At 60.3% G+C, this 112,020-nt stretch carries 107 protein-coding genes, 2 tRNA genes and 6 pseudogenes (1 of these 115 only partly in view); 55 read left to right on the top strand and 60 right to left on the bottom strand.

What is annotated here, in order from left to right:
- The 16 genes from ACF8Q6_RS11085 to ACF8Q6_RS11010 form a co-directional block, all read right to left on the bottom strand.
- A protein-coding gene (locus tag ACF8Q6_RS11085; RefSeq protein ID WP_392493252.1) for a phage tail protein crosses the window boundary here: on the bottom strand, positions 1-1,192 show its 5' portion. It extends 383 nt beyond the left edge of the window; only the first 1,192 of its 1,575 coding nucleotides appear in the window; its start codon is at positions 1,190-1,192; its stop codon lies off the left edge, out of view.
- 50 nt (positions 1,193-1,242) lie between these two features.
- The gene (locus ACF8Q6_RS11080) at positions 1,243-4,083 is read right to left on the bottom strand and encodes a phage tail protein (RefSeq protein WP_392493251.1); all 2,841 of its coding nucleotides are present in this window, start codon (positions 4,081-4,083) and stop codon (positions 1,243-1,245) included.
- Entirely contained in the window at positions 4,073-4,591 is a 519-nt protein-coding gene (locus ACF8Q6_RS11075) for a hypothetical protein (protein WP_392493249.1), read from the bottom strand. The genes ACF8Q6_RS11080 and ACF8Q6_RS11075 overlap by 11 nt, the downstream gene beginning before the upstream one ends.
- Entirely contained in the window at positions 4,588-5,226 is a 639-nt protein-coding gene (locus ACF8Q6_RS11070; protein ID WP_274885477.1) for a phage tail protein I, read from the bottom strand. The genes ACF8Q6_RS11075 and ACF8Q6_RS11070 overlap by 4 nt, the downstream gene beginning before the upstream one ends.
- A complete protein-coding gene (locus ACF8Q6_RS11065; protein ID WP_392493247.1) occupies positions 5,219-6,109 on the bottom strand; it encodes a baseplate J/gp47 family protein in 891 nt (296 codons plus the stop codon). The genes ACF8Q6_RS11070 and ACF8Q6_RS11065 overlap by 8 nt, the downstream gene beginning before the upstream one ends.
- Positions 6,106-6,432 (bottom strand): GPW/gp25 family protein, encoded by a 327-nt coding sequence (locus ACF8Q6_RS11060; protein ID WP_020192057.1) that lies wholly within the window; start codon positions 6,430-6,432, stop codon positions 6,106-6,108. Before ACF8Q6_RS11060 ends, ACF8Q6_RS11065 begins: the two co-directional genes overlap by 4 nt.
- Before the next feature lie 6 nt (positions 6,433-6,438).
- On the bottom strand, positions 6,439-6,660 hold the full coding sequence (locus ACF8Q6_RS11055) for a hypothetical protein (RefSeq protein ID WP_392493244.1): 222 nt from the start codon (positions 6,658-6,660) through the stop codon (positions 6,439-6,441).
- 85 nt (positions 6,661-6,745) lie between these two features.
- A complete protein-coding gene (locus tag ACF8Q6_RS11050; protein ID WP_392493242.1) occupies positions 6,746-7,312 on the bottom strand; it encodes a phage baseplate assembly protein V in 567 nt (188 codons plus the stop codon).
- Positions 7,293-7,838: a hypothetical protein gene (locus tag ACF8Q6_RS11045; RefSeq protein ID WP_392493241.1), complete on the bottom strand. Its 546-nt coding sequence runs from the start codon at positions 7,836-7,838 to the stop codon at positions 7,293-7,295. The genes ACF8Q6_RS11050 and ACF8Q6_RS11045 overlap by 20 nt, the downstream gene beginning before the upstream one ends.
- On the bottom strand, positions 7,831-8,493 hold the full coding sequence (locus ACF8Q6_RS11040; RefSeq protein WP_392493239.1) for a hypothetical protein: 663 nt from the start codon (positions 8,491-8,493) through the stop codon (positions 7,831-7,833). Before ACF8Q6_RS11040 ends, ACF8Q6_RS11045 begins: the two co-directional genes overlap by 8 nt.
- Positions 8,490-8,804 (bottom strand): hypothetical protein, encoded by a 315-nt coding sequence (locus ACF8Q6_RS11035; RefSeq protein ID WP_209964683.1) that lies wholly within the window; start codon positions 8,802-8,804, stop codon positions 8,490-8,492. The genes ACF8Q6_RS11040 and ACF8Q6_RS11035 overlap by 4 nt, the downstream gene beginning before the upstream one ends.
- Positions 8,805-8,806: 2 nt before the next feature.
- Entirely contained in the window at positions 8,807-9,802 is a 996-nt protein-coding gene (locus ACF8Q6_RS11030; RefSeq protein ID WP_039613466.1) for a major capsid protein, read from the bottom strand.
- A gap of 60 nt (positions 9,803-9,862) precedes the next feature.
- Positions 9,863-10,210: a head decoration protein gene (locus ACF8Q6_RS11025; RefSeq protein ID WP_056804571.1), complete on the bottom strand. Its 348-nt coding sequence runs from the start codon at positions 10,208-10,210 to the stop codon at positions 9,863-9,865.
- Positions 10,207-11,364, bottom strand: a complete 1,158-nt coding sequence (locus ACF8Q6_RS11020; protein WP_392493237.1) for a head maturation protease, ClpP-related — start codon at positions 11,362-11,364, stop codon at positions 10,207-10,209. Before ACF8Q6_RS11020 ends, ACF8Q6_RS11025 begins: the two co-directional genes overlap by 4 nt.
- Positions 11,361-12,851, bottom strand: a complete 1,491-nt coding sequence (locus ACF8Q6_RS11015; protein WP_392493236.1) for a phage portal protein — start codon at positions 12,849-12,851, stop codon at positions 11,361-11,363. Before ACF8Q6_RS11015 ends, ACF8Q6_RS11020 begins: the two co-directional genes overlap by 4 nt.
- Positions 12,848-13,054 (bottom strand): phage head-tail joining protein, encoded by a 207-nt coding sequence (locus ACF8Q6_RS11010; protein ID WP_014756562.1) that lies wholly within the window; start codon positions 13,052-13,054, stop codon positions 12,848-12,850. Before ACF8Q6_RS11010 ends, ACF8Q6_RS11015 begins: the two co-directional genes overlap by 4 nt.
- A 281-nt stretch (positions 13,055-13,335) precedes the next feature.
- Here ACF8Q6_RS11010 and ACF8Q6_RS11005 point away from each other — a divergent pair, with 281 nt between their 5' ends.
- Positions 13,336-13,773 carry a hypothetical protein gene (locus ACF8Q6_RS11005; RefSeq protein ID WP_176682339.1) on the top strand — a complete coding sequence of 146 codons (438 nt, stop codon included), beginning with the start codon at positions 13,336-13,338 and terminating at the stop codon, positions 13,771-13,773.
- Between the two features lie 3 nt (positions 13,774-13,776).
- Here the strand turns inward: ACF8Q6_RS11005 and ACF8Q6_RS11000 are convergent, their stop codons facing one another.
- Positions 13,777-15,819, bottom strand: a complete 2,043-nt coding sequence (locus ACF8Q6_RS11000; RefSeq protein WP_392493355.1) for a phage terminase large subunit family protein — start codon at positions 15,817-15,819, stop codon at positions 13,777-13,779.
- A gap of 4 nt (positions 15,820-15,823) precedes the next feature.
- Positions 15,824-16,435, bottom strand: a complete 612-nt coding sequence (locus tag ACF8Q6_RS10995; RefSeq protein WP_392493235.1) for a terminase small subunit — start codon at positions 16,433-16,435, stop codon at positions 15,824-15,826.
- Positions 16,436-16,739: 304 nt separating this feature from the next.
- On the opposite strand from ACF8Q6_RS10995, the gene ACF8Q6_RS10990 reads away from it, so the two are divergent.
- Positions 16,740-17,024: a hypothetical protein gene (locus ACF8Q6_RS10990; protein ID WP_392493234.1), complete on the top strand. Its 285-nt coding sequence runs from the start codon at positions 16,740-16,742 to the stop codon at positions 17,022-17,024.
- Positions 17,025-17,253: 229 nt separating this feature from the next.
- Here the strand turns inward: ACF8Q6_RS10990 and ACF8Q6_RS10985 are convergent, their stop codons facing one another.
- From ACF8Q6_RS10985 to ACF8Q6_RS10965, 5 genes are all read right to left on the bottom strand, one after another.
- Positions 17,254-17,598, bottom strand: a complete 345-nt coding sequence (locus ACF8Q6_RS10985; protein ID WP_392493233.1) for a phage holin family protein — start codon at positions 17,596-17,598, stop codon at positions 17,254-17,256.
- A 512-nt stretch (positions 17,599-18,110) separates the two neighbouring features.
- Positions 18,111-18,476 carry a hypothetical protein gene (locus ACF8Q6_RS10980; protein ID WP_392493232.1) on the bottom strand — a complete coding sequence of 122 codons (366 nt, stop codon included), beginning with the start codon at positions 18,474-18,476 and terminating at the stop codon, positions 18,111-18,113.
- Positions 18,473-20,689 (bottom strand): VapE domain-containing protein, encoded by a 2,217-nt coding sequence (locus ACF8Q6_RS10975; protein ID WP_392493231.1) that lies wholly within the window; start codon positions 20,687-20,689, stop codon positions 18,473-18,475. Before ACF8Q6_RS10975 ends, ACF8Q6_RS10980 begins: the two co-directional genes overlap by 4 nt.
- Entirely contained in the window at positions 20,679-20,816 is a 138-nt protein-coding gene (locus tag ACF8Q6_RS10970; RefSeq protein ID WP_392493354.1) for a TraR/DksA C4-type zinc finger protein, read from the bottom strand. Before ACF8Q6_RS10970 ends, ACF8Q6_RS10975 begins: the two co-directional genes overlap by 11 nt.
- A gap of 73 nt (positions 20,817-20,889) precedes the next feature.
- Positions 20,890-21,408, bottom strand: coding sequence for a phage regulatory CII family protein (locus ACF8Q6_RS10965; protein ID WP_392493229.1), 519 nt, complete (start codon positions 21,406-21,408; stop codon positions 20,890-20,892).
- A gap of 915 nt (positions 21,409-22,323) precedes the next feature.
- Here ACF8Q6_RS10965 and ACF8Q6_RS10960 point away from each other — a divergent pair.
- Positions 22,324-23,034 (top strand): LexA family protein, encoded by a 711-nt coding sequence (locus ACF8Q6_RS10960; RefSeq protein ID WP_392493352.1) that lies wholly within the window; start codon positions 22,324-22,326, stop codon positions 23,032-23,034.
- Between the two features lie 9 nt (positions 23,035-23,043).
- Here ACF8Q6_RS10960 and ACF8Q6_RS10955 read toward each other — a convergent pair whose 3' ends face one another.
- On the bottom strand, positions 23,044-24,423 hold the full coding sequence (locus ACF8Q6_RS10955) for a P-loop NTPase fold protein (RefSeq protein WP_392493227.1): 1,380 nt from the start codon (positions 24,421-24,423) through the stop codon (positions 23,044-23,046).
- 300 nt (positions 24,424-24,723) lie between these two features.
- Between ACF8Q6_RS10955 and ACF8Q6_RS10950 the strand changes: the two genes are divergently transcribed.
- From ACF8Q6_RS10950 to ACF8Q6_RS10925, 6 genes are all read left to right on the top strand, one after another.
- Entirely contained in the window at positions 24,724-25,035 is a 312-nt protein-coding gene (locus tag ACF8Q6_RS10950; protein WP_392493226.1) for a hypothetical protein, read from the top strand.
- 10 nt (positions 25,036-25,045) lie between these two features.
- Positions 25,046-25,330: a phage antirepressor KilAC domain-containing protein gene (locus ACF8Q6_RS10945; RefSeq protein WP_392493224.1), complete on the top strand. Its 285-nt coding sequence runs from the start codon at positions 25,046-25,048 to the stop codon at positions 25,328-25,330.
- Between the two features lie 158 nt (positions 25,331-25,488).
- Positions 25,489-25,806: a pyocin activator PrtN family protein gene (locus ACF8Q6_RS10940; RefSeq protein WP_392493223.1), complete on the top strand. Its 318-nt coding sequence runs from the start codon at positions 25,489-25,491 to the stop codon at positions 25,804-25,806.
- A gap of 54 nt (positions 25,807-25,860) precedes the next feature.
- Positions 25,861-26,925, top strand: coding sequence for a hypothetical protein (locus tag ACF8Q6_RS10935; protein ID WP_392493221.1), 1,065 nt, complete (start codon positions 25,861-25,863; stop codon positions 26,923-26,925).
- Positions 26,926-27,021: 96 nt separating this feature from the next.
- Positions 27,022-27,258 (top strand): DUF4224 domain-containing protein, encoded by a 237-nt coding sequence (locus ACF8Q6_RS10930; RefSeq protein WP_088512470.1) that lies wholly within the window; start codon positions 27,022-27,024, stop codon positions 27,256-27,258.
- A 3-nt stretch (positions 27,259-27,261) separates the two neighbouring features.
- Positions 27,262-28,326, top strand: coding sequence for a tyrosine-type recombinase/integrase (locus tag ACF8Q6_RS10925; protein WP_392493220.1), 1,065 nt, complete (start codon positions 27,262-27,264; stop codon positions 28,324-28,326).
- Positions 28,327-28,428: 102 nt separating this feature from the next.
- On the opposite strand, the gene ACF8Q6_RS10920 is transcribed toward ACF8Q6_RS10925, so the two are convergent.
- Positions 28,429-28,502 (bottom strand) — tRNA-Cys (locus ACF8Q6_RS10920).
- Positions 28,503-28,656: 154 nt separating this feature from the next.
- Entirely contained in the window at positions 28,657-29,676 is a 1,020-nt protein-coding gene (gene sohB, locus ACF8Q6_RS10915; RefSeq protein WP_004577258.1) for a protease SohB, read from the bottom strand.
- Positions 29,677-29,873: 197 nt separating this feature from the next.
- On the opposite strand from sohB, the gene ACF8Q6_RS10910 reads away from it, so the two are divergent.
- The 4 genes from ACF8Q6_RS10910 to ACF8Q6_RS10895 all read left to right on the top strand — a co-directional run bounded on the left by ACF8Q6_RS10910 (position 29,874) and on the right by ACF8Q6_RS10895 (position 33,013).
- Positions 29,874-30,584 (top strand): histidine phosphatase family protein, encoded by a 711-nt coding sequence (locus tag ACF8Q6_RS10910; RefSeq protein ID WP_014859701.1) that lies wholly within the window; start codon positions 29,874-29,876, stop codon positions 30,582-30,584.
- Between the two features lie 56 nt (positions 30,585-30,640).
- Positions 30,641-30,958 carry an SCP2 sterol-binding domain-containing protein gene (locus tag ACF8Q6_RS10905; RefSeq protein WP_003251077.1) on the top strand — a complete coding sequence of 106 codons (318 nt, stop codon included), beginning with the start codon at positions 30,641-30,643 and terminating at the stop codon, positions 30,956-30,958.
- 183 nt (positions 30,959-31,141) lie between these two features.
- Positions 31,142-32,209, top strand: coding sequence for a phosphotransferase family protein (locus ACF8Q6_RS10900; protein ID WP_392493218.1), 1,068 nt, complete (start codon positions 31,142-31,144; stop codon positions 32,207-32,209).
- A 36-nt stretch (positions 32,210-32,245) separates the two neighbouring features.
- Positions 32,246-33,013: an SDR family oxidoreductase gene (locus ACF8Q6_RS10895; protein ID WP_392493217.1), complete on the top strand. Its 768-nt coding sequence runs from the start codon at positions 32,246-32,248 to the stop codon at positions 33,011-33,013.
- Here the strand turns inward: ACF8Q6_RS10895 and ACF8Q6_RS10890 are convergent, their stop codons facing one another.
- A complete protein-coding gene (locus tag ACF8Q6_RS10890; protein WP_392493215.1) occupies positions 33,014-33,835 on the bottom strand; it encodes a class I SAM-dependent methyltransferase in 822 nt (273 codons plus the stop codon).
- 182 nt (positions 33,836-34,017) lie between these two features.
- Positions 34,018-34,368, bottom strand: a complete 351-nt coding sequence (locus tag ACF8Q6_RS10885; RefSeq protein ID WP_392493214.1) for a hypothetical protein — start codon at positions 34,366-34,368, stop codon at positions 34,018-34,020.
- Positions 34,369-34,485: 117 nt separating this feature from the next.
- On the opposite strand from ACF8Q6_RS10885, the gene ACF8Q6_RS10880 reads away from it, so the two are divergent.
- The 5 genes from ACF8Q6_RS10880 to ACF8Q6_RS10860 all read left to right on the top strand — a co-directional run bounded on the left by ACF8Q6_RS10880 (position 34,486) and on the right by ACF8Q6_RS10860 (position 39,188).
- The gene (locus ACF8Q6_RS10880; RefSeq protein ID WP_003251088.1) at positions 34,486-34,776 is read left to right on the top strand and encodes an RcnB family protein; all 291 of its coding nucleotides are present in this window, start codon (positions 34,486-34,488) and stop codon (positions 34,774-34,776) included.
- A 243-nt stretch (positions 34,777-35,019) separates the two neighbouring features.
- Complete coding sequence (locus tag ACF8Q6_RS10875; RefSeq protein ID WP_004577263.1) at positions 35,020-35,205, top strand: hypothetical protein; 186 nt, start codon at positions 35,020-35,022, stop codon at positions 35,203-35,205.
- A gap of 73 nt (positions 35,206-35,278) precedes the next feature.
- Positions 35,279-35,671: a glycine zipper domain-containing protein gene (locus ACF8Q6_RS10870; protein ID WP_003251091.1), complete on the top strand. Its 393-nt coding sequence runs from the start codon at positions 35,279-35,281 to the stop codon at positions 35,669-35,671.
- Between the two features lie 125 nt (positions 35,672-35,796).
- Entirely contained in the window at positions 35,797-37,626 is a 1,830-nt protein-coding gene (locus tag ACF8Q6_RS10865) for an SLC13 family permease (protein WP_392493212.1), read from the top strand.
- Positions 37,627-37,763: 137 nt separating this feature from the next.
- A complete protein-coding gene (locus ACF8Q6_RS10860) occupies positions 37,764-39,188 on the top strand; it encodes a diguanylate cyclase (protein WP_392493210.1) in 1,425 nt (474 codons plus the stop codon).
- A gap of 1 nt (position 39,189) precedes the next feature.
- On the opposite strand, the gene ACF8Q6_RS10855 is transcribed toward ACF8Q6_RS10860, so the two are convergent.
- Positions 39,190-39,951: a TSUP family transporter gene (locus ACF8Q6_RS10855; protein ID WP_003251098.1), complete on the bottom strand. Its 762-nt coding sequence runs from the start codon at positions 39,949-39,951 to the stop codon at positions 39,190-39,192.
- A gap of 98 nt (positions 39,952-40,049) precedes the next feature.
- Here ACF8Q6_RS10855 and ACF8Q6_RS10850 point away from each other — a divergent pair, with 98 nt between their 5' ends.
- From ACF8Q6_RS10850 to ACF8Q6_RS10840, 3 genes are all read left to right on the top strand, one after another.
- A complete protein-coding gene (locus ACF8Q6_RS10850) occupies positions 40,050-40,955 on the top strand; it encodes a LysR family transcriptional regulator (protein ID WP_017148232.1) in 906 nt (301 codons plus the stop codon).
- 227 nt (positions 40,956-41,182) lie between these two features.
- Positions 41,183-41,404 (top strand): hypothetical protein, encoded by a 222-nt coding sequence (locus ACF8Q6_RS10845; RefSeq protein WP_392493207.1) that lies wholly within the window; start codon positions 41,183-41,185, stop codon positions 41,402-41,404.
- A 398-nt stretch (positions 41,405-41,802) separates the two neighbouring features.
- Complete coding sequence (locus ACF8Q6_RS10840) at positions 41,803-41,988, top strand: hypothetical protein (protein ID WP_392493206.1); 186 nt, start codon at positions 41,803-41,805, stop codon at positions 41,986-41,988.
- A 171-nt stretch (positions 41,989-42,159) separates the two neighbouring features.
- Here the strand turns inward: ACF8Q6_RS10840 and ACF8Q6_RS10835 are convergent, their stop codons facing one another.
- The 6 genes from ACF8Q6_RS10835 to nicC form a co-directional block, all read right to left on the bottom strand.
- Positions 42,160-43,452 carry an OprD family porin gene (locus tag ACF8Q6_RS10835; RefSeq protein ID WP_014861709.1) on the bottom strand — a complete coding sequence of 431 codons (1,293 nt, stop codon included), beginning with the start codon at positions 43,450-43,452 and terminating at the stop codon, positions 42,160-42,162.
- Between the two features lie 137 nt (positions 43,453-43,589).
- On the bottom strand, positions 43,590-44,903 hold the full coding sequence (locus tag ACF8Q6_RS10830) for an MFS transporter (protein WP_003251108.1): 1,314 nt from the start codon (positions 44,901-44,903) through the stop codon (positions 43,590-43,592).
- Positions 44,904-45,111: 208 nt separating this feature from the next.
- Complete coding sequence (locus tag ACF8Q6_RS10825) at positions 45,112-45,753, bottom strand: N-carbamoylsarcosine amidohydrolase (RefSeq protein ID WP_392493203.1); 642 nt, start codon at positions 45,751-45,753, stop codon at positions 45,112-45,114.
- Between the two features lie 15 nt (positions 45,754-45,768).
- Positions 45,769-46,521 carry a maleate isomerase gene (locus ACF8Q6_RS10820; RefSeq protein WP_003251112.1) on the bottom strand — a complete coding sequence of 251 codons (753 nt, stop codon included), beginning with the start codon at positions 46,519-46,521 and terminating at the stop codon, positions 45,769-45,771.
- A 13-nt stretch (positions 46,522-46,534) separates the two neighbouring features.
- Entirely contained in the window at positions 46,535-47,341 is an 807-nt protein-coding gene (nicD, locus tag ACF8Q6_RS10815) for an N-formylmaleamate deformylase (RefSeq protein WP_392493202.1), read from the bottom strand.
- Positions 47,338-48,486: a 6-hydroxynicotinate 3-monooxygenase gene (nicC, locus tag ACF8Q6_RS10810; RefSeq protein WP_392493201.1), complete on the bottom strand. Its 1,149-nt coding sequence runs from the start codon at positions 48,484-48,486 to the stop codon at positions 47,338-47,340. Before nicC ends, nicD begins: the two co-directional genes overlap by 4 nt.
- A 321-nt stretch (positions 48,487-48,807) precedes the next feature.
- Between nicC and ACF8Q6_RS10805 the strand changes: the two genes are divergently transcribed.
- The 4 genes from ACF8Q6_RS10805 to ACF8Q6_RS10790 all read left to right on the top strand — a co-directional run bounded on the left by ACF8Q6_RS10805 (position 48,808) and on the right by ACF8Q6_RS10790 (position 54,878).
- Entirely contained in the window at positions 48,808-49,860 is a 1,053-nt protein-coding gene (locus tag ACF8Q6_RS10805) for a 2,5-dihydroxypyridine 5,6-dioxygenase (RefSeq protein ID WP_392493200.1), read from the top strand.
- 70 nt (positions 49,861-49,930) lie between these two features.
- Positions 49,931-50,407, top strand: a complete 477-nt coding sequence (locus ACF8Q6_RS10800) for a MarR family winged helix-turn-helix transcriptional regulator (RefSeq protein ID WP_392493198.1) — start codon at positions 49,931-49,933, stop codon at positions 50,405-50,407.
- Positions 50,408-50,844: 437 nt separating this feature from the next.
- Complete coding sequence (locus tag ACF8Q6_RS10795) at positions 50,845-51,318, top strand: (2Fe-2S)-binding protein (RefSeq protein WP_392490749.1); 474 nt, start codon at positions 50,845-50,847, stop codon at positions 51,316-51,318.
- Positions 51,315-54,878: a molybdopterin cofactor-binding domain-containing protein gene (locus ACF8Q6_RS10790; protein WP_392490750.1), complete on the top strand. Its 3,564-nt coding sequence runs from the start codon at positions 51,315-51,317 to the stop codon at positions 54,876-54,878. Before ACF8Q6_RS10795 ends, ACF8Q6_RS10790 begins: the two co-directional genes overlap by 4 nt.
- A 3-nt stretch (positions 54,879-54,881) precedes the next feature.
- Here the strand turns inward: ACF8Q6_RS10790 and ACF8Q6_RS10785 are convergent, their stop codons facing one another.
- Positions 54,882-55,520 (bottom strand): TetR family transcriptional regulator, encoded by a 639-nt coding sequence (locus ACF8Q6_RS10785; protein ID WP_014590411.1) that lies wholly within the window; start codon positions 55,518-55,520, stop codon positions 54,882-54,884.
- Positions 55,521-55,625: 105 nt separating this feature from the next.
- Here ACF8Q6_RS10785 and ACF8Q6_RS10780 point away from each other — a divergent pair.
- Positions 55,626-56,587: pseudogene (locus ACF8Q6_RS10780) on the top strand (XdhC family protein).
- 90 nt (positions 56,588-56,677) lie between these two features.
- Positions 56,678-56,803: pseudogene (locus tag ACF8Q6_RS10775) on the top strand (LysR family transcriptional regulator); the annotation flags it as partial.
- Here ACF8Q6_RS10775 and ACF8Q6_RS10770 read toward each other — a convergent pair.
- Positions 56,763-57,491: a FadR/GntR family transcriptional regulator gene (locus ACF8Q6_RS10770; RefSeq protein WP_392490751.1), complete on the bottom strand. Its 729-nt coding sequence runs from the start codon at positions 57,489-57,491 to the stop codon at positions 56,763-56,765. The pseudogene ACF8Q6_RS10775 and the gene ACF8Q6_RS10770 overlap by 41 nt on opposite strands.
- A 96-nt stretch (positions 57,492-57,587) precedes the next feature.
- On the opposite strand from ACF8Q6_RS10770, the gene ACF8Q6_RS10765 reads away from it, so the two are divergent.
- On the top strand, positions 57,588-58,334 hold the full coding sequence (locus ACF8Q6_RS10765) for a FadR/GntR family transcriptional regulator (protein WP_012051868.1): 747 nt from the start codon (positions 57,588-57,590) through the stop codon (positions 58,332-58,334).
- On the opposite strand, the gene ACF8Q6_RS10760 is transcribed toward ACF8Q6_RS10765, so the two are convergent.
- The 8 genes from ACF8Q6_RS10760 to ACF8Q6_RS10725 form a co-directional block, all read right to left on the bottom strand.
- Positions 58,319-60,139 (bottom strand): glycosyl hydrolase family 28 protein, encoded by a 1,821-nt coding sequence (locus tag ACF8Q6_RS10760; RefSeq protein ID WP_392490752.1) that lies wholly within the window; start codon positions 60,137-60,139, stop codon positions 58,319-58,321. The two genes, ACF8Q6_RS10765 and ACF8Q6_RS10760, sit on opposite strands and share 16 nt — an antisense overlap.
- Positions 60,140-60,167: 28 nt before the next feature.
- Positions 60,168-60,944, bottom strand: a complete 777-nt coding sequence (locus ACF8Q6_RS10755; protein WP_392490753.1) for an ABC transporter ATP-binding protein — start codon at positions 60,942-60,944, stop codon at positions 60,168-60,170.
- Between the two features lie 11 nt (positions 60,945-60,955).
- Entirely contained in the window at positions 60,956-61,795 is an 840-nt protein-coding gene (locus ACF8Q6_RS10750) for an ABC transporter ATP-binding protein (protein WP_012051865.1), read from the bottom strand.
- 11 nt (positions 61,796-61,806) lie between these two features.
- The gene (locus tag ACF8Q6_RS10745; protein WP_012051864.1) at positions 61,807-62,721 is read right to left on the bottom strand and encodes an ABC transporter permease; all 915 of its coding nucleotides are present in this window, start codon (positions 62,719-62,721) and stop codon (positions 61,807-61,809) included.
- Between the two features lie 61 nt (positions 62,722-62,782).
- Positions 62,783-64,393, bottom strand: a complete 1,611-nt coding sequence (locus ACF8Q6_RS10740) for an ABC transporter substrate-binding protein (protein ID WP_392490754.1) — start codon at positions 64,391-64,393, stop codon at positions 62,783-62,785.
- 48 nt (positions 64,394-64,441) lie between these two features.
- A complete protein-coding gene (locus ACF8Q6_RS10735) occupies positions 64,442-65,455 on the bottom strand; it encodes an ABC transporter permease subunit (protein ID WP_017148229.1) in 1,014 nt (337 codons plus the stop codon).
- Positions 65,456-65,523: 68 nt separating this feature from the next.
- A complete protein-coding gene (locus ACF8Q6_RS10730; protein ID WP_392490755.1) occupies positions 65,524-67,134 on the bottom strand; it encodes an ABC transporter substrate-binding protein in 1,611 nt (536 codons plus the stop codon).
- Positions 67,135-67,203: 69 nt separating this feature from the next.
- Entirely contained in the window at positions 67,204-68,358 is a 1,155-nt protein-coding gene (locus ACF8Q6_RS10725) for a mandelate racemase family protein (protein WP_014590404.1), read from the bottom strand.
- Between the two features lie 341 nt (positions 68,359-68,699).
- On the opposite strand from ACF8Q6_RS10725, the gene ACF8Q6_RS10720 reads away from it, so the two are divergent.
- From ACF8Q6_RS10720 to ACF8Q6_RS10710, 3 genes are all read left to right on the top strand, one after another.
- Positions 68,700-69,425, top strand: coding sequence for an oligogalacturonate-specific porin KdgM family protein (locus tag ACF8Q6_RS10720; RefSeq protein WP_012051859.1), 726 nt, complete (start codon positions 68,700-68,702; stop codon positions 69,423-69,425).
- Positions 69,426-69,500: 75 nt separating this feature from the next.
- The gene (locus tag ACF8Q6_RS10715) at positions 69,501-70,319 is read left to right on the top strand and encodes an NAD(P)-dependent oxidoreductase (protein WP_014756026.1); all 819 of its coding nucleotides are present in this window, start codon (positions 69,501-69,503) and stop codon (positions 70,317-70,319) included.
- Positions 70,320-70,345: 26 nt separating this feature from the next.
- Positions 70,346-71,239, top strand: coding sequence for an SMP-30/gluconolactonase/LRE family protein (locus tag ACF8Q6_RS10710; RefSeq protein WP_121783186.1), 894 nt, complete (start codon positions 70,346-70,348; stop codon positions 71,237-71,239).
- 214 nt (positions 71,240-71,453) lie between these two features.
- On the opposite strand, the gene ACF8Q6_RS10705 is transcribed toward ACF8Q6_RS10710, so the two are convergent.
- Positions 71,454-72,104: a methyl-accepting chemotaxis protein gene (locus ACF8Q6_RS10705; protein ID WP_392498815.1), complete on the bottom strand. Its 651-nt coding sequence runs from the start codon at positions 72,102-72,104 to the stop codon at positions 71,454-71,456.
- A 1,906-nt stretch (positions 72,105-74,010) separates the two neighbouring features.
- Between ACF8Q6_RS10705 and ACF8Q6_RS10700 the strand changes: the two genes are divergently transcribed.
- From ACF8Q6_RS10700 to ACF8Q6_RS10675, 6 genes are all read left to right on the top strand, one after another.
- Positions 74,011-74,706 (top strand): 3-oxoacid CoA-transferase subunit A, encoded by a 696-nt coding sequence (locus tag ACF8Q6_RS10700; protein WP_392490757.1) that lies wholly within the window; start codon positions 74,011-74,013, stop codon positions 74,704-74,706.
- A gap of 8 nt (positions 74,707-74,714) precedes the next feature.
- The gene (locus tag ACF8Q6_RS10695) at positions 74,715-75,356 is read left to right on the top strand and encodes a 3-oxoacid CoA-transferase subunit B (protein WP_003251131.1); all 642 of its coding nucleotides are present in this window, start codon (positions 74,715-74,717) and stop codon (positions 75,354-75,356) included.
- A gap of 367 nt (positions 75,357-75,723) precedes the next feature.
- The gene (locus ACF8Q6_RS10690) at positions 75,724-77,178 is read left to right on the top strand and encodes a TrkH family potassium uptake protein (RefSeq protein WP_392490758.1); all 1,455 of its coding nucleotides are present in this window, start codon (positions 75,724-75,726) and stop codon (positions 77,176-77,178) included.
- A 104-nt stretch (positions 77,179-77,282) separates the two neighbouring features.
- Positions 77,283-78,233: a TAXI family TRAP transporter solute-binding subunit gene (locus tag ACF8Q6_RS10685; protein ID WP_392490759.1), complete on the top strand. Its 951-nt coding sequence runs from the start codon at positions 77,283-77,285 to the stop codon at positions 78,231-78,233.
- Between the two features lie 27 nt (positions 78,234-78,260).
- On the top strand, positions 78,261-80,288 hold the full coding sequence (locus ACF8Q6_RS10680; RefSeq protein WP_392490760.1) for a TRAP transporter permease: 2,028 nt from the start codon (positions 78,261-78,263) through the stop codon (positions 80,286-80,288).
- Positions 80,285-80,701 carry a DUF1850 domain-containing protein gene (locus ACF8Q6_RS10675; protein WP_392490761.1) on the top strand — a complete coding sequence of 139 codons (417 nt, stop codon included), beginning with the start codon at positions 80,285-80,287 and terminating at the stop codon, positions 80,699-80,701. Before ACF8Q6_RS10680 ends, ACF8Q6_RS10675 begins: the two co-directional genes overlap by 4 nt.
- Before the next feature lie 27 nt (positions 80,702-80,728).
- On the opposite strand, the gene ACF8Q6_RS10670 is transcribed toward ACF8Q6_RS10675, so the two are convergent.
- The gene (locus ACF8Q6_RS10670) at positions 80,729-82,702 is read right to left on the bottom strand and encodes a BCCT family transporter (protein WP_392490762.1); all 1,974 of its coding nucleotides are present in this window, start codon (positions 82,700-82,702) and stop codon (positions 80,729-80,731) included.
- A gap of 303 nt (positions 82,703-83,005) precedes the next feature.
- Here ACF8Q6_RS10670 and nhaA point away from each other — a divergent pair, with 303 nt between their 5' ends.
- Together nhaA and ACF8Q6_RS10660 are read left to right on the top strand one after the other, a co-directional pair.
- Positions 83,006-84,367 carry a Na+/H+ antiporter NhaA gene (gene nhaA / locus ACF8Q6_RS10665; protein ID WP_392490775.1) on the top strand — a complete coding sequence of 454 codons (1,362 nt, stop codon included), beginning with the start codon at positions 83,006-83,008 and terminating at the stop codon, positions 84,365-84,367.
- A gap of 138 nt (positions 84,368-84,505) precedes the next feature.
- Positions 84,506-85,867, top strand: coding sequence for a chloride channel protein (locus ACF8Q6_RS10660; protein ID WP_012051854.1), 1,362 nt, complete (start codon positions 84,506-84,508; stop codon positions 85,865-85,867).
- Between the two features lie 101 nt (positions 85,868-85,968).
- Here the strand turns inward: ACF8Q6_RS10660 and ACF8Q6_RS10655 are convergent, their stop codons facing one another.
- Both ACF8Q6_RS10655 and ACF8Q6_RS10650 read right to left on the bottom strand, forming a co-directional pair.
- Positions 85,969-86,574 carry a TetR/AcrR family transcriptional regulator gene (locus tag ACF8Q6_RS10655; RefSeq protein WP_070096642.1) on the bottom strand — a complete coding sequence of 202 codons (606 nt, stop codon included), beginning with the start codon at positions 86,572-86,574 and terminating at the stop codon, positions 85,969-85,971.
- Between the two features lie 156 nt (positions 86,575-86,730).
- On the bottom strand, positions 86,731-87,939 hold the full coding sequence (locus tag ACF8Q6_RS10650) for an MFS transporter (protein ID WP_392490763.1): 1,209 nt from the start codon (positions 87,937-87,939) through the stop codon (positions 86,731-86,733).
- Positions 87,940-88,206: 267 nt separating this feature from the next.
- On the opposite strand from ACF8Q6_RS10650, the pseudogene ACF8Q6_RS10645 reads away from it, so the two are divergent.
- The 3 genes and pseudogenes from ACF8Q6_RS10645 to ACF8Q6_RS10635 all read left to right on the top strand — a co-directional run.
- A pseudogene (locus ACF8Q6_RS10645) lies at positions 88,207-88,320 on the top strand (transposase domain-containing protein); the annotation flags it as partial.
- A gap of 432 nt (positions 88,321-88,752) precedes the next feature.
- Positions 88,753-89,547 carry an OBAP family protein gene (locus tag ACF8Q6_RS10640; RefSeq protein ID WP_392490764.1) on the top strand — a complete coding sequence of 265 codons (795 nt, stop codon included), beginning with the start codon at positions 88,753-88,755 and terminating at the stop codon, positions 89,545-89,547.
- A gap of 346 nt (positions 89,548-89,893) precedes the next feature.
- A complete protein-coding gene (locus ACF8Q6_RS10635; RefSeq protein WP_012051850.1) occupies positions 89,894-90,220 on the top strand; it encodes a general stress protein in 327 nt (108 codons plus the stop codon).
- A 169-nt stretch (positions 90,221-90,389) separates the two neighbouring features.
- On the opposite strand, the gene ACF8Q6_RS10630 is transcribed toward ACF8Q6_RS10635, so the two are convergent.
- Positions 90,390-90,662 carry a PepSY domain-containing protein gene (locus tag ACF8Q6_RS10630; protein ID WP_012051849.1) on the bottom strand — a complete coding sequence of 91 codons (273 nt, stop codon included), beginning with the start codon at positions 90,660-90,662 and terminating at the stop codon, positions 90,390-90,392.
- A gap of 290 nt (positions 90,663-90,952) precedes the next feature.
- Between ACF8Q6_RS10630 and ACF8Q6_RS10625 the strand changes: the two genes are divergently transcribed.
- On the top strand, positions 90,953-91,939 hold the full coding sequence (locus ACF8Q6_RS10625; protein ID WP_392490765.1) for a LysR family transcriptional regulator: 987 nt from the start codon (positions 90,953-90,955) through the stop codon (positions 91,937-91,939).
- A 19-nt stretch (positions 91,940-91,958) separates the two neighbouring features.
- Here the strand turns inward: ACF8Q6_RS10625 and ACF8Q6_RS10620 are convergent, their stop codons facing one another.
- Positions 91,959-92,420, bottom strand: a complete 462-nt coding sequence (locus ACF8Q6_RS10620; protein ID WP_003256717.1) for a RidA family protein — start codon at positions 92,418-92,420, stop codon at positions 91,959-91,961.
- Positions 92,421-92,627: 207 nt separating this feature from the next.
- Here ACF8Q6_RS10620 and ACF8Q6_RS10615 point away from each other — a divergent pair, with 207 nt between their 5' ends.
- Both ACF8Q6_RS10615 and ACF8Q6_RS10610 read left to right on the top strand, forming a co-directional pair.
- Positions 92,628-93,314, top strand: a complete 687-nt coding sequence (locus tag ACF8Q6_RS10615; protein ID WP_392490766.1) for a hydrolase — start codon at positions 92,628-92,630, stop codon at positions 93,312-93,314.
- Between the two features lie 404 nt (positions 93,315-93,718).
- Positions 93,719-94,134: pseudogene (locus ACF8Q6_RS10610) on the top strand (hypothetical protein); the annotation flags it as partial.
- Here ACF8Q6_RS10610 and gpmI read toward each other — a convergent pair.
- The 7 genes and pseudogenes from gpmI to ACF8Q6_RS10575 form a co-directional block, all read right to left on the bottom strand.
- Positions 94,111-95,639: pseudogene (gene gpmI, locus ACF8Q6_RS10605) on the bottom strand (2,3-bisphosphoglycerate-independent phosphoglycerate mutase). The pseudogenes ACF8Q6_RS10610 and gpmI overlap by 24 nt on opposite strands.
- Before the next feature lie 108 nt (positions 95,640-95,747).
- On the bottom strand, positions 95,748-97,016 hold the full coding sequence (gene eno / locus ACF8Q6_RS10600; RefSeq protein ID WP_392490767.1) for a phosphopyruvate hydratase: 1,269 nt from the start codon (positions 97,014-97,016) through the stop codon (positions 95,748-95,750).
- Complete coding sequence (locus ACF8Q6_RS10595) at positions 97,009-97,182, bottom strand: hypothetical protein (RefSeq protein ID WP_392490768.1); 174 nt, start codon at positions 97,180-97,182, stop codon at positions 97,009-97,011. Before ACF8Q6_RS10595 ends, eno begins: the two co-directional genes overlap by 8 nt.
- A 159-nt stretch (positions 97,183-97,341) precedes the next feature.
- The gene (pyk, locus tag ACF8Q6_RS10590; RefSeq protein ID WP_392490769.1) at positions 97,342-98,778 is read right to left on the bottom strand and encodes a pyruvate kinase; all 1,437 of its coding nucleotides are present in this window, start codon (positions 98,776-98,778) and stop codon (positions 97,342-97,344) included.
- Between the two features lie 140 nt (positions 98,779-98,918).
- Positions 98,919-100,262: an MFS transporter gene (locus ACF8Q6_RS10585; RefSeq protein ID WP_392490770.1), complete on the bottom strand. Its 1,344-nt coding sequence runs from the start codon at positions 100,260-100,262 to the stop codon at positions 98,919-98,921.
- A gap of 60 nt (positions 100,263-100,322) precedes the next feature.
- Complete coding sequence (locus tag ACF8Q6_RS10580; RefSeq protein ID WP_392490771.1) at positions 100,323-101,714, bottom strand: four-carbon acid sugar kinase family protein; 1,392 nt, start codon at positions 101,712-101,714, stop codon at positions 100,323-100,325.
- 3 nt (positions 101,715-101,717) lie between these two features.
- Positions 101,718-102,995 carry a ribulose-bisphosphate carboxylase large subunit family protein gene (locus ACF8Q6_RS10575; RefSeq protein ID WP_392490772.1) on the bottom strand — a complete coding sequence of 426 codons (1,278 nt, stop codon included), beginning with the start codon at positions 102,993-102,995 and terminating at the stop codon, positions 101,718-101,720.
- A gap of 178 nt (positions 102,996-103,173) precedes the next feature.
- Here ACF8Q6_RS10575 and ACF8Q6_RS10570 point away from each other — a divergent pair, with 178 nt between their 5' ends.
- Positions 103,174-104,052, top strand: coding sequence for a LysR substrate-binding domain-containing protein (locus ACF8Q6_RS10570; protein WP_392490773.1), 879 nt, complete (start codon positions 103,174-103,176; stop codon positions 104,050-104,052).
- Positions 104,053-104,087: 35 nt separating this feature from the next.
- Here the strand turns inward: ACF8Q6_RS10570 and ACF8Q6_RS10565 are convergent, their stop codons facing one another.
- Positions 104,088-104,855, bottom strand: a complete 768-nt coding sequence (locus ACF8Q6_RS10565; protein ID WP_012051834.1) for an SDR family NAD(P)-dependent oxidoreductase — start codon at positions 104,853-104,855, stop codon at positions 104,088-104,090.
- A 379-nt stretch (positions 104,856-105,234) separates the two neighbouring features.
- Between ACF8Q6_RS10565 and ACF8Q6_RS10560 the strand changes: the two are divergent.
- Positions 105,235-105,601 (top strand): annotated as a pseudogene (locus tag ACF8Q6_RS10560) (transposase); the annotation flags it as partial.
- Positions 105,602-105,854: 253 nt separating this feature from the next.
- On the opposite strand, the gene ACF8Q6_RS10555 reads toward ACF8Q6_RS10560, so the two are convergent.
- Positions 105,855-105,942: transfer RNA gene (locus ACF8Q6_RS10555), tRNA-Ser, on the bottom strand.
- A gap of 133 nt (positions 105,943-106,075) precedes the next feature.
- Here ACF8Q6_RS10555 and ACF8Q6_RS10550 point away from each other — a divergent pair.
- The 8 genes from ACF8Q6_RS10550 (at position 106,076) to ACF8Q6_RS10515 (ending at position 111,819) form a co-directional block, all read left to right on the top strand.
- Positions 106,076-106,747: a Bax inhibitor-1/YccA family protein gene (locus tag ACF8Q6_RS10550; RefSeq protein ID WP_003251184.1), complete on the top strand. Its 672-nt coding sequence runs from the start codon at positions 106,076-106,078 to the stop codon at positions 106,745-106,747.
- A 163-nt stretch (positions 106,748-106,910) separates the two neighbouring features.
- Positions 106,911-108,290, top strand: a complete 1,380-nt coding sequence (locus ACF8Q6_RS10545) for a nucleobase:cation symporter-2 family protein (RefSeq protein WP_014590384.1) — start codon at positions 106,911-106,913, stop codon at positions 108,288-108,290.
- Positions 108,291-108,385: 95 nt separating this feature from the next.
- Complete coding sequence (gene tusD, locus ACF8Q6_RS10540) at positions 108,386-108,778, top strand: sulfurtransferase complex subunit TusD (protein WP_076402780.1); 393 nt, start codon at positions 108,386-108,388, stop codon at positions 108,776-108,778.
- A 1-nt stretch (position 108,779) separates the two neighbouring features.
- On the top strand, positions 108,780-109,139 hold the full coding sequence (gene tusC, locus ACF8Q6_RS10535; RefSeq protein WP_010954803.1) for a sulfurtransferase complex subunit TusC: 360 nt from the start codon (positions 108,780-108,782) through the stop codon (positions 109,137-109,139).
- Positions 109,139-109,435, top strand: coding sequence for a sulfurtransferase complex subunit TusB (gene tusB / locus ACF8Q6_RS10530; RefSeq protein WP_144000312.1), 297 nt, complete (start codon positions 109,139-109,141; stop codon positions 109,433-109,435). Before tusC ends, tusB begins: the two co-directional genes overlap by 1 nt.
- The gene (locus ACF8Q6_RS10525) at positions 109,432-109,767 is read left to right on the top strand and encodes a TusE/DsrC/DsvC family sulfur relay protein (protein ID WP_010954804.1); all 336 of its coding nucleotides are present in this window, start codon (positions 109,432-109,434) and stop codon (positions 109,765-109,767) included. Before tusB ends, ACF8Q6_RS10525 begins: the two co-directional genes overlap by 4 nt.
- Positions 109,764-110,765, top strand: a complete 1,002-nt coding sequence (locus ACF8Q6_RS10520) for a glycosyl transferase family protein (RefSeq protein WP_392490774.1) — start codon at positions 109,764-109,766, stop codon at positions 110,763-110,765. The genes ACF8Q6_RS10525 and ACF8Q6_RS10520 overlap by 4 nt, the downstream gene beginning before the upstream one ends.
- A gap of 94 nt (positions 110,766-110,859) precedes the next feature.
- Positions 110,860-111,819 (top strand): glutathione S-transferase family protein, encoded by a 960-nt coding sequence (locus ACF8Q6_RS10515; protein WP_004576098.1) that lies wholly within the window; start codon positions 110,860-110,862, stop codon positions 111,817-111,819.
- The last annotated feature ends 201 nt before the right edge of the window (positions 111,820-112,020 follow it).

Below are 112,020 nucleotides of genomic sequence, written 5' to 3'. Positions count from 1 at the left end.
CGGTACCGCCCCGGTGGATGGGCAGAATGCCGCTCACCAGTTTGCTAACGTCCATGCCCGCCAGGCTCAGGGCAATCGACAGGTTCTGCGAGCCGTCAAACACCCCCTGTCCGGTTGCGTCGCCGGTGAAACTCAGCGTCCGCCCCGTCTGCAGCTTGGTCGCGCTGCCGGCGTTGCCCGTGGTCGGCCGGCTCAGGGTACCGGTGGTGATCTTGCTCGCATCCAGACTGGGGATATCAGCAGCCGTCAGCGCCGCCCCCTCCAGCACCAGGCCCTTGGCACTGACCCGCACCTTGGAATAGGTGCCGGCCTGCACCCCTGTGCTGCCCAGGGTGAGGGAAATGGCCACATCCTTGGCGCCATCGAACTGGGCCTGTCCGCCCACATCTCCCTCAAAGGTGAACAAGCGTGGCGTCTGCAGCCTGGTCGCGCTGCCGGCGTTGCCCGTGGTCGGCCGGCTCAAGGTGCCGGTGATGATCTTGGCCGCGTCCAGGCTGGGGATATCCGCGGCGGTCAGCTCCGCCCCCTCCAGCACCAGACCCTTGGCGCTGACCCGGACCTTGGAATAGGTACCGGCCTGCACCCCGGAATTGGCCAGGGTGACATTGATCGCCGCGTCACCGGCGCCGTTGAACTTGGCCGCACCGGTGGCATCGCCCTTGAGCGAAATGGTGCGCTCGGTGGCCAGTGCGCGGGCCGTAGCGGCCTCGCCCTGGCTGATGGCCTCCTGCACCACTGCCAGGGTGGCCGTAACCGTGTTGGGGTCCTGCAGGATCTGCACGTTGGCGGTGCTGCTGACCTGAATCAGCAGGCGGATCACCTGAGTACGGCCGCTGCCTTGCTCCTGCAGCGGCTTGAAGGTCGCGGGGTAGCTGGCCACCGCAACCAACACACCGGTGTCGTCATACAGGCCGACCTCACGCACCCACCAGCCGCCAACCTCCGGCAGCAAGATGCCCTCGGCCACAATCACCGGCCTGCCGCTCTCCACCGAAAGGCGGTTGAGTTTGACCCGAAACACCTCGTGAATCAGCTTTTTCTGGAGCTTGGAAGGCAGCGGCGTACTGCCGTTGCCATCCCCTATCGCCATGGTATTGATCTTGAGGGTGGTTTTGGTGGCGATGGCTTTCGCCAGCGCAGCCGCGCCCGCGTCAGTCAGCATGGCGACGTAAATCGCGTCTGTATCTGCCATTGGTTCGCTCTTGAAGTAAGGGGCCTGCCCTCGCGGCAGGCCGTGAAGCGCTAAGCGGGCACAGGCCCGCCGTAGATGTTGGCCCCGACGCCCAAGGTCCGATACTGGATGTACAGGCCCAGGCCGCGCAGGATTTCTCCGGCCCAAAAACCAAAGAACATCCCGTTGTCTGTCCCCAGGCGCGGGTCGGGGGTCCAACTGCCGTTCATGGCATGACCAGGAATGGGCGTTACCGTGTAGTTCGCCTGCAGCTCGTCCATGCACGCCTCGATCAGCACATCCAGGTCAGCCACCTGACTGCCGGCCATCGCCGCCAAGCAGGCGCCGGCCAGCCACAACCCGGTCATGTGCCCGGTAAAGTCATCCTCCACCGGCTCGGGCACGCTGTTGGTCGGGAAGTCGGTCGGCAAGATCCCCTTGGAGTCCTTGACGAACTGCACCAGCCAGCGCAGCCAGTTCTCGGCATAGGCGACCAACTTGGGCGGCACGGGCTTGCCCCGGTGCACCAGCTCGTACCAGGCCCTGCAGGCGCCCATCATCGCCCTGGGCTGGTAGCCGGCCCAGGCATTGCCATCACCCCAGTGATACTGGGTCCAGGTGTCGGCCGGGCCGTAGCGGTAGTTATCCCAGCGATTCCAGATGTACGCAGCTGCGCCAGGCCCGAGGACGCCGAATTTCTGTTGGTACCACTGCTGCGAGTCGTACAGGAAATCGATCATGTTCCCCAGCTCGACGCTGTACGTCTCAGGGTCCAGGCAGAAGATCAGCGGGTACTGATAGCCGGGATAGGGCATGCCGTGCCAGGCGCCAATCTGCTCGGTGCCGTCCGAGTAGATATTGGAAAACGGAATCACCCCAGGGCTGTAGGCCAACGAGTCGTTGCGATAGCCAACCACCGTGCAATCGCCCACCAGGCCGCGAAACGCCTGCTGACCGTTGAGGGTCAGCCGGTACAGCATCGTGTAGCCGTCCACCCCGTCGTACAGGTCGGGAAGCTCGTTGATGCAGTAATACTCAAACGTCAGATTCGTGTCGGCGTCGTTGTCCAGCAGAATGTCCATTTCCGCCAGCTCGTCGTAGTTCGGCGCTGACGGGTTCGGACGGCCGGCCGCGTTGGGCTGGTAGCCTGACAGCGTGCCGTCCTGGGGGCGAATCTGCACAGTCGAAAACGCGCCATCGGTGGCCGGCAGCATCCACCACCACCGCCAGCCGTCCTTGTCCTGAATACGGACGTTGAAATTGCCGTCCGCCCGGTAGGTAATGCTTTTGAGCGGCGCCTTTTTGCTCGGCTGCAGGTAATTGCCGATCACATACCAGCCGCCATTGCCGCCGCCCGGGAAGAACGAGCGCACCACGTTGCCCGCTCGACCGGGAAAGATCACCGGCACATGCCGCTCTTGCGACGTAATGTCGGCCGAGTGCACCACCGCGCGCAGGTCCGCCATGATGAACTCGGACCCATCATCCTTGGCCACCCGGTAGAACTGCGACAGCGGGATATCGTGCTGCAGCACCTGCCAGCTTGAGGTCGATTCCGGCAGCATGTAGCAGTAACGGGTGCCGGTGTTCTCGACCTTCTCCGGGGCAATCGTGACCTCGACCTTGGCCGTCAGCGCGCCGTTTGCCTGGTCGACCCCACCGAAGCTGGTCCGCACCTTGGAATCCTTGCCGACACGGAACCACACCGATTGTTGTTCGATCGACACCTGGGCGCCCATATCGGTCTGCAGCGTGATGTAGCCCTGCGAGTCGCGGCCGTACTCCCGCTTCGCCTCGCTGGGGTAGGCGAATTCGTAGGAAATGCCGTCTGTGAACGGCGTGGCGGCCACCGTGCTCTGCCGGAAAAACCGGTCGGTCGAGTCAATCAGGGTGTACTCATGCGCGGTATACAGGCAGGCATCCATGGCTTTCTTGTAGCGTTCCTCGCCAGTGATACGCCATAGCAGATAACAGGCGTCCATGTACCACAGCTCGCCGTCTGCAGCGTTGCCCATCTGGTTGATGCCACCCAGCAGCGGCACATGCAACGGGCGGTTGTGCTGTACCGCATTGCGCGGGATCAGGTACCCGCCATGCTCGACCGGTTGCCGGGTGGCGTAGTTGAACAGGTGGGTCCCGTTGAGGGTGGTGTCCTTGAGTTGCACCCGGCCGATATCGGCGCCGGTGTGCCCTTCTGACAGCACCCTGCCGTCGAGGGTGATTTTCTGGCCGGTGTGGGCAATGATCCAATCCACCTCATACACCGTGCCGTCCTTGTCCCAGTCGGTCGAGCCGTCTTCACGCAACGCGCGCACGCCGGCATTGATCGCCCCCCAGGCCAGCGCCCCGTCAAAGGCAAACGTCGCTTTGTCCAGGTACTCGCCCCAGTGCGGCGCACCGTGCGGAATCGACAGGGCGCCATTGGTGAAGGCGAACGGCACGCCCTTGAAGCCACTGTGCGTCGGCTCGACGGGATCCACCGGCCAATTGGCCAGCACCGGCTCCTTTGAATTGATGATCCAGTTACAGATACGCCGCTGCGGCGTGTCAGGGATCGGCTGGCCCGCATAGAAATATTTCTCGTAGGCCTCCCAATGCCATATGGCAGCCTCCAGATAGCGCGGGTCCTGGGTTGCCAGGTAGGCATGGGCATAGCCAAGAATATGCAGTGCCTGGCCCTCAGTGGTCCCGTCGCCGTTGGGCTGATACTCCATCTGCGAATGGGCGATGAAATGCCGGTTGTTCGACAGCACGCCTTGGTTGTTCTGCACATAGTGCTGCACCGTCGCGTCGACGGTGTCGCCGGTGTTGTTTCGCAGAAAGCGGTGATGGCCCTCGATCAGACTGACGGCATTGGCCAGCGCCGTGCGCTGGCTGACCGGCCGCCGGCTGTTGAGCGGACTAAGAAACATCGAGCCACCCCCCGTCATAGAACCCGTACCAGCGCACCCCATCCCACAGGAACGTCAGCAGGTCGGCCGAGCCCTTTTCAAACGACAGCACCGGCGGGCGGTTGGCCGGCCAGCGGACGTTGTTCGGGAACGTCACCCGGTTGGCTCCGGTGCCCTGCTGCAGGCGCACCGAGAACGACCAGGTATAGCCGGGTGGCACTGCCGAGTTGGTGAAGGTCAGCGCGCACTGCGGCTGGTCTAGCGTCACATCGAAAAAGGACACCCCGGCGGTATAGGCCACATCCAGCGCCAAAGCGCTGCCAGCAGCGGCAATGGCCTTGCGGCGCGGCAGCAGCAAACCGCCGGTCAGGTCGGTGATCATCTTGGCCAGCGCCAGGTAGGTAGGCGACGGCCCCGAAGCCGTCTGCACCGTGGCGTCAGCCGCGCCATGCACAATGTCATGGGCCGTCTGTGCGGCGGCTTCCATCAGGGCGATGGCGGCCGCTTGGCGGTCGGATAGTTCGCTCATGGCTTTTCCAGTAATTCAGGCATTCGGTGGTTGGCGAAGTAATGCAGGTCATTGGCCAGCATCATCAGCTCCAGGTCAGCAAAGGCCTCAGCCTGCAGATCGGCCGAAAGAATCTCGGTTTCGTCACCCGAGGACACGGCCGCGCCCATGTAGAACTGGCCGTTGGGGCTGTAAGTGATGCTTAACCCGACCAGGTGCCGGCTAACCGGCTTGGTCGACAGAATCATGCGCTCCAGCTCGGCAATCCCACGGTCACTGAGGCCGGTATTCAGCAGCGCCAGGCTCAGGCTGAAAGTGCCGGGCGGCCCCATGGGGGTCAGGTCGAACCACTCGACAATGTCGATAATGTCGGCAAACGGCGAAATGACCTGGCGCAGCGAGGCGATGGTGCCTTTGCGCTGGTGTACCTCGAACGAGTCGCGCACCGTCTTGCGTTTGATTTCCTCGGACCATGCGGGGTCCCAGCGGTCCACGCTGCGCTCAATCGCCAGCCAGGGCAGCATCTCGGCCGGGCAGGTTTCTGGCCGCTTCATCGAGCGCAACACGTTGGCCAGGTCGGCCGGCTCCAGCCCCACCTGCGCCAGGGCATCCTCCAGCGCGGTGCGGTTGATCGGCAGCAGGCTGGTGTCACTCATCCGTGCCACCCATCACCACGCTGGAGCCGACGCAGTTGGATGCCTGGTGGTCCTCGATCACATAGTCTGCAGCGGGCTTGACCAGCTCCACCCGCTGCACGCGGGGCACATGCAGCGCGGCATGGATGGCCGAGCGTCGAATGTCCCGGCCCAGTCGGCGCTGCGCGTTGATATAGGTATCCAAGGAAGTCTTGGCCTGCGCCAGGGCCAGCTCGTTCTCGGCCCCCGGAAACATGTACAGCACCGCCTCGATCTCGTAGTCGACCAGCTCGGCCGACTTGACCAGTACCCGGTCGCCCACCGGCCGGATGTTCTCAGGCGTCAGCGCCTGGGCAACCTTGTCGAGCAAGTCCTGGGTAGCCACCCCACCATTCACCCGGCTAAGGACGCTGACCAGCACGGTGGCCGGCGACGGGCTGCTGGCCTTCACATCCGCCACCCGCCCATCGGCGGATCGGGCGTGAAACTCATACGCACCGGCCGGCCCTGCCACCGCCATGCCCTCGAAGGCCAGCAAGGTGCGCTCGGCCAGTGATTCGTCGCTTTCCAGCTGCTCGGCCACCGGCGGTACCGCGCTCAGGTCCTCCGCGACGATCACCAGGCGCTTGACGTTGTAGTTGGCGGCCAGCTGGTCGAGGTCGGCGCCTTGGGCAAAGGCAATGAACTGCGACTTGGCGGCATCGTTGATACGGGCGCGGGTCATAACCTTTTCATAGGCGGCACGCTCCAGCAGCTTGACCACCGGATCAGATAGCAACTCGGCGTTCCAGTTGTTGCCCATCAGGGCGCGAAAACCTGTCAGGCCTTCCTGATAGAACGTTTCAAAGTCCAGCTCCTCGATCACCGTAGGCGCCGGCAGGCTGGCCAGGTCAATGGTGCTCATATGCTTACCTCAAGGTTCACGCTGTCCTCGGAATAGGTGCCGGTAATGCGAAAGCCGATCTGGCCGCCCACCGCGGAAACCACCTGCACACTCTGCAGGACCAGGCGTGGCTCCCAACGCTGCAGCGCCCGCGCGGCCTCAGCCTGCACCGCGCTTTTCCAGCCCGCGTTAACCGGCTGGTCGACAAACCGGCGCAGCTTGCTGCCGTACTCCGGCCGCATCAGCCGTGAGCCCACCGGGGTGGTCAGAATGTCCACGATGGACTGCCGCAAGTGATCGACCCCGGACAGCACGGCGCCGGTGTGGCGGTCCATTCCGATCATCGGGAGTTACTCCTGCACGCGCTGGAAATCCGGGTGCTCATCGAAGGTGGCCAGCGCCTCGTCGTCCGAGGCCGGCACCCGCACCTCGAAATTGACTACATCTAACTGGGCGCCGCTGGGGGTGAAAATGGAGCGGGAGCGGAACGCCGCGTCTCGGTACAGCACTTTGGGGGATTCGTCGGCCACAGGGGCCTCCTGGGCCTCGACAGCGGCCTTTTTAGTCGCCATGGTTTCCTCCAGGCATGAAAAAGCCCGCGCGCGGCGGGCTGGTAGTTATCAGGGCTGCGGCGCATGAGCGCCCGCCCGCTGTGAATCAGTGCTTGTGGTTGGCGGTGTTGCCGGCCGTGTCGATGATTCGGGCGTCACCGTAGATATCGCCCGTTACGCGTAACGCGCCTTGAATCAACATCGGGCCGATGAAACGCAGCATGGGCGCCATTGCCTCAATGGCCGATTCCGTTACGGTAACGACCGAGCCGCCCACCTTGATATCCACCTGGCCGGCCGGCAGCTCGATGCTGTAGCGCTTGGCCTGCCAGTCGTAGGTCAGCGACCCGCCGTCCTCGAACAGCCATCGCTGGACATGGTCGCGGTCATCCGGCGCCGGCGCAGGGCCGCTGTACAGCCCCGGCAGGAATGTGCCCTGGCTTACATCGCCGCTGGTACTGATCAACACCCCCTGCTCATGCATGCCAGGGGCAAGCCAGTGCCGCGCGCCAGGTGCGGCACTTAGGCTGTGCCAGCGCACCCAGGCGCTGGTCCACTCGCCATCCGAAACCCGGCAGACCGGTGGGTCGGCGGCGAGGTCAAGCGCCACGACCCGGCATTTGCGAATCATGCCGGCGATCATTCGGTCATGCTCAGCCAGCGGGTAGCTCATCCGGTATCCTCTCGACCTCGACATAACTTTCGGAAAGCGGTCTCCCACTTCCAGTAGTGCCTGTAGCGGCCGGGCCGAGCTCAGTGGGCCACGGCCACTCCTCTTCCCCGAGATAGATGACCTGAGTCCATTCGACGACCCAGACCGCGAAGATATCCAGCTCAGGACGGCTCCAGTCACGCTCTGCACGGACAAAGTCAGCAAAGCCGATAGGGAGCCCCCACGATTGCCCACGAAGTAGAACCGCAAGCTGCGCGGCAACGAAGGCAGCAACGTGGAGGCAGTTTTTCTCCTCTACCGGAACAATTGCACGGGCCTCAAAACGCGCCTCCACGGCGGTCTCGCCAGTCCCCGGATCCATATCCACATGGTCGAATCCGGCCAGTTCGAGTACAACGGCTGGAGGTGGAACTACCTCAATCCCGTCAGGCATGGTACCGACGTAGGCCAGCCCTGGAATGGCGTCTTTGATATGTTGCTCGATAGCGGCATATAGCTGCTCAAGAGGTATTGGATCATCATCCATTGCCCAATCTCCGTAGATACTTCAATAGCTCGAAGTTCAGCTCCTGCTCCATCACCACAAGCAAGCGCTGATGCGCCTTTCTCGTCCATGACTCGAAATGCGGCCTCACCTCTTCCAGCGAGATCTTTGCCTTAGCTAGTGGAAATCGGCTGCCGTTCTCACCGACCCATCCTGAACCCGCACCGCCTCTGGCAGAGACTTGGCTGGTGGGATAATCATCAGCGTTGAAGTGCTTACTGGCAGTACGGATCCAGATATCCGGCTTGTTGCCATACACAGTCCGGAAAAAAGCCCCCTGGTACGAACGTCCGGCTACGGACACACCTGAGCGGGATTGTCGAGGGCGGCCTGCTCGACTCGCTTCGATGGGATTCAAACCGAACCAGAGCTTGCCTTGGCCATTGCTGGCCACTGGGAAAGCTCTCAAGCGCTGACGGACCGCCGTAACCGCGATTCGCTCTTGTTGGCTCACCGATCTGGCAATGTGCGTGCGCAGCCAACGAATGGTCTTATTGATTGCCCGTCGCTCAGCCGCCTTGATCGCCTTCGGCATCAAAGCTGCGAACTTTGTGAAGTTCGAAGCCTGCTGCACGTTCGCCTGGAGTGTAATGAGGCCTGAACTAGACGACTGTTTCTGGTAACTGCCTACGCTCATGCCGATTTCCTCAGCACCAGGGTTACAAGCCCGTCGCCACCAGGCTCAATTCGGGCGATGGTGAAATTCCCACCACCGTCCTCGGGCGGCAGATCGATCATCACGCTCTGCCGCGTATCGACACCCGCGGTGTCACCAACGCGGATGACCAGGTGCGGCTCACGCAGGCCGGTATTAATCTGGCCGAGCTTGGGCTGCAGCCACGGTGCCGAGAACATCCCGAGAACCTCGCGACCTTCGATATGCGCAAGATCGCCGAGGACATCGAATACCACCTCGTCCAGATCATCGATCAGGTCGCGGAAGGCCATGATCAGGCGGTCAGGCGGATGACTGCACGGGGACGCGTGCAGATGTGCAACGGGTTGGACTGAGCCTCACCCGCAACCCCTTTACCGAAAGGCATCTCCTCCAGCTTGCTGTAATACGGCAAGCCCTCGGTGTTGACGGTTTCCATGTAGTCTGCCGGCGCATAGACCGACAGGAACAGTTCAGAAACCCCCTCGGGTACCAGGCGCGCTTCATCGTCAGGGACGAATGGAACACCCGCTACCTTGCCCCGGTAACGCTCCCAGCTGATACCACCGAACTCGAACGTTTCACGCCCGTCGCCACGAAGCGCTGCAGCCTGCTGGCTACCCTTGTAGGTATCGACAACCGATGAGTGGGCGATGAGCTTCTTCCAGAAGGTCTTGCCGCAGAAAGCGCGGGCACCAGTGGTGGTCACGTTGCCAAGCGCATCTTCTTGCATGTCCAGGGCATCCACGCACTGCACCTGAATGTTGGCATTCGGGTCATTCAGCCCCATCGACTGCTTCTGCTGCGACACCCCGAAGACCTTGTAGATGTCCAACAGCACTGACGAGCCGTCTGCGTCGAGCACCTTGCCGTTGATTGCCCCCATCCGATGAAACTCGTGAGTGGCATCCAGTTGGCGTTTCGCCTTGGCCAGACGCTTGTTGACCACATCCTGTACGGCCTGCAGCTCCGTCAGCGTGCCGAACGCGCGGATACCCTGGATCTCGTCCGCCTTGATCGCAAAGCGCTGCGGCAGGTGAACGGTGTTGAACGGGATCAGCGTGCGCTTGCTACCGCCCACCACCAGGCCAGAGGTGCCGCGCTCCCCCGCCGGCACGAGGGCGAGCGTGTCACCGTCCTTCTCGATCTGCACGGTAAGGGTGGCGACACCCTCCTCCTGGAACAGGCCAAGAGCTGCAAGGCGCCCTGGCACGTACTCCTGCTCGTTGATAGCAGCGGTCAGGGCTGCAACGCCGAAGGCGTCGTCTTGGAAAATGGCAATCTCAGCCATGAGGTACTCCAAAAAGTAAGAACCCCGCTCAGGGCGGGGTTGGGGTGAGAGAGAGTCGGGTCAGCGCAGGATGATGAAATGCGCTGCCAAGGCCTGTTCCGCATCAGCATCGATGCCGGTCAGCAGGGCCTCACTGACCTCGGCCAGCCGAACCACCGCGCGGCCACGCCGAACGGTTTCGGACTCGCCGAGAGAGGCATAGAGAATGCACACGGCTTTTTCGCTGCCGTCTTCTGCAGCGGGGTCGTAGGCTGTGAATTCGCCACTGGCCGTTACCAGACCAAGCACTTGGCCAGCGACCAGACCAGGACCAGCAGCGACGTTGATGGCTTCGCGGGAAATCTTTCCTGCTCCCTCGGAAAGCAGGAACTCACCGGCGTGCACCGGCTCCTGGCGGATGTTACTCATGGTCGTGCTCCTTTATTGGCGGCCTGCCGGCGGGCAGCCCAGATGTTGGAAGGATTGGGTAACTGCGCCTTGACCTTCTCTGGCTCGTCATCGGCCGGCGGCAGGCTGTTGTCGATCTCAAAACCCTTGCCGGAGCTGACCAGCTTCTCGAACAGGCGCGCCCGCACTGCATCAGGCTCCAGGCCGGCCTGCACAAATTCAACGGTTAGCTCTGGCAGCCGAGCGGCTACGCAGAGATCACGGACACCCTTGGTACGGGTCAAGGCAGCCTGCACAGTGGCCTTGTCGGCCAGTTTGGTGGAGGCGATCAACGACTCGACCAAATTACTAATTCCCGCCTTCGCGCAGTCCTGGGCGATCATCAGAGCCAGCGCAGTAGGGTCGCCTGGGTCAGCGGCTGGCAGGTCAGGCGGTGTTGCCGGCTTACCACCCGCTGCCTCCGGCTGGTCCGCCAACTGATCCAGCAGCGCCTTAGGTGTCTGACGGTAGCGCTGCATCGCGGCGCCCTGGCCAAGGCACGCCTTGACCTCGACCCCATTGCCCACTTCGTCAGCCAGGCCCAGCGCGAGCGACTCCTGCGCAGTCAACCAAGTTTCATCGTTGACCATACGGCGCAGCTCGGCATCGTCGATGCCCGGCGCCTTGGCCTTGTACGCCGCGATGATCGCCTCGAAGGTCTGGTCGAGGACATCAGCCACCCGGCGCAAGTCCTCGGCATCACCGCTGGTCCAGGTCCATGGGTTGTGCACCATCAGCATCGCATTCGAAGCCATCACCAAGCGGTGGGCTCCGCAGGCAGCGACGCTTCCTGCGCTGGCCGCCAGAGCATCAACACGCGCGGTACAGCGCTCACCCAACCGGTTTAACGCGTTGTGAATAGCCAACCCGTCGAACAGATCGCCGCCGATGGTGTTGAACGCCACCACCACCGGGGAAACACCGTCATCGATCGCCTTCAGGTCCTGAATGAATTCGTTTGCGGTGATGCCCCAGCCCCCGATTTCACCGTAGATATAGATCTCGATGGGAGTGGCATCGGCCTGGGTATCGCCCTGTCCCTCAGCCGCCGCACTGATCCTGTACCAGTGCTGGTCTGCGACCTGCTGCACCGAGGACGCCATGTTGTAGATGCGAAACGGCATCAGTTTTTTCATTTCTTCCCCTTGTCGCCGGACTCATCAGGGTCATCCTCGACGGCCGACAAGCTGCTGTAGTTGAGGCCCAGAGCCTTTGCCCGGGCGATATCGGCGGCGTTCTCTTCGTCGACCACCTCCGCGTCCGTACCGTTGCGCAGGCACACCTCGCTTCGCGATGCGAAGCCCGCAGCGATCTCCATGCTGCGTGACTGGACATCCTGTACCGGGTGGATGTAGGCCCAGCCCTGCGGTACCCAACGGGTACGCTGGTACTCGCGGCGCCGCTGCGCGTAGTCCGGCAGGTCGAGCGCCCCGGCAAGCACGGCCATGTCCAACCAGGCCTTGCGCACCGGCCGACACAGCTGATGGACGTACACCTGGAACTGGAGTTGCTCCAACCTTCGACGGAACTCGGTCAGCACCACGCGGATCGCGCGGTCGTTCACGCCTTGCATGTCGCCGGTCATGAGTTCGTACGGCAGCCCCGAGCCGGCGGCAGCGGCCATCAGCTGCTGCCGCATGAAGTCTGGGTAGTTGTTGCCGGCGTCGGGCGGGTCTGAGAACTCGACCTGCTCACCAGGCAACAGCTCCTGCATCGTGCCGGGTTCCAGCCCTACCATCGGGGTGAAGCCGTCCCGGTCGTACCTGACCGGCGCCCCGGTAAGCGGGTCGAGTTGCGGCGGGCCGTCCGGGGTTGGCTTGCGAACGAAGCCGGCAAAAAGGTTGGCAACCTCTTGGCGGAACAACACCGCGTCGTCGAAGTTATCCAGGCTACGCAGACGCTTCAGGACCGGCGCCAAGCGCGGTACGCCGCGCAATTGTCCGGGCTCCAGGGGCTCGAACACATGCAACATCTGCTCAGCCGGGATTCGCACCAGCTGGTTGTAGCCCACATTGAGAGAGGACTTGTCGCTGGGATGGTTGCGGTAGCACCAATACGCCACGCGCCGTCCCATGGCGTTGAACTCGATCCCGGCTCGAATGACGTTGCCGAAGCGGGTCATTTCGAACTTGTCATGGGGGACAAACTCCGGCGATAGGCACTGCAACTGCAGTGGTACCGCGTAGCCGTCCTCTAGCCGGCGCGGGCGCAGACGAATGAAGCACTCGCCCGACTGCTCTACCGTACGCGCCACCAGCGCCTGCAGGCCGTAGAAGTCCGTGAGCTGATCGGCATCAGCCTCATCTACCCAGTCCTCCCACAGCTCCTGCATCACCTTCCGGATTGCCTTGTCGAGCAGCCGAGGGTGCGGCGTGATGCCGGTACCGATCAGGTTGCTGACGCGCTTGTCGATGACGTTGGCGGCGTAGGGGTCGTTGCGCACCGCACTGCGGGAGCGGGAGCGCAGGTTACGCAAGGCCGGCATGATCAAGCTGTTCACGCCAGTATCCGGCGCATCCCAGTTTGATGAGCGCCGTCCCTCGGCGGCGCCTTCGTAGCTGGCCTTGATCCGCTCGGGCACCAAGATGCCCGAACGACCGAGGGACAAGTAGCGTCCGCTCACAGCCCCTTGCCTCCGTGGAATACGCGCACTACGCGCGAGCGTGGCCCGGCGGCATTCGTCAGCTCGGTGCGGATCAGGTCGCGAGCCTTGATCAGCTCGTCCACCGTCCGATACTCGACGGTGCGGTCCGAGTAGCGAACAATCTTTTCACCGCGCGCAATCGCCCGCTCGACAGCGTCGAGGTGTGCTTTTGTATAAGCCATTAAATGCCTCTTGCAGCAGTGTTGCCGACTGCGTTAGGTATTAGAGGAAGTTCTGATGCCGAGAGCCTGTTTCCTGCCGGAAACATCCTCCGGCGAGGACGTGCGATAGAGCATCCGCCAATTCCTCAGCAGGTATGCCAGGCAGCCGTAAGGTCCAGTAGGTTCGGGCCCTGACCCAATCCATCCTTCCGGTAAGTTGGTCGGCTATCACACGCCTTAGCTCGCCTTGAAGTTCAGCGGATGCCTTTACTTTTTCAACCTTTGAAGTGGAATCTTGTGACATGGCTGTCTCCAATATTGAGATGTTTGACGAAATCACCGGGAAGCTCTTCGCGAAGCTGTACCTGCAGTTCCCCTTGCCGACATACCTAACAGCCGAAGACTTCGTGAGTAATGCCATGCATTTCGATGAACGGCTGGGAATGGAAGTCCCCACAAAGGAAGCAGAGTTTTTCTTCGCAACAGGCAAATGGCTGATGGACGCTGGTTACCTAACCGCTAAGCCGCACCCCTATACCTCGTTCAGTGAGGCGGTCCTCACTGCAAAGGGGCTTGAGGTTCTGAAAGCTGTACCTGACAGCGTCAGCTCGAAGGACTCTATAGGCGAGCAGCTTTCCAGCCTCGCAAAGGAGCAAGGTCGAGAAGCAACCAAAGGTTTGGTTACAGAAGCCTTGGCATTAGGTGCGAGATTCATCAGTCCGATGATCGGGCTGAGCTAGCACTTAACGCCTCTTCAGGTAACCGCTGCTTGAACTGCGGCGTTGCATGGGGTTGGGTACGGCTCGGGGAGTCGGTGGTAGTGGTGACGGTGGATCGTTGCGCTTGACCGGAACAGCTGCAGGAGCGGGTGAACCGACCTCGTCGTCCTGGTCGTCATCAGGCTCGTTCGCCGGGGGCCGGGCTGGCTCCGGTTCGCCTTGCTCGAACAAGTTGGCCTGCGCGAGCGCCTGCCGCAGCTTGTCCCAGTCCTGTTCGCCATAGCGGTGAAGGCCGAGGAAGTTGGCCATGGCCAGGTTGTACACCATCAGGTCAAGCGCCTCGTTGCGCTCGGCCTTGCTCTTGACCCATTCGAAACGCTCTTTACCTTTCACGTAGCGAACGATCTTCCGTTCGGCCACGCACTGCTGGAAGAACTCGTCGGGAAGGTCCTTGGCGAAGTGAAGCGCACCAGGCCCTGTCTCGAAGTTGTATCGGTTGTAGATCCAATCCTTTGCCGTGTCGGTACCAACGATCCACAGCTCGGCGCCGTTGCGTTCGGTCTGGCCCTTCCAGGTGACATCCACCTGCGACGGACGCTGAGCGATCACAAGCTTGCCTGGCTTACTCGCACCTTTGAGTGCAAACACGTTGCGCCAGCGACGCACACGAGTGAACTGGTAGACCTCGTGGGTGTGATGACCGCCGGAGTCGATGCCTGTGGCTAGGATCGCGAGGCTCACACCGCAGGGATGTCGGTACCGCACCTTCAGCCGCTCGTCCAACAGCGACCAGGTACGCTCATCAGCCGGATCGCCAGGCAACACCTGATGATCTACCACCCAGCGCTCCATACCAGAGCCCCAGCCCATGACCATCAACTCCAGGCGGTTGGCCTGAACGTCGACGGAGGCCGTTAGAGCGAGCGCTCCCACTGGCAAGGTTCCGAGTACATAGTCTTCCTGCTGAGCACGAGCCTGCAGTACCTCGGCCTTGGTTTGCTCAAGCGCGCTGTCCCAAACCTCTGCCAGCCGGGTGTTGTAGAAAACCTGCATAGGATGCTGGTTGCCACGCGCTTGGGCACGCTTAGCCTCATCAAACTCGCGGGCCAGTGTCGCCCAAGAATGCCAACCTAGCGGGGCATACAACGCATTGAGGTGAAAGCTAACCGTCTCGCCATCACCCTCCGCATGGGCACGCCACTCGCCTTTGGCCAGCATCTCTGCCTTGTGATGCTCTTCGATAAGAACGTCACACTCGGGTCCAGCGCACTGGTAATGCGTGGTACTAAAATCAGCCGAGTACAACAGCCGTTCCCAGGTCAGCACCTGCATGTGACCGCAGGCCGGGCAAGGCACGTAGTAGTGTCGCTGATCCCCCATTTTGAAGAGATCATCGATCCGAGACATGCCTTTGATGAGAGGAGAACTGGAAAAGTAAAACTTGGCGTTGCGCCCGAACGTACTACCCCTCGCCTCGGCCAACTTGATCGGATCGCCTTCCTGATTGACGTCCACTTCCCAGCGATCGACTTCATCACCGTAGACATAACGGGCCGTCAGCTCTGAAAGGTTAGCCGCCGAGCCGGCTGTGGTGGCAAAGAGTGCACCACCATCGAATTCCTTGGTGTCCAAGGTGTTACGGGCATCTCTGGAACGTGCCGTCGCCACACGCCCCTTCAACTCCGGCACTGCATCGATGGTCTTGCCGATTCGCGAGGACACCCGCTTCGCCAGCCCTCCAGTGGGCAGTAGCGTCAAGATGTTGGCCGGCGCCATGTGGATCAGTGCCCCGATCCAATTCAGGGCAATCTGGGTCTTCATCAGCTGCGACGCAATTTTTGTCACCACCCGCTTACACGGATGGGCAGGCGACAGGCAGCGCATGGGTTCGCGGGCATACGGGGTACGTGCAGTGCGGTATTTGCCAGGCTCTGCTGCACCGGTATCACGCGGGATTCGCATGTACTCATCAGCCCACTCGTCGACCCATAAATCAGGGTCTGGCATTAGCCCTCGGCAAAACGCATCGCGGTACACCTCTGCACCGTCTGCGTATCCGGTGTGCATAGGCTCAGCTCTGTTTGGCAGCTCGTTTTTGTGCAATGGCCTTCTCTAGGTCGACGCTATTCATCTTGGCCGCCTCGGTGAACAGTCGACGGAAGGTGTCGGTGAGGTGCTTCTCGATGTCCCATGGGTCGCTCATCCCGACCAGTTCGCCGGCGAGCTGCGGAGCAAGCCCAAAAAACTGTTCGCGAAGCATCCTGCCAGCAGCGAACGCGGCATCTTCGACAGCGGCGCGCTCAACCAGATTGCCCCGAACTTTGTAGAACTCGGTCTCTGCCAGCCCAGCAAGGTAGAACTCCCGATGCGCCTTCGATCGCTGGAAGTTGGGGCCTCCGCTCGGCGCCTGATCCGCTGGCTGCACCGCAGGTGTGTCGGCGCTTGGCTGGATGTGGGCCCGGACGTCCCGCTCGATGCGTTTTTCTTCATGCCGAGCCGCGACGGCTGCTTTGGCCGGATCAGCTGTTTCCTGAATCTTGGCCTCGGTGGCCAGCACATCCACCAATTTCCCATCAGGTGAAAGCACCAGGCGGCCGTTGTCTTTCAACCAGGTAATGTAACTGGGTGATCGCCCTATGCGAGCAGCGAAGGCGCTCTTTGACAAGAAGTTCGGATCCGTCATGAGCCCTCCATTTCAATGGTATTTCAACAAACAACTTTCAATTTCAACGGGTTGAATTTCAGTAAGCAGGCGAACTGTCCGCTAGCGAAAAGCCGCGGGTTTCCTGCCCCGTACCCCGGCCATATCACCAGGGTCCCCGGCCCTAGCCCGAGACACCGCCAGATCTTGCAGCTCGGCAACGCTGCAAACGGGCTCTGCAATCGGTGAACCATCGCCATTGATTTCAAAGTGCTAGCATTTGAAGGTCCTTCCTAGCAGAAGGAGTGCCGAGGAAGGACTACCTCCCAAGCCACAAGGAACCGAGATGGCAAAGTACAAAATCGCTCATGTGCACCACAGCGGGCAGGACATGATTGTCTTCCCGCTAGATTCATCATTCGGAAGCAAATCCGACAGCCAACAGCAGGACATCATGGAATCGCTCCAGCAAGCAGCTTGGAGCGCGGATCTCGCTGGGCATGTGGTGGCGATCTGGAAGTCAGGCAACAGGGTTTACTTCCGAGCCCCGCCCGCGTGGCATTCGTTCTTCCGTTCCCCGAACATTTGGGGATGGGTCATGGCCAACATCAACAAGGAGCTTACGATTTAACATCTCCTCAAGGGCAGCGGAGTTTTCCTGCGCGATGTCTCCGCCTTCCTGCCGGTTGTTCAATTCTCCACGAGCCTGAAGCAGAGCTGACTCGAGGAGAGATATGATTTTCACCAGCGTCCCATCCCGGCGGTAAGACAAGCTAGTCAGACCGCCGGTCTCTGTCTTGACCCATAGAACATTTTGGGTGTCATCGATCACACGTACTTGCATAGCAGACCTCCTCCGATCATTCGCTGCTGTCACCGCGCTCCGGCATCTCACTGACGCCCAAGCGCTTGGCGGCCCAACGTTCGTACAAACCAATGGCGACATCGGCACCCGCCATCGCGGTCAAGCAACCGATGCCGCCCGCGGTCCAGATCGACATGCCTGCCGAGTAGAAGAGCATGATGGTCGACAATCCACACACAACACATGCCCCAGAACGCAGAGCAATCCGGCGAACAAGCGACCAGCCACTGACACCGGCCTTGTCGGCCCGCCACATCTCGCCAGACACACCGCCGACCAGCGACAGCACGACCACCATCCAGATTGGCGCCTCGGCCAACGCTTGTTGCTCGCTGTTCATCGAATCCCCCAAATGCAAAAACCCCGGCACCTAGGCCGGGGTTTTCAGTGTTTGGCGGGCCGCTTTGTGCGCCCGCACGTCTCGAAGATGGGTACATTTTGCAGGCCGAGTTTCCTGGCAGCAAGCGGGTTTTAATGCCACCCGGCAATAAGGGGTAAACGTCTAGGGAATGTCTGGCGAATCTCGGGGGAATACACTTGCCCGGCTTAGCTTTACTTTGGCGCTGCCCCATAGGTCCCAAAGGGGGCGGCGATAGTGGGACCTGTAGAGCCCACGAAAATCAAAGGCTGTCCCACTGTCTAACTGTTCTTAACCTTTTCCCGTGTAAAGAGAGATATTAAAAGCACGCTGCGCGCAACGCGCGCGTAACGCGTTGCATGCGCCCTATGTGCGCGCCTTCGTGTGAGCAGTGGGACGGTGGGACAGCCCGCGAGCTGCGCGGGCTGGGGCTGGGCTAACCTGCGAAAAACACGGCAGGACCGCAGCGGGACGGTAGGACCAAAGGTGGCGGATCATGCAGCCTTCTTCCCTTTTAAAAACCCCTGAATAGCCACATGGGCTTGGTGCAGGCGTTCATAGTACGTCTTCCTACTGCACCTGCAATACGCCATTTTCTGCTCGAGCAGGCTGTCCTGGTTGCAGTAGTGCTCTTTCACAATGACGTACAACTGAGGGGCCAGGTGCTTGTTCACGATGATCTCGATGTCCGCAGACTCATCAAGCAGTACCCGACTTCCTCTGGTACCTCGGATCAGATCACCCCGGCAGTCCATGAGGAGCCCGAGCATGCTACCACCACCCGAACCACCACCGTGAACATCTGGCGTGTGCAGCTCTTGCGCCCACAGCCTCAGCATCTCATCGATATGCTTGATCAAAAGCAGTCCTCCTTCGGCGCTGGCGGTTGTTGCTCCAGGGCGCTGGTGCGGCCCCAGCCCTCTGGCTTCTGGTACGCCCAGGGCCGCTTGCCACTCTTCGGAAGCGCGGCGAGCCGTCGACGCCGCCAACCCAGGCGGTGCATGATCGACCCCACACGCATCTGCTCGGGCTTGCCCCAATGGCCGGGGTCGAGGTTGAGCGCCTGACCCAACACCTCGCTCCCGGTGACCGTCTCCCCGGCCTGCGATTCCTCCAGCCATTTGAGGATCGGTCCTTCCCATTCATCCACCACGAAGCGCTCTTCCTGCTCGGTAGTGAACAGTTCTTCCTCTTCGCGGGTGACCCACCAGATGTCACCGGCCTGGTAGCAGAACATGGCCTCGGCCCACAGCTGGTCACGGACCCGGCGCAACGCCTCCAGGTCGACCTTGACGCAGGCGACCGGCCAATAACGCCGGTTACCGGTGGCGTCCTTGAGGTATTCATCTTGGTTGGTGGTGCCCGCGAAAACACACTGACGTGGCACGTCGCTCGTTCTTCGCCCATAGCTTTCGCGGTAGGTGTCGATGGAGGCCGAGAAGAACTGCTTGGCCTTGGTGCTCTCAGCCTTGTTGAAGCTGTCCAGTTCGCCCAGCTCGACGATCCATTTGCCACGGATCGCCTGGAACGCATCCTTGTCGCCCAAGGTAAACGGCGTGTCCATGAACCATTCGCCACCAAGGATGCCCAGCGCCGTGGACTTACCCGCGCCCTGCGCCCCCTCGAGGATCATCACCGCATCCGCCTTGCAACCGGGCTTCATCACTCGGGCCACCGCCGAGATCATCCAGCGCTTACCGACCTTGGCGCTGTACTCAGTGCGGGGCACTCCGAAGATTTCATGCAGCCAGCGCTCGAGCCGTGGCACGCGATCCCATTCCAGCTTGGCCAGGTAGGTGCAGACCGGATGGAAGGCGTTGTCGTGCGCCACAACACTGACAGCCTCGACCACATGCGAGGCCTTGACGCGGAGGCCCTGCTGGGCCAGCCACTTCATTACGCGCATGTCGTCGATGTCGCTCCACTCCCCCGGCACGCCACCATAGGGCGCCGCCCGGAGGCGCATGATCTTCGAGCTGAAGGCGTTGTAGCCGATCACCCCGCTCCACCGTTCATCGTTGGCCAGGATCAGCTCGACGTTCTGCATGTGCGCGATCAGGGCACCGCTCTCGGTCCTAGCCAGCATGTCTTTCCAGCCCCCCGTAGCCGGAGGCTTGATCACCGCCGTGACCTGACGACGAACCGCCTCGAGACCTTCCGCGCAGTGCAGGTCGTTGAAGTCGGTCCATTTGGCTTCGCGCTCGACCGAGAAGATCGGGCCGACCACCTGGCCACCCACCACCACAGCCGCGTTATTGGCCTTTTCCTCACCCGGGTTCCAGGGCTCGCCCGTTGGCCGCTTGGTCTTCCAGTCGTCATCCCGGCAGATGATGATGGACCGGCCAGGGAAGCGCTCGCGCATGTGCTTGGCTACCGCCATCAGGTTGCCCGCATCGAATGCGATAGCGACTGCCTGGGAGGTTGCCATGTGCAGGCTAGCGCCGGTGGCGTAACCCTCACACACCAGTACAGGCTCCCCTGGCTCAGGATGGCCCCCGATCATGTGGAACGCACCATCCTTGGCCATGCCATGCGGCCAGTAGCACTTGTCGCGCCCGGTATCCTCTTGGACTGTCGGGAAGATCACCTGCAGGCCGACGATGGCGTCTTGTGCATTCTGCATCGGGACGAGCACCGCCCCCGACTTCGGCGCATAGCGAACGCCGAAGCCCACCACCTGCTTGCGATCCAGGTAGGCGCTACGCCCCTTATCGGGCATGCGCTTGAACATAGCGGCGGCCCGCTTGCCCGCACGACGGGCCGCGTTGGCAGCGACCTCTGCAGCCCGACGCTTGGCGTCGGCCTGGCGGGCGCGCATGACTTCACGCTCTTCCGGGGTCAGCCCTCGACCGTCGGTCTTTACTTTCTGCGTTTCGCCCAGGCGCCAATCACCAAAGCTGCCGAAGATCAGGGTTTGACCTTTCTCGGTCAAATGCTCGTGCAGGACATACCAACCGTTCTTTTCCTTGCCCTTGTCATCTTTGGTGCGGCAGCGGGTCAGCTTGCCGAAGATCAGAGGCTGCTCAGGCTGCAGGCCGTAGTCGTTCAGCTGGTCGAGAACCTTATCGAGCATGACGAGCCCCTTGCTTTTCGTTCAAGACTTGGCAATCCGTGCAACGCATGCAACCTGGTGCCGCTAAACGCCGCGCCTGAGAGATTGGTTCTTCACAATCAACGCATTCTTCAAGAGATACGCGCACAGGCGCAGGCTTACGGGCTGCGAGCGCCAAGTCCAGGTGCCATTGCGCGCGATCATTCGCCAAATCAGCAATATCAGCCACGACTCACCCCCCGAGTGGTCTGGTTGACGTATTCGGCGCGGCGATACATGCCGAGCAAGCCCTGGATGCCCCGAAAGACTTGCTGCTGGATCTCCGCGAGCTCCTGATCATCGACCTTGCCGTCGCCAATGCTGCGCGCCCAGGTTTCAGACAGGTTGGCGACCTGGCGGAAGAACCCCGCGAGGCCCATGGTCAGGGTTTCGGGAACGTCATGGCTGTAGGCGCCCGAGAGCTCTTGCCAGATGGTGTCGCCGACCAATGCATGAACTGAGTCGAGGATCCGTGGATCCTTGGTCAGTTCGAGGATTTCGCCGAACTCTTGGACGTTGGCAATATGGGTGGGATGGGTGGGGGACAGTTTGTGTTGGAGAGTGGTGGCGTTGCGGCCAGTGGTGGCCGCAATAGCGGCAGCGCCGCCAGGGTAGTCACGTACAGCGTGGTAAAGCGCAAGTTCGAGCGGCAGCACTTCGCGCTTGGCGCGCTCGAGGCAGCTCATTGCGGTTCGGCTCATGGCATTGTCCTTGTCGGTAGCCAGTGCCAGCGGCGAGCAGTGGTGATACGTGCGCCGCATAGCGTTGAGAGAGTAAGTAACCGGGCAGCGAAAGGCTGACACGGCCTCCTGCCGGGACGTCGTTCCATCGACAGCCCCAGGCAAATCAATTGCCTCCTGTGGTGAAAGAGGCGGTACCCAGGCTCCCTGCCTGGGCGGTGCGTTCAAGGCAAGCGGACCTATGTGCTGTGCCCGCCGACCTATCACGCGTCCCGGCAGCATGTGGTGCTACTGCCGAGTGATGAAGGCGATCTCTCGCCTCCGCTTTGGCACGTGGCATTACGCCATGAAGGCTGCCAGTGCCTGCGACGAGCGGTGGTGTTACACTCGCCGCGTGGCTTGAGAGAGTCACTGCCGGCAAAGTCCAACAAACTCGCCGGCACCCGCCGCCCAATCTGTGGTGGAGAAGGCGGCACCCAGGCATTCGTGCCTGGGAATTTGCAGTCGAGGTAAGTGGTTGCAGTGGTGTGCCCACCTCCCTGGAATGCAGCCCCGTAGCACTGTGGTGGCGCTACTAGGGGAAACTAGGCGACCTTCGGGTCGCCTTTTTTCTGGGGTGCTGCAGCGTCGAGTAGCCACGCAGCGTCGAAGGGGCGGCCCTTTTTGGCAGCCGCGGCAGCTAGTAGAGCCGAGTAATTCGTCTCACCCGTATACTCAGTACGCGGCAGGACAGCTGATTGGCGCCATTTGTTTAGAGCTTGAACCGACCTCCCACACAGGCGGGAAGCAGCACCTATACCACCCACAGCATCGAATGCCATTGCCACCGGGTTATCAGCCATCTGAGAAATCGCCATGCGGCCTCCTTTTTATCAACTGGCGGTTGATATTAAACATCAACTGACTATTGTGCAAGCCTCGTGCAACCATCAACCCATGGTTGATAAAAATCTCTTACGCAAGCAATTCGCCTCTCGTCTGCACCAGGCCCTTGACCAAGCTGGGGTACGCCAGCGCGGGCGAGGCGTCGATGTTCATAAGGCTCTGCAGAAGCGAGGGGTGCACAAAACCACCCAAGCCATTAGCAAATGGCTCAACGCTGAGTCGATCGCCGAGCCCGATAGCATGGTTGCTCTTAGCGATTGGCTTGGGGTGAGGCGAGAGTGGCTTGAATACGGAACCGGTGAAAAGGATGACGCTAGCGATGGCTCCCAGCAGGGCAACATCACACCAATTTCCGAGATAATGGGAAAGGTTCCACTTATATCCTGGGTTCAGGCAGGTGCTTGGTGCGATACTACAAGCAACGTTGACGCGTACGCTGCCGAGCGCTGGTTATCTTGTCCAGTTCCAATCAGCCGCAATGGCTATGCACTTCGAGTTCGCGGCGACTCGATGACAAACCCTGCACAGGGTAGAAGTTATCCAGAAGGCTGCATCATATTTGTTGACCCTGATGTTGAGGCAATCACCGGAGATCGTGTAATTGCAAGGATTTCCAGGACTAACGAAGCGACCTTCAAAGTTTTAGTCGAAGATGCAGGAAGTTATTACCTTAAGCCAATTAACCCGCAGTATCCAATCATCCAAATAACGGAAGAGACTGTTATCTGCGGAAAAGTCATTGGCTCATTCACGCCAGAGTAAAATCCAGAGTTATTGCATTTGGAAATTCTCAAGCATTTCCACTCTACGGATCAGCGTTTGGATCCTAACTCTCGAATATCCGTACAACTGGAGAACCCGCCTAGCATAATACTGGCGAAGCTCATCACCTTCAGACTTTTCTTTTTTAAGCTGCTCAGCTTGAAGCTTAACCCATTCAGGATCATTCGATGACTGCGCCTTCAAAATTTCCGCATGTATAAATTGCTGTGCCATTTCAGAAGACTCATATCCAGAATGAAATACCTCAGGTATAAGATCGATAGACCTTTGAGCTTCAGACCCGCCCACCACGAACCCTTCATAAGCCAAACGGTCATACTCTTTTAGATAGATTAGATAAAGCGTGATATCAGGGTGGAAGGGTTGGTTGGCCGGCGTACTAATGATTAAAAGCTTCAAACGGGCAAAAAGCTGCTCGATTGAACGCAGCGATAGCCTTTGTGACTTAGCCAGAAGCTGCATGCTGCTCCGCAAGCTTTGTCCATCACGCTGGAGGTCATGTGCACCACTTGATCTAAAGTAAGCTTCAAAATCATTGCGCTCAAACAAATAATCAACGAACACATCTAGATCCGGATCCGGCAAGCCATACTCGATATCAATAAAACGCTTAAGATAACCAGCTGCATCAAAGTCAGCCCCATACACGGCTTTTACACTATGTGCCAGCTGAGTCTTATCCAGCGCCAGTACAAAAATCAACCCTGGAATATCTAATAGATGCTTGATTCTTTCAAGCAATTCAATGGCATAAGTTGGCCTGCACCGATCTAGCTCATCGACAAATATACACAGACGCCCCAGTCCCTCTCCCTCCTCCGTCCCCATCAGCATTTTTCTTATGTTTTCTTTGAAAACATCTACCAGCTCTTTGTTTTTAACATAACCGTCAATGATGTCATTCGAAAGTGCCCCAGCCAAAGTTGATGCTTCATCCTCAAGCACCTTATCCAAATCTATTGCGCCAGCAGTTCCAACTTTAACAGCGACAGGTACAAGACGTTTAAGAATTTGCCCCCCTGCGCTTTTAGCTTTTTCCCAAGCTCTTTTTCCGAAATGATCCTGAAGTTGTCTTGAGAGAAAAGTATTCATCTCACCCAAAAATGCAAGCAATGGATCAGCAGCGAAATCAGTTTCCCAGGCACTAAAATATACCGCATTAGTTTTTTGGGCCGTTAAGTTCGCGTGAAGCATTTTAAGAAATGTGGTTTTACCAGCCCCCCACGGAGCGTTGATTGATAGAACTAAAGGAGTCTCGGCATTAGAGAGAAGCACGGTTAGGTTATCTACGTGTTCCTTTCTACGTAGCCTATCACCGTCATAAATCGAATCAGGATTAACTTTAACGGGAGGAGTTTTAAGTCTCATTAGGAAGGAAGCCTTCGTGGTGGCATTAGGCCTTTACCTTACCACCGCTTGTCTGGTTTGCGAGGAGAATGATGGTTGACATTTCGCAACCACTGGTTGATATTCGCAACACTCTTCCACCACAGAGTGAGGTAAAACCATGCACACCACCACTTCCTTGCACGTCCATCCAGCCGCTGCATCAATCGATTTGATCTTCAAGATTCGCCGCCTTGCCAAGCAGCACGGTTGCGCGTTTGTCACCACCAAACGCCCAACTCCTCCATCCCCGCTCCGGCCAGACGATGGAGGGCACACAGCATGAGCTATGCCCTCCGCAATAACGCTTTCGCTTGCCTCCGCGCACAAACCAACCTGACGGGTTGCTTTACGCAGATACTCCACGACGGCTCGACAGGATCTTCTGTCAAAGCTGAGCTGCAGACAGAGGTCTATCTCGACCAGCTGACAGTAGCCATACGCATGGGCTCAACGGTGAACACCCTGACCTTGCCAGCGAACAGCCTCGGGAGTGCACGAACCATTGCGAGGCACCTCGAAGCCATTGCCAACGGCCATCTCGACACTGCCCAAATGCAGTCAGGCTCAGTACTGCTCGATGACGTAGCGTAGGAGCGGAAGAATGGAACGAAACCTGGCACAAACCGCCAAGCTGTTCGGCATAAGTCGCAATGAGCTGATCAACCGGATGCGTGAAAACGAACTTCTGACTGAACGCAACTTGCCTCAATACCCCACTCGCGACCGCGAGTACCTTCGGATAAAAGAGGGTAGCTGGTTCCACCCCACTGCGGGGATGCAGTACAGCGAGTCGACCCGAGTGAAGCAAGCAGGGATTCCATGGCTCGCGGAACGCCTGGCGCTAAAACTTCCGACACCACCGGAAGACAAGCGCTATGCGGCCTAGGCAGCACGCGGCCGAGATCCTCCAGCTCAAGACCCGTGCGGAGCGCAACGAAGCGCTCCGACAGGTCCGAGAAGCTTGGCGGGAATTGGTTCGCAAACACTGCGAAATCACCTGGAACCATCCGTCACGCCACAAGCTCAGGGAGAGCCGGACGCCTGATGAGCAATAACAACCAAATCGCGTTGCGTTTACCGCACGCACCGGACGCAACCACCGTGGAGCTGCTCTATCGCACCTTTGGCGACGTGCTGATTCCACTCGAAAAGGTGCGCGTGCAGTACTTCCGCAACCTCAACGAAGACACCTTTGCCGAGCAACTGAAGGTCGGCCGGATTTGCCTGCCAGTGACCACACTGGACAACAGCCAGAAGGCGTTGAAGTTTGCCCATATCCGCCATGTTGCTGCTCTGATCGACAGCAGGGCCTACCAGGCGGACGAGAAGCAATCTCGGCCCAGCGAGCAAGACAAGCAGTAACGACACCAGCAAGGGTCGCCACCACCGGCCCGCATACCACAAGGAGTTAGACCCATGACCACACAACAGGTCATCGCCCTGATCATTATTTGCGCGTTCGTTATCGGGCTGTTCGCCTATGCCTACTGGCTTGGACGCCAGGAGGGCCGCACCCGACGCCAGGTCGACAGTGACCGCGCACACCAAGCCACCCTCGAGGCCCTGCAAGCGTCTCTGGGCTTTTTGCGCGACGACCACAAGCACTTGGCGGCCCATGCGAAGACGCTCCGGGAAGAGAACGCCCGGCTCAAGCACCACCACACCCACGGCTTGCTTTTCGATTCCCCGTCGTGCGCAGGACATAGCCGCCCCACTTCGGTATCGCTGCAGATCTCGGCACCGGAGGGAAGCGGGCACGATGTGGCGCAGGCAATCCGCGATGTCACTCCCGCTTCGCTCCGCGATGAGCCCAGCGTCGACGCTCAAAAAATAAAGAGTCTCTGCTGCAAAGCAGCAGGCATTGTTCAGTCCCTCAGCAGCTCCGCCGAGGCACTGATACCCCACGACAAGCTGCGCGAGGCAGCGCCCGTTGATGGAACGCTAATCGCTAAAAATCGCCCGCACGCGCAGCCTGCCGAGGGGTATATGCACCCTTCCATCGCCAGCTGCATCGTGGCCGCGATGGACGCGACACTGGCAGAGCACGCGGGTACTTACGCCACCTCCGAGAAGATGGCGCAGGCGATTGAAGCCGCGCTGCAGCAAGCCGGGTTCCTGAGCCCAACCGACGAGTCCTGGCACTTCGTGCGTGTCCGTCTGGACGAATCGCTGATCAACCGCGAGGCCGAACAGTGCGAGCACCACCACACCATTGCCAATCTCAAGCGCGCAATCGCCGAGCTCGAGGATCGGATCATGTCGTATACCGGGTTGGCGGTGACCAAAGCGGATTACGAACTGCTCGTCAACGTCATCGATACCTTGAACCTGGCTGAGCGGACCCTAACCGCCATGAAGGCAACTCAGCAGGCGGCACGCGCCGGCCTGCAAGTCACCAGACTGGGCGACCTTGCTAAGCGCATGCACCTTGAACTGCGTGAAAGACCTGCCAGCGCCATTAATGCAGGAGCAGCAGCATGACAGCCGCGCAGCAGATCACCCTGGGCGGGCGAGCAGATCATCAAGTCTCCAACGTGAACACTAACCTGCTGCAATCGAAGGCACGGAGCCCGCACGATGGAACATGCAAGTGAGTTTCTTGATGAAGAAGAGGTGGTGCGAATCACCGGCTACCAGATCCCAAGCAAGCAAATCGCCTGGCTGGCCAAAAACGGCTGGCAGTACACGCTGACTCGGGCCCGGCGGCCCGTTGTTGGGCGGGTATACGCCCGCCTCAAAATGGCCGGCGTGAAGCCAACCGCAACGAATGCTGCAACAGAAACTTGGACATTAGACTTATCGCGCGTGGGGTAACAGATGCGCAACAGGAAGGCATCGAACAAGGACCTGCCGCCTCGGATGCTGCGGCGAGTTCGCAAGCTGAAGAGCGGCAAATTGTGGGTCGGGTACTACTACAACGGGCGGGATGCAGACGGAAATCGGCAGGAAATTCCGTTGGGGACAGATCTCGCGGAGGCCAAGCTTGAGTGGGCACGCTTGGAGCACAAGGCAGCACCGAAGGTGATGTCAACGATGGCCGAGCTGTTTGACCGGTACGAGCGTGACATCATCCCGGCAAAGGCGCCACGCACTCAGAAAGACAACAAATACGAACTGGAGCGCCTGCGCACGGCGTTTGCCGACGCACCCATTGAGGCCATCACTCCTCCGGTCGTCGCGCAGTACCGGGACGCCCGCACCGCGAAGACTCGGGCAAACCGGGAAATCGCGCTGCTTTCACACGTATTTACCGTGGCCATAGAGTGGGGATTCGCAGATCGAAATCCGTGCCTGGCGGTTCGTCGGAACAAGGAAAAGGTACGCGACTTCTACGCTGCCGACGATGTCTGGGACGCAGTGTACTCGGAGGCCGACCAAGGCCTGAAGGATGCCATGGACCTCGCCTACTTGGCCGGCCAGCGCCCAGCCGACACGTTGAAGTTCAGCACCGTCGACCTCGACGAGGACTACCTGTGGGTCGGCCAGAACAAGACTGATAAGAAGCTTCGCATCCGCCGGCACATCAATGGCGAGTCGACCGGCCTGGGCCTGTTCATCGAAGCGCTCCTGGAGAGACGCAAGCTGCAAGGCGTGCGCAACTCACGCCTCATCACCAACGACTCCGGCCTGCGCATGAGCTGGGAAATGCTGAGGAATCGCTTCAGTGAGGCGCGTGACAAGGCGGCACGCAAGCTGATCGCCGATGGCAACACAGACCTGGCCACCAAAGTTCGGCAGTTCCAGTTCCGCGATATCCGACCGAAGGCGGCATCGGAGATTGAGGACATTAGCCACGCCAGCCGACTGCTCGGACATTCCAAAGAGGAGATTACCAAGCGCGTTTATCGCCGCGTCGGCGAGGTGGTCAGCCCGACCAAATAGTGGGCTGATGCGGAAACAATGCCCGATGATGCGGAAATGATCGGCGTTTCTAGACCACAAAGAAAAACCCCGCAGACGTTAATCTGCGGGGCTTTCGAATGGTGGAGGCCGAGGTCGGAATCGAACCGGCGTAGACGGATTTGCAATCCGGAGCATAACCACTTTGCTACTCGGCCTCAAAGGTCGGATCTAGCTGCTTACGCTTTGCTATCTCCTTGAAACGCTGAACCTTTTTCAAAGTTTGCTGCGTTTCGATGGGCGCCATTATGTCTTCATTCTTTTAACCTTGCAACCCCCTGAACGAAAAAAAATTTCAACGGGTTCAAGGTGTTAGCGCAGGCGGCTGAGTTTACTCCACAAGCCTACCACCGCGTTCTCCACGGTACCGCTGGCGGCCATGCCAATCCGCTCCTGCAGGCTCTTGCGTTCGGCATAGTGCAGGTGGAACAGGTTGGCGTTGCGTGCGCGCTCGCTCAGGTACTCGTCACTGGTCTGCAACTCGTCAACCAGCTTGCGATTCAAGGCGGCCACGCCCAGCCAGACTTCGCCAGTGGCCACTTCATCAATGTGCAACTGCGGACGATAGCGGGAGACGAAATCCTTGAACAACTGGTGAGTGATGTCCAGGTCTTCCTGGAACTTCTCCCGGCCCTTCTCGGTGTTTTCGCCAAAGACGGTCAGGGTGCGCTTGTATTCGCCAGCAGTCAGCACTTCGAAGTCGATGTCGTGCTTTTTCAGCAGGCGGTTGACGTTGGGCAGCTGCGCCACCACGCCAATAGACCCCAGTACGGCGAATGGGGCACTGACGATCTTCTCGCCGATGCAGGCCATCATGTACCCACCGCTGGCAGCCACCTTGTCGATGCACACGGTCAACGGGATGCCCGCCTGGCGAATACGCGCCAGTTGCGACGCAGCCAAGCCGTAACTGTGCACCAGGCCACCACCGCTTTCCAGGCGCAGTACCACTTCGTCACGCGCGGTGGCGAGCGTCAGCAGCGCGGTGATTTCATTGCGCAGGCTTTCGGTGGCCGAGGCTTTGATGTCGCCATCAAAGTCCAGTACGAATACCCGGCTCTTGTCCTCGGCCTTGCCCTTCTTCTGCTGTTTTTCCGCCTTCGCCTGCTGCTTGCGCAGGGCCTTGAGCTGGGCCTTGTCGAGCAGGCCGGACTCCAGGCGCTCACGCAGGTCCTTGTAAAAATCGTTCAGTCGGGTGACCTGTAATTGCCCGCCCGATTTGCGCCGACCTTTGCCACGCAGCCCGGCGATCGCCGACAGCACCACCAGTATGGCGATGACCAGGGTGGCGGTTTTGGCGAGAAAGCTTGCGTATTCGGCAAGAAACTCCACGTTGACTCCTTAAATACCTGCGCCACTACGGCGCGTCACTGTTGCAAGCATACCGTTGCGTCTGTGGTGCTGCCAGCCGGTGTAAACGCTGGCAACATCTTTCAAACAACCTTTTCAAACGCTTGTATGTTTTTTCGTTGACAGCCCGTGAGCCGCATCCTAACCTCGCAGCAACCTCCAACAGGCCGGAACCTTTCGTGGGCAATCTCTACCTGATTCGACATGGCCAAGCCTCCTTCGGGGCCGATGACTACGACGTCCTCTCGCCCGTGGGTGTGCGCCAGAGCCAAGCCCTGGGTGAACACCTGGCCCAGTTGGGCGTGCGGCTGGACCGCTGCGTGGCTGGCGACCTGCGCCGCCAGCAGGATACCGCACGGCTGGCGCTGCAGGCGCTGCACGCCAACGGCTGCCCGGTGCCGGCGGTTGAGACCGACGCCGCATTCAATGAGTTCGATGCCGACGGTGTGATCCGCGCCCTGTTGCCCGACCTGCTGCCGGAAGAGCCCGATGCCCTGCATGTGCTGCGCAATGCTGCGCAGCACCGCAGCGAGTTTCAGCGCCTGTTCGCGTTGATGGTGCAGCGCTGGCACGATGGCGAGCATGCCGATAATGGCCTGGAAACCTGGCATTCGTTTACGTCACGCGTACGAGGGGGCCTGCAACGCGTGCTGGACACCGCTGGCAGCGGCGATCATGTTGCTATCTTCACCTCGGGTGGCACCATTGCCGCCCTGCTCCACCTGGTTACCGGTATTACCCCCAGCCAGGCGTTCGCGCTGAACTGGCAGATCATCAACACGTCGCTCAGCCAGCTGAAGTTTCGCGGCCGCGACGTGGCACTGGCCTCCTTCAACAGCCAGGCCCATGTGCAGCTGTTGAGGGCGCCGGAGCTTGTCACTTACCGATAAGCCCGGCTTGTTGTGTCCCTGCGGGGACGTGTAAATCACTCTATAAGGAATGCGCCATGACCTCCGTAGCTGATGCCGTCAAAAAGATGCAAGAGAAATTCAACCCATCCGCTGCCGCCGGCCTGGACCTGGTGTTCGGCTTCAACATCACCGACGAAGACAAGCACTACGCGCTGATCGTCAAGGACGGCACCTGCGACCTGCAGGAAGGCGAAAACCCGGATGCCAACTGCACCCTGGTGATGGACGCCGAAACCCTGAAGGGTATCGTCAGCGGCGAAACCGACGGCATGCAGGCCTTCATGGGCGGCAAGCTGCGGGTTGAGGGCGACATGATGCTGTCGATGAAACTCAGCGAGCTGTTCCCGTCCTGAGGGCTGGGACTACCGGATGATCGAAAAACCGAAGCCTGACGGCTTCGGTTTTTTTTGCCCTGCATTCGGTGCAGTGATCCACCAGCAACACCCTCACCTATTTGGCACATGGGACGATTGTTCCAACCCTGACGGACCATTAGATTACCCAATAGTACTTGCTATCGAGAATAAGGAAGACGCATGACGCTCACCGACCAGTCCACCCAGGTACGCCCCGGCGAAGAACTCGACGCGGCCGTCATCGACCCTTACTTCAAAGCCAATATCCCCGGCCTGCACGGCCTGCCGAGCATCAGCCAGTTTCCTGGCGGCGCCTCCAACCTCACCTACTTGGTCAGCTACCCGGGCCGCGACTTCGTGCTGCGCCGCCCCCCCTTCGGTCAAAAGGCTAAGTCGGCCCACGACATGGGCCGCGAGTTCCGCATCCTCAACCAGCTGAACAGCGGCTTCCCCTACTGCCCCAAGGCCTACGCACACTGCACCGACACCCGCCTGATCGGCGGCGAGTTCTATGTGATGGAACGGGTCAAGGGCATCATCCTGCGCTCGGACATCCCGGCCGAACTGAATCTGGACGCCAGCCGGACCGAAGCCCTGTGCAAAAGCTTCATCGACCGCCTGGTCGAGCTGCACCACGTGGACTACACCGCCTGCGGCCTGGCCGACCTGGGCAAGCCTGAGGGCTACGTGCAGCGCCAGATCGAGGGCTGGACCAGCCGTTATGAAAAAGCCCTGACACCGGATGCGCCACGCTGGGAAACGGTAACCGCCTGGCTGCACGAAAAAATGCCCGCCGACCACCCGCGCCCAGGCATCGTGCACAACGACTACCGGTTCGACAACGTCATCCTGGACGCAGACAACCCCATGCGCATCATCGGTGTGCTGGACTGGGAAATGGCCACCCTGGGCGACCCACTCATGGACCTGGGCAACTGCCTGGCCTACTGGATCGAAGCCGGCGACCCGGCGCCAGTGCAGTTGATGCGCCGCCAGCCGAGCAACGCGCCGGGCATGCTCAACCGTCGCCAGTTCGTCGATTACTACGCCGAGCGGGCCGGCATCCGCCTGGACAACTTCGATTACTACTATTGCTATGGCCTGTTCCGCCTGGCAGGGATCGTTCAGCAGATCTACTACCGCTACTACCACGGCCAGACCCAGGACAAGCGTTTCGCCCAGTTCATTCACATGAACCGCTTGCTGGAACAAATGACCTTGCAGGTCATTTCCAAGTCCAGCCTCTGAGCACAGCCCACGACGACGGATAACAAGGAAAACAGCATGTCCAAGACCCACCTGTTCGACCTCGACGGCAAGATTGCCTTTGTTTCCGGCGCCAGCCGAGGCATCGGCGAGGCCATCGCCCACTTGCTCGCGCAGCAAGGGGCCCATGTGATCGTTTCCAGCCGTAAGCTTGATGGGTGCCAGCAGGTGGCCGACGCCATCATGGCCGCCGGCGGCAAGGCCACGGCTGTGGCCTGCCACATTGGTGAGCTGGAACAGATTCAGCAGGTGTTCGCTGGCATTCGCGAACAGTTCGGGCGACTGGACGTGCTGGTCAACAACGCCGCCACCAACCCGCAATTCTGCAATGTGCTGGACACCGACCCAGGGGCGTTTCAGAAGACCGTGGATGTGAACATCCGTGGTTACTTCTTCATGTCGGTGGAGGCTGGCAAGCTGATGCGCGAGAACGGCGGCGGCAGCATCATCAACGTGGCGTCGATCAACGGTGTTTCACCCGGGCTGTTCCAAGGCATCTATTCGGTGACCAAGGCGGCGGTCATCAACATGACCAAGGTGTTCGCCAAAGAGTGTGCACCCTTCGGTATTCGCTGCAACGCGCTACTGCCGGGGCTGACCGACACCAAGTTCGCTTCGGCACTGGTGAAGAACGAAGCCATCCTCAATGCCGCCTTGCAGCAGATCCCGCTCAAGCGCGTGGCCGACCCCAAGGAAATGGCGGGCGCGGTGCTGTACCTGGCCAGCGATGCCTCTAGCTACACCACCGGCACCACGCTCAATGTCGACGGTGGCTTCCTGTCCTGATCAGGCTTTGACGGCGACCAAGGTGTAACTCAGGGGCAGGCGTGCAGGCTGCTCGCGCAGGCGATATTCACCGTCTTCGCCCTTGACCATTTGCCCCGGCAGCGCCTCCCAGGGGATGCTCTGGTGCTCGACCAGCGCTGTCAGCTGCAGGCCGTGAGCCAGCAAGGCGGTGATCACTTCACCCAGGCCGTGGTTCCATTCGTGGGTTTCGGTGTGGGTCAGGCGCTGATCGGTTTCGACGTAGGTCTGGTCGGTGTGCCACACCGTCGGCGCTTCGAGCTCGAAATACGGATATTCGAGCTGCAGGCGGTCCTGATGATCTTCGTTGACAGCCATCAGCATCGGATGCCCGTCGCGCAGGAACAGCCGCCCGCCCGGTTTCAGCAGGGCCGCGACGGTGCGCGCCCACGGCTCGATGCGGGGCAACCAGCACAGCGCGCCAATACCGGTGTAGACCAGGTCGAACGTACCCGCCGGCAGTACCTTGTCGGCGGTATAGACGTCAGACTCGACATACTGGATGGGCAGCGCGCATCGCTCGGCCAATGCCCGTGCCTCGGCCAGCGAAGCCTTGGAATAATCCAGGCCGCAAACCTTGGCGCCAAGGCGCGCCAGCGACAGGGTGTCGGTGCCGATGTGGCACTGCAAGTGGACCGTATCGAGCCCGTCGATGTCACCGAGCAATGGCAGGTCGAAGCGTACGGTTTCGGACAAGTGCCCGTGCTGCTGGACCAGGCGTTCGACTTCGTAGTCCTTCGAAGCGGCGTGCAACGGGGCACGCTCATCCCAGCTGATGCGGTTGAGTTGCAGTGAGCGGTCCATGGAATCGTCCTTGTGTGGAAGCGCCTTATGCTAGCTGTCACCGCGCACCCTGCAACACAGCTGTCTTGATAAAAAGTGTAAAGCCTGCGCGCCCTCTGCTGTAGCAACAACTGCCTTGCTCATTACCCTGAATAGGCGGGCCCTTGCAGGAGTGGTGATAAAGCCAGCACAGGCGCCAGGCGTTACAGGCAGGTTGCAGCAGCCGCTCGGCGCTGCAGAGCCACGCCATCGTTCTGCTTCGCGTAGTAATCCACACGCGTTCCGCCCGACTGCGGGTAAACGTCCACGAACGCTTCGGCCTCACGGGTATACACGGTGAACCCGCCCTGCTTGCGCGGTTCCAAGTAGCCGCTGGCGTCATCACCGAACACCTTCTCTTCCTGCCAGCTGAACTGGATGCACTGGGCAACCAGCTCTGGCGCCTTGTGCGAGTCGAGCTGCGCAGTCGGCTTGCCGCCACGCGCCGTTTCCATGGTCGCAGAAGCACAACCGGCCAGCATCAGCACCGCAGCCAATGGCAGAATCGCACGCATGTTCCATCCTCGGGGTCGCGAAAAAGAAGGCGACTCTAGCACTGGCAGGCATCCCGAGTGAATTGCCGCGCACTTGCCGCTGTCGCAGATAACACATGCCATCACGAGGAACGCATCATGAAACTGCACTACCTGCTACTCGCCGCCCTGCCTTGCCTGCCCCTGAGCGTCAGCGCCGCCCCCTCGAGCGAAGAAAGCATCACCGCCCCCGAAACCCACAACCGTGAACTGAACGTCGGCGACAAGGCCCCGGACCAGTACAAACGCGATGACCAGGCCGTCAAGGACTGGAAAGCCAAGGGCCTGCCCGAACCGGAAAAGGAAAGCCACTGGGTGCGCATGGGCAAGCATTACGTGCTGGTGCAGATCACCAATGGCGTGGTGCTGGCGATTCAACCGGCATCCTGATTCAACACGCCCTGGCCAAGGCGACCCATTGCAGAGCACCTCGCCGCCGGCCAAGTGCGCTTGGAACGCGTCGATACGCCAGGGCTGGTCGATGCCGGTCAGCGCCACAGCCCATTGTTGCAGGCGGGCGCATTGGCGCTGATCGCTGGACGCACAATTTTTTTGCCCGCCCAGGAAACCAAATCGATCGGCCCCAGTCTTAAAAGGTGCCCCGTAAACCTATGCGGATCAAGGACCTATATCGTGCTCACGCGTCTTGCAAGCCTTTCTCTGGTTGCTGTTGTTCTGCTGACCGCAGGTTGCCATAGCCATCGCTACCATGATGACGACGGCTGGCGTGACCGCGACCGTGACCATCGCCACCACCACCGCCATGACCGCGACGACGATGACGATCGGCAATACCGCGGTGACCGCTACTACCGCTGAAGCGTCCTTTCAGCCCTGACCTGCCGCCCGTTGCGCGGCAACTTATCCTGATGATTCCTTTGAGGTTCGTATCATGCGTCTGACTCTGCCTTCCCTTGCCCTCGGCCTGCTGCTGTGCCAGGGCGCTTTCGCCGGTGACGGTACTGCCGCCATTGGCGGTGGCCTGGGGGGTGTCCTGGGCAACGTTGTTGGTCAACAGCTCGGCGGCAAGACCGGCGCAGCCATCGGTGCCGGCGTTGGCGGCGCAGCCGGCAGCGCTGTCGGTGCGCGCAAGGGCAACCGTACCGAAGCCGCCATTGGCGGTGGCCTGGGCTCGGCTGGCGGCTCGCTGCTGGGCGGCGCAGTAGGCGGCAAGACCGGTTCGACCGTAGGTGCCGGCTTGGGCGGCGCGGCCGGTGGTGCCCTCGGCAACCATCTGGGCGACGACAACCGCGGCAGCAAGAAGCACCACCGCCACCGTCACTGACCCCGTGACCGGAGGGCCGCATAGCGGCCCTTTTTGTTGCAGCACATCAACACCCCCTTCACGACAAGCTGGCACACTGACTGCTACTGTCTATCGTGCCCCGTGTGAAGGAACACCCCCTCCCCATGAACCATGAGTTGCTCTGGGTCCTCGGCCTGCTGGCCATCGTGATTACCCTGTTCGTCATCAACCGCCCACGCATGGACGTGGTCGCGCTGCTGGTGATTCTCACCCTGCCACTACTGGGCATCCTTACCGTGGAACAGGCCCTGGCCGGGTTCAGCGACCCCAACGTGGTGCTGATCGCCGCCCTGTTCGTGATTGGCGAAGGCTTGGTCCGCACCGGCATTGCCTATCGCATCGGCGAATGGATGAGCGAGCGGGCCGGCAATAGCGAGGCGCGCCTGCTGGTACTGCTGATGGTGGCGGTGGCCGGGCTGGGATCGATCATGAGCTCCACCGGCGTGGTGGCCATTTTCATCCCGGTGGTGCTGAGCATCGCTGCGCGCCTGCAGCTCTCACCCAGCCGCCTGATGATGCCACTGGCTTTTGCCGGTCTCATCAGTGGCATGCTCAGCCTGGTCGCCACACCGCCCAACGTGGTGGTGCACAGCGAGCTGGTACGCCATGGCGAAGCAGGGTTCAGCTTCTTCAGCTTTACCCCGTTCGGCCTGGTGGTGCTGGTGCTGGGCATCGGGTACATGCTGCTGACCCGCCACTGGCTCAACGGTGAAGTGCGCAAGGACGGCCGGGTGGAAAGCCGCCGCACCTTGCTGGACCTGGTCCTGGACTACAAGCTAAACGGCCGTGAACGACGCCTGCGCATCCGCCCTCAGTCGCCGCTGATCGGCCACAACCTTGGCGAGCTGAAACTGCGCACCAGACACGGCGCCAACGTGATCGGTATCGAGCGCCAGCACAAGTTCACCACGCGCGTGATCGCGGCCGACTCGGGCACCGTGTTGCATCAGGGCGACGTGCTGCTGCTCGACCTGTTCGCCAAGCATGACGACCTGCGCAGCCTGTGCCAAACCATGCAACTGGAGCCGCTGCACTTCAAGGCCGCCTACTTCATCGATCAATCCCAGGATTTGGGAATGGCTGAGGTCTCGCTGCCACCCGGCTCGCAGTTGATCGGCAAGAGCATCCTCGAACTGGCGTTTCGCACCCGCTATGGTCTCAACGTGGTCGGCCTGCGCCGCGATCAGGCCGCTATCGAAGAGCAACTGGTGGAAGAAAAGCTGCGCCTTGGCGACACCCTGCTGGTGGTCGGCCCGTGGAAGGCGGTACGCCAGTTGCAGAGCAAGCCCAAGGACTTCCTGGTCCTGAGCCTGCCCGCCGAGATCGACCTGGTCGCACCAGCCCGCACTCGCGCACCGCAAGCATTGCTTAGCCTGGCGGTAATGGTCGGGCTAATGGTCAGCGGCGCCGTACCCAATGTCATTGCAGCGTTGATCGGCTGCCTGCTGATGGGCGCAGGCCGCTGCATCGACATGAACAGTGCCTACCGCGCCATCCACTGGCAAAGCCTGGTGCTGATCGTGGGCATGCTGCCCTTCGCCCAGGCGCTGCAGAAAACCGGCGGCATCGACCTGGCGGTGGGTGGGCTGGTGAACGTGCTGGGGGGTGCCGGCCCCAGCGCCATTCTTGCCTGCCTGTTTGCCGTCACCGCAGTGATCGGGCTGTTCATTTCCAACACCGCCACCGCCGTTCTGATGGCACCGGTGGCTGTCAGCACTGCGGCGCAGCTGGGCATGTCGCCCTACCCGTTCGCCATGACCGTCGCACTGGCCGCGTCGGCGGCATTCATGACGCCGGTGTCATCACCGGTCAACACGCTGGTGCTTGGGCCCGGGCAATACCGCTTCGCTGACTTCGTCAAGATTGGCGTGCCGTTCACCGTGCTAGTGATGCTGGTTACCGTCGTGATGGTGCCGTGGTTCTTCGGGCTGTGAGGAAAGTGGCCAGAAATAGAGGCAATTTGACATTATCGCAACCAATCGCGGCAGATTGACATCAACCACCCTGAGCCAACACACTGCGGGTAATTGCCCCAGGTGCTCTATCGCGTTGTCCTGGATTTCGTTTCCGCTTGCCGGTCGAGTTCATGGTTTTTCCAGCCCAATCGCGCGTGTTGCCTTATGTCGTTGTACTTGGCGTAACCTTCGCCCTTACCCTCGGCGGCATCCTGGCACGCCCGATCGAATCACTGTCGCTGTTCTGGCCAGTGAATGCGGTACTGGCCGGCGTACTGCTGCGCTACCCCCGTCAAGCCACGTTTACGGGCTTTAGCCTGGTGTGGCTGGCCATGGTCGGGGCCGACCTGCTGTGTGGCAGCGCCTGGGTACCGGCTCTGTGGTTCAACCTGTGCAATCTTGGCGTGGTGGTCACCCTCTGGCAGCTGATGTCGCGCTTGCCTCGCATGCACCGGCGCATGCGCAGCCCGCGTGGCGTGCTTAGCGTGTTCGCCGCCTGCGCCGCCGCTGCCATGGTGGCGGCCAGCATGGCAGCGGTAATGGCCGCACCGTGGTTCGAACAGTCGTTGCGCGCCACCTGGCTAGCCTGGTTCAGCGAACAGTTCTCGACCGGCGTGCTGGTGCTGCCGGTGCTGCTTACAGCGCCCTCGGTGCGGGCCTTGGTGCGCGGCGGCACGCAATCCATCCGCCTGGCGCCGTTGCTGGTGCTGCTGGCCTCGCTGGCATTCAGCATCGCCTTTGGTGGCCCTGGGGCCATTGCCTTCCCGATTGCCGCATTACTGTGGTGTGCCTGGACCTACTCACCGTTCCTGGTTTCATTGCTGACGCTCACGGCCGGCAGTACGCTGATCGTGGCCGTGGCGCAAAACCTCATGCATTTCAGCGTGCCGCAGAGCGCACCTGGGGTTACCACGCTGATGTCGGCGCGCCTGGGCATCGCCATGCTGGTGCTCGGGCCGCTGGTGGTGGCCTGCGTCAGCCAGGCCAACCGTAGCCTCATGGCCCGCCTGGCGCACCAGGCCACCGTCGATCACCTCACCGGTGTGCTCACCCGCAGCGCCTTCACACGGCGCGCCAACGCACTGCTGGAGAGCCGCCAACAGCACGCCCAGGCGCTGCCGCTGACCCTGATGATGCTGGACATCGACCACTTCAAGTCGATCAACGATGCCCACGGCCATGCAGTCGGCGACCAGGTGCTGCGCCAATTCGCCAGCACCCTCCAGGACCAGCTGCACAACGATGAGCTGATCGCTCGCCTGGGTGGCGAAGAATTTGTTGTCATCCTGCCCGGGCTTGCGCCAGAGCGGGCCAACTTCACCGCCGAACGCCTGCGCCGCGCCATCCAAGACCTGCACGTGGTACAAGCCGATCAGCGCCTGCAGATTACCGTGAGTATCGGTGTGGCAGGCTGCGACGCAGACATGCCGGCCCCCAGCCTCGACCAACTGCTGGCGAGTGCCGACCAGGCGCTGTACCGGGCCAAGGCCCGGGGCCGCAACCGCGTCGAACAGGCCGAAGCACAGCGCCTGGTGATCTGAACTAGCCGGCCAGCAGGTCCCACGACAGCTTGGCGATCAGCACACACAACAGCACCAGGAACAGCCCGCGGACAAACCCGGCACCCTTACGTACCGCCAGCCAGGTACCGGTCAGCGCGCCGAGAATGTTGCACGCCGCCATGGGCAAGGCTATGGCGTACAGCACGTTGCCTGTCGGCACGAAGAACACCAGCGCCGCCAGGTTGGTGGCAATGTTCACCACCTTGGCCGAAGCCGAGGCGTGCAGGAAGTCCAGGGCGAAGAAGCGGATGAACAGGAAGATCAGGAAGCTACCGGTGCCCGGACCGAACAGGCCATCGTAAAAGCCGATAGCGCCGCCGATCAGCACTGCCAGGCACTGCTCCTTGCGGCCGACCTGGGCAGGTGTGTGCAAGGTGCCGAAGTCTTTCTTGCAGAAGGTGTAGACAGCCATCAGCACAATCAGCACCAGCACTGCCGGGCGCATCACGCTGGGGGGTACCAGCGACACCGTGGCGGCCCCCGCGAACGACATGACAAAGGCACTGAGTGCCGCCGGTACGATCAACCCCCAATCCAGCGTCACTTTACGGATGAACGAGCGGGCCGCGAAGGCCGTGCCGCACACGGACGCCAATTTGTTGCTGCCGAGCAAGGCGGCCGGTTGCGCGGAGGGCAATACGTTGAACAGGGCCGGGATCTGGATCAGCCCGCCACCACCCACCGCAGCGTCGATCAACCCAGCGGCGAAGGCGAACACAGAAAGCACTGCAATATCCATCATGACGCGGTTCCAGGCAATGAAGACGCCTGCAAGGCTAATCAAAGTGGCACACTTGTGTTGAAATGCCATATTGCGATAACTGCAACGAGGAGCCGGCAATGGCACTGGACATGCTGCGGGAAATCCAAGCGTTCGTCAGCGTGGCACACAAGCGCAGCTTCGTTGCTGCCGCCCGCGCCCTGGGGCGTTCACCCAGCGCAGTTACACGCGCGGTGCAAACCCTGGAAGACAATGCGGGAAGTAAACTGCTCAACCGCAACGCCAACGCCGTCACCCTGACCGAGGCCGGCGAGCGCTTGCTGCCGCATGCCGAACGCTTGCTGGATGTGCAACGCGATGCAGCCGACGAATTGGCCGCGCTCAGCGGCAACGCCCAAGGCTGGATTCGCTTTGCCGCGCCGCAACTGCTCGGAGAACATGTGCTACCGCAAGTGCTTGCCGAGTTTTCCCGCCGCCACCCTCAGGTGACCCTGGACGTGCAGTACAGCGACGAAGCCCTTGACCCGCTGCAAGGTAAATTCGATTTCGTGGTGCGCGGTGCCTTTCCGCAATCGAGCGAGCTTATCGGCTACCCGCTTTGGCCCTACCAGCGCCACCTGTATGCCAGCCCGGCATATCTGGCCCTGGCTGGCACACCGCAACACCCGGAAGACCTGGATGGCCACACCTTGATCCTGCATACCGCGCCACGCATCCTCAAGGCCTGGCACTTCTGCCACGATGACCAGATCACCAGTCTGCGCCCCAGGCCCAGGCTTCGCTTGGGCTCAGGAGGCGCGGTATACCACAGCACCCTGGCTGGCGCCGGCATCGCCCGCCTTGCCGCCTGGGTCGGCGAAGCACAGGTCAAGGCCGGCCGCCTGGTGCGGGTGTGTCCGCAATACCGCCTGACGTCCAGCAGCGGTCAGGACCCACAGATGCACGCTGTGTACCCTGCCGGCGAGTTGCCGACGCGGGTACGTGACTTGCTGGCAGCCATACGCCGAGCCGGCCCGCTCCACTGAAACAGGCCATAAAACAACTGTTCAATTTCTGCTCAATTTAACAGAGCCCGCCGGGGGTCTGGCTTGCAGCACTTTATCCACAGACCTACCCACGTTTTTTGTGGACAGATTTCCCAGCGTAAAGAACGACTTATCGCACAAGCAGAAAGGCGAATTGGCCAACCTGACCTGCTCGATCCACGCCTGCCCTGAGAATGACTTGCACCTGATGCTGATCCAGCAGTGCGATGAACAAGATGATCGGCCATTGGCCAATAGATTGGGCCCGTCGCTTGAAGTGGACGGGCCGCGCAGGGGAAAAAGCAGTGAACTCAGCTTGGCGGAATGGTGCCAAGAATACCAATCAGAATGGTCAGCAGCAGAAAACCACCCAGGAACAGCGCCAGCTTGCCCATTGGAACCTCTACAGTTGTGATGCGGGAATGCGCACATTGTCGAGCTTGGGCTGATACGGTTACAGATTCAGGTTTATGGAAAAAAAGCGGATCAGATGTGATGCGCAGATGCCGCTGGGCTGGATTCAGCCGCAGTGGTTGACGCTGAGCACGTGTCGCTCGCGGGCGGGCAATTGATACATGAAGTTTCTAAACAAGCCTCCAGCTTTGCGCAGTACCTGCGTTCCGTGCGCTGTCCCTCGAAAGCGCCTGAACCCAGCCAATACGGTAGATTGAGCTTGCTTGGGGGGACACGATCTGAAACACGGCTTGTAGGATTGCTTACCGCACTCTGTAGGAAATGGCGTGGCAATGAGTCTTGCCTGTATGAAACATCAGTTTCTCCGGCAAATTCGAGCTGCTACGGTTCATTTTTCCTACAACGGTACGGAAGCCTACAGCGTGAGAAAAGCATGGACTCGTTAAAAACCTCTGCACTGAAGTTGCAGAAAAATCTGCTTAACCTGCGCGTTGAGCGGGAGCGCTTAAGAGGTGAAGGCAAGGACAAGGAAGCGGATCAACTCACTGGGCCGATCGCGCGGTTTGAGGAGGCCCTTCGGCAACTGCCGGATAGCCTGAAGCCCGACACCTTGCAGTGACCTGCAAGCGCAATTGTCATGCTCCACAGCTCAGACCTCCCCATCATCGTGCAGGAGCAGCCTTGCGCTGCGAAGAGCGCGGTAAGGCAAACGACTGCCTTAGGCAGTTATTGCTTCTTCGCAGCACAAGGTTGCTTCGGGAACCGAGCTGGCGCCGGGTCACCTACCCCCTCAGAACACCTTGATCGTGTAACTCAGAATCAAGCGGTTCTCATCTATATCTGTCCGGTAGTTGGAGCGCGCCATCACGTTGCGCACCCGTATCCCAAGCCCGGCCAACGGCCCGCTTTGCACCACGTAGGCCAGGTCCAGGTCACGCTCGCGGTCACGCCCTTCAAAGCCCAGCCCTGTTTCCACGTCTCGCCCCTTTACATAACGCAGGGTCGACGTCAGCCCCGGAAGCCCCAACGCGACAAAATTGTAATCATGGCGCACCTGCCACGAGCGTTCACCCGGCGCCGAGAACTCATAGGTCGGCAGTGTATTACCCATCGGGTTGGTGTTGGCGCCTACCTGGATAAAGCCGTCATCGCCGCCGATCTGCTGATAGCCCACATAGAAGGTATGCCCGCCGGTCTTGGCCGAGAACAGGCTGAACAGCGCATGGTTATCGTAGTCGCCAGCCACCTTGCTCCCGTCCTCGCGGGCATCGAAGTAGCCGGCATTGACCCCCAGCGTCCAGCCCCCGATCGGCTCGGCATGCTTGAAGCTGTAGAAGCGCTGCTGGTAGATATCCTCCAGCTGCGCCTGCCAGACACCGACGCTGGTACGGTTGTCGTTGAAGACATAGTCGGCCCCCACGTAGTTGAACCGGTCGCTGGTAAAGCGCGCCAGCCGCGCCGGGTTGATCGGGTCGTTGACCAGCGCGTACATCTTCTGGCTGTTGGACGAGTCGCGCAGGCTGGTGGAGCGGAACTGGCCGGCGTTCAGGGTCAACCCGGCGAACTCGCGCGACTCCAGCATCGCGCCCTGGTAAGTCGGCGGCAACAGGCGCAAATCGCTGAACAGCAGCACCGGCAGGTTGGGCATCAACTCGCCCACCTTCAGCTCGGTTTGCGACACCTTGAACTTGATCGCCGCACCCAGGCGGCTGTATTCGTCCGCCGACTTGCCGCTGTCCAGACTGGGCAGCAACCCGGACCGGGCATGTTCCGGGCTGCTGTCGAGCTTGAAACCCAGCAGGCCGGTAACATCCACACCCACGCCAAGGGTGCCCTGGGTATAACCGGAGCTGGCATTGAGGATAAACCCCTGCGCCCATTCCTGGGTGCGCGACTGGGTGCTGGCGCCTTTGATATCGGCATAGTCGCGGCTGAAGAAGTAATTGCGCACCTGCAGCGTGGCGCGGGCACCTTCGATGAAACCGGCCTCTTCTGCCGTGGCCTCTGCACACAAAGCGGCGGCAATACAACCGCCGGCCAGGCGTGCAGACGAAGAAAAACGCGGCGCAGTGAAACCTTGCATAGGGCTACTCCTGGATTTGGGCAACAGCAACCCGGCGCGGCGGCACTGCATGGCCACCGGCGTGCGGGTTGCATCGAGAGAGGTCGGCAGGCGGGCCCCGGCCCGCCTGCCCTGCCGTTGCGTGAAGCGCTGGGCCGCTAGCGGTTGACCAGCTTGGCCGGCAAGGCGATGACCAGGAAGCAGCTGAGGATCAGGCAGCCGGCAAACACCCACAGCGCAGCGTGCGAGGTGCCGGTGAGGTCGGTGACCACGCCCATCAGTGAGTTGCTCACCAGGCCGGCGATGTTGGCTACCGAACAGGCCAGGGCAAAGCCGGTGGCGGCTGCGGTGCCTTTGAGGAAGGTCGCCGGCAGGCTGAAGAACACCGGCACCGCGCCGATGATCGCCGCCGAGGCAATGGCGAACAGCACCACGGTCATCACCAGGTTCTGGCTGAACAAGGTGCTGCTGGCCATGGCGATTGCACCAATGATGAACGGCACGATGATGTGCCAGCGGCGCTCGCGGTGGCGGTCGGAGCTGGCCCCGATCATGAGCATACCAGCCAGCGCGGCCAGGCTTGGAATGGCCGTGAGCAGGCCGATATGGAAGGTGTCGCTGACGCCCGCATCGCGGATGAAGGTCGGCATCCAGAAGCCCATCGCATAGGCGCTGAGCAGGATCGAAAAGTCGATACCACCAAGCATCCACACCTTAAGGTTGAAGAAGCCATCGCGGAAGCTGTGTTTGCTGTCCTTGCCCTCGGCATCGTCGGCGGCCAGGTCTGCCGCCAGTTGTGCCTTGTCGTCAGCCGACAGCCACTTGGCCTGCTGAAAATGGTTAGGCAATGCCCAGAACGTGAGGATGCCGAGCAAAACGCTGGGGATCGCCTCCAGCAGGAACAGCCACTGCCACCCATGCAAACCTTGAACCTGGTCGAAATGCCCCATGATCCAGCCAGAAATCGGCCCGCCAATCACGCTCGACAACGGCAGCCCGATCATGAACAGGGCAATGATGCGCCCGCGGCGATAGGTGGGGTACCACATGGTCAGGTAGTACAACACGCCTGGCAGGAAGCCGGCCTCGGCCGCACCCAGCAGGAAACGCAGGATATAGAACTGGGTGGTGCTGGTGACGAACATGGTGCAGGCCGACAGCAGGCCCCAGGTGATCATGATGCGGGCGATCCACAGCTTGGCGCCAACGCGCTGCAGGATCAGGTTACTCGGCACTTCGAAGATGATGTAGCCGACGAAGAACAGCCCTGCACCCAGGCCATAGGCCGCTGTGCTGAACTGCAGGTCTTCGAGCATCTGCAGCTTCGCGAAGCCGACATTGATGCGGTCCAGATAAGCTGCGAGGTAGCAGAAACACAAGAAGGGGATGAGCCTCCAGGTGATCTTGCTGTACAGCGCTTTCGTGCCATGGTCGATGTCACTGTGGACCGTGGTTGCATTCGCAATTGGCATTTCCTGTCTCCTGGCGGGCGACTTTGTGGTTGTTTTAAGGCCAGCAGTTTTCGACGCGCCGGGCACGCCGCGCATTCTACGCGGCGGGCCTGGACAGCGCCTGAAGACCCCGAGTGCTCCTGCGGGGCGACCACCCGGACAGCAGGCGGTCATGGACGGGCTTCCCGCACCGGTCCTTGATTGTTATTGGATAGGCGCTGCCCGGCGTTCAGCCGGCCAGGTGCCTGAGTTGCTGCATGGCATCCTGCCGGGTGACGACATCGCCGTACTTGCTGTCGATGTCGAACAGGTTGGCTTCGTGCGGGTCGCTGTGGCGGTCACCGACACACTCGCGCACCACGATGGTTCGAAACCCGTGCTGCATGGCATCCACCGCACTGGCGCGGATGCAGCCGCTGGTCGAGCAGCCAGCCAGCACCACGGTATCTACCCCCTGTGCATGCAGCAGCGGGGCCAGGCTGGTGGCGAAGAAAGCGCTGGCGTACTGCTTGCTCAGCACCACCTCCCCTGCCTGTGGCGCAACCGCCTCGCAAAAGGTTGCCAGCGGGTTGCCTTCGACCATGTCCTTCATCACCGGCGCCTTGCGCACCCACACGCCGCCGTCAGCAAAATGCGGCGGCTGGTAACGGATGTTGGTATGCACCACCAAGGTACCGCAGTCGCGGGCCAGCGCCAGCAGGCCGGCAGCCTGCTCGACCGCTGCGACCACGCCCGGGGCGTACAGCGGTGCGCCCGGGGTGGTGTAGCCCTGCATGAAGTCGATCATCAGCAGGGCCGGCTTGCGGCCAAAGCCGATGCGCTGGCCCCACACACCCTGGTAGTTGTCACGGGCGCTTTGTGCGTCGCTCATGTCCGTCTCCCGATTTCAGTAGGCGCCCGACAGCAAGGCACCGGCCCCCGGCACGATCGGCTCCAGGTCCAGCGCCTTGAGCATGGCGTAGGTGGTCGCGATTGCAGCGGTGACCACCGGCTTGCCGGTTTGCGCCTCGACCTTGGCCACTGCCGGCAGCGATTGCATCTGCACGCACGCCGACAGCACCACCACATCGACGCCTTCAAGGTCCATGCCGGCGACGATGCCCGGCAGGTTGGCCGGGTCGTGACGGGCCACAGCGAGGTTGTCGGGGATTTCCAGCGCGCGCCAGTCCTGCACCTCGAAGCCTTCCTCGCGGATGTAGTTCACCACCAGCTCGGTCAGCGGCTTCATGTACGGCGCGACGATGGCAATGCGCTTGGCCTTCATCACATGCAAGGCCTCGACCAGCGCCCCGGCGCTGGTGATCACCGGTGCCAGCGCATCATTGTCGGCGGTGGCCTGCTGCAGGCGCTTTTCAGATTGGCGGTGATAGCCCAGCCCCATGGCCATGATCGCCACAAGGCAGGCATAGCCCAGCACATCGACCTTGGCGTCGGACAGCTCCACTGCGCAGCGGTCGGACTCGGCGTCCATCGCGGCCAGTTCTTCCTTCTTCACCTGCTTCATGCGCATGCGGCTGGAATGGAAGGTGAACCGCTCGGGGCGGATCGCTTGGCGTGCGTTGAGCATCGCCGGAATTTCGGTTTCCATGGTGGTGTTCGAACTCGGCACGATCTGGCCGATGCGGTATAGCTGGGTCATGTCTCGTGCTCCGTCAGACGAGGGGGTGGTCGAGGAAGTCGCCAAAGGCGGCGAAGAAACCGTCCAGGTCATCCCAGGGAATCATGTGGCCGGCGTTGTCCACGTACGCGACTTGGATATCCGGCTTTAGCTCGCGCATTTCAGCAATGTCACGGGGCTCGATCACTCCCCCCCGCCCAGCCACCATCAGCAATGCCGGCTGGCGCACTGCGGGCAGGTACTGGTGGATATCGACCTCGTGGAAATCGTCGAAGGCCCGCACGATCGCCGGTTCGTAGCAGGTGTGCAGCCACTCGGCACGCAGGGCCAGCTGCGCGTTGCTCCAGGTGGCGCAGTAGGCGCGCATGTCATCGCCGCTCATGCCAACCGTGGCTTGGCGGATCGAATCGACGTACCACGGCAACTTGCTCGGGTAGGCGCGGCGGCCCGGACCGGACACCGGTGGGTCGACCAGCACCAGCCGCTGCAGTCCCGGTGCCCCTTGGGCGGCAGCGCGGATGGCAAAACGCGCCCCCATCGAGTGCCCGACAAGATGGTAGCCATCCAGGCCCAGCGCGGCGGCAAAGGCGGGAATATCCGCAGCACAAGCGTCGGTGCCGTAGTCCAGTTCGGGGCCGCTTGAAGACAAGCCGCGCCCGCGCACATCCAGCACATAGGTGTCGAAATACTGCCCAAGGCGCTCGGCAACAAAGCCCCAGGTGATCGCTGGGCTGGTGATGCCCGGCACCAGGATCAGCGCATGGCCCTTGCCGCCATAGCGCAGGTAATGCTGGCGGATGCCATTGGCGCTCACGTTACCGCCAGCGACGAAGGTGCTCATGCCGCCTCCCCGCTTTTAAGCTGCTGCCCATAGAGGTCGTAGCCGTAAACCCAGGCTGGGTCTTCCTGGGTGTAGAGCCAGGTGTTGGCGTTGGATACCGATTGCACCTGCGATGCCCGCTCTTTACGGTTGTCCTCGTAGAGGGCGAACGCCGTGCGGTGGTCGGACAACCCGGTCTCCTGCAGGCAGCGGGTCAGCATGGCCGCGTCCTCGATGGCCATGCACGCGCCCTGGGCCATGTGCGGCTTCATCGGGTGGCAGGCGTCGCCCAGCAGCACCAGGCGGCCACGGCTCCACAACGGCAACGGGTTGCGGTTGCGCAGCGGCCACTTGGTAATCGATTCGGTAGCGTCGATCAGCTTCTGTACGGTGGGGTGGTAGCCTTCGAAGGCTGCGCGCATTTCTTCCTGGCTGCTGTCGACGAACGCACCCTGGAAGTCCCAGGCTTCATGTGGCACGCCGGTGACGAAGTAATACTCGTCGCGCTTGCCGGTGGTGTAGTAGACCATCATGTGGCGGTCTTCGGACCACCATTTGACGCAGGGCTCGAACACATCGGCATGCGGTGCCAGGTTCACCCCGCGAATCAGTGCACGGTGCGCGACCCAGCCGCTGTAGATCGGCGCTTCAGCCCCCAGCAACGCTTCACGGATCTTCGAATGGATGCCGTCGGCCCCAATGACGATGTCGGCCACGGTGTGGGTGCCGTCGGCGAAGTCCAGGCGCACCTGGTCACCTTCGTCGACGATCTTTTCCAGGCGCTTGCCGAAGTGCACGGTGCCCGGCTGGATGGCCTCGATCTGCAGGGCGTGCAGGTCGCCACGGTGGATGGTGATGTAAGCGGCGCCGTATTCGCGGCGGGCAAACTCGCCCAGCGGAATGCGCGACAGGTAATCACCGGTATTGCCGTCGCGGCTGAACCAGAAGTCCGGGTGCGAGCCCATCAGCTCCAGCTTCTGCTCCAGCCCCATGCGGCGGAAGATTTTCATCACGTTAGGGCCGATATGAATGCCCGCGCCCAGGCGGGTGAACGCCGGAGCCTGTTCGAATACCTCGACATCGAACCCGGCCTGTTGCAGCAACGTGGCGGCGGCTGCCCCACCCAGACCTGCACCGACGATTGCGATTTTCTGCCTACCCCGCATGGGTATGTCTCCTCTTGTTCTGATAGGTGGCCAGCGGTTCAACCGCCTGACGATTTAGAGCGTATACGCTATAAATGACCTTTGAAAAGAGCCCGCTGAAAATATTTTTCAAACAGCTGATCGAAACAACACTCGGCTTATTGTTACCGTAAATACTGGGTGATGTGTGGATAGGTAACGTTTGAACAGATAACTTGCGCTCGCTGGCAGGATGCGTTTTCATCTGCAAAAGTAGGGTGTACACACTATTATTTTGCACCGAGATGAAGCACCAGGCACTGCCATGGTGCGCCCCTGTCAACGCCACCCAGGAGAACCCCGATGCCGGTGAGCAATGCACAACTGACCCAGATGTTCGAGCACGTACTGAAGCTGTCTCGCGTGGACGAAACGCAGAGCGTGGCCGTGCTCAAGAGCCACTACTCCGACCCGCGCACGGTCAACGCCGCCATGGAGGCCGCCCAGCGTTTGAAGGCCAAGGTGTATGCGGTAGAGCTGCCGGCGTTCAACCACCCGACCGCCATGGGCAACGACATGACGGCCTACTGCGGCGACACCGCGCTGACCGGCAACCTGGCGGCGCAGCGGGCGCTGGAAGCCGCCGACCTGGTCGTCGACACCATGATGCTGCTGCACTCGCCCGAGCAGGAGAAGATTCTCAAGACCGGCACGCGCATCCTGCTGGCCGTGGAGCCACCCGAGGTGCTGGCGCGCATGCTGCCGACCGAAGACGACAAACGCCGGGTGCTGGCTGCCGAAACCCTGTTGAAACAGGCGCGCAGCCTGCATGTGCGGTCCAAGGCCGGTAGCGACTTCCACGCCCCGCTCGGCCAGTACCCGGCCGTGACTGAGTACGGCTATGCCGACGAACCGGGGCGCTGGGACCACTGGCCCAGCGGCTTTCTGTTCACCTGGCCGAACGAGGACAGCGCCGAGGGCACGCTGGTGCTGGATGTAGGCGACATCATCCTGCCGTTCAAGAACTATTGCCGCGAGCGCATCACCCTGGAAATCGAAAAAGGCTTCATCACCGGCATACATGGCGGCTTCGAGGCCGAGTACCTGCGTGACTACATGAAGTACTTCAACGACCCCGAGGTATACGGCATCTCGCACATCGGCTGGGGCCTGCAGCCGCGCGCGCAATGGACAGCCATGGGCCTGCACGACCGCAACGACGGCATGTGCATGGATGCCCGTGCGTTCTACGGCAACTTCCTGTTCTCCACTGGCCCCAACACCGAGGTCGGCGGCAAGCGCAAGACCCCGTGCCACCTCGACATCCCGCTGCGCAACTGCGATATCTACCTGGATGACAAGGCGGTAGTGCTGGCCGGCGACGTGGTTGCACCAGAGGAGTCGCGAGCGCGATAGGGGTTATACTGGCCGGGCGCTCCGCTATTGGCGGCCGGCCAGCCTCTTTCCACCCAGCCCAAGCCATCCTATGTCGAAAAAAACCACCCCCAGCAGCGCCCCGCTCGACAACACCCCCTACGACGTTACCGAACAGGTCGGGCACTTGCTGCGCAAGGCCTACCAGCGGCACACGGCGATCTTCCAGCAGCAGGCCTGCGACCCGCAGCTTACCTCGATCCAGTTCGTCACCCTGTGCGCCCTGCGCGACCACGGCCCCAGCTCCCAGGCCGAACTGATCAAGGCCACCGCGGTGGACCAGGCAACCATCCGCGGCATCGTCGAGCGCCTGAAGGCGCGCGAGCTGGTGCAGCTTTCGCCAGACCCAGGCGACCGGCGCAAGGTCATCGTCGAACTCACCAAGAGCGGCGCGGCCTTGCTCGATGCAATGATCCCCTGCGCCCGGCAGATCAGCGAACTGAGCATGGGCAGCCTGAATGCCGGTGAACGCGTAGCCATTTTGTACCTGCTGCGCAAGATGATCGACAGCGACGAGAACGCGGGCTGAAATTTGTTGTGACTGCCGCGGTGGCCGTCACAGATACGCGGCCTGAGAGATCGAGCACATAGCGAGCAAGCTCGCTCACATTGGACACGCATCGGTGGTTGGACACAGGCCGCCGTAGGCGCGGGCTCACCCGCGAATGGGCCGGGCCTGCTGGCCAATTTACACCTGCCGTTCACCGTTGCCGCCGCCACCGTATTCGCGGGTAAAACCGCTCCTACACACACGCATCAGGGTTCGGCACAGCGCGATGCGCCGCGCGGGCGGCGCTCGATTTCCCAGACGCCGACAATCTTCCTCCCTGCCCCCACCACAGCGCTCTGCAAATTCATCCCTGGCCTGCTTCTTGCTCACTCATTTCATGTAGTGAGTACTTACCGAAACGCTCGCGTCATTTGAGTCCTTTGGTAGCGCAAGCAACCTCCAGAGATGAGCCAATAATGCAAACAACCATCTCCCTGCAGGTCAACGGCCAGCCCGTCGAAGTCAGCGCCATGCCTGACACCCCGCTGCTGCTGATCCTGCGCAACGACCTGTGCCTGAACGGCCCCAAGTACGGCTGCGGCCTGGGCGAATGCGGGGCGTGTACGGTGATCATCGACGGCGTGGCCGCCCGCTCCTGCGTCATCCCCTTGGCCGGCGCCGCCGGCCGCGATATCACCACCCTCGAAGGGCTGGGCAGCAAGGCCGCTCCGCACTCGGTGCAACAGGCGTTCATCGACGAGCAGGCGGCCCAGTGTGGTTACTGCATGAACGGCATGATCATGACCGCCAAGGCCCTGCTCGACCGCATTCCCGAGCCCAGCGACGAACAGATTCGCAATGAGCTGTCCGGCAACCTGTGCCGCTGTGGCACCCACGTCGAAATCCTGCGCGCCGTGCGCCGCGCTGCCGAGATCCGGAGAAAGCCATGAACCACTCACAACAGGTGCCCAGCCGCGACCAACTGCTGGCCAAGACCGGCGTATTGCTGATCGTCGACCAGATTACTCCGCCCTCAGGCCCTGTGGCCAAGGGCGTGACACCTCCAGCCAAGGAACGTGAGCTGGCGTTGTTCATCGCGGTCAGCGACGACGGCATGGTCTACGCCTTCAATGGCCATGTCGACCTGGGCACGGGCATCCGCACCTCGCTGGCGCAAATCGTCGCCGAAGAGTTGGACCTGCGCATGGACCAGGTGCACATGGTGCTGGGCGACACCGAGCGGGCACCCAACCAGGGCGCGACCATTGCCAGCGCCACCCTGCAGATTTCCGCGGTACCGCTGCGCAAGGCCGCAGCCACAGCGCGACGCTATCTGTTGCAACAGGCCGCCCTACGCCTTGGCTGCCCGCCCGAAATGCTGCGCATTGAAGACGGCACGGTTATCGCCAGTAACGGCAGCACGCTGAGCTTTGCCGAACTGGTGCAAGGTGAGAACCACCGGCTGCACATTGCCGACGACGCCCGGCTCAAGGCCATCGAGGACTATCGCCTGGTCGGACGCAGCGCCGCACGGGTAGACATCCCAGGCAAGGCCACCGGCGAGCTGACCTATGTGCACGACATGCGCCTGCCCGACATGCTTCACGGTCGGGTCATCCGCCCGCCCTATGCCGGCCATGACAGCGGCGACTTTGTCGGCAACAGCCTGCTGGCGGTGGATGAATCCTCCATCGCCCATCTACCCGGCGTGGTCGCCGTGGTGGTCATCCGCGACTTCGTCGGCGTGGTGGCAGAGCGCGAAGAGCAAGCCATCCGTGCAGCCCATGAGCTGAAAATCAGCTGGAAGCCATTCACAGGCAAGCTGCCCGACCTTAGCGATGTCGCCCAGGCCATCCGCGACAACCCGCGCGTGCAGCGCACCGTGCTGGACCAGGGCGATGTCGACGGCGGCATCGCCAATGCCAGCCAGCGCCTGAGCCGCAGCTACCTGTGGCCGTACCAGCTGCACGCATCGATTGGCCCATCATGTGCGCTGGCCGACTTCACCGCAGGGCAGATCCGCGTGTGGTCAGGCACGCAGAACCCGCACCTGCTGCGCGCAGACCTGGCCTGGCTGCTGGCGTGCGACGAAGCACGCATCGAGATCATTCGCATGGAGGCAGCCGGCTGTTATGGCCGCAACTGCGCCGATGACGTGTGCGCCGACGCGGTGCTGCTGTCGCGTGCGGTGCAGCGCCCGGTGCGGGTGCAGCTGACCCGCGAACAGGAACACGTGTGGGAGCCCAAGGGCACCGCGCAGCTGATGGAAATCGACGGCGGCCTGAACGCCGATGGCAGCGTGGCCGCCTATGACTTCCAGACCAGCTACCCGTCCAATGGCGCGCCCACCCTGGCCCTGCTGCTGACCGGTGCCGTGGAACCGGTGCCGGCGCTGTTCGAGATGGGCGATCGCACGTCGATCCCGCCTTACGATTACGAACACATGCGCGTCACCATCAATGACATGACGCCACTGGTGCGTGCCTCATGGATGCGGGGGGTGTCGGCCATGCCCAACAGCTTCGCCCACGAGTCGTACATTGATGAGCTGGCCTTTGCCGCTGGCGTCGACCCGGTCGAATATCGCCTCAAGCACCTGTCCGACCCGCGCGCCATCGACCTGGTCAAAGCCACCGCTGAACGCGCGCAATGGCAGCCGCATACCCAGCCCATGCAGACACAGGCCGAAGGTGATGTGCTGCGCGGCCGGGGCTTTGCCTATGCGCGCTATATCCACAGTAAATTCCCCGGCTTCGGCGCGGCCTGGGCAGCCTGGGTGGCCGATGTCGCAGTGGACCGGCGCACGGGCGAAGTGGCCGTCACCCGCGTGGTGATCGGCCACGATGCCGGGATGATGGTCAACCCCGAGGGTGTGCGTCACCAGATCCACGGCAACGTCATCCAGTCCACCAGCCGGGCGCTCAAGGAGCAGGTCAGCTTCGAAGAGTCGACGGTGGTGAGCAAGGAATGGGGCGGCTATCCGATCCTGACCTTCCCCGAGGTGCCAGCTATCGACGTAATGATGCTGCCGCGCCAGCACGAGCCGCCAATGGGCAGTGGCGAGTCAGCCTCGGTACCCAGCGCAGCGGCCATCGCCAATGCCATTTTCGACGCCACCGGCATTCGTTTTCGCGAGCTGCCGATCACTGCCGAACGCGTGCGCGCTGCGCTCGGTGGCGAAGGCCAAGGGCCAGATGCACCCGCGCCAGCGCAGCCGTCAACCAAGCGTTCGAAGTGGTGGTTCGGCTCGCTGGCCGGGGTGTTCGGCGCCGCATTGGGCATGCTTGCCACCGCCTTGCCCTGGCGCGCCGAAATCGCCCCGGTAACGCCACCGGGTGTCGGCAGCTGGAGCGCCGCCATGCTCGAGCGCGGGCGCCAGGTGGCGGCGGCGGGCGACTGCGCCGTGTGCCATACGGTCAGTGGCGGCAAGGCCAATGCCGGGGGGCTGGCAATGGATACGCCTTTCGGCACGCTATACAGCACCAATATCACGCCCGACCCGGAAACCGGTATCGGCCGCTGGTCCTTCGCCGCCTTCGAGCGGGCCATGCGCGAAGGTATCAGCCGCGATGGCCGGCACCTGTACCCGGCGTTTCCCTACACCTCGTTTCGCAACATCAACGACGCCGACATGCAAGCGCTGTATGCCTACCTGATGTCGCAGACCCCGGTACGCCAGGAAGCGCCCGCCAACCAGATGCGCTTCCCGTTCAACCAGCGGGCGCTGATGGCCGGCTGGAATGCGCTGTTTCTGCAACGCGGCGAATACCAGCCCGACCCGCAGCGCAGCGCGCAGTGGAACCGCGGTGCCTACCTGGTCGACGGCTTGGGGCACTGCACGGCCTGCCACTCGCCGCGCAATCTGCTGGGCGCAGAAAAAGGCGGTAGCAGCTACCTTGCCGGCGGCATGGTCGATGGCTGGGAGGCCCCGGCCTTGAATGCCCTGGGCAAGTCATCGACGCCGTGGAGCGAAGACGAGTTGTTCAACTACCTGAGCACTGGCTTCTCCGAAAAACATGGCGTGGCGGCCGGCCCCATGGGCCCGGTGGTCAGTGAGCTTGCCACCCTGCCAAAAAGCGACGTGCGCGCTATCGCCCACTACCTCAGCTCCCTGGATGGCGAGCCGCAGGCACTGGCTGCCAATGCCGCGCCTCAGGTGGACTCGCCAGTGTCGCTGAGCAACGGCGAGCGGGTATTCAAAGGTGCATGCCTGGCCTGCCACAGTGATGGGCTGGGGCCGAAGCTGTTTGGCGTCAGCCCGTCGATGGCGGTCAACAGCAACGTCCATAGTGACCTGCCGGACAACCTGCTGCGCGTGGTGCTGCACGGCATTCCGACCCCGGCAACCCGCGACCTGGGCTACATGCCCGGTTTCAAGGACAGCCTGTCGGACCGCCAGGTAGCCGACCTCGCGGCCTACCTGCGCCATCGTTTTGCCGCCGACAAACCGGCCTGGCAAGGGCTGGCGTCCAAGGCTGCGCAGGTACGCGCCAACCCTGGCAGCCACTGAGGCTCAGCGGCGCAAGCCGCGCAGCGCAAGGTCACTGATGAAGGCCAGCCAATCGGCCTTGGCCTGCTTGTCGGCCAGGTCAACGGCCAGGAACGAGCTGAGCGTATGGCGGTTGGAGTTATAGAAGTAGCAGAGCGAGGCAATCATCAGGTAGGCGTGGGTAATGCAGATATCGTCGCGGAACAGGCCCTTTACTTGTCCGGCCTCGATGATCGGCCGCAGCACGCCGACCGCCTCGCCGGACAGCGCCCTGAGGTTTTGCGACTTGCGCGCGTGCAAGCCCTGGTGAAGGTTTTCGGTGGCGAGGATGGTGACGAATTCGGGGTGGCGCACATAATAGTCCCAGATGAATGCCACCAGTTCGCGCAGGGCCTGCTCAGGGTCGGCGAGGTCGAGGCGCAGCTTCGCTTCGGCCTGGTTGAAGCTGGCATAGATGTGCTCCAGCACACTGATGAACAGCTTTTCCTTGCTGCCGAAGTAGTAATAGATCATCCGGTCGTTGGACTTGGCCAGTGTGGAGATCTGCTCGATGCGCCCGCCAGTGAAGCCTTCCTTGCTGAAGACCTTCACTGCGGCCTTGAGAATATTGTCCCGGGTGCGGTCGGCCTGCTGGGCGCGAACACCGGTTTTGCGAGTTTGCATGTCGGTCCCTGTGGGGCTGGCCAGATAGCCAACACTGCCACAGACCGTGAGCCATTGCGCGGCTTTTTCGACTGGGCTGACACGATAATCGCGAGGGAGCGGAACATGCAGCATCTCGACCTACAGGTGATCGACAAGGCACTGCAATGGGCCCGGGCCGGGGATACGGTGTGGCTGTGCACGGTGCTGTCCACCTACGGCTCGGCACCCCGTTCGCCTGGGGCTATGCTGGCTTGCCGCAGCGCGCAGGATTGGGTTGGGTCATTATCCGGCGGTTGCGTGGAAGAGGAGTCCTCGCCAGCCTGGGACACGGTGCGTTCAGCCAACCGGCGCAGTTGGTGCATTACGGAGACGGCCAGGAACAGAGCCAGCGCTTGCGCTTGCCTTGCGGTGGTGTGCTGGTGGTATTGGTGGAGCGGCGGCAGGCGGATGGCGCTTGGCTGAAGCACCTGCATGCGTTGCACGGGGCACTGCTGGGGCAGCAGCGGGTCATGCGCAAAGTCAGTATGCCGGCGGGTGAATTCAGTGTGCATGACGACAACCGTGCTGGCGTGCGCATGCACCACGACGCAATTTACATCGGCATTGGCCCTGCCCTGCGGTTGCTGCTGGCCGGGCTGTCGCCAGTCGCTCAAGCCTGTGCCGACATCGCTCGCACGCTGGGCTGCGAGGTCATCGCCTGCGACCCGCGCGAGGAGATGGCGCACGTCGAAATCGAGGGCGCACAGATGCATCGGGTGCTGCCTTCGCTGTTCATTGCTGCGGGTGGTTGCCATGCGGCTACCGCCATTGTGGCGCTGACGCATGATCCGAAGATCGATGACCTGGCATTGATGGAGGCGGTGAATACCCCAGCGTTCTATATAGGCGCCATGGGTTCGGCGGCCACGTCAGCCCGTCGCGCCGAGCGGCTGCAGCGGATTGGCGGGCTGACCGACAAGCAGATAGAACGGCTGCACATGCCTATTGGGCTGAACCTGGGCAGCAAGGCGCCAGCGGAGATCGCGCTGGCGGTGATGGCGGATGTGCTGCGGGTGTATCGGGGCAAGGCGCGGGATGCGCTGTGAGGCCAGCCACCGCCCCAAGCCATCAAGCAGCCTGCGACTGCCCCCCCCAACAACTGGCCCGGTTCAGGTCGCCCTGCAAATCATTGCTTACTGCCGCCACCCGTGAAGTTGCCGAACATCGAGATCGACCTGTTCTGGCACAGACGGTACATCAAGGACCCGGCCAACCGATGGCTCAGGCAATTGATGTTCGATCTGTTTTCGGACACTCGCTGACCGCGCGCTGGGCACGTGTCAGGCAGTTGACCAAGTGCAGCCGCATGGCAGCGCGGGCAGCACCGGCATCCTTGCGGGTAATCGCGGCATGAACTTGCTCACGCTCCCGCGCCTCCAGTGCCCGTTGCTCGGCATCGCCACCTGGCACTGCTTGCTGGGCCGCAGCCAACAAGGTATGCCCAAGATGGGTCATGGTGTCGATGAAAAAGCTGTTGCCCGTGCATTGGGCTATCTGCAGGTGAAACTCGAAGTCGGTACGCATGCAGGGTGCAGACTGCGTAGCGACACTCCCATCCAGCGCCGCCCGCATGGCAGCCAGTTGCTCTGAGGTGGCACGCTGGGCAGCAATGGCAGCCGCCTCGACTTCAAGGCAAAGCCGCAGCTCGATGATCGCCACCTCGTTGTATGCGCCCCCCATTCCAGGGTTGGCACTCTGGAAGTCACCTGCCGGGATGGCGTCTACAACGAAGGTGCCGATACCACGGCGGGTTTCTACCAGGCCTTCGGCCTGCAACCGTGACATGGCTTCGCGCACCACGGTACGGCTTACGCCACGCGCTTTGGTCACGGCTTCTTCGGTGGGCAATTTGCTTCCCGCTGGCAATTCGCCCGAGAGAATCTGCTGCGACAGGTCATGCACCAGTTGCTGGGCGAGATTCAGGCGTTTTTCCGGGGTGGCAGAAGCCATTGGGCGAACCTTTGCTAAGCGGACGATCCCGGAGTATACCCGCTGCCCGGGGCCAAAACGCACTATACTGCCCGCTGCCAACACAAGAGCACAGTAATGCCGAACCCGACCGCCAGCCCCCCTCAACAGCCTCGCCGCCTGGCCGAAGCACTGGTCGAGCGCTTCGCCCAACGCATGCGTGAGGGCACGCTCAAGCGTGGTGACAAGCTGCCGACCGAAGCCACACTGATCGAAACCGAAGGCGTCAGCCGCTCGGTAGTACGCGAAGCGTTGTCGCGCATGCAGGCAGCGGGCCTGGTCGAGACCCGCCACGGCGTGGGCACCTTCGTGCTGGACATGCCGGCACCGGAGAGCTTCAACGTGGGGCCGGCAACCATCAGCCTGCTGTCCGATGTACTCGACCTGCTGGAATACCGCCTAAGCCTTGAAGTACAAGCCGCCGGCATGGCCGCCGAACGGGCCACGCCACAGGCACTCGAAGAACTGCAGCAAGCCTTGGAAGCCCTGATGCAAGGCCCGGAAAAATCCGGCAGCACGACCAACGCCGACTTCCAGTTTCACCTGAAAATTGCCAAGGCCGCGGGTAACCAGTACCTGATCGATATCATGAAGCACCTGGGCACCAAGATGATCCCCCGCACGCGCATGAACTCTGCCTATACCGGGCAGAGCAACCGCAGTACCTACCTGGCCGGTATCAACGCCGAACATCAGCAGATCTACGACGCCATCGCCAGCCGCCAGGTGGATGCGGCGCGCGCCGCCATGTACCTGCACCTGAGCAACAGCCGTATGCGCCTGCGTGAGGCGCAACGGCTACAGGCATTCTACAGCGAGGCCTGAGGCCCCGGCGCGGGCTCTACGTCCGTATAGACAAGCCCTTGGCTGCCCTGCACCTGCCAAGGGTTGGCACCCCCGGTGTCAGTGAAGCGAAGCCCGTCGAAACGCGAGTCCTTCAGGCCATCGATCTTCACCGGGGCTGGCCCGCGAAAGCGCACTCGTTCAAACACCAGGCCCTGATGCCAGGCGCCATGGCTGCTATCGCCCTTCACCTCGATGGCAGCGGTGCGGGCGTTTTCCACGCTTACGTCGCTGACCGTGATATCCCGGAACTGCCCCGCCACCGCCGAGCGCTTGTAATCGAGCTTGGCATTCGGGTCGTTGTAATCCAGGGTGAAGATGAAGGCCTGTTTTGCAGTATTGCGGATGGCCGAATCACGGAAAGTGACGTGGCGTGCGCCACCGCCCATGAAGTTGGTGCTTTTCATGCGCAGCCCGGCATCGGTGCCATCGGAGACGTTGTCCTCGGCCAGGATGTGCTGAATCCACGCGCCGGTATGGCTGCCCGCCACGACCATGCCATGGCCTTTGCGGAAATAGTTGTTGAAGATCCAGGCCTCCTCCTGCGCCTTCTGGTGAACCGCATCCGCCCCGGTGCCGGCGGCGAAGTTGACGCAGTCGTCTCCGGTGTCGAAGAAGTTGTTGAACACCAGGGCGCCGCGGCTGTTGGCAAACTCGATACCGTCGCCGTTGTTGGCGTCGTAGGTACGGTGCGTGGTGTTAGCCAGCACCACATTCTGCGTCTCCAGGTTCATGATGCCGTGGTAGGCCGGGTTGACCACCGTAAAGCCACCATAGAACACGTTTTTCACATTGCGCAGGGTAATCAGCGAGGAACGCATCTGACCGTAGGCGTCCTTGACGTTCATGCCCTCGGCCACCGCCCGCTCCACCTGAGCCTTGGCCAGCACGCCATCGTGCATGTAGCGGCTGTTGTCGCTGGGCAGGTAGAAGGGCAAGGCTTGCCCGCGCTCGTCGAGCACATCCGGGTTACGCTTCCAGCCATTGCCGTCGATGGTGCCCTTGCCGACGATGCGGATATTCTCGAAGGCCTGATGCGCACGCGGGTCGCGCGGCAAGGCATTGATCAGCGAGGCCGGACGCACGGTGGTGGAATACGGGTACTGGATATAGCCCTGGCGCGGGTAGTCCTCGGCACGCTCGGAACCTAACAGGGTAGCGCCCTCGGCGATTTCCAGGGTCATGTCGCTCTTGAGGTAGAGCGCCCCGCTCTTGTACGTGCCGGCAGGCAGCAACACCTTGCAGCCCTTGCTGCAAGCATCGATGGCACGCTGAATGGCAGCCGTGTCGAGCGCCTTGCCATCGCCCTTGGCACCGTAGCGCTGCACGTTGAACAGCGCCGGTATGGCCGTGGTTCGCTGCACAACCACGGGGCTGTCAGCAGACTCCTTGCCATTGCGATCGACCGAGCGCACGGTGAAGTGGTAATCGGTATCGGGGGCAAGCCCTTGGGCGGTGAAGCTGTGAATGGCGATGCGGTGGTGGAAGTTGTGCAGGTCCTGCTCGTAGAACCGGTCGATGTACGGTTTGGCCGGTGACACCTGCTCGTTGTTGGCGTTGCTTGCACCCAGCAACCGGCCATTGGCGTACACGTGGTAGTCGACGATCTCGGCATGGCTGGCGGGCTTTTCCCACACCAGGATGATCTGCCGGTCGTCGTAGGCCAGCGTCGGCACCTGGACCTTTGCAGGGGCCTCTACGGCCCACAGCGGCAAGCTGCTGCCCATGGCCAGAGCAACCACGGCAGCACGCACCCGCGAAGCGGGCGCAAGGTTGGCATTCGGCATGTTCTTGTCTTCCTTGTAATTGCCGGGTTCAGGCCGACATGGCCGGGGCACGATCTGCACTGAAGTCGCGGCTGGCTTGCACCAGCATTTGTGTGTAATCGTGGGTGGCCTGGTCCTGGCTCAGTGCCTGGCAGTCCAGTTGCTCGACGATACGCCCCTGCTGCATCACCGCGACCTTGTCACACAGATGGCTGACCACGCCCAGGTCGTGCGTCACCATCAGGTAGGTGAGCTTCTCGCGCTGACGCAGGTCGGACAACAGGTTGAGAATTTCTGCCTGCACCGACACATCCAGCGCCGACGTGGGCTCATCGAGCAACAGCACCCTAGGCTCAAGAATCAACGCCCGGGCGATAGCCACGCGCTGACGCTGGCCACCGGACAGCTGGTGCGGGTAGCGGTAACGGTAGCTGTCGTTGAGGCCTACCTTGACGAGGATGTCGTTGATGCGATCGTTGCGCTCATCCATGCCGTGGATCACCAGCGGCTCGCGCAGTGCAGTGTCGATGGTATGGCGCGGGTGCAGCGAACCATAGGGGTCCTGGAACACCATCTGCACCTTGCGAAAGTGCTCCTTGGGGAGCTTGTGTTGCAACGGCACGCCGTCAATGCTCAGGGCTCCGCTCCAGTGCCGGTACTGGCCGGCCAGGCAGCGCAACACCGTGGTCTTGCCAGAACCAGACTCCCCCACCAGGCCAAATGACTCGCCATCTTCGACACTCAGGTCGACATTGTGCAGCACCTGGTTGAGCGTGGCGCCAACGCCAAAACTCAGGTTCAATGCGTGTGCTTGGATCATGGACATGGTCAGTTACCTCAGCAGGAGAGCCACAGTGGGTCGCGTTGCAACACGGGCAAACGCGGGCGGCGGTTGTCCATGCTTGGCAAAGCGGCCAGCAGGCCTCGGGTGTAGGGGTGTTCGGCACGGTGCAGGTCACTGGCAGCCAGCGACTCCACCACGCGCCCGGCGTACATCACCAGCACCCGGTCACAGTAATTGCGCACCAGGTTCAGGTCGTGGCTAACGAAGATCAGCCCCATCTGCTGCTCCACCACCAGCTCTTCGAGCACGTTGAGCACCTGCTGGCGCACCGAAACATCCAGCGCCGAGGTCGGCTCGTCAGCGATGATCACTTCCGGGCTGGTGATGACCATCATCGCGATCATGATGCGCTGGCCCATGCCGCCGCTCACCTCATGCGGATAAAGATCGTAGACGCGCTTCGGGTCGCGGATATGCACCTTGTCGAGCATCTGCAGCACCCGCTCACGGGCGTCGTTGCGGCTGGCCTTGTGGTGCGCCAGGTACGCCTCGGCAATCTGGTCACCCACCCGCACCACCGGGTTGAGCGAATACTTGGGGTCTTGCATGATCATCGAGATGCGCTGGCCGCGAATTTTCTGCATGGTCTTTTCGCTGGCACTGAGCAGGTCGACATCGCCGAACTGCAGGGCCTTTGCGGTGATCTGCGCGCTGCCGGGGTGCAGCTTGAGCAAGCTGCGGCCCACAGTGGACTTGCCCGAACCGGACTCACCCACGATGGCGAGCTTTTCCCGGCCCAGGGTGAAGGACACATCACGCACCGCGTGCATCACTTTCTTGCCATTGACGAAGCGCACATTGAGCGATTCAACATTGAGTTTGACTGCTGACATAAAGCCTCCGGTTACTCGCTACGCGGGTCGAGAATGTCCCGCAGGCCATCGCCCAGCAGGTTGAACGCCAGGCTCACCAACATGATTGCCGCACCGGGTACGGCTACCAGCCACCAGCACTCGAGCATGTAGCGCCTCCCCGTGGAGATCATCGCCCCCCACTCCGGCAAAGGCGCCTGCGCCCCTAGCCCGAGGAAGCCCAGCGCCGCCGCGGTAAGGATGATGCCGGCCATGTTCATGGTCAGGCGGATGATCACCGACGACAGGCACATCGGCACGATATGGCGCAGGATGATGCGTGTCGAAGACGCGCCCTGCAGTTCGACCGCCACCACGAAGTCGGCCTTGCGCAGCGACAGGGTTTCGGCCCGGGCCAGCCGTGCGATCGGTGGCCAGGAGGTTAACGCAATAGCCACCACCGCATGCTCAAGGCCAGGGCCCAATGCGGCAATGAAGGCCAGCGCCAGTACCAGGCTGGGGAACGAAATGAAAATGTCGGTGACGCGCATGAACACGGTATCGACAATGCCGCCGAAGTAGCCCGATACCGTGCCGATGAACAGGCCGATCGGGCCGACGATGACCGTCACCAGGGCGATGATGTAGAGGGTGATACGCGCGCCATAGACCAGCCGGCTGAAGATATCCCGGCCGTATTCGTCGGTACCGAACCAGTGCGCGGCACTGGGTGCCTGCAAGGCGTTGGCGAGGTTCTGGATGACCGGGTCGTGGGTGGCGATCCACGGCGCGAAGGCCGCTACCACGACCAGCAGCAAGGCCACCAGCAAGCCCGCCAGGGTCATAGGGTTGCGGACCAGCAGGCGCAACACCCGCAGGCTGCTTTTGCCAAGGGCCTCAAGGCTGGACGCCGGGGCATCGGCCTGCCGCTTGGCGGTAGATTCGGTAGAAGATATGTTGGCAATCATCGGCAAGTTCTCGATGTGGAGTCATGGCCGCTCGGGGTACCCGTGAGCCCCCGGGCGGTACTCAACGTTGCTTGTAGACGCCCAGGTAGCGGGTGGCTTCGGCGTCGTCGCCAGTGAAACCCTTGACGTCGGCTGCGCTTACGGCGGTGTCGGTCATCTGCGAAATCATCATGATCGGCCCCACCTCGTCGTCGTACAGTTTCTGCGCCTGCTGGTACATGGCCAGGCGTTTGGCCGCATCGCGCTCGCCCCCCACCCGGTCGATCAGGTCATTCAGCGGGGGGCTGAAGAACGACGCTCGCCAGCCCTGGAAGTTGGGCAGGCCAGCGCTGTCACTGTTGTCGGGGTTGTAGACGAAGGTGCGCAGGCTGAAATACGGGTGCGGATAACGCTCGGCGCCCCGCGCCACGATCATCTCAAAGTTGCGCGCGCGCATGGCGCCATACACCTGGTTGCCGGTACCGGTGACGATAGTGGCCTTGATGCCACCTTCAGCCAGGGTCGACTGCATACGTGCGGCGATATCAATGAAGGGAGGTTCGGACAGCGTGCGAATGGTTGTATTGAAACCTTGTGGGTAGCCCGCCTCTGCCAGCAGTGCCTTGGCTTTGGCGACATCCAGCTTGTAGCCAGGGTCGGGCAACCGGGCCTCGAGCCCTAGCTGCATCGGCTGCTGGTTGAGCTTGCCGTAATGCGGCATCACCTGCTGGTCCAGGCCCTGGTAGTCGATCAGGTTACGCACCGCTTCGCGGACTTTGCGGTTGGCAAACTCCGGCTGCTTCATGCTCATCGCCACGTAGTACAGGGTGCCGCGCTGCAACGCTTGCACCTGGAGTGTGTCGGAACTCTCGATGGCCTTGATATCCGGCGCAGCCATACCGTAGGCCAGGTCCAGGTCACCGCGTTCGAGCATCAGGCGCAGTGACTGCGACTCGGTCATGTGGCGGACCAGCACTCGCTTCATCTTCGCCGGGCCTGCCCAGTACCCGTCGAAACGGGTCATCACCAGCGCATCGTTGGCGCTCCACTTGGTCAGGGTGAACGGCCCGCTGCCCGCCTCATGGGTGACCAGCCAGGCCGCGCCCAGGTCACCGTTCTTCTCATGCTTGAGCACTTGCTGGCGGTCGACCACGACAGCGCTGGGGGACACAGCCAGCGAGTCGATCACCAGCGACGGGTCGGTCGGCTGCGGCAGGTCGATCACCAAGGTATGGCTATCGGTCGCACGGATCAGCTTTTGAATGTTTTCGACACTGTAGCCGTAGGCCTTCCAGGTGGTAGCCAGGCCATAGTTGAGCTTCATCACCCGGTACAGTGACCAGGCCACATCTTCGGCAGTGAGCGGGTTGCCGGAATGGAACAGGACATCACCGCGCAGGTGGAAGGTGATCTGCTTGCCGTCTTCGCTGACGTCCCAGCGTTCAGCCAGTTGTGGCAGGTGCTTGTCCGGGTTGCCCTGGTCGCGCTTGATGAGCGTGTCGTAAAGGTTGGCATTGATGCCAGAGGCATCCAGGCCGGGCGCGTTGGCCGGGTCGATGGAGAACAGGTTGACCATGCTCATGCCGACGATCAACTGGTCGCCAGGGGTTTTCGCCTGCACCACAGCGAGCGGGCCGAGCAGCAGCGCTGCGCCCAGCAAAGCCATACGCAGCGGCGGGAATACAGTCTTCATGGCGCATCCTTTTTTATAGTTATTCAATGTGTTCACGCTGAGCGGGAATTAGCGGGTCCTTGGGTCGAACACCTTGTACAGGGCGTCGCTTATCAGGTTGAGCGCAACGAAAATCAGGCCGATGATCAACACGCAGCCCATCACTGCATTCATGTCACCGAGCATCAGGCTGCTGGTGAGGTATTGGCCGAAGCCAGGCCAGGCAAACACGGTTTCGATCAGCACCGCCCCCTCCAGCAACGAGCCATAGGCCAGGGCGACCACCGTGAGCAACTGCACGAGGATATTGCGGAACGCGTGGTTCCAGACCACCTGGCGCCGCGACAGCCCCTTGACCCTGGCAGTGATGATGTATTCCTGCGACAGTTGCTCGAGCATGAAGCTACGGGTCATGCGGCTGATGTAGGCCACCGAGTTCAGGCCCAGGATCAACGCCGGCAGAACGATATGGCGCAACGCGCTGGTGAAGGCCTCCCAGTCACGCGCCAGCGCCGTGTCGATCAGCAGCAGGCCGGTAACCTCATCGACCATGCCGTCATAGGCCAGGTCGATGCGCCCTGCGCCACCCGCCCAACCCAGCCAGGCGTAGAACACCAGCAGGCCCATCATGCCGACCCAGAAAATAGGCGTGGAATAGCCGAACAAGGTAATGACCCGTGCGACATGGTCGCCGACCCGCCCCTGATTGCTGGCAGCGACCACGCCCAGTGGCAGACCGATCAGCACGCCAAACAGAATGGCCAGCGTTGCCAGCTCGATGGTGGCCGGGAACACCCGCTTGATGTCGTCGAGTACCGGGTGGCCGGTGAGCAGTGCATTGCCGAAATCACCGTGCAGCAAGTCGTTCAAGTACAGCCCGAACTGGGCCCAGATCGGTTTGTCCAGGCCCATCGCCCGGTATACCTGGTCGTAGGTGGAGCTGTCGGCATCCGGGCCAACTACCGCCAGCACCGGGTCCAGCGGCATGACCCGGCCGATGAAGAACGTCAGCGCCAGCAGGCCAAGCAAGGTCACCAGCACCGTGCTGGCCCGGCGGGCGGTACCCGATACACGGGCACCCATTACAGAGGCAGTCGAAGCAAACATAACAGGCTCCTGAAAAAGCAATCACCAATCACGCAGGCTTGACCTCAGCGCGACTTGTAGACGTCTTTGTAACGGGTGGTGGCCGCGGTATGGCCTTGGTAGTCCTGCACATCGTGGTAGAGCACCACGGTGTCGGTCATCTGCGACACAGGCAGGATGGCCCCCACCTGCTCGTCCAGGGTTTTCTGGATTTGCTGGTACTGGGCCAATTGCTGCGCCTTGTCGGGTTCGACTTCCGCCTGCTCGATCAGGTTGTTCAGCTCGGGGCTGTAGAACGAGGTACGCCAGCCCTGGAAGTTGCTCAGCTTGGCTTCGTCGCGGTTGTCCGGGTTGTACACCAGGGTGCGCAGGCTTGAATGCGGATGCCGTTCAGCACCACCGCCGCCGCGCCCGACCAGGATGTCGAAGCTGCGCTCACGCATGGCACCGTAGATCTGGTTGCCGGTACCGGTGACGATGGTGGCCTTGATACCGGCCTGGGCCAAGGTCGACTGCAGGCTGGACGCAATGTTGATGAAAGGTGGCTCGGTGAGCACGCGGATGGTGGTCTTGAAGCCCTCGGGGTAGCCCGCTTCGGCCAGCAGTTTTTTCGCTTCGGCCACGTTCAGGGCATAGCCCGGATCATCCAGCCTTGCTGGCAGGCCAAGCGGTAGCGGGCGCTGATTGAGCTGGCCATAGTGCGGCATCACGGTCTGGTTGATGCCTTGATAGTCGATCAGCGAACGAACCGCCCGGCGTACGCGCACATCGTCGTAGGGTTTGCTCTTCACGCTCAGGGCAACGTAGTACAACGTTCCGCGCTGCACGGTCTGGGTACGAACATTGTCAGACTTCTCCAGCGCCTCGATGTCTGGCGCGGACATGCCCTTGGCCAGGTCCAGGTCGCCCCGCTCCACCATCAACCGCAGTGACTGCGACTCGGTCATGTTGCGCATGACGATGCGTTTGAGCTTGGCTGGGCCACCCCAGTACCCGTCAAAACGGTTCATCAGGATGACATCGTTGGCGCGCCACTCCTTGAGCACGAACGGCCCGCTACCAGCCGCGTGGGTGGCCAGCCAGGCACTGCCCATGTCATCGCCCTTCTGGTGCTGCTGCACCACCTTGCGGTCGAGGATGAATGCGCTGGGCGAAGTTGCCAGGGTATTCAGCACCAGCAACGGGTCAGTCGGCCGCGGTAGCTCGATGACGAAGGTTGAGTCATCAACAGCGCGCATGTGCTGGTCGACATTGCCCGCAGAAAACCCGTAGGCCTTCCAGGTCGACGCCAAGGCCAGGTTAAGTTTGAGTACGCGCTGCAGCGACCAGGCGACATCCTCGGCACTTAGCGGGTTACCGGACTGGAACGTTACGCCCTGGCGCAGGTTGAACGTGAGGGTCCTGCGGTCATCGCTGACCTGCCAGCTTTCTGCCAGCGCTGGCAGCAGCCGGTCCGGCTGACGCACGTCCTGCACCAGCAGCATGTCGTAGAGGTTGGCATTGACCTCGGACACATCCAGCCCGGTGGCCGCCGCCGGGTCGAGGGACAGCAGGTTGATCATGCTCATACCGACGATCAACTGATCCGCCGGGGTTTTCGCTAAAGCAGCAGGTACCGAGGTCAGCGCCAGAGACGCAGCAAAGACCCCCGCCCAGAGTGTGGGGATAACGCTCATGTGAGATCGCCTTCTTATAGTTATTGGACGCTCGGGCGGCACGCAGCGACGCGTGCCGCCATGCACGAATCAGAAGCTTTGCAGCGTATTGGTTTCGACGTAGTCGAAGTCGATGTCTTCCCCAAGGCCAGGCAAGTTCGACAGGTGCACATAGCCGTCTTCGTCCATCGGGTCGACCAGGCGCTTGAGATAGGCAGGTACCTCGTCGTAGTCAAGGAATGGGTGCAGCAGACCGCGCTCGTACCAGGTGCAGTTCTTGATTGCCCCCACGACCGCCAGGTTGGCGGCGCCGTTGCCATGGATCTCGCAATCCATGCCGAACGATTCGGCCATGTGCGCAACCTTCAGACACGGTGCAATGCCACCCACACCGGCAACCCCCGCACGCAGGATGTCGCACACATCGTTCTTGACCCAGCTCGCCCGGCTCAGGTGCTTGCCGCCGAGGCTTTCCGGGCCTAGCACCGGGATATCCAGCTGCCCGGAAAGCCAGGCGTAGGACTCGGCGGAGTCTTCCATCATTGGCTCTTCGAACCAAGCAAAGTCGAGCTTCTCCAGGGCACGGCCGATAGTGAGGGCCTCGGTGCGGCTGTACCAGTGATAGCCATCGATCATCAGCGCAATGTCCGGCCCCACGGCCTCGCGCACGGCGGCGCATGCCTTGATGTCCATGCTCACGCTGGGCGCGAACGACACCGGCGGCATCCAGGTGTGCAGCTTGATCGCCTTGTAGCCACGCTTGACCAGGGTTTCGGCGAAGCGACCGTACTCTTCCGGAGTGGACAGACCGCCGGGCAGCTCATCGCCGCACATGGTCGAGCCATAGGCCGGCACCTTGTCGCGGTAGCCGCCGATCAGCTTGTGCACCGGCAGGTTCAGCTTGCGACCGGCCCAATCCCACAGCGCCTGCTCGACCAGCGCCAGGGCACGATCGGTCAGCTGGCTGGCGCTACCGCGCTGCCAGTGCGCCAGGTCGTGCCAGATTTTTTCGCGGTCAAAGGCATTGGCGCCAACCAGCACCTTGCGAACGAAATTATCCAGCACATAAGGGCGAATGAGCTCGGGTGCGCCCAGCGCATAGCCTTCGCTGCCGCACTCGGTCCTGATGCGCAGCAGGGCCATCCTGGCCTGGGTCACATCACCTGGGTGGGCATGGCCGGCGCTGTCTACGGCGCGGCGCGTGGGGTAGGAAAATACCTGGACGGTTACAGCAGTAATGATCATGGACGTCTGAGCCTTCTTATTGGATTTGTGGCGAGTGAGTCACGCTCCGGGGTCATCCTACGTCATCATACAACATTTGAAAAGCGCCAGTTAAAATCCGATAAAACCTCCGATTCATGATGCCTGCAGCAATCATGAGACCCCGATAGAAAAGCAAAAACACCCTTAAAACACGCCGAATAGAGCCATCAAGCAATGTGATCAGACAACATTTCAATAATTCGTAGACAGCCCCACAGTCGTACGATAACTTATTTTAAAAATCACGGAGCGCTGACCACCTCGACCACCTTGCTCACCCGCCTCATCACGTCCTCAACAAAAACAAAAAAAGAGATCGCATGAACATCACACTTCGCCGCCTCATCGCCGCCAGTACGCTCGGCCTGTCGTTCTACGCCTGTGCAGACTCCGCCAGCATCAACTACCGGCACACGTTCACCGAAGATGACAGCATTCATTCCGACCGGATAAAGCTGAGTTACCGCAAGGACAGCGGCCTGGGGTTTGCCGCAGAAATCAAATACAAGACTGCCGGCGACCGCGAAGACGTCGCCTACGACAACATGGTCAACAACGGCCATGAGTTCACCGTGGACTACAACTACAAGATGAGCCCCCGGTCGACCTGGACCCCCGCCTTCCAGATGGACAGCACCAAGGATGCGACCACCTACAAGTTCGGCTTGAAGTACAACTACAAGCTCAGCGACACCTGGTACGTCGCCACCCGCGTGCGCCACGACGCACGCAACCTCGACCGCGACCAGATTGACCACAGCAAGCCGGACCGCGCCAAGGACAACCAGAACACCACCCGCCTTGAAGGCTGGCTCGGCTATACCCCCAGCGGCCCGTGGGCATTCGAATACCAGTACATCCACTTCACCACCGACTACATCCGCTACGACAACAAGAAGCGCGACTACGAGCAGAACCTGATCATCAAGTACAAGCTCAACAAACAGTGGGCACCGTTCATGGAGGTGGGCGACATCAAGGTCAACAGTTACACGGACGATCGCCAGGCCCGTTGGCGCCTGGGTATCCAGTACAACTTCCTGTAAGGGCTACCGCCCGCCCATGCCGGTGTCGTTCCTGCACGGCACCTTCATGCAATTTCCGTAAAAGGCCCCAGCACAATGACCACGACCACCCGCAAACCCTTCAACCGCCTGCTGCTCACCGGTGCCGCCGGCGGGCTCGGACACGTGCTTCGCGAAGCACTGCAAGCACACGCCGACATCGTGCGCGTATCGGATATCAGCCCAATGACACCGGCCGAGGACGAGCATGAAGAAGTTATCCATTGCGACCTGGCGGACAAGGCCGGCGTACTGGCCCTGGCCAACGGTGTAGACGCTATCGTGCACCTGGGTGGGATCTCTACCGAACGCGCGTTCGAAGAAATCCTGCAAGCGAACATCATCGGCACCTTCCACATCTACGAGGCTGCCCGCAAGCACGGGATCAAACGCGTGGTCTTTGCCAGTTCCAACCACGTCACCGGCTTTTACCCCCAGGGCGAACAAGTGGATGCGCATTCGCCGCGCCGGCCGGACTGCTATTACGGGCTGTCGAAGGCCTACGGCGAAGACCTGGCAACGTTCTACTTCCACCGCTACGGCATCGAAACCGTCAGCCTGCGTATCGGCTCCTCCTTCCCCGAACCCCGCAATGTGCGCATGTTGTCCACCTGGCTGAGCTATGGCGACCTGGCACACCTGGTGGAGCGCGCATTGCTGGCCGAGAACGTTGGCCACACCGTTGTGTATGGCGTCTCCGCCAACCGCGACCTGTGGTGGAGCAACCGCTACGCCGCGCACCTGGGTTTCAACCCGAAGGACAGTGCCGAACGCTTCCGCCCGGCACTGGAGCAGCAGCCGAAACCCGCCGCGAATGACCCGACTGCTCATCTGCAAGGTGGCGCCTTCACCGCTGCCGGACCTTTTGGCGACTGACACCCGATAGAGTGCAGAATGCTTCCATGACAGCCGAACTGATTATCGATGCACGCAATGTCACGGGCGAGAGCCCGGTCTGGCACCCGCAGGAAAATGCCTTGTACTGGGTGGACATTCCGGCAGGCCGCCTGCACCGCTGGCAACCGGACGGCCAGACCCACCACTGGACCGCAGACGAAATGCTAGGCTGCATTGCCCGCAGCCACCAAGGCCATTGGCTGGGGGCCCAGGAGAGCGGGATCTTCCACCTCACCCCCCAGGCAGACGGCCGTCTGCTGGCCGGCAAGCGTGCCAGTGTCGAACACGCCAGGCCCGGCATGCGCTTCAATGACGGGCGCTGTGACCGCCAGGGGCGCTTCTGGGCCGGTACGATGCAAACCAGCATGGCCGCCGAACCGGTGGGTGCCTTGTACCGGTATGACGCGATGGCAGATGGCACGGCAGGGCCATTGCAGGCACGGCTGGGCACATTGTCCGTTCCCAACGGCATGGCGTTCAGCCCGGACGGCAAAACCATGTACGTCTCCGACTCACACCCGAGCGTGCAGATGATCTGGGCTTTCGACTACGACATCGACAGCGGCAGCCCGCACAACCGCCGGGTCTTCGTCGACATGAACCAGCACCCCGGCCGGCCGGATGGGGCTGCGGTAGATGCCGAAGGTTGCTACTGGATCTGTGCGATCGATGCCGGCCAGGTACTGCGCTTTACTCCCGACGGGAAGCTGGACCGCGCCCTGCCGCTACCGGTGAAGAAACCTACCATGTGCGCATTCGGTGGCCCGCAACTGGAAACGTTGTTCGTGACGTCGATTCGCCCGCAAGGCATCGACCTGAGCGACCAGCCCCTGGCCGGTGGCGTATTCGCATTGAACCCAGGCGTCAAAGGCTTGCCGGAGCCCATCGCCAAGGGCTGAATGAAGCCAGGCAGCGGCTGTTTCAGGGGCAATGCGCCCATCGACGAGATGCTGATCAGCGGCGTGAGCTTGCACCCAGCCAACGTTGATCAGCAGCAACGCCACGCACAACTGCATCGGCGTGCGGGTATGCCCGGCGAGCATGGCGACGGATGAACACCGCCACCAGCCCCACGGCGATCATCAACTGGCGATGACCGGACAGGTGCGTTACTCAAGCAGCGACGCCTCGTTCGCCATCATCGCTGACTTCGAACTGCCCCACCAGCTTCTGCAACTTGCCAGCATCCACCTTCACCTTCTGCGCACTGCTTTGCAGCACCAGGGCGGTCTGGCGCATCTCGCTGGAGGACTGGTTGACCTGCTCGATCGTCTTGCCGTATTCCACACTGCGACGGTTGAGCTGCTGGATGATGGCGAACATGCCCTCCACCGCCTGGTGCAGTTGCACATTTTCGGAAGACGCGTCCTCCGCCAGGCGCAGGCTGTTGTCGACATCCTGCACGCCCTGCTCCATGAAGCTTACCGCCTGCCGGGTTTCGCCCTGCAGGCTCTCGACCATATGGCGAATGTCGTCGGCGGCACGCGAGGTGCGTGCGGCCAGGCTGCGCACCTCGTCGGCCACCACCGCGAAGCCACGACCATGCTCCCCGGCCCGCGCCGCCTCGATAGCGGCATTGAGCGCCAGCAGGTTGGTCTGGTTGGTGATTTCGCTGATCAACCCGGTGATGTTGTCGATCTCGACCATGCGGCTGTCGAGCCGTTGCACGCTGGATGATGAGCGCGCCACCACATCGCGGATCGACTGGGTGCCCGCCTGCACCGCCTGGTACTGCGCGCGTGCGCGGCTGACCACATCGTCCATGGCCTGTTTCATCTGCTCGGCGCTGACCGAGGCCTGCTGCAGTTCGCCGAGTTGCTCTTCCATGATGATCATCATCTGGTGCACGGCGTCGGCCACGTCGGCGGAGCTTACGCTGGCCTCCTGGCTGCGCCCGAGCATCATCTGGTTGGTGCTGCCGACCGTGCGACTGGCCTTGACCACCTGCCCGACCACCGTGTCCAGGCGGTCGATGAAGCTGTTGATCCAGCGCGCCATGTCGCCGCTCTCATCATTGGCCAAGGTACTGGTATCCAGGCGCTGGCGCAGGTTGCCTTCACCCTCGGCGATGGTGCACAGCACACTGCTCATGCCATTCAACCTGGCGGACAGGCGCTTGGGCCCGAGCACGCCGAACAACAAGGTGGCGCCCAGCATGCTCAAGGCCTCGATCGCGTCAGTCAGCCCTTGCGGCAGGCCTGCATAGTGCTGCACCCAGTAATTGCAGCCGAACAGCCCCGCCATGATCGCTACATAGGGTTTCATCAACCCGTAGCTCAGCGAACGGCGGCGATAGACCTCCTCCAGATCTGCCTCGCACATCATGCCCCAGCGGTCGGGTGAGCCTGGCAACTGGAAGGTCACGCCCTTGCCCACCACTGGCACATGACGGTAGTCGGAATAGCCGGGGTAGGTCACGAACAGGTTGGCACCCCGCCTGATCGTCTCCCTCACGCCAGGGTGCAGTTCCCGCGTGGAAGGGTCGGTGAAACGAAGCTCCAGCTCGGTATGACGCTGGACCTGCACGGTGGTCCAGGGGGTGTGCACACCGTTCTTGAGGTTTTCGCCATGGGTGAAGGTGGCGTCCTCGAAGCGCGAACGGGACAACGCGGTACCGGGCTGTATGCCAGGGTCGAAGCGCGATTGCGCCATGAACAGGTAGTTGTCGCCCGACTCGGGGTAAATGTGCCCTGCCTCGCGCTGGATCAAGTCACCCAGCACATCGTTGGGCACCCGCCCACACAAACAACCTAGCACTTTGCTCTCGTGCATCAGGGGCTGGTAGAACATCAACGTGACTTCATCGTGGAAGCGCGAGGAAGACGGGCCGACCTGCAAGGTCAGCGGGTCGCTGTAGGGCCCGTGCAGAAACGGTGCTTTCAGCCCTTGCGCCAGGGCTGCCAAGTGCTCGATGCGTGGCGTGCCACGCTGGGGCCAGGTCGAAGCGATGACGATGCCGTGGGCATCGACGACAAACAGCTCGGAAAAGTCCTCAGCCTGGGCCAGCGTGTTGCGCAACATTGCGCTATCGACTTGAGCGAGCCCGGGCGCCACCTGCTCGGCCAGGTCGGCCAGGTGTTCCCACTGCTCGCGCACCCACTCATGCAGCAACTGCACGCGGGTCTGGGCGATGGCTTCGAACGTTTGCTCGACCTGCGGGTAACTGGCCCGATTAAGGCGGCACGCCCAGCCCATGCTGAATTTGCCCGTTTTGCCAAACCACGGCAGCCAACCCTTTTCACTCGACGATAACTGCATCGAACCACTGGAAAGCGACATTATCTTCACCCTACGCGACATCGAATGGCAATCTGATAGCAAGTCGCACGCCAACGGCGGGAGGCGTGATTAATCGGCCGTCCCGCGGAGTGGATGCACTTCATCAGTGCAAGATGCCGGCAGGTAAACCCCGAAACGCACCAGCCAAAGGCAAAAATGAGGGATTTAAGCACTCAACTGAAATGAGACAAATAGCCTCCAGAACTGCTCGCAGATCGCACAACAGTTCGATAATCGCACAAATTCAGCCAAACCCTCTCTACTGTTGCCCTATCTTGCGGCACGCTATAGCGAAAGTCAGCAAGCCATTTCAAGTGCTGACAGGCCCCATCGCTTCACGCGCTCCGGCCAGCCCGACAACCACAACTCCAGGAACAACCAGGAGCTCGCCTTGATCAATAAAACGTACGAGTCCATCGCCAGCGCGGTGGAAGGGATCACCGACGGTTCGACCATCATGGTCGGTGGCTTCGGCACGGCTGGCATGCCGTCCGAGCTGATCGATGGCCTCATTGCCACCGGTGCCCGCGACCTGACCATCATCAGCAACAACGCCGGCAACGGCGAGATCGGCCTGGCCGCCCTGCTCATGGCAGGCAGCGTGCGCAAGGTGATCTGCTCGTTCCCGCGCCAGTCCGACTCCTACGTGTTCGACGAACTGTACCGCGCCGGCAAGATCGAACTGGAAGTGGTCCCGCAGGGCAACCTGGCCGAGCGTATCCGCGCCGCAGGCTCGGGCATCGGTGCGTTCTTCTCACCGACCGGCTACGGCACCCTGTTGGCCGAGGGCAAGGAAACCCGTGAGATCGACGGCCGCATGTACGTGCTGGAAATGCCGCTGCACGCCGACTTCGCACTGATCAAGGCGCACAAGGGTGACCGTTGGGGCAACCTGACCTACCGCAAGGCCGCCCGCAACTTCGGTCCGATCATGGCAATGGCTGCCAAGACCGCCATCGCCCAGGTCGACCAAGTCGTCGAACTTGGTGAACTGGACCCGGAACACATCATCACCCCGGGTATCTTCGTCCAGCGCGTGGTCGCCGTCACCGGTGCTACCGCTTCTTCGATTGCCAAAGCTGTCTGAGGCCTGCCATGACCATCACCAAAAAGCTCTCCCGCACCGAGATGGCCCAACGCGTGGCCGCAGACATCCAGGAAGGCGCGTATGTAAACCTGGGGATCGGCGCACCGACCCTGGTGGCCAACTACCTGGGCGACAAGGAAGTGTTCCTGCACAGCGAGAATGGCCTGCTGGGCATGGGCCCAAGCCCTGCGCCGGGCGAGGAAGACGATGACCTGATCAACGCCGGCAAGCAGCACGTCACCCTGCTGACCGGTGGTGCCTTCTTCCACCATGCCGATTCGTTCTCGATGATGCGTGGCGGCCACCTGGACATCGCCGTACTGGGGGCCTTCCAGGTGTCGGTCAAGGGCGACCTGGCCAACTGGCACACCGGTGCCGAAGGCTCGATTCCGGCCGTAGGCGGCGCCATGGACCTGGCAACTGGCGCCCGCCAGGTGTTCGTGATGATGGACCACCTGACCAAGACCGGCGAAAGCAAGCTGGTGCCCGAGTGCACCTACCCGCTGACCGGTATCGCTTGCGTCAGCCGCATCTATACCGACCTGGCCGTACTGGAAGTGACACCTGAAGGGCTGAAAGTGGTCGAAATCTGCGCGGACATCGACTTTGACGAACTGCAGAAACTCAGTGGCGTGCCGCTGATCAAGTAATCCAGAAAGCCCGCGAGCTTTCAATGCCCACTGCGGCACTCTCAACAGTGCCGCACTAGCGCTGCACGGCAGCCCCGGCAATTCGTGTATCCACGCTGAAATCCAGGGGCTGCTCCGCAGCCCTTTCGCGACACAAGGCTTGCGCTGTTTCCGCCAACCTGCGAAGGGGGCGCGCGGCCTTGAGGCCTCTCTTCCAACCGTTTGGGCGCTGACAAACGGGAACACGCGTAGAGATCAGCCCAATGAGCCATCGAGCGAGAGCCAGACAGCGGCGTGCAAAATCCCCGGCCACGACTTTACGCCTTTTTTACTCGACATTACCGTAAAGCAAGCAATACTGCCGGCACTGTCCCAACGAGCTCCCTCAATGCCGCTGCCTGCATTGCGTTTCATCGCCTTCATTATTGGTGTATTCCTGATCACATTGGCCGTCAGCATGGTGATTCCGATGCTGACGTTGCTGTGGTACGACCGCAGCGACGATCTCGGCGCATTCGTCTGGTCGAGCCTGATCGTTCTGTGTGTCGGCCTGCTCATGGTGGCCCGCGGCGTCCCCGACACACCGCAACTGCGGACCAGGGACATGTATCTGCTTACGACGGCAAGCTGGGTCATCGTGTGCGCATTCGCGGCGCTGCCCATGGTGTTCATTCGACACATCAGTTACACGGACGCGTTCTTCGAGACCATGTCGGGAATCACCACCACCGGCTCGACCGTGCTGACAGGTCTGGACAGTGCATCACCGGGGCTACTGATATGGCGTTCCCTGCTGCACTGGCTGGGAGGCATTGGATTTATCGGCATGGCCGTGGCGATCCTGCCACTGCTGCGCGTGGGCGGCATGCGCCTGTTCCAGACCGAGTCTTCGGATTGGTCTGACAAAGTAACGCCGCGTTCGCATGTGGCAGCCAAGATAATCCTGCTGATCTACCTGGGCCTGACTGCATTGGGGACAGGGGCATTGTGGGCTGCCGGCATGACCCCGTTCGAAGCCATCAATCATTCGATGTCGCTGATTTCAACCGGTGGTTTCTCTACCTCGGATGCCTCGCTGGGCCATTGGGAGCAGCCAGCGGTGCATTGGGTGGCTGTGGTCATCATGATACTCGGCAGCCTGCCCTTCACGCTGTATGTCGCCACCCTGCGTGGCCATCGAGGCATCCTGCTCAAGGACCATCAAGTTCGCGGTTTCATTGGTTTTCTCGTCTTCGTCTGGCTCACCGTCGGAACCTGGCTCTGCCTGCACAGCGATCTGGCCTGGTGGGATGCGTTTCGTATCGTTGCGGTGAATGTGACCTCGGTAGTAACCACAACAGGCATTGCCGTGGGTGATTACACACTCTGGGGCAGCTTCGCCATCATGCTGTTCTTTTACCTGACGTTCGTCGGCGGGTGCTCGGGCTCCACCGCCGGCGGTTTGAAAATATTCCGTTTCCAGGTGGCCGCTGCCTTGCTTGTCAGCAGCCTGAAGCAGTTGATCCATCCACGGGCAACGATCTCGAAGAAATACAATGGGCACCCCATCGATGAAGAGATCGTACGGTCACTGCTGACGTTCTCCTTCTTCTTCTCCGTCACCATTGCGGTCATCGCCCTGGGCCTGTCTTTGATAGGACTCGACTGGATGACGGCGTTGAGCGGGGCGGCCACCGCTGTGTGCAACGTCGGTCCAGGCCTGGGCACGCTTATCGGTCCAGCAGGTAATTTCGCCTCCTTGCCGGACGCAGCGAAATGGTTGCTGACGGTTGGCATGCTGCTTGGACGGCTCGAGATCCTCACCGTACTGGTACTGGTCTCGCCAGTCTTCTGGCGATTCTAGAGCTGAGGCCATCCAGCCAATCAGCCATAAAATTGGGCAGGGACAGCATATTCGTTCTAGGTTTACTGGCGCAGGAATAACAACAACAAGCGGAGAACGACGCCATGAACCCAGCCCTTCGCCTGGCATTGGCCAGCACCTTGTTTGCTGCCAGCGCGGCTGCCCAGGCCGCACCGACCTTCATCAACATCCTCACAGGCGGTACCAGTGGTGTCTATTACCCGGTAGGCGTAGGCATTTCACAGATCTACAGCCACGGCATCGAGGGCAGCAAGACCACGGTGCAAGCCACCAAGGCCTCGGTAGAGAACCTCAACCTGTTGCAAGCCGGTCGAGGGGAGTTGGCGTTCGCACTGGGGGATTCGGTGGCAGATGCCTGGAAGGGCGATGCAGAGGCTGGATTCAAAACGCCCTTGAAGAAACTCCGTGCCATCGCAGGCACCTACCCGAACTACATCCAGATCGTCGCCAGCAAGGAGTCTGGGATCACATCCCTGTCAGACCTCAAAGGCAAGCGTATCTCGGTTGGAGCCCCCAAGTCCGGGACAGAACTGAACGCCCGCGCCATCTTCAAAGCCGCGGGGCTTACCTACCAGGACATGGGAAAAGTTGAATACCTGCCCTATGCGGAGTCCGTCGAACTGATCAAGAACCGTCAGCTTGACGCCACGCTGCAATCCTCAGGGCTTGGTCAAGCGGCTATCCGAGACCTGGCCGCGACCTTGCCGGTAGTGTTCGTGCCTATCCCTGCCGAGGTCGTGACCCGCATTGGCAACAACGCCTACCAACCCGCCACCATTCCTGCCAACACCTATGATGGTCAGAGTGCGGACGTCTCAACGGCGGCCATCAACAACATCCTCGTCACCCGCGCCGATATCGGTGATGACTTGGCCTATCAGATGACCAAGCTGATATTCGAGAACCTTCCTCGCCTGGTCACGGCTCACGCTGCAGCGAAAGATATCCAGGCGGAGAATGCCGCCAAGAACCTGCCCATTCCGCTCCATCCAGGAGCAGAGAGGTACTTCAAGGAGAAAAACCTGCTCCCCTGATGACATTCTCGAGCCATGGAGCAGCGTATGAGTGATACAGCGCAAGGTCTTCACGCCAGCACCGATCGCTGGCCTGCCGCGCTTTTTGCTGTGGCACTGGTCTTTTCGGTTTTCCAGATCGCCACGGCGGCCTTCCCCCTGATTTCCACCCAAGTACTGCGGGCAATACACGTGGGGTTCCTGTTGCTGGTGGTGTATCTGAGCTATGCATTCGTTGGCCACCATCGGCCGTGGCAACCCCTTGCCTGGCTGCTGGGTCTTGCGGGAATGGCGACGGCCACATACCAGTGGTACTTCGAAGGGGATCTGATTCAACGCTCCGGCGAACTGACCACCAGTGACCTGATCGTGGGGCTGTTGCTTATTGGTTTGGTCTTTGAAGCCGCGCGGCGCGTCATGGGCATAGCGTTGCCCATCATTTGCGCCCTGTTTCTGGCCTATGGGTTGCTTGGCCAACACTTGCCAGGCGAACTCGCGCATCGAGGCTACGGCCTCGATCAGATTGTCAATCAGTTGGCCTTCGGCACCGAGGGGCTGTATGGCACACCGACCTATGTCTCAGCCACCTACATTTACCTGTTCATCCTGTTCGGCGCATTTCTCGAGCAGGCAGGCATGATTCGTCTGTTCACCGATTTCGCCATGGGGCTGTTCGGCCATCGCAGCGGAGGGCCGGCCAAAGTGTCGGTGTTCTCCTCGGCACTGATGGGTACCATTACCGGCTCGGGGGTGGCCAATGTCGTCACCACCGGACAGTTCACCATTCCGCTGATGAAGCGTTTTGGCTACAAACCTGCATTTGCCGGTGGCGTCGAGGCGACCTCCAGCATGGGCAGCCAGCTGATGCCGCCGGTGATGGGCGCTGTGGCGTTCATCATGGCCGAGACGATCAACGTGCCCTACGCCGAGGTGGCGAAAGCCGCGCTCATCCCAGCGTTGCTGTACTTCGGCTCGGTCTACTGGATGGTCCACCTGGAAGCTCGGCGCAGCCATCTGAATGGCTTGCCTCGCGAACAGTGCCCGAGTGCCTGGGACGCATTGCGACAACGCTGGTTCCTGCTGGTACCGCTGATGGTCCTGGTCGCCCTGTTGTTTTCCGGGCGAACACCTTTGTACTCGGGAATGGTCGGCCTGGCCCTGACCGCCATCGTCATCCTAGGCTCGGCGATCATCCTGCGCGCTCAAAAAACCTGGATGCGCGCGGCTTTCTGGGTTGCACTCGGGATACTGTGTTCAGGTTTTTTCCGCATGGGGATCGGGGTGATTCTGATGGTCATTGCCGGCCTGGCCATTGCGTGCTGCTTTGTCCAGGGCGGCCGTGCCACCCTGCACGCGTGCGTCATGGCCCTCGCGGAGGGTGCCCGTCATGCGGTGCCGGTGGGCATTGCCTGTGCGCTGGTCGGCGTCATTATCGGGGTCATCTCGCTGACCGGCTTGGCCACCACCTTTGCCGGATACATTCTTGACCTGGGACGGGACAACCTGTTCCTCTCGCTGGTGTTGACCATGCTCACTTGCCTGGTACTGGGTATGGGCATCCCCACCATCCCCAACTACATCATCACCAGCTCCATTGCCGCCCCCGCCCTGTTGGAACTCGGGGTCCCGCTGATCGTCTCGCACATGTTCGTGTTCTATTTCGGCATCCTGGCCGATCTGACGCCGCCAGTGGCATTGGCGTGCTTTGCAGCGGCCCCGATTGCCAAGGAAAAAGGTCTGTTGATCAGCTTCTGGGCGGTGCGCATTGCCTTGGCCGGTTTCGTGGTGCCCTTCATGGCAGTCTATGACCCGGCGTTGATGATGCAAGGTGACAGCATGGGCTCCACGTTGTACATGGTTATCAAGGCGGCGTTCGCGGTAGCCCTCTGGGGATGTGCGTCGATCGGGCATTTGCGTGCCCCCATGCCCTGGTGGGAGCGCCTGTTGGCGTTCGCTGCTGGCGTGTCCTTGATACTTGCCGCGCCCATCAGCGATGAGGTCGGTTTTGCGTTGGGTACGGCAGTGCTGGGTTGGCACTACTGGCGAAGCCGACCAGCCTCTGGACACCTCGCATGATCAGCCTTTGCGTTGGGTGGGCCGGTGTGGTCTGGGTCAGCCTGCCACTGAACGGTTTTACCCTTGCGTGGCAGCACAGTATCGAAAAGGTCCGCTGGGAGGAGGATTACCAAGTGACCCCGGCGGGCCTGGTACTGGTAGAGGCACGGGTCAAAGGCAGCGGGGCCGGCATGGAGATTCCGGACGACGCTCAACTGCGCAACGGCACTTGGCACTATCGTCGTCATCTACCACCGCTGCAGCCCTTGCACGCCGGGCGAACGCCCGAGGCTGGCGACTACCAAGTCTGCACGACAGACGGGTGCCAGCCACTGTCCTATTGGTTAGGACCGCCGAGCGAACGCGTTGCTGCAGTAGACTTCTGGGCCTGTGAAAATCCGCCGTTGCACAGCGGGCGAACCGCCCTGCCCTGACTGCGCCAGGCCAGGACCGAATCCACTTCAGCCGACCACGTGCAAGTAATGCAGGTGGCGTTCGTACTGATCCAGGATGTCGCCAATCACATCGTCACGGCTCCACCCCATGATGTCGTAGTCCTGGCCCCCTTCTCGCAGATGCACTTCCGCGCGGAAATACTTGCGGGCATCGGCACCGTCTTCGGTGTCCCTCATGACGAAGCTTGGCGTATTGAAGGCCCGTGGCCGCACCTCGTAGAGGAAACGTCCTTCTCCGGCATGGGAGAGCTCCAGAGATACCCGCCCATCATCGCGCTCATTCACGCTCACCTCGTAGCCTTGCTTGCGCAGCTCCTGGGCGACCTCTTCACAGGCTGGCCTCACCACCTCGGCGATAAAGCGCGTGACATGAACCCGGCGAGGCATCAATGCAATATTGCGCAGCCTCCGCTGCCAGCCGCCGTGTGGGTGGCGGGTATGGCGGGGGCCTGGCAAGGCTTGATTGCGCAACCCGCGGCGGGTCGCATCAAGACTCAGCGCCTTGAACAAGCCCCAAATCGCAACCAGCAGGATGACCGCGAACGGCAAAGCGCTCGCAATGGTCGCGGTCTGCAGCGCCTTCAGACCGTTCGCCAGCAGCAACGCGATCGCGACTGCGCCTATGCAGACAGACCAGAAGATACGTTGCCATAGGGGTGAATGACCTTGTCCGGAGGAGGCGAGCATATCCACGACCAGTGCACCAGAGTCCGCCGAGGTCACAAAGAACACGACCACCATAAGCACCGCGATCAACGAAATGATGCTGGAGAACGGAAAATGCTCCAGGAAAGCAAACAACGCGAGGGAACTGTCTTCACTGACCACGGTCGCCAGATCCTTTACGCCATCGTTGAGGATCATATGGATTGCCGAGTCGCCGAACACCGTCATCCACAGCAAGGTGAAACCCGCGGGCACGAACAATACGCCGCAGACGAATTCCCGGATGGTCCGCCCTCGCGAAATACGTGCGATGAACAAACCCACGAAGGGCGACCAGGACAACCACCAGCCCCAGTACAGCAAGGTCCAGCCACCGATCCAGTCGGTGGGCTCGTAAGCGTAGAGATTGAAGGTTTTATTGACGATGTCCGAAAGGTAAGCGCCGGTATTCTGTACATAGGTTTGGAGCAGGAACACCGTGGGCCCAAGCAGCAGCACGAACAGCATCAGGATCACCGCCAGGCTCAGGTTGAGTTCGGACAGGATGCGAATACCTTTGTCCAGGCCGCTAGCCACCGAAAGCGTCGCCAATGCGCAGGTGGCGGTGATGAGGATGACTTGCACGGTGGTGTTTACCGGCAAACCGAACACATGATGAAACCCGCTGTTGATCTGCAATACCCCATAACCCAGCGAGGTGGCCACACCAAACACCGTGCCGAGGATGGCGAAGACATCCACGGCATGCCCTATAGGGCCATAGATTCGCTCACCGATCAGCGGATAGAGTGCCGAACGCAAGGTTAACGGCAGGCCATTGCGGAAGCTGAAGTAGGCCAGGATCAGCGCGACGATGGCATAGATCGCCCAGGCATGCAGGCCCCAGTGGAAAAAGGTGATTTTCATGGCTTCGCGCGCCGCGGCGACGGTGCCGGGATCGCCCACGGGCGGTGTGGAGAAATGCATGACCGGTTCGGCCACGCCGAAGAACATGAGGCCAATCCCCATTCCTGCCGAGAACAGCATGGCGAACCAACTGCTCTTTCGGTAATCCGGCTCACTGTGGTCAGGGCCTAGCTTGATGTCGCCATAGCGGCTGACGGCCAGAAACACCACGCTGATCAACACCAACGCTACAACAAGAATGTAGAACCAGCTGGCATTGGTAATGATCCATCGCTGGACTTGCTCGAACAGCGTTTGGGCGTGCTCCTGAAATGCCGTGGCGTACAAGACCAGCAGAAAAACAAGTATCGCACTGGTGTAGAAGACAGGTGGATTGAGGGTGCTCCTGGGTTTGGGGGCTGCAGTCATAGCGGCAGTTCTCCTTGCAAGGCGATGAGCACAGCGTGCCTGGGCACGACAACATTTACCAAGGCTAGCAGCTGGATAAACTCCCGTCTGCCAAGCCCGGCATGCTCAAAAACAACCACAAACCCTACCGTCTGCAGGAAAAAATCTCAAACCGACGCCCCATTGGAGTGAATGGTTTGGCGCTTTTTATTCATCTGCGAGTGGTTATTCGGTAGACTACCGCACGGGTGCCAGCTGCACGGTGCAGTGGGGCAGGTTAAAGAACAGCGCAGGTCGGGCCGCCATGCGGGAGCACCTGTGCCTATGCATAAAGTAGAATTACCTCGCGCCCAGAAACTCGCCGAGCGCGCCTTCGCCAACCTTGAACGCTTTTTGCACATTGAAGCGGTCAGCGGCATCGTTCTGTTGATTGCCGCAGTCGCTGCCCTGATCTGGGCCAATTCCCCGGCTGCTGACAGTTATGAAGCCCTTTGGCATACGCCGTTGACGTTCGGCGTGGGCTCGCATGTCTATTCGCAGTCCCTGCATTTCTGGATCAATGATGGCCTGATGACCATCTTTTTCCTGGTCGTGGGCATGGAGATCCGCCGCGAAATCCACGAGGGTGCACTGTCCAGCCTGCGCCAAGCCACACTCCCCATGGCAGCCGCTGTCGGCGGCGTGGCCGTGCCTGCACTCCTCTACCTGAGTTTTGGTCACGCGCCGGCAGACCAGCAAGGCTGGGCCGTGCCAACGGCGACGGATATCGCCTTTGCGGTGGGCGTATTGGCACTGCTCGGCAAGTCGATCCCGTCCAATGTACGTGTGTTCCTCCTCGCCCTGGCAATCATCGATGACATCATCGCAGTCCTGATCATCGCGTTCTTCTACTCGGGCGGCCTTGATTACACCGGTTTCGGCGTTGCACTGATCGGCCTGCTAATGGTGATCGGGCTTCAAAAGATCGGTGTGGGTTCAGCCTACGCCTACGTCCTTCCCGGTGCGATCGTCTGGCTGGGCATCTTGTTGACCGGCGCCCACCCGACCCTCGCAGGCGTTGTGCTAGGCCTGATGACACCTGTGACCGCGATGCCGATGCGTGAGCGCCCACTGGACGCCATTACCCGCTTCACCGGCGAATTGCTGGGGCGCGCCAAGGCGCCTGAGCAAGATGCCAGCGACCTCATGGACCCGTTGAAACGACTGCGCCTGGCCCAGCGCGAACTGCTGCCGCCGGTAGTGCGCATGCAAGGCACCCTGCACCCCTGGGTAGCCTTCGGCATCATGCCGGTGTTTGCCTTGGCCAACGCCGGGGTCAGCCTTTCGGGTGTCGACCTGTCCGCAGAAGGCCCCCAGTGGGTCATGATCGCCGTCGCTGTCGCCCTGGTTGCAGGAAAGCCCTTGGGCATCGTCAGCGTCAGTTGGCTGATGGTCCGCCTGGGCTGGTGCGTGCTTCCCGCCGAGGTCAACTGGCGTAGCATCATCCTGGTCGGGCTGCTGGCCGGCATCGGTTTCACCATGTCGATCTTCATCGCCAACCTCGCGTTCGTCGACCCTGGCTCACTTGGGGCAGCGAAACTCGGCGTGCTATCTGCATCGTTGATCGCGGCCGTACTGGGTTTGACCTGGGGGGTGTGGAGCCTACGTAGCGCAGCGTCTGCTACCAAAGCAGGTTCGCCCACCTAGCCACGTTCCGAGACTGGCGATCCCTTGCAGTCGGGCAAGCGGATCGCCACTCCCGGCGCGGCTACAACCTGTGTCGGGTAGGCCTGTGCGGGAAAACACGCCATACTCTCGGTTTTCCAAGTCAGCCATGTGTGGGCAATGTCCGACCCTACCCGACCTGCTCCTTCACTCCCCCGCCGTTCACGCTGGCGAGAATGGCGTCAGCGACTGGCGTTCTGGATCGGGGCATTGCTGGTGGGGCTCGTTGCGCTGGCATTCGCCTGGCTAGCCGACGCGGCGTTCGCTTCGTTCAAGCGCTTGCTGGAATGGGCACCCTGGTCACCTCTTCTCATCACTCCGCTGGGTTTCGCGGCCCTGGCTTATCTGACGCAACGATGGTTTGAGAATGCCAAGGGTAGCGGCATCCCCCAAGTCATCGCCGCCCTGGAAATGCCCTCTCGCCGGCTGCGCGCCCGATTACTCTCGCTCCCTGTGGCTGCAGCACGCATGAGCCTGACGCTGGGCGCCCTGCTGGTCGGCGGTTCGGTTGGCCGGGAAGGCCCGACCGTCCACATCGGCGCCGCAGTGCTCTATTCCTTTGGCCGACGCTTAGGCCTGCACGGCCGGCGCACCATCGCTGGCCTGGTGCTCGCCGGAGGCGCCGCGGGTATTGCCGCAGCCTTCAATACCCCGTTAGCGGGGGTAGTCTTTGCCATTGAGGAGTTGAGCCGCACGTTCGAGCAACGTTTCAGTGGCTTGGTGCTCACTGCGGTGCTGATCGGCGGGGTCGTGACGCTGGGGCTGATGGGGCATTACGCCTACTTTGGCGAGATCAGCGGTCGGATGCCGGTGGGCTGGGGCTGGAGCGTCGTTCCTGCCTGTGCAGTGCTGGGCGGGCTGCTGGGTGGTTTTTACGCCAAGCTTGTGCTGCCCACCGACAAGGGTATACTCGGCCAGGTCTGTACGTTACGCGGACGCTATCCAGTGCGCTTTGCTGCCACCTGTGGGTTGCTGCTGGCCACCTTGGGGCTCGTCTCTGGCAATCATGTATTCGGCACCGGGTATGAAGAAACGCGTGCGTTGCTGGAGGGGCAGCCGATCACGGACACAAGCTTTCTCCTGTGGAAGTTTCTGGCCAACGTCGCGTCCTATCTTTCCGGGATTCCAGGCGGGCTCTTTTCGCCTTCGCTGAGCATCGGCGCCGCCTTTGCGCCGCTGTTGAGCTTGCTGCCCGATGTTGACCCTCAGGCAGGCGCACTACTCGGCATGGGCGCATACCTGGCCGGTGTGACACGCTCGCCACTGACCGCCTCGGTCATCGTGCTTGAACTGACACACAGCCCGGACCTGGCCATTCCCATGTTGGCCGCGACACTGATGGCGGCGGCGATCTCTGGATGGGTGTCTCCAGTCTCGCTTTACCATGCCTTGGCCAAGCAGATTACCGACAAGCTTCATGCTGCCGCGTCTTCTTCCACAGAACCCGCCGCTCGCCAACCGAGCGCTACCGAAAAACCTTGAGCAGCACCAAGCCTGCCCTGCCAGACGTTAACGGGTAGTCAGGTAGCGGAACTGCCCTGAGGGGTACGGGGCTCCCAACAGGGCGGAACTGTCGCGCGCATTCACGCCTCCGTAGAGTCTGTTGGCCGCTTTAGCACCCCGAGCAACAGCAGGTCAAACGCCTTGCCAGCCTGCGCCAAGCGAGCATTGCCGTCTTCGGCCTCCGCGATCCACACAGCCGCTTCAGCCAAGCTGCCGTAGATCAACGCAGCCAGCGCTTGAGCGTGCGCGTTGACGAAAACGCCCTGTAGTACCAGGTTGTCGATCAACTGGCGCAGCGACTCTATGCAATACCGCTGGGCCTCAGGCGAGCCGCCCCCCAACACCGCTCTGGCGTCGCGCAGCACGATGCGCTGGATCTCGGGCTCCAGCGCCATCTCCAGGTAGGCGTGGCAGCGTTGGCGGAAGCCGTCCAAAGCGTTATCGGCGGTCTCGGTAATAGCACGCAGGCGCTCGTCCATTTCAGCGTCGAGCTGCTCAACGACGGCTGCCAGCAACCCCTTCTTGTCGCCAAAGTGGTGGTACAACGCCCCCCGCGTCAAGCCCGCCCGGGCGGTCAGATCATCCATTGAGGCGTGCGCAAACCCCTGCTCGCTGAACATCTGGCGGGCGGTGGCCAGTAACAGGGCTCGGGTTTCTTGCATTGCGGCGCGGGTGCGGCGAACCATCCAGCTATTCCTTGTGTTCTGGCGGCATGGGGTAGGCGTATACGAGTATTCATACCGCTTGCACGCATTGTCTTGGGCGCGAGGCGCACTGACAAGCCTGTCGTATCGTCGCGCGGTGACCGAGCCACCAAGCCTGGCGGCCAGCCCTGAAGCCGATCAAAGCGAATACGACGCCTGTCGGGCTCGGGCGCGCATGCGCTGGTAGCCCCAAAGCGCGACCAACAACACTGCGGCCCCGCCGGCCAAGGCCACGTTGAATCCGGCCTGGGCACCCCACCTATCGACCACCTGCCCAGACGCTGCGGCACCGCCGGCAACTCCAACGTTGAGACCGGCGAGCAACCAGGTCATCCCTTCAGTCAGCTTGCTTTCGGGAACGATGCGCTCTACCAGCGACATCGCCACGATCATGGTCGGGGCGAAGAACAGTCCCGCAACCAGCACGGCAATGGCCAGCCCGATGATGTTTCCCACCACCAGCAGCGGCAAGGTTGTCGCCGCCGTCGCCAACCCACCCAGCAGTAGCAGCTTGTGTAGCGGGGTATCGAGTTTCAGGACACCGAACACCAGCCCCGCGACACAGGAGCCGATGGCATAACAGGACAGCACCACGCTGGCCGCAGCCGGCATGTCCATCTGCTCGGCGAATGCCACGCTGACGATGTCGACCGTACCGACGATCAAGCCCATAGCGACCATCAGCAAGGTCAGCAGGCGTACGTCGGCCAGCCTGAACACCGACATGCTGTCTTGCCCGGTGGCGGCATCGGCCTCTACTGGCGGCTCGGTGCCGACCTGCACCGCCAAGGCGAACACGCCGACGGCCAGGAACACGGCAGCAGCCAATGTACCGGCCTGCGGAAGTACCGCCACGCTCAGCCCCACCGAAATCGGCGGGCCAGCAATGAAGGTGACTTCGTCAAGAACGGTTTCCAGCGAGTAGGCTGTCTTCAGTTGCGCCTTGCCGCGGTAAATCGCGGTCCAGCGCGCGCGCACCATCGCCGACATGCTGGGCATGAAGCCGGCGAGCGCGGCCCCGACGAATAGGGTCCAGTCCGCCAGCCGCCAATAGCTGCAAGCCAACAGCAGAAGGATGCCCAGCACACTGAGCCCGGCGGCGGCCGGCAATAAGCGGCCCTGGCCATGGCGGTCGACCAGGCGCGAGATCTGCGGCGACATCAGTGCATAGGTCAGCACGAAGGTGGCCGCCACCGCACCGGCCAGGCCGTAACTGCCGGTGATCTGAGACAACATGGTGATGATCCCGATACCGGTCATCGGCAACGGCAGCCGGGCCAGCAGGCCGGCCAAGGCGAAGCCCTTGGCGCCTCTGGCCTGGAACAACTCGCGGTAGGTACTGAACACGCTCGACTCTCCTTATCGAAAGGCCCTTGGGCAGTCACGCTCAAGGTAAAATACATGCAGCTCGTATGATTAAAACCTTATTATCATACGAATTGAATGTAAATACTCGACGGGGAACGTCCTTATTCAGCCGCCCTGCCCCGTGACGCCTTGCGTGTCGCGAGCACTCGTTCGCCGTTGAGCGAGAGTTGAAGGTGTGAGCGATGAGGCCCCCAGGCCAGTCGCCACGAACGTCGCTGCAGTCAGCGCACAATTGTAGAGCTTGCTGGAACCACCAAAGCCAACGGCCAAGAACCCTATGCATGGCTTCGCCACGTACTGGAGGACTTGCCGCATGCCGCGAAGGTTGAGGATTACGAATCGCTATTGCCGTGGAAGTGAAAGTCGGGGAAGCCACGGTAAACCAAGCCCTGACCTTGCGGCAGGAGGGGAACGTGCATCGGTTAAGAATCGCAAAAAGCCCTGAATAATCAGGGCTTTCCTCACGCCTCTGTCCCATTGGGCCGGCGCGCTGCGCTTGCCATTTGACCAAAAGATTCAATGACGTGAACCGTCGCATATCTCTGTCGCAGATCACGCGCATAGGCTGGCCCTGCGTTGGAGAACCCTGCGATGACATTGTAGGGACTTTTCTTTCACCCCATTTTCACGACACCTAGGCAACACTCGTCCTATCCCCCCGTGTGATAGAAGCTCCCATTAGCCCGCCTAGCAGCGGGCTTTCTTTTGCCTAGAATTCGGCCGTTTGTCTTCTGAGTTGTCCGTTCAGCAGGCCCAGGCTGTCCCTTGAGGACACTAGCTAGAGCCACTCTCATGCCACAACTCATCAGATTTATAACCCTACCCCTGGCCTGTAGTCTTCTGTGGGCTTGCTCTGCTCCTGAGACGAAGTCGCCTGTGGAGACGCCTGGCAGGCCCGAATCCGCAAAGACTCAGTTGCTGGAAGCCGGCGCCGCGACCTTGCAGGCCAAGCCGCCCATTGAGGCCATCAACGCCTACCTGGATGGCTTCCACTTTTACAACGGACATCCTGATGTGCAGATGGAAGCGCATCACTACTGCTCCATCCTGAATGAGGATGTCATCCAGTGCGTCATCTTCGACGGTAATATCAAGGAAGCGAAGATCATGGGTGTCGAGTACATCATCGACGAAAAGCTGTTTGCTGGTCTGCCGGCCAACGAGAAGGCGATGTGGCACAGCCACGGCTATGAAGTCTCGTCCGGTCAGTTGGTTGCACCAGGCATCCCCGCGACTGCTGAACATGCGCTGATGGAGCGGCTTGCCCATACCTACGGGAAGACATGGCACACGTGGCACACCGACCAGGATAAAGCTCTTCCTGTGGGCGTTCCGCAGTTGATGATGGGGTTCACAATGGATGGCCAGGCTGACCCGGCGATGGTCGAGCAGCGCAATCGCCGTCTGGGGGTGGATGCGGCAAAAACCAAAGCTCAGCGGGCTGACATTCAAATCCCTGCGGCTGATCCCAAGGCGGATGGTTGGCAACACGGCAACGTTATTCAGATCACCGATCCAACAGGTGCTCATCTGCATCGTCCCGCCACGTCGACATCTGAGAAAGCGAACAGCCGTTCCAGCCAATAGGGAAATGCGATGGGCAAGACCTTGTGACACCAATAAAGTTGAACAAAAAGGCCATCCTCACGTGCCGAAGGTGTGGCGCAATTGCCCATTATGGCGATCTGATGCAGGCAGAAGGCAGACGGCTCATCGCCGACATCCGGCAGCGTCTGGCACTCTTGGAAGTTATCTAGCCGCGCTCAGATAGCCACACTATACCATTGCAACGATCTTTATCACACGATACGTTGCGCTTTACCATCTTTCGCGCCCCCGGTCAGCTCGCACGAAAGTAAAGGAAGCATCCCGCACTCTCCCGGCATCCGAAGAAAACACAGACTCTCTGTGTGAACACACGAGGTGCGAGATCATGGCTAACGATCAAGACAAGGCTGGTCAGCAAGGCGGCACCGCTCAAAACAACCCTGGCAATTTTGCCAATGATCCACAACGGGCGTCTGAAGCCGGCCAGAAAGGTGGTCAAATGTCCGGCGGGAGACCTGAGAATCAGCAAACGGGGCATGGCAGCGGCAGTAACCTTCAGGAAGACGATCCTCAGCGTGCCGGTGGTGCAACCCAACGGGGTGGCCAAGGAGGCCATTCCACCGGCATTAAATCTGACCGGGAGGAAAGTATGGACGATGAGTCGCAAGCGATTCAGGACGAAGACAGCGGAATGACGGAAGACAATCGCTGAGCAAATAGCCAGGGAGAGGGATAACCCTGGCTTCCCCAATATCTTCGAAGCCACCATTCAAGAATGACGGAATGACCGGCTAACGAAACAGTACAGTTTTCCCAGTTGATAGGCGAAAAAAAGCCCGCGCACAAATCGCGGGCCGATCAGAGAGCAACAACCGCCCTGATTAGTTATCCAGCTCGTCCTTGATGATCTTGCCGTCGTGCGGATCGACCTGAAACTCGTACTGCTTGCCGTCAGCTTTCATACCTTCGCCCTCCCAATGACCATCATCGGCCTCGATCTTGGTGATCTGCGTGTAGCCGGCGCCTTTTAAGGTAGCTTCGGCCTGATCCTTGGTTACTTTCCAATCTGCTCCAGGCTGATCCGCCCATGCTGCAGTGCTTGCCATTGCGGCGACCATGGCGAAGCCTGTGAACAGTCGAGTCATCGCTTTCATCGTTAACATCCTTTTTCGTGACAGTTATCGTTCCGACCCTCACGCTGATCTCGCCGTTCAGTTTGAGTGCGGGTCGACACCGAAACTGAGGTCTCTTCATGGAGCTCCGGCAGACAAGCAGTCGGGTGAGACTTCATAAATCGTTGGATCGAGTTACTCGAGCTTTCCCCGCGTGATAGTGCTTGCCCGCCTAGCAGCCGGCATTCTTCTGACCATTAACCAGGCACGCCTTCTAACCCCACCTTGGTTGGCCAAGCTCCTTCTCGTATCATCAGCCCTCCCCACCTGGAATGATTGTCGTGAAGCCGTCACCCGGAAGTGCCCAGTCCATCCCTGCGAATGCCCACGGCCCGAAGTGGGATGTCGGCGAAGCTGTCAGCCAACTTTCCTGGGACGACTTGCGGATCATTAAAACGCTAAGTGACTGTAGCAACCGCTCTGCCACGGCCAAGAAGCTCGGCATCAATGTGTCCACCGTCTCGCGCCGGGTCGCGCAAGTTGAGAAGACGCTTGGGGTCGCGCTTTTCGATCATCGCAAGGCGGGGTATCTGCTGACTGCCGAAGGCGTCGAGCTGCGTGCACTGGCCGAGCGCGTTGAGCTGGACATCGTCAGTGTCACCCGCAGGGTGTCCCGCGCCGGCCAAGGCCCCCTGGGAAAGCTGCGAATCACTACCAGCGACTCGCTGCTGCTGTACTTTCTCACGCCGATCATCGCGGACTTCAAAGCCCTCAATGAGGGGATTACCATCGAGGTGTTGGTCGGCAACCAGACGTTGAGTTTGGCGAGGGACGAGTCGGATATTGCGGTGCGCGCGACCAAAAAACCGACGGACACCCTCGTGGGCCGCAAGCTCGCCAACATCGCGTGGGCGGCATATGGCAGCGTCAAGCAGGCGGCGATTACCGATCCCTTCGCTGAGGGTCAGGCATGGGTATCCTACTCGGGGGGCCTGTGCGGTTTGAAGGCAACGAGCTACGTCGAATGTCGAGTGCCCTCGGAGCATATTGCTTACCGCACTGATTCCGTGGCGGCAGCAAGTGCCGCTATTGCGGCGGGCCTCGGTTTTGGTTTCCTCCCCTGCATGCTGGGCGACATCACCCCGGGGTTGGTTCGAGCCGGCCCAGTGGTGCAGGAGCTTCAGGATGAGTTATGGCTGCTCACCCACCAGGACATCAGAAAGTCCTGGCGGGTAAAAGCATTCATGACGTTCTGCGCGGCTGCCGTGGCGGACCTTAAACCTCTGGTCGAAGGTCAGCAGGCCATCCCTGCTTCCTAGTTGAAATCGGAGGCGCCGTTTATTTGGCTTGGGCGCCGATCACAGCACGACACACGATCTCGATCAGCTGGGGGCGCTGTGCAAGCCGCGATACACCGATGATATTACTGGCCGCCTGCGGTCGCTCGGTGCCATAGGCCGCCTTGCGCACCTTGCCGACTACGGCAAAGGCTGCGTCCATGTCCAACACATACAGCGTCTCCTCAACGACATCCTGCATCGTAGCGCCATACAAGGCCAACAGCTTGGCGATGTTGTCGTAGGAAACCCGCATCTGTTCGCCCATTGACGAAAAATCGCTCGGACGACCGTCAGCATCCAGTGGCGCCGGCGCTACCAGGTTGCCCTCTTCGTCATGGTTGAACTGCCCCGAGATGAAGATCTCGTTGCCAACTCGCCGCGCTTGCGGATAGCCGTAGCCCTCTTCCCATGAAACGCCCCAGTAGGCGGTGTCGTCGTTGAAAGGTCGTGAAGCAGCCATTGGATTCTCCTTGGCGAAAAATGGATCGACGTGATCCGACTGGCCGAGATCCTAGCACCGGATTGAACGTCATCCAGGGTGCATTAATGCGCCCACAAGAGCGCAAATGTGCGCCACTATTTCGCTGAGTGTTTCGCTATCTTGTGCTGGCACTCGGCGACATCCCGCCGAAAAACTCTCGCCACCGTTCAGCAAAAGGGAAGAACAATGAGCAAGCCACACACTGAAGTCCTGACCCCGCTCAACAGCCAACTGATCTTCATCGATCAGCAACCGCAAATGGCTTTTGGCGTGCAGAGCATTGACCGGCAGACCCTGAAGAACAACACCGTGGGCCTGGCCAAAGCAGCCAGGATCTTCAATGTTCCCACCATCTTCACCACAGTCGAAACCGAGAGCTTCTCCGGGCATACCTACCCCGAGCTGCTCGCGGTATTCCCTGACGCTCCGCTGCTCGAGCGCACGTCCATGAACTCCTGGGACGACCAGAAGGTACGTGACGCGCTGAAGAAGAATGGTCGAAACAAGATCATCGTTTCGGGCCTGTGGACTGAGGTCTGCAACACCACCTTCGCGCTGTCCGCCATGCACGATGCAGGCTATGAGATCTATATGGTTGCCGACGCTTCCGGGGGCACGACCAAGGAGGCTCACGACTACGCCATGCAGCGCATGATCCAGGCGGGCGTGGTACCAGTTACCTGGCAGCAGGTGCTACTGGAGTGGCAGCGCGACTGGAAAAACCGCAACACCTACGATGCGGTCATGGAACTGGTCAAAGAGCATTCGGGTGCCTACGGCATGGGCGTCGACTATGCCTACACCATGGTGCACAAAGCGCCAGAGCGCGTTCAACACGGCCCAACCCTGGCCCCCGTGCCCGCATCGGTCTGATGCCTGATCAGCCCCAAAGTTGGTTCCTGATCAACAAGCGGGGCTGGATCGAGCTGATCCGGGCTACCAATCGTTACGGAGTGTTCTGAAGCGTCAGACGAGGCTTCAGCGAATCGTGCTGCCCGGATCAAGCCATCTACAGATTTTCAGGATGAATTGATCCCATGAACAGTACTAAAGGCATCGTTATAGCCACCGTCGCGATTCAGTCGACTGGGCGGCTCAAACCCTGGCAGGTCACAACGGCCAAGCAGATGATGTTGGATCATCTGGATACCGGCATATCGGTCACCGCGCTTCCCGCAGCATGCGGGCTGTCGCGCAGCATGCGGGCTGTCGCGCAGCCATTTTTCGCCTTTGGCATGGCAGGAAAGGACCAAATGATGCTGCCCCTAAGCACTTGTCATAGCATCAAAGCGTTGAATGCCTGGCTTGCCCAGCGCTATCGGCGTTATGGCACGAGGTGATCCATCTGCAGTACAACGGTCTCAGCGTCGCAGAAGTCCTGGACTGGGGTCAGCAGTCGGCGCCATCCCTCTCGGATCGTCATGATTGCCGATGATGGTGTGATTGCCAGCCATGGACCCATCGCAGGCCTGAACTGTCCTCGCAGCGGTAAAGCCAGTTTTGGCGTCTGGCAGCCTGAGCGCTGACCCCATCCCGAATGTCGTGGTCCGTCTGACAGGCCGTGAAGCACCACCCTCAGTCGAAACCCACCTGCAACTGAACGTACCCTGTTGCCGATACTGCGCACTATGACCGGTTGCGTAGCACGGATGAGCAGGTAAAGGATGCATTATTGACTAATGGACTTCAATAACGAAACACCCGTCATCTCTTTGGGCTGCGGAAGATCTAGGATATCCAGAATGGTTGGAGCAATATCACACAGCCGACCATTACTAAGACCAAATTTACTCCCACCGGAAATGTAGATAAGAGGAACGGGATTAAGCGTATGGGCAGTGTGAACTTGTCCGGCCTCTGGATCCCACATCTGTTCAACGTTGCCGTGATCTGCAGTTATCAGACAATTGCCACCCGATACAAGCACTGCATCTACAACACGCCGAAGGCATTGATCGACGGCTTCCACAGCTTTTACAGCAGCTTCAAAAACACCACTATGACCAACCATGTCCCCGTTAGCATAATTACATACAATCAAGTCATGATTGGCACTTAAAATTTCCGCGACTAGATGATCCGTCAACTCAAAGGCGCTCATCTCGGGCTGAAGATCGTAGGACTCAACCAGCGGAGAGTTAACAAGAATCCTCTTTTCCAGTGAGCATGGCTCTTCCTGCCCCCGTTAAAGAAAAACGTAACATGGGCATACTTTTCTGTTTCGGCAATTCTAAGTTGAGACCTTCCCAGCCGGGCCATGTACTCACCCAGGCTGTTTCTAATAGGCTCGGGCGGAAAAGCACATAGCACATCAAACTCTTCTGCGTAGCGCGTCATAGTGAGCATCTGCTCTTTTCCTATGACAAAAGGTCTCTCGAACTCAGAAAAATTGTAATCAGTGAGCGCTCTACAAATTTGACGAGATCGGTCAGGCCTGAAATTCAATAGTATGACTGCATCGTTTTCACTCATGACAACAGGGCTACCAACCGAGGTTGCCTGGACAAACTCATCGGTTTCGTCACGTGCATAGGCTTCTTGAAGAGCCTCCTGCGCAGTATCATAGTGAAACTTGCTTTGTCCTTGAACAATTAACCTGTAGGCCGTCTCTACCCGACTCCAGCGGTTATCTCGATCCATTGCATAGTAACGCCCTACTAACGACGCGATCCGACCTCCGCCATTGTTTGCCAACTCAAGCTCAAGGGCAGAAATAGATGATGAAGCGCTTTTGGGTGGGGTATCTCGTCCATCAAGGAACGCATGAACATAGCACTGCTCGATACCATTCGCCGCAACCAAACCGGCTGCTGCAACAAAATGATCCAAGTGACTATGTACACCGCCAGGTGACAATAAACCAAGCAGATGAACTGAACCACCTCGTTGTCTTGTACGTTTCAAAACCTCTAGAAAAGCATCGTTCTCATGGAATGAGCCATCTTCGATACTTTTGTTGATCCGCGAAAAATTTTGATAAACGATCCGGCCCGCTCCGAGGTTCATATGACCGACCTCGGAATTGCCCATTTGACCATCAGGAAGCCCTACAGCGATACCGGACGTCGCAATCTCACTGTGGGGGTAATTTTCGAAAAGGTAATCCAGGGTCGGAGTGTTGGCAGCAGCTAACGCGTTGGCTTCCCGCTGAGACCTGAGTCCAATTCCATCCAAAACAATTAGAGTGCAGGTTGGCATATGAAAACCTCTGAATAATAATCCTGGCACGTACGGCTCATACATCAACTTAGAAGTAAACCGTGCGCGCAATGGTCAGTCGGCATCTACGAGGATTGTCCCAGCACCTTAGGACGCCTGGCCTTCAAGAGCCTCCTCAATACGAAGCAAACGGTTGTACTTCCCAACACGATCTGAACGACACAGCGAGCCGGTTTTTATCTGCCCGGCGTTAGTCGCTACGGCCAAATCGGCAATTGTTGTATCCTCCGTTTCCCCTGATCGATGAGAAATCACTGCAGCATAACCAGCCTCTTGCGCCATACGTATGGCATCAAACGTCTCACTTAAAGTTCCGATTTGATTAAGTTTGATCAAAATGGAATTGGCAACTCCTTGTTCGACACCCTTGCGCAGAATTTTTGGATTAGTGACAAAAAGATCATCCCCCACCAGTTGAACTTTCTGCCCCAGTTCAGCGGTTAAGTATGCCCACCCATCCCAATCACTCTCATCCAGACCATCTTCGATAGACGCAATCGGATATTTTCTACAGAGATCAGCAAGATAGTCAACAAACTGCTCGGAAGTCAGAGACCTCCCCTCACCTGCCAAGTTGTATTTACCATCCTTGTAGAACTCGGAGGCCGCGCAATCTAATGCCAACATTACGTCTCGGCCTAGCTCGTAGCCTGCGCGACTAACAGCTTCGGCAATAACAACGAGCGCTTCTTCATTCGAGGCCAAGGAGGGTGCGAAGCCACCCTCATCACCAACAGAGGTACTTAGGCCACGCTCTGAAAGCACGGCCTTCAAGGTATGAAATATTTCAGCGCCAATTCGCAAACCCTCTCTAAAATTTGGAGCTGAAATCGGCTGAATCATAAACTCTTGGATATCGATATTATTATCAGCATGCTCACCACCGTTGAGGATATTCATCATCGGCACAGGCATAGAGTAAGTGGGGTTACCGCCAAATAGCTTCGCAAGGTGTTCGTACAATGGGATACCTTGCGCGGCTGCGGCAGCTTTAGCTGTGGCCAAAGAAACAGCAAGAATAGCGTTAGCACCAAGAATTGACTTCGAGTCAGTACCATCAAGAGAGATCATTGCTTGATCAATTAGTCGCTGATCCAGTGCGTCCAGGCCTAGAATGCGCTCGTGGATCGCGACATTCACGTTTTCGACGGCACGCATTACTCCTTTTCCCTTGTAACGCCATGATCCATCACGCAGTTCAAGGGCTTCTCGGGAGCCGGTGGACGCCCCTGACGGTACGCTGGCCTCCCCTGTTACTCCACAACCTAAAATAACGACAGCCTCTACGGTAGGGTTGCCTCGAGAGTCCAAGATCTCACGAGCGAAGACCTTCTTGATGCGAGTAAGCTCACTCATCACTACTTTCCTCCAACTGCGATGCACATTCGGCATATTGATAATGAGCGCCCAGCAACTCTTGCTGCTCGGCAAACTCAGCTCGAATATCAAAATCGCGCGGCCAATCATCAGACTTAAAATCTTGATCCAAAGCAGACCCAACAACTTTCTGTTGAACAATCATTTGGAACCCTCTGGTAACAGCGGACACCCCTGAAGTTACTCCCAGGGGAGTACCGGTAGCGTGAAGCCGCCGCATTTATTCGACAAGGATTAGAGGCAGAACTTTAAGGGCATCAAAGCTGATGCATCCACCTCTAGAATCAATTCAATAAACTGAGCGTTATACTTGGAGGATTTTCATGCCGTTCGTACCCCCCACCACATTGTAACTGTCACCCTTAGTTAGAATTATCCGGTCTCCAGGCTGTACCAAATCACGCTTGCGCAATTCGCCGATAGCGGCTTCGCTTACTGCTTCAGAGGGCAGTGAGGCAGGGTCAAACGCTATCGGATAAACACCACGGAACAGCGAGGAGCGAGCCTGGGTAGCGCGATGAGGCGAAAGCGCATAGATCGGCACATGAGAACGAAGCCGAGACATAATCAAGGGTGTGAAGCCACTCTCGGTGAGCGAGATGATTGCCTTTACACCAGGAAAGTGGTTCGCGGTGTAGAGTGCGGCCAGCGCAATGCTTTCGTCACAACGCCCAAAGGTTGTATGCAATCGATGACTAGACTTTACATTGGTTGGATGCTTTTCAGCCCCGCTGCAAATACGAGCCATGGCACGTACTGCCTCGACAGGGTATGTCCCGGCAGCGCTTTCAGCGGACAGCATTACGGCGTCAGTATTGTCGAGTACCGCATTGGCCACATCTGACACTTCAGCGCGGGTAGGCATCGGACTGGAGATCATCGACTCCATCATCTGGGTCGCAACGATCACCGCTTTGTTGTTGCGCCGGGCATGCAGAATGATCTTCTTTTGGATAGCGATTAGCTCCGCATCTCCAATCTCCACACCAAGATCTCCCCGAGCGACCATGACCGCATCACTCGCTGCGATCAGCTCATCGAGCGTCTGATCATCGGCAACAGCCTCTGCTCGTTCGATTTTCGACACCAGCCAGGCTGTCCCTCCTGACTCGTCACGCAGCTTGCGGGCGTACTCCATATCCTTGGCATCCCGAGGGAATGAAACGGCCAAATAGTCGAGATCCATTTGGGCAGCGAGTTTGATATCAGCTTTGTCTTTTTCGGTAAGGGCAGGAGCAGTGAGCCCGCCCCCCTTGCGGTTTATCCCCTTGTGATCTGACAGAGGCCCGCCCACAGTGACGATGCAATGTAAGGCTTCGGGCGTAGTCGACTCTACCCGCATAACCACGCGCCCATCATCAAGCAGCAGCTCGTCGCCGACACCACAATCCTTTACCAGGTCGGGGTAATCAATTCCCACAACCTGCTCATTGCCTGATGTGAGGGGATGGCGCGTGGAGAACGAGAAAGTATCGCCAACCTTCAACTCGATCCGTTTGTTAGTGAACTTCGCAATACGGATTTTAGGGCCCTGCAAATCGCCCAGCAAAGCCACATGCCTACCGTGTTTGGCAGCGATCTCACGAATCAAGCGAGCGCGAGCAATGTGCTCACTTGGACTGCCATGAGAAAAGTTCAAACGCGCCACATCTAGCCCGGCCAAGATCAGCGCTTCAATGACTTGCGGCGAATTACTAGCTGGGCCTAGAGTTGCAACAATCTTTGTTCTACGGATGGTCATACCGATACCTTCCAGGGACGAGGATGCTCTCATCTCACTGAGTAAGTTCGAAAATTAATTGCTGGCTGAGCACACAGCAATGCAAGATGGGGTTTACAGCCGAGACTGCGTACCTCCCGGGAGGCACGCAAATGCCTGGGTCATTCGTCGACGATGTCCCCGTCTTTTGTCTCGGCCGACAGGTAGACACAGAGTCCAGAGAAAGCCGCGAGTGCTAGGGTGAGCATCGAAATCGCATAAGGCGAACCGTAATGGCTCAGGAGGAATGCCCCGACAATTGGAGCGGTACCTCCGCCTACGATTCCGCCGACGTTAGTAGACATTGCGAAACCCGTGAAGCGAGCGCTAGGCCCAAAAGCTTCGCCCGTAAAAGATGGCACTGCCCCATATACCAAGCCATATCCGGTCATGAACAGGCACGACCCAGCGACCATTGGCCAGAACTCGCCGGTTGAAAAGAGGTGCCAGAAAGGAAAGGCTGCAAGTGCAGTCACGACAAAACCAATTAGCATCATGGTACGGCGGCCAATACGATCTGCCATCGCCCCTGCAAAAGGTACAACTACCAGGTGAGTACAAATTGCAACCATTGCGACTGACAGCACGAATGCATTAGACAGGCCTAGCTCTCGCTGGCCATAGCTCAGGGCAAATACGGTGAAGAGGTAGAAAGTCGAGAAATGGCAGATGTTGGCGCCTGCAACCAACATCAGTTGCTTAGGATAGCGAGTGAACAAGCGAAGCGCTGGTGATTGCGAGTCGCCAGGCGTGGCAGCCCTCTTCTCAGCAGTCTTTTCGAACACTGGAGACTCGGGGACTTTGGAGCGGACAAACACCCCTACTATCAGCAACGCAAGGCTGGCGATGAAAGGAATACGCCATCCCCAAGCGGTGAAATCCTCTTTAGACAGCAAGGCACTGACGATCAAAAGCATGCCAGCTGACGCGATGAAACCAAAGACTGGGCCAATGTTATTGATCGCCGCATAGAACCCTCTCCTTCTTCTTGGGGCATGTTCTAAGAGCATAAGCACTGCGCCACTGTATTCGCCCGCAAACGCGAAGCCCTGGATGAAGCGGAGCACGCAGAGCATGATAGGTGCCCAAATGCCAATGCTGGCATAGGTAGGCAAAAGACCAATGCCTACAGTGCTCAAGCCCATAATGATAAGCGTGAGGTACAGCAGCTTTTTACGGCCAATCCTGTCCCCGAAATGACCAAGTACAAGCGACCCTAGTGGACGTGCCACGAAAGAAATTGCGAATGACGCAAGAGAGGCCAGTCGGGAAACTGTTTCGTCAGTCCCTGGAAAAAACAGAGGCCCAAAAATAAGGGCAGCCGCGGTGCCATAAAGGTAGAGGTCGTAGGTCTCTAATGCTGTTCCGAACAGGCTTCCGGCCACAACATTTTTCATGGATTTCTTCTCGTCATGATCCATGTGATCGAGGTCACTTTCGACAGGGCTCGATATAGAGGTATGCATGGTTTCACCTTTTGTTATTGTAGATATGCAAGTATTTTCTTGCTGAAAGACCCTCAGAGATTATTCAAGACCTCTGAGTGCTTTGACGAAATAATCACGATCTCCCATCTGCCCACCTTTGAGAGCAATCTCCACATCCTTCAGGTACGACTCACGAGAGTGCATTTGGCACAAAGGAGCGCCGGGAGAAATATCAGACTTGATAACCAGAGCATCGGGTGCAAGCACTTTGGTTACTTGGCTCGATGTGTCGCCGCCCGAAACCACCAATCTTTTCAACGGGAATGCCTTAAGGATTTCAAGCGCAACTTGGCCCACTTCCATTGCTAGCTGCTTCCCACCCTGAACCCTCGCCTCATCACGAGGCAGGCCTTTTTGCAGCATTGCCTCGATCATCTGCTCGATCCGAGAATCGCATGGGCCTTTGGCAGTGTGAATCAGAACCGATCGCCCCTCTTCGAGGTGGGATACAGCGGCCATGACCACATCTCGTATCGCGCCACTTTTTCGGCACTCAGTAATCAATGCGGCAGCATCGACTTCAAGCTCTACAAACCCGTAATCAATTGCCGTTTCAATCTGGGACTGACTCAACGGCGAAGCACTGCCTGAGATCACCAGTACCTGCTCTGCCGGTTTCAGAGGTGCGGCCAGCGACGCTCGTGGCGGAAACACCCCAGCGGTACGCCAGTATTGTGTGAGGCCATACTCCACGCCGGAAGAACCGACAACGAATATGGGATCTGCCCCTGATGAAAGCTCGGTCAATACTTGGCCAGCGGTGGTCATATGAGAGTCGTCGGTACCATCAAACAGCACTGCATCGTGCTGCTGTGACATCTCGTCGACTAATCGGCTGAGCTCAGCACTCCTTTCGAGCTGGCGAATATCAACTTTGCCGATCGACAAGTTCTTTTGCTTGCCGATATGGATACTCAAGTCCGCTTCATGCATCGGGGTAATCGGGTGAGCACTCATGATCGGGTGCCGGTCAATCCTGTGAACCTTGTGATCTGTCTTGGACAAGGCATAGAGGTTGCCGAACACACAGTAGCGGCCCAGTGCAGGATTGCCTGCGATGATCGGGATCCCTTTGACATCATAGATGCGGGATGCCAGCTCAATGACGTGGCCAATGCTGCCCACGGAGTCGGCGCTGTCAAAAGTCGAGCAAACCTTGTAGTGAATCAGCGCTGGCGACAGACGTTTGATGCCCTCGAAAATCGAGGGCAGCACCGCATCCATCTCTCCATTGGACAAAGCACGGCTGTCACCGGCGATGCCGATGGCGTCAAATTCACCGAGTTCTGCCAGGCGCTCTGGGGTCGGAGGAGCGAGGAACAGGGCACACTTGAGTCCAGCAGCCGTCAGAACCTCTAAAGCATCTGTCGAGCCGGTGAAATCATCGCCATAAAAGACCAACGGGAGCTTGGTAATGTGCTGGGAGCTCATGACTTATTTGCCTCCGAACTGCTGGAGGGCAGCTGACAAGGCTGGCCTACCCTCTGCGTAACGTTCCAGAGACACATGCTGTACAGCCGCCTCCCAACCTTCACGCATGCTTTGAACGCCTGCTTCGATCCCCATCGGATGACCGATGATGCCGCCGCCAGCGAGGTGCATCAGGTCAACAGATTGAAGCCTGTTGAAAAGCTCAGGCGCCTGGCCCGCCCATTGACCGGAGGAGAAGACAGGCATCAAGGGGCGCATGCCGGCAAATGGAGCAAGGCAGCTCTTGGCAGAGGAGATTACGGAGTCGTCCGCCTCGTAGAACTTGCCCTGAATACCATTCACATGCAGATGGTCGATCCCGGCCAGCCGCCAGATCTTCTGATACACCTCGAATGAGAAACCTAACTGGGGATAACGAGTCAGAGCTCCCCAGCCATTACGATGACCATGAATAGGCAACTGGGCATGCTTTCGAATGTGCTCTACCGCCGAATGCCCAACCCAATTCAGGCAAAGCATCACGCAGGTACCACCCGCCTCAAGCACTGCATCTTGGCGGCGCATCATCTCGTCGATGCTGCCCGAGATGTTGATAGCATACATAGGCATGCGTCCGAGGCGATCTGCATGCTTATGAAGCACAGGCATCACAGCACTCAGACGAGCATCGAACGAAGCGTAGGTAGGATCGATGAGCAACTCATCATCCTTGATGAAATCGATACCTCCGGCGCAGAGCTCATCGACCACAGAAGCTGTCTGCTCGGGAGTAAGGCCGATACTCGGCTTGACGATGGTTCCAATGATCGGTCGGTCATGAACACCGGCTAGCGCCCTGGTGCCTTCAATTCCGAATTGAGGGCCAATGAATCCCGATGCGAACCGCTCGGGAAGCTCCAGATTTAGCACCCTCAGCCCGCTCACCTCGCCAATCTCAAAGAGATTGCCGGCAATGGTGGTGAGCAACGCTGGGATATTCGTTCCGATATTGGCTGTAGGGAATGCGATAGTGACCTCACCTCGATGGTAGGTCTCAGAGGGATTGTGGCGAGCCAGGTAGTCGCTGTGCAGAGAAGGGCTGGAAACGGATGGCAGCGGCTCGATAGCTACGACACGAGCACGAGAGCGTTCTTTAAGCTCCACCGATTCGCCAGGAAGTGAGAGGAAAGTACCGCTGGATTGCTCCCCTGCGATGACCTCGCTAACCCGTTCAATCGGGTAGCTGCTCTCTACAAAAAATCGGGCAGTAAACTCCTCTCGCCCGGCCTTGTGATCGACCATGATGGGTGCCTCAAATCTATTTGTTATTGTGAATCTGCCCGAAATGCACAAGGCAGTTTCAAATCAATATACATTGACCCTCTACCAATCCAACCGATATGATTTCCGTCGAGCGTGAGAAAAACTCACACTAGAATCCTAGCTATGGCCGAGGCTTCGGTCTTACGGAGGTGCGTATATGACGTCGCCAGTCAGGCCATCGCTCAACGCTCTACGAGCGTTTGAAATGATCGCGCGTAAGGGCTCGTTCAGCGATGCAGCGGATGCTCTGTGCGTAACTCACGGAGCTATCAGCCGTCATGTCCGAAGCCTGGAAGACGCCCTAGGTGTAATTCTGCTCACCCGAAATGCACATGGCACCAAGCTCACCCCAGAGGGATCACGCCTCGCCTCGGGCTTGGCCAGGGCTTTTGCCTTGATACAAGAGAGCATTGATGAGGTTCGCCCTCGCCCGCTCGAACTCTCCTGCTCCGCCTCGATCATGATGCATTGGCTGCTACCTCGACTTGCCAAGCTACACAGCAGCTTCCCCACCATGGAATTAGGCTTGAAAACGGGTCACGGCCCCATTGATTTCGCCCATGAAGGCGTCAGCGTCGCGATACGCCTCGACAGCATCGAACCACCGCCAGGGATCGAGCCGATACCCTTGACCAGCGAATGGGTAGGTGCGATCTGTTCGCCTGCTTATCTGGCTGCGTCCGGCGTCACAGAGGTGAGCGACTTAGCTAAAGAACGTTTGCTGACCACAAAAACACGCCCTCACGCATGGAAGGACTGGTACTCATCTATTGAGGAGGAACCTGGTGAGCTGCTTGAGATGGAGTATTTCGAACACTTCTACTTGCTGATCCAGGCTGCCAAGCTTGGCTTGGGGTTCGCCTGTGTCCCACGCATGCTGGTGGAGGCAGAGCTTGAAAGTGGTGCCTTGGTGGCTCCCTTTGGCTTTGTGCAAGGGACAGCAAAATTGGTTCTGTGGGTTTCACCCAATGCGAGGCTACGCACTGATACAGCAGATTTGGAAAAGTGGATAAAGAAAGAGATGGCTCAAAGCTAGACAAGCGCCCGCCTGGGCGCTTGTGGCATTGCCGACTACAGGTCGCCTGCGCCCCAGGCCAGGAACCCGCCATCCACAGGCAGAACAACACCATTCACGTAAGCGGCTACGTCAGATGCCAGATAGCTAACTGCGCCGGCAATTTCTTGAGTCGTTCCGTAGCGCTTAGCCGGAATAGCATTGCTATAAGCCTGGCGGAAGGTGTCGCTGTGCAACTCCTTGGTCATTGGGGTATCGACTGGGCCCGGCGCAATGGCGTTAGCAGTGATACCGTACTCACTGAGTTCCACGGCCATTTGCCGGGTCAGCGCAATGACTGCGCCTTTAGAGGTACCGTAAGCGGTTCGACCCTTGCCCACGGCACGCATACCAGCGACCGACGCGATGTTGATGATTCTGCCGAACCCATTTTTCCGCATGATTTGAGCGGCGAGTTGGCAGCACATGAACGTGCCAGTGACGTTGATGTGCATGGTCTTGTTGAAAACGTCTAGATCAAACTCCAGGAACGGCATGGTCTTGGCGATGCCTGCGGAATTCACCAGCACATCGCATCTGCCGAACTCGCTATCGATCCAAGAAAATGCATCTCTTACAGACTCCACCGAGGCTACATCTACCTGGCACGCGTCAGCTGTGAAGCCCTCCGCACGGAGCTGTCGCGAAAATTGCTCAGCCGCGTCGACGTTGATGTCACAAATGACGACATGATGCCCGTCCTTTGCCAGTGAAACGGCAGCTTCAGCACCGATACCCATCGCACCGCCTGTAACCACGGCGATTTTCTTGTCTGCGTACTTCATCGAAACCCTCTCTTGTTATGATCGCCAAAGGCTTATTGGATGGCTGAAGGCTAGAGCTGCCAGGGGGCTTTGCGCAATGGATAAAAACTCGTGCTTAGGAGAGGAAACCTCACACAAGCCAGCGCGATTAACTGCACCAACTGAAGCCCCATACTAGGGTGGCATACCGAGGGGTCTTCACAGCAAATAAATAGTGACTACGTTGAACACATAAAACTTTTAACTTCTATATGTCCACCAGAGGAAATAGCCGGGTGCTCGACAACCACTGAATTCACAACAGAGGTGAAATGTATGGGTGATGTCAAAATTTCCGCCATCCTTCCATCACATAAATATTTACGAGTAGCGACACCTGCCCACCACAGAGAGGTGCCTGATGACCAAGCAACGCCGCACCTTCACATCCGCATTTCAGCGCGAAGCCGCCCGCTTGGTGCTCGACCAGGCTACAACATCGAGGCGGCGCGGTGGCTTGGACTGGCTGAGTCAGCCTTGCCCAGGTGGATCGCCCAGCCTCTGCGGGAACGTGGCGGTGTTACACCGACCAGTGAAGCGCTGACGCCTGAGCAGCAAAAACCCAGGAACTGGTAGCGCGGATCATTTGGCAGGCGCAGGAGAAATCGATCCTAAAGAGCTACCGAGCGCTTGATGGCCGAGGAGCAGGAGCGCGCGCGTTAATCGATCAACTCTGCTGCGAAGCGCCGGTTGACCTGTTGTGCTCGCTTTTTGACATGAGCGCATCGCCTGCCCAGCAGGATACCGGCTGATTCCTGAATCAACGGCACATCTTGAAACGGCCGCATCAGCTCAACGACGGGTTACCGCCTGCGATCGCCGAGGACAAACCTTGCGCAGGGCTCAGGATCACTTGGCCACTACCAGCAGCTCGCACACAGCATGCGGAAATGATCAAAGAAATGCGGGCGCGATCCGTATGACATAGAAAATCAGAGCCCCAAAAACGCAAAAAGCCCTGACTAATCAGGGCTTTGAATATGGCGGAAGCGTAGAGATTCGAACTCTAGGATAGTTGCCCATCGACGGTTTTCAAGACCGTTGCCTTAAACCACTCGGCCACGCTTCCAGCTCGTTTTGCGGCCGCCATAATACCTTAATGAAACACGCTGTCAAACTCTCTGTGTCGCGGGTTGCAGGAGCTCTGATAGACTCCTAGCATCTGAACGTCCGAAACCACAGGTTTACCAAGGAGTGTCGCCATGCGCGAACAGGATTACGCCGTCCACCACGGCCAGCAGGTCGAGCAGCAGGAGATCAGCAAGGTCCTGCGCAACACGTACAGCCTGCTGGCGCTTACCCTCGCCTTCAGCGGTGTCATGGCTTTCGTTGCCCAGCAGATGCGCGTCGGCTACCCGAACGTGTTCGTGGTGCTAATCGGCTTCTACGGGCTGTTCTTCCTTACCAACAAACTGCGTGATTCGGCCTGGGGCCTGGTGTCCACCTTCGCGCTCACCGGTTTCATGGGCTTCATCCTCGGCCCGATCCTCAACCGTTACCTGGGCATGGCCGGTGGCGCCGAGGTAGTGAGCTCCGCGTTTGCCATGACTGCGCTGGTGTTTGGTGGTCTGTCGGCCTACGTGCTGATCACCCGCAAGGACATGAGCTTCCTCAGCGGCTTCATCACTGCAGGTTTCTTCGTTCTGCTGGGTGCTGTCGTTGCCAGCTTCTTCTTCCAGATCAGCGGCCTGCAACTGGCAATCAGCGCTGGCTTCGTGCTGTTCTCGTCGGTCTGCATCCTGTTCCAGACCAGCGCGATCATTCATGGTGGCGAACGTAACTACATCATGGCAACCATCAGCCTGTATGTGTCGATCTACAACCTGTTTGTCAGCCTGCTGCAGTTGTTTGGCATCATGGGTCGCGATGACTGATTGATTGCTATACCGCAAAAAGCCCGCTTCGGCGGGCTTTTTTGTGGGCGCTGGAAATGGGTTGAGCTGCAAGATGCTCGGGCCGTCATCCCGTTTTCTCTACCGCTATCCGCTATCACCCCGTAGAATGCGCTCCTTTTTTCTTCCGGGGCGGCTTTCAGCAATGAGCTCACACGAACACAGCCCAGGCGCAGCGGCGCCTGCCAATGAACTGGTGCTTGGTCTGGAGGACAAGCCACGGCTGTTGATCGGCCTGTTGGCAGCCCTGCAGCACCTGCTGGCGATCATCGTACCTATCGTCACCCCTGGCCTGCTGATCTGCCAGGCGTTGGGTGTATCTGCACGTGATACCAATTTGATCGTTTCGATGTCGCTGGTGATCTCGGGTATCGCCACCTTCGTCCAGTGCAAACGCTTCGGCCCATTTGGCGCGGGGCTGCTGATCGTTCAGGGCACCAGCTTCAACTTCGTCGGCCCGCTGATTGCCGGCGGTGCGCTGATGGTCAAGCAAGGTACGCCGGTCGAGGGCGTAATGGCGGCCATTTTTGGTGTGGTAATCGCAGGCTCGTTCGTCGAGATGGGCGTGTCGCGCATCCTGCCCTTCGTCAAACGCCTGATCACCCCGCTGGTGACTGGCATCGTGGTGTTGATGATCGGCCTGACACTGATCAAGGTCGGCCTGATCAGCATGGGCGGTGGTTTTGGGGCCATGGCCAATGGCACCTTTGCCAATGGCGAAAACCTGCTGATGTCGGGCGTGGTCCTGGCGATCATCGTCGTTCTCAACCGTATCCCGGTGGTGTGGATGCGCAGCTGCGCCATCGTCATCGCCCTGGTGGTCGGCTACGCGCTGGCCGGATACCTGGGCCGCCTGGACTTTACCGGCATGCACGAGGCCGCGCTGTTCCAGGTGCCGACACCGCTGCACTTTGGCCTGGGCTTCTCGTGGGCGCTGTTCATTCCGATGCTGGTGATCTACCTGGTCACTTCGCTGGAAGCCATCGGTGACGTTACCGCCACCAGCAAGGTGTCGCGCCAGCCGGTCGAAGGGCCGGTGTGGATGCAGCGGATCAAGGGGGGCGTGCTGGTCAACGGCGCCAACTCGCTGCTGGCCGGCCTGTTCAACACCTTCCCTAGCTCGATCTTTGCCCAGAACAACGGGGTGATTCAGCTGACCGGTATTGCCAGCCGTCATATCGGTATGTGGATTGCCGTGATGCTGGTGTTGCTGGGTCTGTTCCCGAGTGTTGCCGGGGTGATTCAGGCCGTGCCGGAGCCGGTGCTGGGCGGCGCGGCGATGGTCATGTTTGGCGCGGTTGCGGCGTCGGGGATCAATATTCTGGCCAGCACCCGGCTGGACCGTCGGGCGCTGCTGATTATTGCGGTGTCGTTGGCGCTGGGGCTTGGCGTGGCGCAGGTGCCGGAATTCCTGGCGCACATGCCGGCGGCGATTCGCAACGTGCTGGAGTCGGGCGTGGCTACCGGGGGGATTTGTGCGCTGGTGCTGAATTGGTTCTTGCCGGAGGGCAAGGAGCAGGCTTGAACCTGGAGATTGAATGAAAAGCCCGCGCCCGCTTGCACAAGCGGGTGCGGGCTTTTTTGCTTTATCATGGCACCATTCCCTTGCATGAGTTAGCCATGAAATTCGCTATCGCGGTGTTCTCCCCGGCCCATGCGCCCTCTTCGCGACGCGCCCTGCGCTTCGCCGAGGCGGTGCTGGCCGGCGGGCATGAGATTGCCCGACTGTTCTTCTATCAGGACGGGGTGCACAGTGCCTCGGCCAACGTCGTCGCCCCCCAGGACGAACTGGACGTGGCTGGCCAGTGGCACACCTTCATACAGACCCATCAGCTGGACGCCGTGGTGTGTATCGCCGCCGCCCTGCGCCGTGGCGTGCTCGACGAAGCCGAGGCCAACCGCTACCAGCGCCCGGCCGTGAACCTGCCCAAGCCCTGGGAACTGTCGGGGCTGGGCCAGCTGCACGAGGCCGCGCAAGTGGCCGATCGCCTTGTCTGCTTCGGAGGCGACTGATATGGCCAAGTCCTTGTTGATCATCAGCCGTCAGGCACCGTGGAATGGCCCCTCTGCCCGCGAGGCGCTGGACATCGCCCTGGCCGGCGGCGCGTTCGACCTGCCGTTGGGCATGCTGTTCCTCGACGATGGTGTGTTCCAGCTCGCGCCGGACCAGCAACCCGCCGCCGTGCAACAGAAGAACCTGGCCGCCAACCTGCAGGCGCTGCCGATGTTCGGTGTCGAAGAACTGTTCGCCTGCAACCACAGCCTGGCCCGCCGTGGCCTGGCAGCCGAGACCCTGGCGCTGCCGGTGCAAGTGCTCGATGACGCAGCGCTGACCGCCCTGATAGCCCGTTTCGACCAGGTGATAACGCTCTGATGAAAACCCTGCATGTAATTGCCCATTCCCCGTTTGGCGACGAGCGCCTGGCCAGTTGCCTGCGCCTGCTCGGTGCCGAAGATGCCCTGCTGCTGTGCGGTGATGCCGTGTATGCCCTGCGCACCGGCAGCGAGCCGCACGGCCATTTGCAAGCCGCCGGCCTGGCCCAGCGCCTGTTCGCCCTGGACGAGGATGTACAGGCCCGCGCGGTCGGCAACGACCTGGCAACGGCCGTGGACTACGCCGGGTTCGTCGAACTGTCGCTGCAATACGACAAGGTCAACAGCTGGCTATGAATACGCTCACCGTTGGCGATCAGGTGATCGCCCTGGACAAGGATGGCTTCCTGGTCGACCTGCAAGACTGGTCCCACGACGCCGCCGAGGCTTTGGCCAAGCGCGAGGGTATCCCGTTGACGGCGGACCATTGGGAAATCCTCGAACTGCTCCGTCAGTTCTACCAGGAATACCAGCTGTCTCCGGCCACCCGCCCGCTGATCAAGTACACGGCCCTCAAGCTGGGCCCTGAAAAGGGCAACAGCCCGCACCTTAACCGCCTGTTCAACGGCACCCCCGCCAAACTTGCCGCCAAGCTGGCGGGCCTGCCCAAGCCGACCAACTGCATATGACCGAACCTCGTCCGCTCACTCTGGAAACCCCCGCCGAACACCCGTTCGCCGAATTCGTGCGCATTCTCGGCAAAGGCAAGCGCGGCGCGCGTGGCCTGACCCGCGAGGAGGCCCGTGCAGCCATGACCCTGCTGCTGGAAGACAAGGTTGAAGACACTCAGCTCGGTGCCTTCCTCATGCTGCTGCGGCACAAGGAAGAAAGCGCCGAAGAGCTGGCCGGCTTCACCGAGGCCCTGCGCGCCCACCTGCAGGCGCCGCGCATCGCCGTTGACCTGGACTGGCCCACGTACGCCGGCAAGAAGCGTCACCTGCCCTGGTACCTGCTGGCCGCCAAGTGCCTGGCCAACAATGGCGTGCGCATCCTGATGCACGGCGGTGGCGCACACACTGCCGGGCGTATGTATACAGAGCAACTGCTCGACCTGCTGCAGATTCCGCTGTGCCGCGACTGGGCCGCCGTCGGCAACGCGCTGGACCAGCACCAGCTGGCATTCTTCCCGCTGCACGACTGGGCGCCGCAGCTGCAACGCATGATCGACCTGCGCAATACCCTGGGCCTGCGCTCGCCCATCCACTCGCTGGCGCGAGTGCTCAACCCGCTGGGCGCTCGCTGTGGATTGCAGAGCATCTTTCACCCCGGTTACCAGGCCGTGCACCGCGAGGCCAGCCGCTTGCTGGGCGACCATGCCGTGGTGATCAAGGGTGATGGCGGCGAAATCGAGGTCAATCCCGATGTCATCAGCCATCTCTACGGCACCACGGCGGGTGAGGCGTGGGATGAAGAGTGGCCAGCGCTGAGCGAACGCCGCCATGTCAAACCGCCCAGCCTGCAGGCAGAACACTTGCTGGCGTTCTGGCGTGGCGAAGTGGAAGACAGTTATGGCGAAAAGGCCCTTATTGCGACCATGGCGCTGGCCCTGCGTGGCTTGGGACAGCACCGCGAGCAGGCGTTCGTCACAGCGCAAGGCTACTGGGACACTCGAAATAGATCGATTTAGCCGATAATAGAACCCCGATCTTTGCGCTATTTCTTCGAACGATTTGGCCTAGACTGGGCTCCAACGACAAACAACTTTGTTTCAGGAGCTCACAATGGGCCTATTGATCGACGGCCGCTGGCACGACCAGTGGTATGAAAACGGCAAGGACGGCACGTTCAAGCGGGAGAATGCCCAGCGCCGTAATCAGCTGCCCGCCCCCGAGGCCGGCCGCTACCACCTGTATGTGTCGCTGGCCTGCCCATGGGCCCACCGCACCCTGATCTTTCGCGCGCTGAAAGGCCTGGAGCCGTTGATCGACGTGTCGGTGGTCAGCTGGCTGATGCAGGACCATGGCTGGACCTTCGATCAGCAGCAAGGCTCCAGCGGGGACCACCTCGACGCCCTGCAGTACCTGCACCAGCGCTACACCCAGGATGACCCGCACTACACTGGGCGCGTGACGGTGCCTGTGCTGTGGGACAAGAAAGAGAAGCGCATCGTCAACAATGAGTCGGCAGAAATCATCCGCATTTTCAACAGCGCGTTCAACGAGCTGACCGGCAATACCCTGGACCTTTACCCTGCATCGCTGCGCCCGACCATCGAAGCACTGAACGCGCGTATCTACCCCGCGGTGAACAACGGCGTGTACCGTGCAGGCTTTGCTACCACGCAAGACGCTTACGAAGCTGCCTTCGACGATGTGTTCAACGAGCTGGATTACCTGGAAGCCTTGCTAGGCCGCAATCGCTACCTGGCGGGTGAGTACCTGACCGAGGCTGATGTACGCCTGTTCACCACACTGGTGCGCTTCGATGCGGTGTACCACGGGCACTTCAAGTGCAACCTGCGCCGCCTGAGCGACTACCACAACCTGTCGAACTGGCTGCGTGAGCTGTACCAGTGGCCTGGGGTGGCGGGCACGGTGAACATGGAGCATATCCAGAAGCACTATTACATGAGCCACAAGACCATCAACCCGAACGGGATTGTGCCTAAAGGGCCTTTGCAGGACTTTGGTTTGCCGCATGATAGAGAGCGGTTGGTGGGCAAAGGGATTTGGCAGGCTTGAGAAAGCCGGGGCTGCTTTGCAGTCCATCGCGACACAAGGCCACACACAAGGACTGCGCCAGGCTTCAGATGTGTACGGCGACCTTCAGGGCTTCCAGCGCCAGCTAGACCTTGATGCCCAGCGCTGCACCCAGCTCCGTTACCCAGGGTTGATGGGCGGGTTTGCGGTGATGATGCTTCTCGATACCGCGCTGGGCTGAGG

The sequence above is a fragment of the Pseudomonas sp. GLN_2 genome (genome assembly GCF_043106005.1).
GTDB classification, from domain to species: domain Bacteria; phylum Pseudomonadota; class Gammaproteobacteria; order Pseudomonadales; family Pseudomonadaceae; genus Aquipseudomonas; species Aquipseudomonas alloputida.
This window is presented reverse-complemented; position numbering and strand designations above follow the sequence as displayed.

Bases quoted from the DNA above. Each gene is read 5' to 3' on its own strand.
- ACF8Q6_RS11080 (WP_392493251.1), bottom strand. From the start codon at position 4,083: ATGTTTCTTAGTCCGCTCAACAGCCGGCGGCCGGTCAGCCAGCGCACG.
- ACF8Q6_RS11075 (WP_392493249.1), bottom strand. From the start codon at position 4,591: ATGAGCGAACTATCCGACCGCCAAGCGGCCGCCATCGCCCTGATGGAA.
- ACF8Q6_RS11070 (WP_274885477.1), bottom strand. From the start codon at position 5,226: ATGAGTGACACCAGCCTGCTGCCGATCAACCGCACCGCGCTGGAGGAT.
- ACF8Q6_RS11065 (WP_392493247.1), bottom strand. From the start codon at position 6,109: ATGAGCACCATTGACCTGGCCAGCCTGCCGGCGCCTACGGTGATCGAG.
- ACF8Q6_RS11060 (WP_020192057.1), bottom strand. From the start codon at position 6,432: ATGATCGGAATGGACCGCCACACCGGCGCCGTGCTGTCCGGGGTCGAT.
- ACF8Q6_RS11055 (WP_392493244.1), bottom strand. From the start codon at position 6,660: ATGGCGACTAAAAAGGCCGCTGTCGAGGCCCAGGAGGCCCCTGTGGCC.
- ACF8Q6_RS11050 (WP_392493242.1), bottom strand. From the start codon at position 7,312: ATGAGCTACCCGCTGGCTGAGCATGACCGAATGATCGCCGGCATGATT.
- ACF8Q6_RS11045 (WP_392493241.1), bottom strand. From the start codon at position 7,838: ATGGATGATGATCCAATACCTCTTGAGCAGCTATATGCCGCTATCGAG.
- ACF8Q6_RS11040 (WP_392493239.1), bottom strand. From the start codon at position 8,493: ATGAGCGTAGGCAGTTACCAGAAACAGTCGTCTAGTTCAGGCCTCATT.
- ACF8Q6_RS11035 (WP_209964683.1), bottom strand. From the start codon at position 8,804: ATGGCCTTCCGCGACCTGATCGATGATCTGGACGAGGTGGTATTCGAT.
- ACF8Q6_RS11030 (WP_039613466.1), bottom strand. From the start codon at position 9,802: ATGGCTGAGATTGCCATTTTCCAAGACGACGCCTTCGGCGTTGCAGCC.
- ACF8Q6_RS11025 (WP_056804571.1), bottom strand. From the start codon at position 10,210: ATGAGTAACATCCGCCAGGAGCCGGTGCACGCCGGTGAGTTCCTGCTT.
- ACF8Q6_RS11020 (WP_392493237.1), bottom strand. From the start codon at position 11,364: ATGAAAAAACTGATGCCGTTTCGCATCTACAACATGGCGTCCTCGGTG.
- ACF8Q6_RS11010 (WP_014756562.1), bottom strand. From the start codon at position 13,054: ATGGCTTATACAAAAGCACACCTCGACGCTGTCGAGCGGGCGATTGCG.
- ACF8Q6_RS11005 (WP_176682339.1), top strand. From the start codon at position 13,336: ATGGCTGTCTCCAATATTGAGATGTTTGACGAAATCACCGGGAAGCTC.
- ACF8Q6_RS11000 (WP_392493355.1), bottom strand. From the start codon at position 15,819: ATGCACACCGGATACGCAGACGGTGCAGAGGTGTACCGCGATGCGTTT.
- ACF8Q6_RS10995 (WP_392493235.1), bottom strand. From the start codon at position 16,435: ATGACGGATCCGAACTTCTTGTCAAAGAGCGCCTTCGCTGCTCGCATA.
- ACF8Q6_RS10990 (WP_392493234.1), top strand. From the start codon at position 16,740: ATGGCAAAGTACAAAATCGCTCATGTGCACCACAGCGGGCAGGACATG.
- ACF8Q6_RS10985 (WP_392493233.1), bottom strand. From the start codon at position 17,598: ATGAACAGCGAGCAACAAGCGTTGGCCGAGGCGCCAATCTGGATGGTG.
- ACF8Q6_RS10975 (WP_392493231.1), bottom strand. From the start codon at position 20,689: ATGCTCGATAAGGTTCTCGACCAGCTGAACGACTACGGCCTGCAGCCT.
- ACF8Q6_RS10965 (WP_392493229.1), bottom strand. From the start codon at position 21,408: ATGAGCCGAACCGCAATGAGCTGCCTCGAGCGCGCCAAGCGCGAAGTG.
- ACF8Q6_RS10960 (WP_392493352.1), top strand. From the start codon at position 22,324: ATGGTTGATAAAAATCTCTTACGCAAGCAATTCGCCTCTCGTCTGCAC.
- ACF8Q6_RS10955 (WP_392493227.1), bottom strand. From the start codon at position 24,423: ATGAGACTTAAAACTCCTCCCGTTAAAGTTAATCCTGATTCGATTTAT.
- ACF8Q6_RS10950 (WP_392493226.1), top strand. From the start codon at position 24,724: ATGAGCTATGCCCTCCGCAATAACGCTTTCGCTTGCCTCCGCGCACAA.
- ACF8Q6_RS10945 (WP_392493224.1), top strand. From the start codon at position 25,046: ATGGAACGAAACCTGGCACAAACCGCCAAGCTGTTCGGCATAAGTCGC.
- ACF8Q6_RS10940 (WP_392493223.1), top strand. From the start codon at position 25,489: ATGAGCAATAACAACCAAATCGCGTTGCGTTTACCGCACGCACCGGAC.
- ACF8Q6_RS10935 (WP_392493221.1), top strand. From the start codon at position 25,861: ATGACCACACAACAGGTCATCGCCCTGATCATTATTTGCGCGTTCGTT.
- ACF8Q6_RS10930 (WP_088512470.1), top strand. From the start codon at position 27,022: ATGGAACATGCAAGTGAGTTTCTTGATGAAGAAGAGGTGGTGCGAATC.
- ACF8Q6_RS10925 (WP_392493220.1), top strand. From the start codon at position 27,262: ATGCGCAACAGGAAGGCATCGAACAAGGACCTGCCGCCTCGGATGCTG.
- ACF8Q6_RS10905 (WP_003251077.1), top strand. From the start codon at position 30,641: ATGACCTCCGTAGCTGATGCCGTCAAAAAGATGCAAGAGAAATTCAAC.
- ACF8Q6_RS10900 (WP_392493218.1), top strand. From the start codon at position 31,142: ATGACGCTCACCGACCAGTCCACCCAGGTACGCCCCGGCGAAGAACTC.
- ACF8Q6_RS10895 (WP_392493217.1), top strand. From the start codon at position 32,246: ATGTCCAAGACCCACCTGTTCGACCTCGACGGCAAGATTGCCTTTGTT.
- ACF8Q6_RS10890 (WP_392493215.1), bottom strand. From the start codon at position 33,835: ATGGACCGCTCACTGCAACTCAACCGCATCAGCTGGGATGAGCGTGCC.
- ACF8Q6_RS10885 (WP_392493214.1), bottom strand. From the start codon at position 34,368: ATGCGTGCGATTCTGCCATTGGCTGCGGTGCTGATGCTGGCCGGTTGT.
- ACF8Q6_RS10880 (WP_003251088.1), top strand. From the start codon at position 34,486: ATGAAACTGCACTACCTGCTACTCGCCGCCCTGCCTTGCCTGCCCCTG.
- ACF8Q6_RS10870 (WP_003251091.1), top strand. From the start codon at position 35,279: ATGCGTCTGACTCTGCCTTCCCTTGCCCTCGGCCTGCTGCTGTGCCAG.
- ACF8Q6_RS10865 (WP_392493212.1), top strand. From the start codon at position 35,797: ATGAACCATGAGTTGCTCTGGGTCCTCGGCCTGCTGGCCATCGTGATT.
- ACF8Q6_RS10855 (WP_003251098.1), bottom strand. From the start codon at position 39,951: ATGATGGATATTGCAGTGCTTTCTGTGTTCGCCTTCGCCGCTGGGTTG.
- ACF8Q6_RS10850 (WP_017148232.1), top strand. From the start codon at position 40,050: ATGGCACTGGACATGCTGCGGGAAATCCAAGCGTTCGTCAGCGTGGCA.
- ACF8Q6_RS10845 (WP_392493207.1), top strand. From the start codon at position 41,183: ATGAACAAGATGATCGGCCATTGGCCAATAGATTGGGCCCGTCGCTTG.
- ACF8Q6_RS10840 (WP_392493206.1), top strand. From the start codon at position 41,803: ATGGACTCGTTAAAAACCTCTGCACTGAAGTTGCAGAAAAATCTGCTT.
- ACF8Q6_RS10835 (WP_014861709.1), bottom strand. From the start codon at position 43,452: ATGCAAGGTTTCACTGCGCCGCGTTTTTCTTCGTCTGCACGCCTGGCC.
- ACF8Q6_RS10830 (WP_003251108.1), bottom strand. From the start codon at position 44,903: ATGCCAATTGCGAATGCAACCACGGTCCACAGTGACATCGACCATGGC.
- ACF8Q6_RS10825 (WP_392493203.1), bottom strand. From the start codon at position 45,753: ATGAGCGACGCACAAAGCGCCCGTGACAACTACCAGGGTGTGTGGGGC.
- ACF8Q6_RS10820 (WP_003251112.1), bottom strand. From the start codon at position 46,521: ATGACCCAGCTATACCGCATCGGCCAGATCGTGCCGAGTTCGAACACC.
- nicD (WP_392493202.1), bottom strand. From the start codon at position 47,341: ATGAGCACCTTCGTCGCTGGCGGTAACGTGAGCGCCAATGGCATCCGC.
- nicC (WP_392493201.1), bottom strand. From the start codon at position 48,486: ATGCGGGGTAGGCAGAAAATCGCAATCGTCGGTGCAGGTCTGGGTGGG.
- ACF8Q6_RS10805 (WP_392493200.1), top strand. From the start codon at position 48,808: ATGCCGGTGAGCAATGCACAACTGACCCAGATGTTCGAGCACGTACTG.
- ACF8Q6_RS10800 (WP_392493198.1), top strand. From the start codon at position 49,931: ATGTCGAAAAAAACCACCCCCAGCAGCGCCCCGCTCGACAACACCCCC.
- ACF8Q6_RS10795 (WP_392490749.1), top strand. From the start codon at position 50,845: ATGCAAACAACCATCTCCCTGCAGGTCAACGGCCAGCCCGTCGAAGTC.
- ACF8Q6_RS10790 (WP_392490750.1), top strand. From the start codon at position 51,315: ATGAACCACTCACAACAGGTGCCCAGCCGCGACCAACTGCTGGCCAAG.
- ACF8Q6_RS10785 (WP_014590411.1), bottom strand. From the start codon at position 55,520: ATGCAAACTCGCAAAACCGGTGTTCGCGCCCAGCAGGCCGACCGCACC.
- ACF8Q6_RS10770 (WP_392490751.1), bottom strand. From the start codon at position 57,491: ATGGCTTCTGCCACCCCGGAAAAACGCCTGAATCTCGCCCAGCAACTG.
- ACF8Q6_RS10765 (WP_012051868.1), top strand. From the start codon at position 57,588: ATGCCGAACCCGACCGCCAGCCCCCCTCAACAGCCTCGCCGCCTGGCC.
- ACF8Q6_RS10760 (WP_392490752.1), bottom strand. From the start codon at position 60,139: ATGCCGAATGCCAACCTTGCGCCCGCTTCGCGGGTGCGTGCTGCCGTG.
- ACF8Q6_RS10755 (WP_392490753.1), bottom strand. From the start codon at position 60,944: ATGTCCATGATCCAAGCACACGCATTGAACCTGAGTTTTGGCGTTGGC.
- ACF8Q6_RS10750 (WP_012051865.1), bottom strand. From the start codon at position 61,795: ATGTCAGCAGTCAAACTCAATGTTGAATCGCTCAATGTGCGCTTCGTC.
- ACF8Q6_RS10745 (WP_012051864.1), bottom strand. From the start codon at position 62,721: ATGATTGCCAACATATCTTCTACCGAATCTACCGCCAAGCGGCAGGCC.
- ACF8Q6_RS10740 (WP_392490754.1), bottom strand. From the start codon at position 64,393: ATGAAGACTGTATTCCCGCCGCTGCGTATGGCTTTGCTGGGCGCAGCG.
- ACF8Q6_RS10735 (WP_017148229.1), bottom strand. From the start codon at position 65,455: ATGGGTGCCCGTGTATCGGGTACCGCCCGCCGGGCCAGCACGGTGCTG.
- ACF8Q6_RS10730 (WP_392490755.1), bottom strand. From the start codon at position 67,134: ATGAGCGTTATCCCCACACTCTGGGCGGGGGTCTTTGCTGCGTCTCTG.
- ACF8Q6_RS10725 (WP_014590404.1), bottom strand. From the start codon at position 68,358: ATGATCATTACTGCTGTAACCGTCCAGGTATTTTCCTACCCCACGCGC.
- ACF8Q6_RS10720 (WP_012051859.1), top strand. From the start codon at position 68,700: ATGAACATCACACTTCGCCGCCTCATCGCCGCCAGTACGCTCGGCCTG.
- ACF8Q6_RS10715 (WP_014756026.1), top strand. From the start codon at position 69,501: ATGACCACGACCACCCGCAAACCCTTCAACCGCCTGCTGCTCACCGGT.
- ACF8Q6_RS10710 (WP_121783186.1), top strand. From the start codon at position 70,346: ATGACAGCCGAACTGATTATCGATGCACGCAATGTCACGGGCGAGAGC.
- ACF8Q6_RS10705 (WP_392498815.1), bottom strand. From the start codon at position 72,104: ATGGACGATGTGGTCAGCCGCGCACGCGCGCAGTACCAGGCGGTGCAG.
- ACF8Q6_RS10695 (WP_003251131.1), top strand. From the start codon at position 74,715: ATGACCATCACCAAAAAGCTCTCCCGCACCGAGATGGCCCAACGCGTG.
- ACF8Q6_RS10690 (WP_392490758.1), top strand. From the start codon at position 75,724: ATGCCGCTGCCTGCATTGCGTTTCATCGCCTTCATTATTGGTGTATTC.
- ACF8Q6_RS10685 (WP_392490759.1), top strand. From the start codon at position 77,283: ATGAACCCAGCCCTTCGCCTGGCATTGGCCAGCACCTTGTTTGCTGCC.
- ACF8Q6_RS10680 (WP_392490760.1), top strand. From the start codon at position 78,261: ATGAGTGATACAGCGCAAGGTCTTCACGCCAGCACCGATCGCTGGCCT.
- ACF8Q6_RS10675 (WP_392490761.1), top strand. From the start codon at position 80,285: ATGATCAGCCTTTGCGTTGGGTGGGCCGGTGTGGTCTGGGTCAGCCTG.
- ACF8Q6_RS10670 (WP_392490762.1), bottom strand. From the start codon at position 82,702: ATGACTGCAGCCCCCAAACCCAGGAGCACCCTCAATCCACCTGTCTTC.
- nhaA (WP_392490775.1), top strand. From the start codon at position 83,006: ATGCATAAAGTAGAATTACCTCGCGCCCAGAAACTCGCCGAGCGCGCC.
- ACF8Q6_RS10660 (WP_012051854.1), top strand. From the start codon at position 84,506: ATGTCCGACCCTACCCGACCTGCTCCTTCACTCCCCCGCCGTTCACGC.
- ACF8Q6_RS10655 (WP_070096642.1), bottom strand. From the start codon at position 86,574: ATGGTTCGCCGCACCCGCGCCGCAATGCAAGAAACCCGAGCCCTGTTA.
- ACF8Q6_RS10640 (WP_392490764.1), top strand. From the start codon at position 88,753: ATGCCACAACTCATCAGATTTATAACCCTACCCCTGGCCTGTAGTCTT.
- ACF8Q6_RS10635 (WP_012051850.1), top strand. From the start codon at position 89,894: ATGGCTAACGATCAAGACAAGGCTGGTCAGCAAGGCGGCACCGCTCAA.
- ACF8Q6_RS10630 (WP_012051849.1), bottom strand. From the start codon at position 90,662: ATGAAAGCGATGACTCGACTGTTCACAGGCTTCGCCATGGTCGCCGCA.
- ACF8Q6_RS10625 (WP_392490765.1), top strand. From the start codon at position 90,953: ATGATTGTCGTGAAGCCGTCACCCGGAAGTGCCCAGTCCATCCCTGCG.
- ACF8Q6_RS10620 (WP_003256717.1), bottom strand. From the start codon at position 92,420: ATGGCTGCTTCACGACCTTTCAACGACGACACCGCCTACTGGGGCGTT.
- ACF8Q6_RS10615 (WP_392490766.1), top strand. From the start codon at position 92,628: ATGAGCAAGCCACACACTGAAGTCCTGACCCCGCTCAACAGCCAACTG.
- eno (WP_392490767.1), bottom strand. From the start codon at position 97,016: ATGAGTGAGCTTACTCGCATCAAGAAGGTCTTCGCTCGTGAGATCTTG.
- ACF8Q6_RS10595 (WP_392490768.1), bottom strand. From the start codon at position 97,182: ATGATTGTTCAACAGAAAGTTGTTGGGTCTGCTTTGGATCAAGATTTT.
- pyk (WP_392490769.1), bottom strand. From the start codon at position 98,778: ATGACCATCCGTAGAACAAAGATTGTTGCAACTCTAGGCCCAGCTAGT.
- ACF8Q6_RS10585 (WP_392490770.1), bottom strand. From the start codon at position 100,262: ATGCATACCTCTATATCGAGCCCTGTCGAAAGTGACCTCGATCACATG.
- ACF8Q6_RS10580 (WP_392490771.1), bottom strand. From the start codon at position 101,714: ATGAGCTCCCAGCACATTACCAAGCTCCCGTTGGTCTTTTATGGCGAT.
- ACF8Q6_RS10575 (WP_392490772.1), bottom strand. From the start codon at position 102,995: ATGGTCGATCACAAGGCCGGGCGAGAGGAGTTTACTGCCCGATTTTTT.
- ACF8Q6_RS10570 (WP_392490773.1), top strand. From the start codon at position 103,174: ATGACGTCGCCAGTCAGGCCATCGCTCAACGCTCTACGAGCGTTTGAA.
- ACF8Q6_RS10565 (WP_012051834.1), bottom strand. From the start codon at position 104,855: ATGAAGTACGCAGACAAGAAAATCGCCGTGGTTACAGGCGGTGCGATG.
- ACF8Q6_RS10550 (WP_003251184.1), top strand. From the start codon at position 106,076: ATGCGCGAACAGGATTACGCCGTCCACCACGGCCAGCAGGTCGAGCAG.
- ACF8Q6_RS10545 (WP_014590384.1), top strand. From the start codon at position 106,911: ATGAGCTCACACGAACACAGCCCAGGCGCAGCGGCGCCTGCCAATGAA.
- tusD (WP_076402780.1), top strand. From the start codon at position 108,386: ATGAAATTCGCTATCGCGGTGTTCTCCCCGGCCCATGCGCCCTCTTCG.
- tusC (WP_010954803.1), top strand. From the start codon at position 108,780: ATGGCCAAGTCCTTGTTGATCATCAGCCGTCAGGCACCGTGGAATGGC.
- tusB (WP_144000312.1), top strand. From the start codon at position 109,139: ATGAAAACCCTGCATGTAATTGCCCATTCCCCGTTTGGCGACGAGCGC.
- ACF8Q6_RS10525 (WP_010954804.1), top strand. From the start codon at position 109,432: ATGAATACGCTCACCGTTGGCGATCAGGTGATCGCCCTGGACAAGGAT.
- ACF8Q6_RS10520 (WP_392490774.1), top strand. From the start codon at position 109,764: ATGACCGAACCTCGTCCGCTCACTCTGGAAACCCCCGCCGAACACCCG.
- ACF8Q6_RS10515 (WP_004576098.1), top strand. From the start codon at position 110,860: ATGGGCCTATTGATCGACGGCCGCTGGCACGACCAGTGGTATGAAAAC.